The 113,861-nt window shown below is 73.7% G+C and carries 100 protein-coding genes, 1 pseudogene and 1 riboswitch (2 of these 102 only partly in view); of the genes and pseudogenes, 50 read left to right on the top strand and 51 right to left on the bottom strand.

Going from position 1 to position 113,861, the window contains the following annotated elements; genetic code table 11:
* The 7 genes and pseudogenes from CRP51_RS01825 to glnII form a co-directional block, all read right to left on the bottom strand.
* Positions 1-1,986, bottom strand: a pseudogene (locus CRP51_RS01825) (AbfB domain-containing protein); its annotated part reaches 324 nt to the left of the window's first position; the annotation flags it as partial.
* Positions 1,987-2,431: 445 nt separating this feature from the next.
* Positions 2,432-4,393 carry a hypothetical protein gene (locus CRP51_RS01820; protein WP_097229122.1) on the bottom strand — a complete coding sequence of 654 codons (1,962 nt, stop codon included), beginning with the start codon at positions 4,391-4,393 and terminating at the stop codon, positions 2,432-2,434.
* 169 nt (positions 4,394-4,562) lie between these two features.
* Entirely contained in the window at positions 4,563-5,210 is a 648-nt protein-coding gene (locus CRP51_RS01815; RefSeq protein WP_097229121.1) for a response regulator transcription factor, read from the bottom strand.
* A gap of 226 nt (positions 5,211-5,436) precedes the next feature.
* Complete coding sequence (locus CRP51_RS01810) at positions 5,437-6,495, bottom strand: phosphatidylinositol-specific phospholipase C domain-containing protein (protein WP_439333103.1); 1,059 nt, start codon at positions 6,493-6,495, stop codon at positions 5,437-5,439.
* Positions 6,496-6,525: 30 nt separating this feature from the next.
* Positions 6,526-8,853 (bottom strand): serine/threonine-protein kinase, encoded by a 2,328-nt coding sequence (locus tag CRP51_RS28675; RefSeq protein WP_170970398.1) that lies wholly within the window; start codon positions 8,851-8,853, stop codon positions 6,526-6,528.
* 194 nt (positions 8,854-9,047) lie between these two features.
* Positions 9,048-10,346, bottom strand: a complete 1,299-nt coding sequence (locus tag CRP51_RS01800) for a sensor histidine kinase (protein WP_097229120.1) — start codon at positions 10,344-10,346, stop codon at positions 9,048-9,050.
* Positions 10,347-10,537: 191 nt separating this feature from the next.
* Positions 10,538-11,560 carry a glutamine synthetase gene (gene glnII, locus CRP51_RS01795; RefSeq protein ID WP_097229416.1) on the bottom strand — a complete coding sequence of 341 codons (1,023 nt, stop codon included), beginning with the start codon at positions 11,558-11,560 and terminating at the stop codon, positions 10,538-10,540.
* Between the two features lie 273 nt (positions 11,561-11,833).
* Here glnII and CRP51_RS01790 point away from each other — a divergent pair, with 273 nt between their 5' ends.
* A complete protein-coding gene (locus CRP51_RS01790) occupies positions 11,834-12,724 on the top strand; it encodes a Gfo/Idh/MocA family protein (protein ID WP_097229119.1) in 891 nt (296 codons plus the stop codon).
* A gap of 52 nt (positions 12,725-12,776) precedes the next feature.
* On the opposite strand, the gene CRP51_RS01785 is transcribed toward CRP51_RS01790, so the two are convergent.
* The 5 genes from CRP51_RS01785 to CRP51_RS01765 all read right to left on the bottom strand — a co-directional run bounded on the left by CRP51_RS01785 (position 12,777) and on the right by CRP51_RS01765 (position 17,466).
* Positions 12,777-13,178, bottom strand: a complete 402-nt coding sequence (locus tag CRP51_RS01785; protein WP_097229118.1) for a DUF2795 domain-containing protein — start codon at positions 13,176-13,178, stop codon at positions 12,777-12,779.
* A gap of 418 nt (positions 13,179-13,596) precedes the next feature.
* Entirely contained in the window at positions 13,597-14,208 is a 612-nt protein-coding gene (locus tag CRP51_RS01780) for a TetR/AcrR family transcriptional regulator (protein ID WP_170970397.1), read from the bottom strand.
* A gap of 226 nt (positions 14,209-14,434) precedes the next feature.
* Positions 14,435-15,004, bottom strand: a complete 570-nt coding sequence (abmR, locus tag CRP51_RS01775) for an ATP-binding transcription factor AbmR (RefSeq protein ID WP_097229116.1) — start codon at positions 15,002-15,004, stop codon at positions 14,435-14,437.
* A gap of 155 nt (positions 15,005-15,159) precedes the next feature.
* Positions 15,160-16,392: a ribosome small subunit-dependent GTPase A gene (rsgA, locus tag CRP51_RS01770; RefSeq protein WP_097229115.1), complete on the bottom strand. Its 1,233-nt coding sequence runs from the start codon at positions 16,390-16,392 to the stop codon at positions 15,160-15,162.
* A gap of 246 nt (positions 16,393-16,638) precedes the next feature.
* Entirely contained in the window at positions 16,639-17,466 is an 828-nt protein-coding gene (locus CRP51_RS01765; RefSeq protein WP_097229114.1) for an alpha/beta fold hydrolase, read from the bottom strand.
* 261 nt (positions 17,467-17,727) lie between these two features.
* Here CRP51_RS01765 and CRP51_RS01760 point away from each other — a divergent pair, with 261 nt between their 5' ends.
* Positions 17,728-18,645 (top strand): transglutaminase domain-containing protein, encoded by a 918-nt coding sequence (locus CRP51_RS01760; RefSeq protein ID WP_097229113.1) that lies wholly within the window; start codon positions 17,728-17,730, stop codon positions 18,643-18,645.
* 79 nt (positions 18,646-18,724) lie between these two features.
* On the opposite strand, the gene glnA is transcribed toward CRP51_RS01760, so the two are convergent.
* A complete protein-coding gene (glnA, locus tag CRP51_RS01755) occupies positions 18,725-20,140 on the bottom strand; it encodes a type I glutamate--ammonia ligase (RefSeq protein WP_097229112.1) in 1,416 nt (471 codons plus the stop codon).
* Between the two features lie 197 nt (positions 20,141-20,337).
* Between glnA and CRP51_RS01750 the strand changes: the two genes are divergently transcribed.
* On the top strand, positions 20,338-20,859 hold the full coding sequence (locus CRP51_RS01750; protein ID WP_097229111.1) for an RDD family protein: 522 nt from the start codon (positions 20,338-20,340) through the stop codon (positions 20,857-20,859).
* Positions 20,860-21,179: 320 nt separating this feature from the next.
* Here CRP51_RS01750 and CRP51_RS01745 read toward each other — a convergent pair whose 3' ends face one another.
* The 4 genes from CRP51_RS01745 to lipB form a co-directional block, all read right to left on the bottom strand.
* On the bottom strand, positions 21,180-21,893 hold the full coding sequence (locus CRP51_RS01745) for a DUF4191 domain-containing protein (RefSeq protein ID WP_097229110.1): 714 nt from the start codon (positions 21,891-21,893) through the stop codon (positions 21,180-21,182).
* 42 nt (positions 21,894-21,935) lie between these two features.
* Positions 21,936-22,166, bottom strand: coding sequence for a hypothetical protein (locus CRP51_RS01740; RefSeq protein ID WP_141514525.1), 231 nt, complete (start codon positions 22,164-22,166; stop codon positions 21,936-21,938).
* 165 nt (positions 22,167-22,331) lie between these two features.
* Positions 22,332-23,273, bottom strand: coding sequence for a lipoyl synthase (gene lipA, locus CRP51_RS01735; protein WP_097229108.1), 942 nt, complete (start codon positions 23,271-23,273; stop codon positions 22,332-22,334).
* Positions 23,274-23,345: 72 nt separating this feature from the next.
* Positions 23,346-24,131: a lipoyl(octanoyl) transferase LipB gene (lipB, locus tag CRP51_RS01730; protein ID WP_097229107.1), complete on the bottom strand. Its 786-nt coding sequence runs from the start codon at positions 24,129-24,131 to the stop codon at positions 23,346-23,348.
* 221 nt (positions 24,132-24,352) lie between these two features.
* On the opposite strand from lipB, the gene CRP51_RS01725 reads away from it, so the two are divergent.
* A complete protein-coding gene (locus tag CRP51_RS01725) occupies positions 24,353-25,897 on the top strand; it encodes an NsdA family TPR-like regulatory protein (protein WP_097229106.1) in 1,545 nt (514 codons plus the stop codon).
* 26 nt (positions 25,898-25,923) lie between these two features.
* On the opposite strand, the gene CRP51_RS01720 is transcribed toward CRP51_RS01725, so the two are convergent.
* The 3 genes from CRP51_RS01720 to CRP51_RS01710 all read right to left on the bottom strand — a co-directional run bounded on the left by CRP51_RS01720 (position 25,924) and on the right by CRP51_RS01710 (position 29,626).
* Positions 25,924-27,198: an FAD-dependent oxidoreductase gene (locus CRP51_RS01720; RefSeq protein ID WP_097229105.1), complete on the bottom strand. Its 1,275-nt coding sequence runs from the start codon at positions 27,196-27,198 to the stop codon at positions 25,924-25,926.
* 806 nt (positions 27,199-28,004) lie between these two features.
* Positions 28,005-29,036: a TIGR01777 family oxidoreductase gene (locus tag CRP51_RS01715; RefSeq protein ID WP_097229104.1), complete on the bottom strand. Its 1,032-nt coding sequence runs from the start codon at positions 29,034-29,036 to the stop codon at positions 28,005-28,007.
* 17 nt (positions 29,037-29,053) lie between these two features.
* Positions 29,054-29,626 carry a DUF4240 domain-containing protein gene (locus tag CRP51_RS01710; protein ID WP_170970396.1) on the bottom strand — a complete coding sequence of 191 codons (573 nt, stop codon included), beginning with the start codon at positions 29,624-29,626 and terminating at the stop codon, positions 29,054-29,056.
* Between the two features lie 287 nt (positions 29,627-29,913).
* Here CRP51_RS01710 and CRP51_RS01705 point away from each other — a divergent pair, with 287 nt between their 5' ends.
* Positions 29,914-30,843, top strand: a complete 930-nt coding sequence (locus tag CRP51_RS01705) for an SDR family oxidoreductase (RefSeq protein WP_097229102.1) — start codon at positions 29,914-29,916, stop codon at positions 30,841-30,843.
* 109 nt (positions 30,844-30,952) lie between these two features.
* On the opposite strand, the gene CRP51_RS01700 is transcribed toward CRP51_RS01705, so the two are convergent.
* The 5 genes from CRP51_RS01700 to CRP51_RS01680 all read right to left on the bottom strand — a co-directional run bounded on the left by CRP51_RS01700 (position 30,953) and on the right by CRP51_RS01680 (position 38,029).
* Entirely contained in the window at positions 30,953-31,957 is a 1,005-nt protein-coding gene (locus CRP51_RS01700) for a helix-turn-helix transcriptional regulator (RefSeq protein WP_097229415.1), read from the bottom strand.
* A gap of 365 nt (positions 31,958-32,322) precedes the next feature.
* Positions 32,323-32,946, bottom strand: coding sequence for a GntR family transcriptional regulator (locus CRP51_RS01695; protein WP_097229101.1), 624 nt, complete (start codon positions 32,944-32,946; stop codon positions 32,323-32,325).
* Between the two features lie 130 nt (positions 32,947-33,076).
* A complete protein-coding gene (sucB, locus tag CRP51_RS01690) occupies positions 33,077-34,804 on the bottom strand; it encodes a 2-oxoglutarate dehydrogenase, E2 component, dihydrolipoamide succinyltransferase (RefSeq protein WP_097229100.1) in 1,728 nt (575 codons plus the stop codon).
* Between the two features lie 65 nt (positions 34,805-34,869).
* Entirely contained in the window at positions 34,870-36,258 is a 1,389-nt protein-coding gene (gene lpdA / locus CRP51_RS01685) for a dihydrolipoyl dehydrogenase (protein WP_097229099.1), read from the bottom strand.
* Between the two features lie 247 nt (positions 36,259-36,505).
* Positions 36,506-38,029: a leucyl aminopeptidase gene (locus CRP51_RS01680; RefSeq protein ID WP_097229098.1), complete on the bottom strand. Its 1,524-nt coding sequence runs from the start codon at positions 38,027-38,029 to the stop codon at positions 36,506-36,508.
* A gap of 275 nt (positions 38,030-38,304) precedes the next feature.
* On the opposite strand from CRP51_RS01680, the gene CRP51_RS01675 reads away from it, so the two are divergent.
* Positions 38,305-39,057, top strand: coding sequence for a hypothetical protein (locus tag CRP51_RS01675; protein WP_097229097.1), 753 nt, complete (start codon positions 38,305-38,307; stop codon positions 39,055-39,057).
* Positions 39,058-39,075: 18 nt separating this feature from the next.
* On the opposite strand, the gene CRP51_RS01670 is transcribed toward CRP51_RS01675, so the two are convergent.
* Complete coding sequence (locus CRP51_RS01670; RefSeq protein WP_097229096.1) at positions 39,076-40,161, bottom strand: nicotinate-nucleotide--dimethylbenzimidazole phosphoribosyltransferase; 1,086 nt, start codon at positions 40,159-40,161, stop codon at positions 39,076-39,078.
* 338 nt (positions 40,162-40,499) lie between these two features.
* Between CRP51_RS01670 and CRP51_RS01665 the strand changes: the two genes are divergently transcribed.
* Positions 40,500-40,712, top strand: a complete 213-nt coding sequence (locus CRP51_RS01665) for a hypothetical protein (protein ID WP_097229095.1) — start codon at positions 40,500-40,502, stop codon at positions 40,710-40,712.
* 12 nt (positions 40,713-40,724) lie between these two features.
* Here the strand turns inward: CRP51_RS01665 and CRP51_RS01660 are convergent, their stop codons facing one another.
* Together CRP51_RS01660 and CRP51_RS01655 are read right to left on the bottom strand one after the other, a co-directional pair.
* A complete protein-coding gene (locus tag CRP51_RS01660) occupies positions 40,725-41,774 on the bottom strand; it encodes a S1C family serine protease (RefSeq protein WP_170970395.1) in 1,050 nt (349 codons plus the stop codon).
* Positions 41,775-41,893: 119 nt separating this feature from the next.
* Positions 41,894-42,487, bottom strand: coding sequence for a DUF3043 domain-containing protein (locus tag CRP51_RS01655; protein ID WP_342748993.1), 594 nt, complete (start codon positions 42,485-42,487; stop codon positions 41,894-41,896).
* A gap of 363 nt (positions 42,488-42,850) precedes the next feature.
* Between CRP51_RS01655 and CRP51_RS01650 the strand changes: the two genes are divergently transcribed.
* A complete protein-coding gene (locus tag CRP51_RS01650) occupies positions 42,851-43,651 on the top strand; it encodes a PspA/IM30 family protein (protein ID WP_170970394.1) in 801 nt (266 codons plus the stop codon).
* A gap of 68 nt (positions 43,652-43,719) precedes the next feature.
* A complete protein-coding gene (gene pspAA, locus CRP51_RS01645; RefSeq protein WP_097229091.1) occupies positions 43,720-43,998 on the top strand; it encodes a PspA-associated protein PspAA in 279 nt (92 codons plus the stop codon).
* 165 nt (positions 43,999-44,163) lie between these two features.
* On the opposite strand, the gene nadA is transcribed toward pspAA, so the two are convergent.
* Positions 44,164-45,351: a quinolinate synthase NadA gene (gene nadA, locus CRP51_RS01640; RefSeq protein WP_097229090.1), complete on the bottom strand. Its 1,188-nt coding sequence runs from the start codon at positions 45,349-45,351 to the stop codon at positions 44,164-44,166.
* A gap of 292 nt (positions 45,352-45,643) precedes the next feature.
* Here nadA and CRP51_RS01635 point away from each other — a divergent pair, with 292 nt between their 5' ends.
* Positions 45,644-45,994: a HesB/IscA family protein gene (locus CRP51_RS01635; protein ID WP_097229089.1), complete on the top strand. Its 351-nt coding sequence runs from the start codon at positions 45,644-45,646 to the stop codon at positions 45,992-45,994.
* Between the two features lie 117 nt (positions 45,995-46,111).
* On the opposite strand, the gene CRP51_RS28670 is transcribed toward CRP51_RS01635, so the two are convergent.
* Positions 46,112-47,683 carry a hypothetical protein gene (locus CRP51_RS28670; RefSeq protein ID WP_097229088.1) on the bottom strand — a complete coding sequence of 524 codons (1,572 nt, stop codon included), beginning with the start codon at positions 47,681-47,683 and terminating at the stop codon, positions 46,112-46,114.
* A gap of 132 nt (positions 47,684-47,815) precedes the next feature.
* Between CRP51_RS28670 and CRP51_RS01625 the strand changes: the two genes are divergently transcribed.
* Entirely contained in the window at positions 47,816-48,790 is a 975-nt protein-coding gene (locus CRP51_RS01625; RefSeq protein ID WP_097229087.1) for a carbohydrate kinase family protein, read from the top strand.
* 30 nt (positions 48,791-48,820) lie between these two features.
* Here the strand turns inward: CRP51_RS01625 and CRP51_RS01620 are convergent, their stop codons facing one another.
* A complete protein-coding gene (locus tag CRP51_RS01620) occupies positions 48,821-50,203 on the bottom strand; it encodes a cysteine desulfurase/sulfurtransferase TusA family protein (protein ID WP_097229414.1) in 1,383 nt (460 codons plus the stop codon).
* Positions 50,204-50,399: 196 nt separating this feature from the next.
* On the opposite strand from CRP51_RS01620, the gene ctaC reads away from it, so the two are divergent.
* The 4 genes from ctaC to CRP51_RS01600 all read left to right on the top strand — a co-directional run bounded on the left by ctaC (position 50,400) and on the right by CRP51_RS01600 (position 54,841).
* Positions 50,400-51,365 carry an aa3-type cytochrome oxidase subunit II gene (ctaC, locus tag CRP51_RS01615; RefSeq protein WP_097229086.1) on the top strand — a complete coding sequence of 322 codons (966 nt, stop codon included), beginning with the start codon at positions 50,400-50,402 and terminating at the stop codon, positions 51,363-51,365.
* Complete coding sequence (gene ctaD, locus CRP51_RS01610) at positions 51,362-53,098, top strand: aa3-type cytochrome oxidase subunit I (RefSeq protein ID WP_097229085.1); 1,737 nt, start codon at positions 51,362-51,364, stop codon at positions 53,096-53,098. Before ctaC ends, ctaD begins: the two co-directional genes overlap by 4 nt.
* Positions 53,095-53,493 (top strand): cytochrome c oxidase subunit 4, encoded by a 399-nt coding sequence (locus CRP51_RS01605; RefSeq protein WP_097229084.1) that lies wholly within the window; start codon positions 53,095-53,097, stop codon positions 53,491-53,493. The genes ctaD and CRP51_RS01605 overlap by 4 nt, the downstream gene beginning before the upstream one ends.
* Before the next feature lie 106 nt (positions 53,494-53,599).
* The gene (locus CRP51_RS01600) at positions 53,600-54,841 is read left to right on the top strand and encodes a L,D-transpeptidase (protein WP_097229083.1); all 1,242 of its coding nucleotides are present in this window, start codon (positions 53,600-53,602) and stop codon (positions 54,839-54,841) included.
* A gap of 45 nt (positions 54,842-54,886) precedes the next feature.
* Here the strand turns inward: CRP51_RS01600 and CRP51_RS01595 are convergent, their stop codons facing one another.
* A complete protein-coding gene (locus tag CRP51_RS01595) occupies positions 54,887-55,288 on the bottom strand; it encodes a response regulator transcription factor (protein WP_097229082.1) in 402 nt (133 codons plus the stop codon).
* 133 nt (positions 55,289-55,421) lie between these two features.
* Here CRP51_RS01595 and ctaE point away from each other — a divergent pair, with 133 nt between their 5' ends.
* The 5 genes from ctaE (at position 55,422) to trpD (ending at position 60,961) form a co-directional block, all read left to right on the top strand.
* Complete coding sequence (gene ctaE / locus CRP51_RS01590) at positions 55,422-56,042, top strand: aa3-type cytochrome oxidase subunit III (RefSeq protein WP_097229081.1); 621 nt, start codon at positions 55,422-55,424, stop codon at positions 56,040-56,042.
* A 65-nt stretch (positions 56,043-56,107) separates the two neighbouring features.
* Positions 56,108-56,917 (top strand): cytochrome bc1 complex diheme cytochrome c subunit, encoded by an 810-nt coding sequence (qcrC, locus tag CRP51_RS01585; RefSeq protein ID WP_097229080.1) that lies wholly within the window; start codon positions 56,108-56,110, stop codon positions 56,915-56,917.
* Positions 56,914-58,002, top strand: a complete 1,089-nt coding sequence (gene qcrA, locus CRP51_RS01580; RefSeq protein WP_170970393.1) for a cytochrome bc1 complex Rieske iron-sulfur subunit — start codon at positions 56,914-56,916, stop codon at positions 58,000-58,002. Before qcrC ends, qcrA begins: the two co-directional genes overlap by 4 nt.
* Complete coding sequence (gene qcrB / locus CRP51_RS01575; RefSeq protein WP_097229079.1) at positions 57,999-59,645, top strand: cytochrome bc1 complex cytochrome b subunit; 1,647 nt, start codon at positions 57,999-58,001, stop codon at positions 59,643-59,645. The genes qcrA and qcrB overlap by 4 nt, the downstream gene beginning before the upstream one ends.
* A gap of 251 nt (positions 59,646-59,896) precedes the next feature.
* On the top strand, positions 59,897-60,961 hold the full coding sequence (trpD, locus tag CRP51_RS01570; protein ID WP_097229078.1) for an anthranilate phosphoribosyltransferase: 1,065 nt from the start codon (positions 59,897-59,899) through the stop codon (positions 60,959-60,961).
* A 93-nt stretch (positions 60,962-61,054) separates the two neighbouring features.
* Here the strand turns inward: trpD and CRP51_RS01565 are convergent, their stop codons facing one another.
* Positions 61,055-61,336 carry an Lrp/AsnC family transcriptional regulator gene (locus tag CRP51_RS01565; RefSeq protein WP_097229077.1) on the bottom strand — a complete coding sequence of 94 codons (282 nt, stop codon included), beginning with the start codon at positions 61,334-61,336 and terminating at the stop codon, positions 61,055-61,057.
* Positions 61,337-61,582: 246 nt separating this feature from the next.
* On the opposite strand from CRP51_RS01565, the gene CRP51_RS01560 reads away from it, so the two are divergent.
* From CRP51_RS01560 to CRP51_RS01540, 5 genes are all read left to right on the top strand, one after another.
* On the top strand, positions 61,583-62,959 hold the full coding sequence (locus CRP51_RS01560; RefSeq protein WP_097229076.1) for an NYN domain-containing protein: 1,377 nt from the start codon (positions 61,583-61,585) through the stop codon (positions 62,957-62,959).
* A 432-nt stretch (positions 62,960-63,391) separates the two neighbouring features.
* Positions 63,392-64,438 carry a C40 family peptidase gene (locus CRP51_RS01555; protein WP_097229075.1) on the top strand — a complete coding sequence of 349 codons (1,047 nt, stop codon included), beginning with the start codon at positions 63,392-63,394 and terminating at the stop codon, positions 64,436-64,438.
* A 233-nt stretch (positions 64,439-64,671) separates the two neighbouring features.
* Positions 64,672-65,736, top strand: coding sequence for a C40 family peptidase (locus CRP51_RS01550; RefSeq protein WP_097229074.1), 1,065 nt, complete (start codon positions 64,672-64,674; stop codon positions 65,734-65,736).
* 24 nt (positions 65,737-65,760) lie between these two features.
* On the top strand, positions 65,761-66,915 hold the full coding sequence (locus CRP51_RS01545; protein WP_097229073.1) for a glycosyltransferase family 4 protein: 1,155 nt from the start codon (positions 65,761-65,763) through the stop codon (positions 66,913-66,915).
* A gap of 103 nt (positions 66,916-67,018) precedes the next feature.
* The gene (locus CRP51_RS01540) at positions 67,019-67,639 is read left to right on the top strand and encodes a dihydrofolate reductase family protein (RefSeq protein ID WP_097229072.1); all 621 of its coding nucleotides are present in this window, start codon (positions 67,019-67,021) and stop codon (positions 67,637-67,639) included.
* A gap of 16 nt (positions 67,640-67,655) precedes the next feature.
* On the opposite strand, the gene CRP51_RS01535 is transcribed toward CRP51_RS01540, so the two are convergent.
* Positions 67,656-69,461, bottom strand: coding sequence for an AMP-dependent synthetase/ligase (locus CRP51_RS01535; protein WP_097229071.1), 1,806 nt, complete (start codon positions 69,459-69,461; stop codon positions 67,656-67,658).
* Positions 69,462-69,697: 236 nt separating this feature from the next.
* On the opposite strand from CRP51_RS01535, the gene CRP51_RS01530 reads away from it, so the two are divergent.
* The 5 genes from CRP51_RS01530 to CRP51_RS01510 all read left to right on the top strand — a co-directional run bounded on the left by CRP51_RS01530 (position 69,698) and on the right by CRP51_RS01510 (position 73,938).
* Positions 69,698-70,159, top strand: coding sequence for an SRPBCC family protein (locus CRP51_RS01530; protein WP_097229070.1), 462 nt, complete (start codon positions 69,698-69,700; stop codon positions 70,157-70,159).
* Entirely contained in the window at positions 70,156-71,526 is a 1,371-nt protein-coding gene (locus CRP51_RS01525; RefSeq protein ID WP_097229069.1) for an ArsA family ATPase, read from the top strand. Before CRP51_RS01530 ends, CRP51_RS01525 begins: the two co-directional genes overlap by 4 nt.
* Positions 71,527-71,664: 138 nt before the next feature.
* On the top strand, positions 71,665-72,210 hold the full coding sequence (locus CRP51_RS01520) for a DUF5304 family protein (RefSeq protein ID WP_170970392.1): 546 nt from the start codon (positions 71,665-71,667) through the stop codon (positions 72,208-72,210).
* 76 nt (positions 72,211-72,286) lie between these two features.
* The gene (locus CRP51_RS01515; RefSeq protein WP_097229068.1) at positions 72,287-73,228 is read left to right on the top strand and encodes an ROK family glucokinase; all 942 of its coding nucleotides are present in this window, start codon (positions 72,287-72,289) and stop codon (positions 73,226-73,228) included.
* Between the two features lie 17 nt (positions 73,229-73,245).
* Positions 73,246-73,938, top strand: a complete 693-nt coding sequence (locus CRP51_RS01510; RefSeq protein WP_245880298.1) for an endonuclease/exonuclease/phosphatase family protein — start codon at positions 73,246-73,248, stop codon at positions 73,936-73,938.
* A gap of 38 nt (positions 73,939-73,976) precedes the next feature.
* Here CRP51_RS01510 and CRP51_RS01505 read toward each other — a convergent pair whose 3' ends face one another.
* Together CRP51_RS01505 and CRP51_RS01500 are read right to left on the bottom strand one after the other, a co-directional pair.
* Entirely contained in the window at positions 73,977-74,453 is a 477-nt protein-coding gene (locus CRP51_RS01505; protein WP_097229067.1) for a hypothetical protein, read from the bottom strand.
* A complete protein-coding gene (locus CRP51_RS01500; protein ID WP_097229066.1) occupies positions 74,450-75,232 on the bottom strand; it encodes an alpha/beta hydrolase in 783 nt (260 codons plus the stop codon). The genes CRP51_RS01505 and CRP51_RS01500 overlap by 4 nt, the downstream gene beginning before the upstream one ends.
* Positions 75,233-75,371: 139 nt before the next feature.
* Here CRP51_RS01500 and CRP51_RS01495 point away from each other — a divergent pair, with 139 nt between their 5' ends.
* Positions 75,372-76,094 (top strand): lysophospholipid acyltransferase family protein, encoded by a 723-nt coding sequence (locus CRP51_RS01495; RefSeq protein ID WP_097229065.1) that lies wholly within the window; start codon positions 75,372-75,374, stop codon positions 76,092-76,094.
* Between the two features lie 16 nt (positions 76,095-76,110).
* On the opposite strand, the gene CRP51_RS01490 is transcribed toward CRP51_RS01495, so the two are convergent.
* Positions 76,111-78,075, bottom strand: a complete 1,965-nt coding sequence (locus CRP51_RS01490; protein ID WP_097229064.1) for an anthranilate synthase family protein — start codon at positions 78,073-78,075, stop codon at positions 76,111-76,113.
* 313 nt (positions 78,076-78,388) lie between these two features.
* Between CRP51_RS01490 and CRP51_RS01485 the strand changes: the two genes are divergently transcribed.
* Both CRP51_RS01485 and CRP51_RS01480 read left to right on the top strand, forming a co-directional pair.
* Entirely contained in the window at positions 78,389-79,735 is a 1,347-nt protein-coding gene (locus CRP51_RS01485; protein WP_097229063.1) for a class II 3-deoxy-7-phosphoheptulonate synthase, read from the top strand.
* 167 nt (positions 79,736-79,902) lie between these two features.
* Complete coding sequence (locus CRP51_RS01480) at positions 79,903-80,157, top strand: (2Fe-2S)-binding protein (RefSeq protein ID WP_097229062.1); 255 nt, start codon at positions 79,903-79,905, stop codon at positions 80,155-80,157.
* Positions 80,158-80,185: 28 nt separating this feature from the next.
* Here the strand turns inward: CRP51_RS01480 and bfr are convergent, their stop codons facing one another.
* A complete protein-coding gene (bfr, locus tag CRP51_RS01475; protein WP_097229061.1) occupies positions 80,186-80,668 on the bottom strand; it encodes a bacterioferritin in 483 nt (160 codons plus the stop codon).
* 195 nt (positions 80,669-80,863) lie between these two features.
* Here bfr and CRP51_RS01470 point away from each other — a divergent pair, with 195 nt between their 5' ends.
* Entirely contained in the window at positions 80,864-81,490 is a 627-nt protein-coding gene (locus tag CRP51_RS01470) for a sulfite oxidase-like oxidoreductase (protein ID WP_097229060.1), read from the top strand.
* A 3-nt stretch (positions 81,491-81,493) separates the two neighbouring features.
* On the opposite strand, the gene CRP51_RS01465 is transcribed toward CRP51_RS01470, so the two are convergent.
* The 7 genes from CRP51_RS01465 to thiO all read right to left on the bottom strand — a co-directional run bounded on the left by CRP51_RS01465 (position 81,494) and on the right by thiO (position 89,297).
* A complete protein-coding gene (locus tag CRP51_RS01465; RefSeq protein WP_097229411.1) occupies positions 81,494-82,408 on the bottom strand; it encodes a deoxyribonuclease IV in 915 nt (304 codons plus the stop codon).
* A gap of 63 nt (positions 82,409-82,471) precedes the next feature.
* Entirely contained in the window at positions 82,472-83,281 is an 810-nt protein-coding gene (locus CRP51_RS01460; RefSeq protein ID WP_097229059.1) for a transglycosylase SLT domain-containing protein, read from the bottom strand.
* Positions 83,282-83,612: 331 nt separating this feature from the next.
* Positions 83,613-85,547, bottom strand: coding sequence for a Stk1 family PASTA domain-containing Ser/Thr kinase (pknB, locus tag CRP51_RS01455; RefSeq protein ID WP_097229058.1), 1,935 nt, complete (start codon positions 85,545-85,547; stop codon positions 83,613-83,615).
* Positions 85,548-85,761: 214 nt separating this feature from the next.
* Positions 85,762-86,922: a septum formation family protein gene (locus CRP51_RS01450; RefSeq protein WP_141514524.1), complete on the bottom strand. Its 1,161-nt coding sequence runs from the start codon at positions 86,920-86,922 to the stop codon at positions 85,762-85,764.
* Positions 86,923-87,028: 106 nt separating this feature from the next.
* Positions 87,029-87,871, bottom strand: coding sequence for a thiazole synthase (locus CRP51_RS01445; RefSeq protein WP_097229056.1), 843 nt, complete (start codon positions 87,869-87,871; stop codon positions 87,029-87,031).
* 2 nt (positions 87,872-87,873) lie between these two features.
* On the bottom strand, positions 87,874-88,086 hold the full coding sequence (gene thiS / locus CRP51_RS01440) for a sulfur carrier protein ThiS (protein WP_097229055.1): 213 nt from the start codon (positions 88,084-88,086) through the stop codon (positions 87,874-87,876).
* Positions 88,083-89,297 (bottom strand): glycine oxidase ThiO, encoded by a 1,215-nt coding sequence (gene thiO / locus CRP51_RS01435; RefSeq protein WP_097229054.1) that lies wholly within the window; start codon positions 89,295-89,297, stop codon positions 88,083-88,085. Before thiO ends, thiS begins: the two co-directional genes overlap by 4 nt.
* 12 nt (positions 89,298-89,309) lie before the next feature.
* Positions 89,310-89,398: riboswitch (TPP riboswitch) on the bottom strand.
* Between the two features lie 60 nt (positions 89,399-89,458).
* Here thiO and CRP51_RS01430 point away from each other — a divergent pair.
* From CRP51_RS01430 to CRP51_RS01410, 5 genes are all read left to right on the top strand, one after another.
* Positions 89,459-90,661 carry an NAD(P)/FAD-dependent oxidoreductase gene (locus tag CRP51_RS01430; protein WP_245880297.1) on the top strand — a complete coding sequence of 401 codons (1,203 nt, stop codon included), beginning with the start codon at positions 89,459-89,461 and terminating at the stop codon, positions 90,659-90,661.
* A 32-nt stretch (positions 90,662-90,693) separates the two neighbouring features.
* Entirely contained in the window at positions 90,694-91,059 is a 366-nt protein-coding gene (locus CRP51_RS01425; RefSeq protein WP_097229053.1) for an Rv2175c family DNA-binding protein, read from the top strand.
* A gap of 66 nt (positions 91,060-91,125) precedes the next feature.
* A complete protein-coding gene (gene thiE / locus CRP51_RS01420) occupies positions 91,126-91,794 on the top strand; it encodes a thiamine phosphate synthase (RefSeq protein ID WP_097229052.1) in 669 nt (222 codons plus the stop codon).
* A 10-nt stretch (positions 91,795-91,804) separates the two neighbouring features.
* Complete coding sequence (gene metF / locus CRP51_RS01415) at positions 91,805-92,731, top strand: methylenetetrahydrofolate reductase [NAD(P)H] (protein ID WP_097229051.1); 927 nt, start codon at positions 91,805-91,807, stop codon at positions 92,729-92,731.
* A 21-nt stretch (positions 92,732-92,752) separates the two neighbouring features.
* Positions 92,753-93,841 carry a hypothetical protein gene (locus CRP51_RS01410; RefSeq protein WP_097229050.1) on the top strand — a complete coding sequence of 363 codons (1,089 nt, stop codon included), beginning with the start codon at positions 92,753-92,755 and terminating at the stop codon, positions 93,839-93,841.
* 90 nt (positions 93,842-93,931) lie between these two features.
* On the opposite strand, the gene CRP51_RS01405 is transcribed toward CRP51_RS01410, so the two are convergent.
* Positions 93,932-95,386 carry a phytoene desaturase family protein gene (locus CRP51_RS01405; protein WP_097229049.1) on the bottom strand — a complete coding sequence of 485 codons (1,455 nt, stop codon included), beginning with the start codon at positions 95,384-95,386 and terminating at the stop codon, positions 93,932-93,934.
* Positions 95,383-96,009 (bottom strand): TetR/AcrR family transcriptional regulator, encoded by a 627-nt coding sequence (locus CRP51_RS01400; protein ID WP_097229048.1) that lies wholly within the window; start codon positions 96,007-96,009, stop codon positions 95,383-95,385. Before CRP51_RS01400 ends, CRP51_RS01405 begins: the two co-directional genes overlap by 4 nt.
* Positions 96,010-96,150: 141 nt before the next feature.
* On the opposite strand from CRP51_RS01400, the gene CRP51_RS01395 reads away from it, so the two are divergent.
* The 3 genes from CRP51_RS01395 (at position 96,151) to CRP51_RS01385 (ending at position 98,061) form a co-directional block, all read left to right on the top strand.
* Entirely contained in the window at positions 96,151-96,621 is a 471-nt protein-coding gene (locus tag CRP51_RS01395) for an SAV_6107 family HEPN domain-containing protein (RefSeq protein WP_170970391.1), read from the top strand.
* A 41-nt stretch (positions 96,622-96,662) separates the two neighbouring features.
* On the top strand, positions 96,663-97,460 hold the full coding sequence (locus tag CRP51_RS01390) for a class I SAM-dependent methyltransferase (protein ID WP_097229046.1): 798 nt from the start codon (positions 96,663-96,665) through the stop codon (positions 97,458-97,460).
* Between the two features lie 202 nt (positions 97,461-97,662).
* Complete coding sequence (locus tag CRP51_RS01385; RefSeq protein WP_097229045.1) at positions 97,663-98,061, top strand: SCO2097 family morphological protein; 399 nt, start codon at positions 97,663-97,665, stop codon at positions 98,059-98,061.
* Positions 98,062-98,284: 223 nt separating this feature from the next.
* Here the strand turns inward: CRP51_RS01385 and CRP51_RS01380 are convergent, their stop codons facing one another.
* The 4 genes from CRP51_RS01380 to CRP51_RS01365 all read right to left on the bottom strand — a co-directional run bounded on the left by CRP51_RS01380 (position 98,285) and on the right by CRP51_RS01365 (position 103,563).
* Positions 98,285-100,603 carry a transglutaminase TgpA family protein gene (locus CRP51_RS01380; protein WP_097229409.1) on the bottom strand — a complete coding sequence of 773 codons (2,319 nt, stop codon included), beginning with the start codon at positions 100,601-100,603 and terminating at the stop codon, positions 98,285-98,287.
* 5 nt (positions 100,604-100,608) lie between these two features.
* Positions 100,609-101,922 (bottom strand): DUF58 domain-containing protein, encoded by a 1,314-nt coding sequence (locus CRP51_RS01375; protein ID WP_097229044.1) that lies wholly within the window; start codon positions 101,920-101,922, stop codon positions 100,609-100,611.
* Entirely contained in the window at positions 101,922-102,914 is a 993-nt protein-coding gene (locus CRP51_RS01370) for an AAA family ATPase (RefSeq protein WP_097229043.1), read from the bottom strand. The genes CRP51_RS01375 and CRP51_RS01370 overlap by 1 nt, the downstream gene beginning before the upstream one ends.
* 136 nt (positions 102,915-103,050) lie before the next feature.
* Positions 103,051-103,563, bottom strand: coding sequence for a beta-class carbonic anhydrase (locus tag CRP51_RS01365; RefSeq protein ID WP_097229042.1), 513 nt, complete (start codon positions 103,561-103,563; stop codon positions 103,051-103,053).
* Between the two features lie 315 nt (positions 103,564-103,878).
* Here CRP51_RS01365 and rsmH point away from each other — a divergent pair, with 315 nt between their 5' ends.
* The 8 genes from rsmH to ftsW all read left to right on the top strand — a co-directional run.
* Positions 103,879-104,853, top strand: a complete 975-nt coding sequence (rsmH, locus tag CRP51_RS01360; RefSeq protein ID WP_097229041.1) for a 16S rRNA (cytosine(1402)-N(4))-methyltransferase RsmH — start codon at positions 103,879-103,881, stop codon at positions 104,851-104,853.
* A complete protein-coding gene (ftsL, locus tag CRP51_RS29085; RefSeq protein ID WP_212615802.1) occupies positions 104,850-105,494 on the top strand; it encodes a cell division protein FtsL in 645 nt (214 codons plus the stop codon). The genes rsmH and ftsL overlap by 4 nt, the downstream gene beginning before the upstream one ends.
* Before the next feature lie 85 nt (positions 105,495-105,579).
* On the top strand, positions 105,580-107,460 hold the full coding sequence (locus CRP51_RS01350; protein ID WP_097229040.1) for a peptidoglycan D,D-transpeptidase FtsI family protein: 1,881 nt from the start codon (positions 105,580-105,582) through the stop codon (positions 107,458-107,460).
* Positions 107,461-107,681: 221 nt separating this feature from the next.
* Positions 107,682-109,295 (top strand): UDP-N-acetylmuramoyl-L-alanyl-D-glutamate--2,6-diaminopimelate ligase, encoded by a 1,614-nt coding sequence (locus CRP51_RS01345; protein WP_245880296.1) that lies wholly within the window; start codon positions 107,682-107,684, stop codon positions 109,293-109,295.
* Between the two features lies 1 nt (position 109,296).
* Positions 109,297-110,721 (top strand): UDP-N-acetylmuramoyl-tripeptide--D-alanyl-D-alanine ligase, encoded by a 1,425-nt coding sequence (locus CRP51_RS01340; protein WP_097229038.1) that lies wholly within the window; start codon positions 109,297-109,299, stop codon positions 110,719-110,721.
* Complete coding sequence (gene mraY / locus CRP51_RS01335) at positions 110,718-111,782, top strand: phospho-N-acetylmuramoyl-pentapeptide-transferase (RefSeq protein ID WP_097229037.1); 1,065 nt, start codon at positions 110,718-110,720, stop codon at positions 111,780-111,782. The genes CRP51_RS01340 and mraY overlap by 4 nt, the downstream gene beginning before the upstream one ends.
* The gene (murD, locus tag CRP51_RS01330) at positions 111,779-113,206 is read left to right on the top strand and encodes a UDP-N-acetylmuramoyl-L-alanine--D-glutamate ligase (protein WP_097229036.1); all 1,428 of its coding nucleotides are present in this window, start codon (positions 111,779-111,781) and stop codon (positions 113,204-113,206) included. The genes mraY and murD overlap by 4 nt, the downstream gene beginning before the upstream one ends.
* 126 nt (positions 113,207-113,332) lie before the next feature.
* Positions 113,333-113,861 carry the 5' end (the start) of a putative lipid II flippase FtsW gene (gene ftsW, locus CRP51_RS01325; protein ID WP_245880335.1) on the top strand. The gene runs 797 nt beyond the window's last position, so the window shows 529 of its 1,326 coding nt (coding positions 1-529); the start codon lies at positions 113,333-113,335; its stop codon lies off the right edge, out of view.

Genomic DNA, 113,861 nt, shown 5'->3' with positions numbered 1-113,861 from the left:
CGCGTCCCGCCGGTCCCCGTCCGGGGAGTCCTCGTCGATCGCGTCGGTGCGGGCCGCGCCGTCCGCGTGGCGCAGGAAGCGGTCGGTGTGGCCGTCCGTGGTGACCCGCAGCGAGACCGGCTCGCCGGTGCGCACCTCGGTGCCGGCGGCCTGCGCCAGCACGCCGGCGTTGACCTCGCGCACCCGCTCGGCGTCGACCTTCAGCACCTGCCGGTCATACGTCCACAGGCCGTTGACCTCGTTCTCCAGGTCGTAGGGCTCGGTGTAGACCGAACCGGAGAGGCCCCTGGTGTGGACGAACCGCGCGACCTCCTCGGTGATGGTGGCGTAGCGGGTGGTCAACGACGCCTCGTCCGGGTACAGCTCGCCGTAGGCGAAGCCGGCGCCCGGCTCCCACTCGTGGCCCTCGACGGCCCGGCCGAGGCCCCCGTACTCGCCGAGTACCGCGATCCGCTCGGCGTCCGGTGGCCTGGTGCCGCCGGACATCTGGTACGCGTGGTCGTCGATCACGTCGCCGTTGCCCGGATCGGGGTCGGACAGGCAGCAGTTGGAGCCCGAGTTGTGGTTGATCGGCCGGGTGTCGTCCAGCTCCCGCACGTGGTCCACGATCCGGCCCGCGTCGTACTCGCCCCAGCCCTCGTTGAACGGCACCCACTGGACGATCGAGGTGATGCCCCGGAGGTTCTCGATCATCCGCGTCAGCTCGGCCTCGTAGTGGGCCTTGCCCTCGGCGCTCGGTTCGTCGACGGTGTCCGGCGAGGGCATGTCCTGCCAGACCATCAGCCCCAGCCGGTCCGCGTGGTAGAACCAGCGCGCCGGCTCCACCTTGATGTGCTTGCGGACCATGTTGAAGCCCAGCTCCTTCTGCTGCTCCAGGTCCCAGGCCAGCGCCGCGTCGGTGGGTGCCGTGTACAGCCCGTCCGGCCAGTAGCCCTGGTCGAGGGTCCCCAGCTGGAAGACGAACTCCCCGTTCAGCAGCGGCCGCATCACCCCGCCGACCTCGGCCATGCCCAGCGAGCGCATCCCGAAGTAGCCGCCGACGCTGTCGCCGGTCGCCGTCCCGGCGGGCCCGGTGAGCGTGACCCGCAGGTCGTAGAGGAACGGGTCGTCCGGCGACCAGAGCCGCGCGTCGGGCACCGGCACCGACAGCGTGCCGCCCACCTCGCCGGTGGCGCTGCCGACGACGGTCCCTCCGTCGAGCACCTCGGCCCGCACCCCGTGTCCCTCGGCGCCCTCGGCCCGCACCACCAGGTCCAGCGCGCCGCCGGGCACGTCGGGCGTGGTGTCGAGGTGGGTGATGTGCGCGGCCCGCACCGGCTCCAGCCAGACCGTCTGCCAGATGCCGGAGTTGGCGGTGTAGAAGATGCCGTCCGGCTCCAGGCGCTGCTTGCCGATGGGGAAGTCGCCGGCGTCCACGGGGGAGTGGGCGCCCACCACGATCTCGTTCCCGCCCGGCACCAGCGCGTCGGTGACGTCGAACGAGAACGGGTCGAAGCCACCGGTGTGGCGGCCGACCTCGGTGCCGTTGACCCAGACCCTGGCCTCCCAGGTGACGGCCCCGAAGTTCAGCTTGACCCGGTCGCCCGCCCACTCCTCGGGGACGGTGAAGGCGCGCCGGTAGAACATGGTGTCCTCGTGGCGCTGGATGCCGGAGAGCGCCGACTCGATCGGGTAGGGGACCAGCACCGCCTCCTCCAGCGTCTCGCCGACGGGCGGGGAGTCGAGGTCCTCGGCCCCGGTGAACTCCCAGACGCCGTTGAGGTTCAGCCAGTCGGGACGGGTCAGCTGCGGGCGCGGGTACTCCGGCAGCGCGTTGTCCGGGCCGACCTGGTCGGTCCACGGGGTGGTGAGCGGGGGCTCCTTCGGCTCCCAGGCGGGCGCGCCGGACGCCGAGGGCGCCAGCGCGACCGCCGACGAGACGGGCAGCAGAAGCGCGAGCAGCGCTCCCGCCAGCCGCCTGGCGGCTCTGGTCACAGACAGGGGCATGGGTGAACTCCTGTGTGGGATGCGGACGGGGGGAGCGGCCGAGCCCGGGCGTCGGGGGTCTCCCGAGGGCCTGCCCGTGCTCGACTCCTGCGCACAGCGGCAACAGAGTCACACAGAATCGCTAGCGCTTCCCCGGGTCCCGTGCCGGAGGAGTGCGGGACGAGAGCCGGACAGGACCGGGGAAACGCCCCAGAAGGTAACGGAGGATCGCGTCCCTGCCTAGCCAACGCGTTTGAATCCGTTGGTAGTTGAGCGCATGGCCGACCGTGATGCCTCGTCAACCCCCCGTGTCCGCGGCGTTCCGAGGCAGCGGAAGGCCCCGGCCGGGCGGGCGCGTGAGGCCGTGACGGCCCTCCGCCCGGTCGGGGCTACGCGGGCAACGTAGCAGCCCGCAAGTGCTTGCGAAAGAGCTTGCGAAGCGGTCCGGCGCCCGGACCTCCCCGCCTCAGTCGCCCAGCATCGCCAGCTCGCCCCCGTCCTTCAACGTCCCCGTCAGCCGCGCCTGCGCCCCCTCCTCGGCCGGCAGCGCCAACGTCCGCCCCTCGCCCCTGCCGGTGACCCCGCCCCCGGCCGCGATCCCCTCGACCTCCTCGCTGCCGGCCGCCAGCAGATACCAGCCGCCCTCCGGCGAGCGCCACAACACCGCGCTCACCACGCCCGGAAGCCGCTCCCCGCAGGACGCCGTGTCCTGCGCCGACGCCGTCACCACCGCCGGCTCCTCCTCCCCGCGCGAGGGGTCGAGGAAGTGCGTCCACGCCCGCGCACCCGTCCCGCGCCAGGTCTCCGCCCGCCCGCACACCCACCGGGCCGTGCCGCCGTCCCCCGGCAGCGCCTGCGTGGCGAACTCCCACGCGTTCACCGCGCGCACCCCGCCGCCGCCGATCGACGGCAGATGGCACGCCAACGGCGCCCACGCCTCCCGCGTCGTGCTCAACGAACCCCCCTCGCCCGCGACCCCGGGGGCCCCGTGCGTCAGCCGCGCCGGCGTCAACTCGCCCAGGTCCGCCAGCAGCAGCGGCCCCTCGGCGCCCTCCGCCGTCAGCTGGAGCGCCGACACCTCCGTGCACGCGTCGTCCTCCGCCGCCGCGTGCACCGGGCCCGTCACCCCCTCCTCGTCCACCGGCAGCTCGGCGGCGGCCGTCCGCGGCTGGAGCAGATCCGCCGCCGCGGCCTCCGTCACCCAGGGCGCCGTCAGATACCGCGTGTTGCCGTCGCCGCGCGCCAGCACCACGGCCGAGGACTCCGCGAGCCCCGCGCCGTCGGTCCGCGCCAGGTCCAGCGCCACCTCGCCGTCCCTGGCCCCCGTCGGCTCCGCGTACCGCACCAGCCGCAGCCCGTCGTGCAGCAACACCACCGACACCTCGCCGACCTCGCCCGCGAAGAGCAACTGCGCCGGGCCGGGCGGCGGCCCGGACTGCGTGCCCGGCGTCGCCGACACCCGCACGTCGTCCCCCGGCCTGGCCCACACCGCCAACGCACGCCGCAGCAGGCCCGTGTCGTCCAGCGCGGAACCGCGCGCCGGCCACACCGAGAAGTCGGTGCGCGGGCCGTGCCGCCAGGCGTCGGCCGACGCCTGGCGCAGCCCCGCCGGGTCCAGCGCCGCGCGGGCCGCCGCGTTCTCGCTGTACGGCGGGGCCGCGGCGCCGTCCGCGCCCCAACCGGCGGGCAACACCGCGAGACCGCCCGCCACGACCGCCGAGGCGACCGCGACGAGCAGCGCCGTCCGGCCGCGCCGCCGCCGGCGCAACAGGTCGGTGGGGCGCGCCTGGAGCGCGCACGGGTCGATCAGCGGGGCCTCGCTCTCCACCGAGTCGGCCGCCGCCATCGCCGACTCGATCCGCTGCTCCCGCTCGCCGGCACCGGCCAGCAGCAGCCGGATCTCGGCCGGGCTCAGGCCGTCGATCCTGCGCAGCGCGTACGCCGCGCGCGCCGCCGGCGAGAGCACCCCCAGCCGCTGGTCCAGCGCCACCTCGTCCGGCTCGCCCGCCTTGGGGAAGAGCCGCAGCCCCCACACCCGCGGCAGCGCCGGGGGCAGCCTCGGCAGCCACTCCAGCTCGCGCCCCGCGCACCGCGCCGGCCGCTGCGCCGCCAACGCCGCGCGCACCACCCGCAGCCGCAGCAGCGCGTACCCCGCGTCGGTCACCGGGGGAGGGGCGGCCGGACCGCCGCGCTGTGCCGGCAGCACCGGCGGCGCCTCCTCCGCCGAGCGGCCGCGGGGCAACGCGCGTTGCGCGAGGGCGTGCGCGTCGAGCACCCGACGGTGGCGCCCCAGGGAGGCGGGCAGGATCAGGTACCCGAGCCTGACCAGCCGGGGGTAGTGCTCGACCAGCGCCGCCTCGGCCTGGTCGATGGCCAGCGCGGGAGCGGGCCGCCGGGTGTCGCTGGGGGAGATGTCACTGGTTGGCACAACCGCAGAACGAGCCGCCGACCCGGACGGTTACGGAGCGCCGCGCTTCCCCGGCGCACGCCCCTCGCGCCCCGCGCGGAACGGCGGGCGCACGCCGGCGCACACGCCCCTCCGACGGTCAGCGTCTCGCCGGGGCCGGGGCCGGGGACCGGGGCCGCCCGCCCGGCGGTCAGCGTTCCAGATAGGCGAGGACCGCCAGCACCCGGCGGTTGTCGTCGTCGGACGGCGGAAGCCCCAGCTTGGCGAAGATGTTGGAGGTGTGCTTGGCCACCGCCCGCTCGGTCACCACCAGCCGCTCCGCGATCGCCGCGTTGGAACGCCCCTGCGCCATCAGCTCGATCACCTCGACCTCGCGCGGGGTCAGCTTCTCCAGCGGCGAACCCTGGCTGCTGCGCTGCGCCAGCAGCTGCTGGATCACCTGCGGGTCCATCGCCGTGCCGCCGCTGGCCACCCGCCGCACGGCGTCGATGAACTGGTCCGCGTCGAACACCCGGTCCTTCAGCAGATAGCCGACGCCGCCGTTCCCGTCCGCCAGCAGCTCCCGCGCGTACAGCTGCTCCACGTGCTGGGAGAGCACCAGCACCGGCAGCCCCGGCTGCTCGGCGCGCGCCTGGAGCGCGCACTGCAACCCCTCGTCCGTGAACGACGGCGGCAGCCGCACGTCCACCACCGCCACGTCCGGCTTCAACTCCGCGAGCGCCCGCGTGAGTTCGGGGCCGTTGTCCACGGCGGCCGCCAGCTCGAAGCCATGGGCCTCCAGCAAACGGACCAGACCGTCCCTGAGCAGAAACAGGTCTTCGGCGACGACAACCCGCACGGAACTCTCCGTCTCCAGGCGTCTCGAAGACCTCCTGTGACGTCTTCGGACCGCCCCTGTGCTGAACGTTCCCCCGACCCGGTCGGCGGGGCCAGACCCGGGGCGTCACGCTCCGCCGCGCCCGGGGCGCCCCTAGCCTATGCCGTCCCGGCCCCGCCCGCGCCCCGCAAGGGCCGGGAGGCGACGGAGCCGGGCGGTGCCGGGACGGTGCCGGGAGGGGGCGGGCTCAGTGCGGAACGACGGTGGAGAGCACCGACGGCAACCCGGTCCAGTCCGAGCTGGCCACCGTCGCCCCGCCGGCCGCCAGCTCGTTCACCCGCGCCAGCGCCTCCTCCTCGGTCGGGTCGGTCGCCGATATCGGCGGGGCCACGTTGTGCGCGTCGGTCATCACCAGCAGATAGCCGCGCTCGTTGTACCAGCCGGTGTCCACCGACTCCAGATAGGTGGAGGCGCTCCCGTCGAAGACCACGAACCAGGGCCGCAGCGACTCCTCGTAACGCCCCACCCTCGGGTCCCCGGCCTCGGCGCCCAGCACCGCGGGGAACGCGACCGCCCGGTCCAGTTCGCCCGAGGCCGCCAGGTCCCGCAGATGCCGGCCGTACTCCTCGTCGGTCCACAGCTCGTCGAACGGGTTCCCCTGCTCCACGGTCCCGGGGATCAGATGTATCAGGAACTTCCCCGCCAGCTCGTCCCTGCCGGGCCAGCCGCCCGAGGCGACCGCCTCGTCCAACGAGGCGTGGTCGCCCGTCAGTTCGCCCGGCCGGTACACCGCGTCGCCCAGGACCTCGTCCACCAGCGCGTCGAACGCGGCCGGGCCGCGCCCCAGGTTGTCGGCGAAGCCGTCCTTCAGCTCGAACTTCAACTGGATCGGCCGGTGGCCCGGGTTCGCGTCGTGCCACGTCCGCAGGTCGGTCAGGCAGGCCGCCAGCGCCTGGTTCCGGTCCCCGGAGCGCAGCCCGTCCGGGCTGGTGGCGCCCACGCAGTTGTTCTGGTTGGTGAACGGGCTGTCGTGCCCCACCCGCCACCCCGAGCCGAAGAAGTTGGTCCAGACGTCCAGTTCGAGCATTCCGGCCCCGGAGTCCAGGGCGTCGGCGAGGTAGGGGAACGCGCTCTGGAGATAGGCGTTGTGCACGCCCACCGAGGTGCTGGCCGCGTACCCCGCCTCGTCCGGCTCGGCCGCGTGTACCCCGCTGCCGGCCATCACCCACACGCAGGCGCCACCGACGGCCACCACGCCGCCGAACCCGCGCCTGCCGTGCCTCTTCCGGTCCCTGGACCTGGTCATCCGCGCCACCTTCACTGTGGGGAGGGGAAGTTACGACGCGTCACACGCCGGGAGAGGCGTGCGACACGGCGTCAGCGTAGGGCAGTTGTCATGCACGCGCGATGATCGCGAGACGAACGCGGGGGACACGGCGGTTGTCGCGCGCGCGGCGAGGCCGACGGACGCGGGGGCCCGCACCGCCTCCCGCGCGCCCCGGTGACCGCCACGGGCCCGGCCGCTCCCGCCGCCAGGACCCGTCGCCAGGACCCGTCGCCAGGACCGTCGCCAGGACCCGTGGCACGTCCGGCAGAACGGGCACCCGCCGCCGTTCACCGACGGCTCGTCGAGCGCCACGGCCGGGATGCCCCAGTGGTCGAGAAGGCTGGCATAGGTGCCGTCCTCGACCAGCAGTTCCACCGCCGCGGCGACCGCGTCGCGCAGCACGTCCTGCCCCGCGGGGACCGCGATACCGCGGAACCCCTGGTGGCGCGGGTCGAGGCCGGTGCTCAGCCCGTACCCGGCGTTGCCGTGGGCGAAGGCGGCGGCCTGCGAGTACAGCAGCACCGCGGCGTCCGCCTCGCCGGCCTCGACCGCCTCCGCCATGTCGGCCAGTCGCGAGTGGGTGACCAGCGACGTCTCCTCCGCGCAGCCGGCGGTGAGGTCGCGCACCGTGTCGCGGTTGTTCTCGTCGCCCCAGGTGGTCAGCGTCAGCCCGCACCACTCCTCGGGCGCGCCCGACAGCAGCCGCGGCTCGTCGGTCAGCACGCCGGGGCCGTCGGCGAAGTGGTTGACGAAGTCGACGCCGAACCGCTCGCGGTTGCCCGGCCGGTCGACATAGGCGGACATCGCGAGATGGCCGGGCAGGTCGGCGCCCTCGCGCACCGCGGACCTGGCCGCCGCCTCGTCGTCCTCGGCCTGCCGGAAGACGACGGTCACCCCCAGCCGCGCGCCGATCTCCTCGGCCAGCTCCACCTCGAAGCCGGCCGGCCGCCCGTCGTCCGAGAAGAGCACCGGCCGGTGGCTCTCGGCCACCCACACCGTGATCTCCCCGGCCTCCCGCACCGGTTCCGGCAACAGGCCCGCCAGCGGCGCCTCACCGTCCGCGCCCCCGCCGCCCCCGTTCTGCCCGCCGCCCCCGTTCCCCTCGCCGTCCCCGTTCCCCCCGACGAACCCGTCACCCGCGTCGCCCCCGTCGCCCGCGCCGCCCGCCCCGCCCGCGTCGTCCCCCGACGTGGCCAGCAGCGTCACCGGAACGGCCACCGCCAGCACCGCCGCGGCGACCGCGCCGGCCAGCAGCGCCCGACGCCGCCCCCGGCGCGGGGTCGCGGCCGGGGCCCCCGTCGGGGCGTCGGGCACGGAGCCCCCCGGCGGTGGCGGCGTCGGCGGGTGGGCCGGGGGCGCCGGCGGCGACGCCGGGGCCTCGGCCACCGGCGCGTCGATCTCCAGCAGCGCCGCCGCCTCCTGCCCCAGCCGCGCCGTCAACGACGCCGGCAGCCAGAAGCCCTCGCCGGAACGCGCGCTCCCCACCGCCTCGATCTCGTCCAACGCCGGCCGCTCGGCCGCGTCCCGCCGCAGACAGCGCCCCACCAGCGCCCGCAACTCGCCCCGCAACGGCCCGTCCTCCGGCCCCAGCCGCGGCTCCTCGTGCATCACCCGGTAGAGCACCGTGTGCGTCGGCGCGCCGTCCCAACTGAACGCGTGCCAGCCCGTCGCCGCGTACGCCAGCACCGCGCCCAACGCGAACACGTCCGCCGCTCCGGTCAGCCGCTCGCTCCTGATCTGCTCGGGCGGCATGTAGCCGGGAGATCCCACCATCGCCCCGGTCCGCGTCACCACGCTGGCGTCACCGAGACCGGCGTCCACCGCGCGGGCGATACCGAAGTCGATGACCTTCGGCCCCTCCAGCGTCACCATCACGTTCGACGGCTTCAGGTCGCGGTGCACCAGCCCGCTGCCGTGGATGTCCCGCAACGCCAGCGCCAGGCCGAACGCCAGCGCCCACACCGACGTCTCGGGCAGCGGCCCGTGCAGCCGCTCCACCACCTTCCCCAGCGGCGGCCCCGCCACATAGCCGGTCGCCACCCACGGCACGGCCGACTCGGTGTCGCAGTCCCACACCGGCGCCGTCCACAGCCCGCCGACGCGCCGCGCGGCCTCCACCTCGGCCCGGAACCGCCGCCGGAACTCCGGCTCCGACGCCAGGTCCCCGCGCACCACCTTCAGCGCCACCATCCGGCCGCCGGCCGAACGCCCCAGGTAGACCCGGCCCATCCCGCCCGCGCCCAGCCGCCCCAGCAGCCGGTACGGGCCCACGGACGCCGGGTCCTCCGCGCCCAGGGGCTCGGGACCGAACACCCCGCCCGGCCGCTGCTCCACCACGCCGCCTCCTCGAAGCGTCCGCCGCACCCGCCCGTACGGCGGGCGCCACGATCGTAACGGCCCGCGCCGCGCGGACAGCGGCGTTCCACCGCGGCCCGTGCCCCGGCCGCATGACGCCAACGGGCCGGGCGCGCCGGGGAATTCGGCGGAAAACCGCCCTCCCCGTGCCCGCCCGGCCCGTCGGACCGCCGGCGCTACTCCGCCCCGACCTGCCCCAACCGCGTCAGGTTGCACGGAATCTCGATGGTGACCAGCGTCGGGCCACCCACCGGGCTGCTCACGGCCAGCACCCCGTCGAACGCGCCCAGCCGCCGCTCCAGCCCGCGCAGCCCGCTGCCGCCCTCAAGCGACGCGCCGCCCTTGCCGTCGTCGGTGATCGCGATGCGCAGGCTGCGGTCCTTGCGGTTGTAGTAGATGTCCAGCCAGATGCGTTCCGCCTCCGCGTGCTTGGCCGCGTTCGTCAACACCTCGCTGACCGCGAAGTACGCCGCCGCCTCCACCGGCTCCTCCAGCCGGCCCGGCAGCTCCACGTCCACCTCCACCGGCACCTGCATCCGCAGCGCCAACGCCCGCGCCGCGTCACCCAGCCCGCGCTCCGCCAGCACCGGCGGATGGATGCCGCGCACCAGGTCCCGCAGCTCCGTCAACGCCTCGGCCGAGTTCGCCCGCGCCTGCGCCAGCAGCTGCTTCGCCTGGTCCGGGTCCTTCTCGATCAGCGCCTCGACCGCGCCCAGCGACATGCCCATCGCGACCAGCCTGGCCTGCGCGCCGTCGTGCAGGTCCCGTTCGATGCGCCGCAGCTCGGCCGCCGAGTCGTCCACCGCGTCGTGCCGCGTCTCCTGGAGCCGGGCGACCCGCTGCGCCAGCAGCTGCTTCTCCGGCGCCCCGATCAGCACCCGCGTGAAGTGGAAGTGCACCTCGACCAGGCGCGGGTTGTACCGCAGCCCGCCCAGCAGGAACGCCAGCCCGCAGGCCCCCGCGACCAGCGACGACAGAAAGCCGCTCACCGGCACGAACACCCACCAGTAGGTGCCGATCGCGTGCACGATCGGGATCCAGACCCCGGACGCCAGCACGATGCCCCACAGCCCGTAGGACAGCAGCCCGAACGGCAGCACCGCCAGCAGGAAGCCCACCACCGCGTCGGGCAGCAGCCACAGCACGTCCCGCCAGGTCGCCGAGTCCTTCAGCAACTGGATCGCGCGGTCCACCTGGCCGGCGAGCCCCCCGCGCGGATCGTGCGGCAGCTGCCGGTAGGCCACCGGGATGTCGATCCCGCACCAGCGGCTGGCATACGCGCGCCGCAGGTTGGCGTGCGCCCGGATCGCCACCACCAGCCAGGGGATGGCCAGCAGCCCCAGGCCGAGGGGGATCAGCGCCAGGGACACCACGAAGAGGGTGAACAGCGTCAGCGACACGCCGATCGACAGCAACGCCAGCAGCAGCCCCTGGGCCGCAGCCAACAGGCCGCCCCGTGCCTGTTCCCGTCTCATGTCCTCGTCGACCCTTCCCTCTCGCTCGCTCGCCCCGTGTGGCCACAAGTCTCGCCTGCCGAAAGGGGGAGCGTAACGGGGGGAGACCCCGAACGCCCGGTGGTGCTGGGTACACCAGGCCGCCGCCGGCGGCCGCGGCGGCGAGGGCGTGCCGCGTCGGCCGCCGGCGGCGGCGGGTCCCGGAAACGGGATCAGGCGAGACCGGCGCGCTCCAACTCCGCGCAGCACGTCTCCACCAGCAGCCGGGTCACCACGTAGGGATCGCAGTTGGCGTTGGGGCGGCGGTCCTCGATGTAGCCCTTCTTGTCGCGCTCCACCTGCCAGGGGATGCGCACCGAGGCGCCGCGGTCGGAGACGCCGTAGCTGTACTCGTCCCACGGCGCCGTCTCGTGCGCCCCGGTCAACCGGTCCTCGACGCCGGTGCCGTAGTTACGCACGTGGTGCAGCGGCTTGCCCTCCGCGCCCAGCGCGTCGCAGGCCGTGATGATCGCGTCATAGCCCTCGCGCATCGCGCGGGTCGAGAAGTTGGTGTGCGCCCCCGCGCCGTTCCAGTCGCCCTTGGCCGGCTTGGGGTCGAGCGTCGCCGACACCCCGAAGTCCTCGGCGGTCCGGTACAGCAGCCAACGTGCGACCCACAGCTGGTCCGCCACCTCCAACGGGGACAGCGGCCCCACCTGGAACTCCCACTGCCCCGGCATCACCTCGGCGTTGATCCCGGAGATGCCCAGGCCCGCCCGCAGACAGTTCTCCAGGTGCGCCTCGACGATCTCGCGGCCGTAGATCTCGTCCGCGCCGACGCCGCAGTAGTAGCCGCCCTGCGGCGCGGGGAACCCGTTCTCCGGGAAGCCCAGCGGGCGCGAGCCCTTGAAGAAGGTGTACTCCTGCTCGATGCCGAAGAGCGGCTCCTGGCCGCCGAACCGCTCCGCGACCGGCCGCAGCAGGGCCCGGGTGTTGGAGGAGTGCGGGGTGTCGTCGTCGGTGTCGAAGACCTCGCACAGCACCAGCAGGTTCTCGCCGCCCCTGATCGGGTCCGGGAAGCTGGCGACCGGGCGGAGCACCCGGTCGGAGGCGTGGCCCTCCGCCTGGTTGGTGCTGGAACCGTCGAAGCCCCAGACCGGGGGCTCGGCGCCGTCCGCCAGGATCTTGGTCTTGGAACGCAGCTTGGCGGTCGGCTCCGTGCCGTCGATCCAGATGTACTCGGCCTTGTAGCTCACGGTCATGACTCCTCGGGGGCGTCGCTCGGGGCATCGCGGGTGCGCGCGGACTCGCGTTCACCGGCGCGCCACCGCGCGCACGCGCCGGCGCGCGGCGCGGTACGCCGTCGCGGAACGTTGGCCACACCCTCGCCAGCGGCGATTGCCCTTCCGTTGCCCGGCTGTTAAGCGGCTGTGAATCAGCGACCCGCCGCCGATACCGGCCCGGTACGGAGATCGCTAGGGTGGGGCCCGCGCACGGCGAGACGGTTGAGTGAGGAAGAGGCGTCGACGATGAGGATCGGCCTGCTCGGCACCGGCCCCTGGGCCGCCGACACCCACGGCCCCGGCCTGGCGGAGCACCCCGGGGTGCGACTGGCCGGCGTCTGGGGACGCAGAGCCGAGGCGGCAGCCGCACTCGCGCACACGCTCGGCACCCGCCCCTACGCGACCCCGGACGCCCTCTTCGCCGACTGCGACGCGGTGGCCTTCGCGCTGCCGCCCGACGTCCAGGCGCCGCTCGCGGTGCGCGCCGCCGAGGCCGGCTGCCACCTGCTGCTGGAGAAGCCGATCGCCACCACCGTCGATGGCGCCCGCGCCATCGCCGACGCCGTCGCCGCGCACCGCCGCGCCTCCGTCGTCTTCTGCACGCTCCGCTTCGCGCCGGAGACCGCGGCCTGGGTCGAGGCCCAGTGCGGCACCGACAACTGGCTGACCGGCAGCGCGGAATGGTTCTCCCCGGTCTTCGCCGGCTCCGAGTCGCCTTACCAGCACTCGACCTGGCGCCGCGAGCGCGGCGCGCTGTGGGACATCGGCCCGCACGCGCTGTCCGTGCTGCTGCCGCCGTTGGGCGACGTCGCCGACCTCGACGCGATCCGCGCCGTGCGGGGCCCGGGGGACACGGTCCACGCCGTGCTCCGCCACGCCTCGGGTGCCTCCAGCACCCTCACCGTCAGCATGTCCATGCCGGCACAGGCCGCCGGGGTCTCCGCCGAGCTGCGCGGCGCGGCCGGCGTCTCCAACCTGCCGGAACGCGGCGACGGCGGCCCCGTCCGGCCGTTCCGCCGTGCCGTCGACGCCCTGGTCGAGGCGGCCGACGGCGGCCGCCCCCACCCCTGCGACGTGCGGTTCGGCCTCCGCGTCACCGAGATCCTCGCCGCGGTGGAGGCCGCGCTCGACGCCTGACGCGGCACGCCCCCGCGCCCGCGCGGCGGCGGACCCGGGGGCGCCGGGGCGGTCAGGTGCGCGGATGGTGGCCGAGGGCGACCGCCACCTCCTGCACGTTCCGGTAGGCGTGCTCCTCGGGCAGCTCGGCGCGGACCGTCTCGATCAACGGCTCCGGCGCGTGGTTCTCGTCCAGCGCCGCGAGCACCCCGGGGCGTTCCGCGGGAAAGTCCGTCCGCCGCAGATAGCGCGCCAGCTCGAAACGGAACGCCTCGTCGTCCTGCTCACCGAGGTCGCCTCCCGTGCCCGGCCGCACCGGGCCGCCGGCCAGCGGCGGATCGTCGTCGGCCGCCGGCTCCGGGTCGTGCCACTCCTCGGCCCTCGACGGCCGCTCGCCGCGCAACATGCCCTGAAGCTCATGCTTCATCTCGTCGTCGCGACGCGGGCTGTGCTGGTCGCTCCCACGCTGCTGCATGGCTTCCTCCTCACCACGTCGGGGAGCGTCCCGGGTACCCGCCCGGCGCGCGCCCCACACGACGCGCCGGCGCCCGCGCGGGCGCCGGGCGGCCGGCCGTCGGAGCGGTGGTTTGCCGCCGCGAGGGCGGGGAACTCGTCGGATCCGGGTCGGTGAGCGGCCTGGGACCGGGAACCTCGCAAAGGCTTCGAACCGGGGAAATCAGGGGCCCCGCTCGAAGGCGTGCTCGCGCCCACCCACACCGCCACCGGTCCGCCCTTCCCCCGTTGTCCCGCACCCTCCCGGGCGTGCGGAACCGCGCGGCGCCAACGGCTCGGGTGTGCGGAACCGCGCGGCGCCAACGGCCCCCGCACACGCCGGCGCGAAACGGCCCTGCCTGGCCCTGGGCGCGTAGCCCCCGCGTGCGCGCCCGAGGGGCTCATCCGCCCCCGGGCCCGCCCGCCGCCGCGCCCAGCAGCGCGTGCCAGGCGGAGTCGATCGCGGTCTCCTCGTCGTCGGCCGCCTCCGGCAGCACCGCCGGTATGGCGCGGGCGAGTTGGGCGCGGCCCAACTGGTCGCAGTACGCGTGCAGCGCTCGGCTCCTGGCCTCCTCGCGCGGCAGCGCGAGCTCCGTCTCCAGCAGCGCGGCGAGCGCGTCCAGCCTGCGCGATATCACCCGCTCCAGCGCCGCCGCCACGCGCGGCTGCCCCGCCTCGGCGAGCAGGGCCAGCTCCGTCGGGTCCCGATGGGCGAGGCCGGTCATGGTGCGCAACAACTCCCGCCCGCGTACGACCGGCTCGTCCTCGCCGGCGGCCACGGCCTCGGTCAGCTCCTCGGTGGAACGTGCCTCCCAGCCGGCGAGCGCCGCGTCGACCAGGGCGTCACGGTTGGCGAAGTGCCAGTAGAAACTGCCCTTGGTCGCGCCGAGCCGCGCGGCCAAGGGCTCGATGGCGATGGCACTGAGGCTTCCCTCGTCCCGCAGCGCGTCGAGCGCCGCCTCCGCCCAGTCCGCTGCCGTCAAACGGCGTCGGGCTACCCGTCGTTGTGGCATGGGAGAAAGGTAACGTAAAGTTAAAACCATGCGGAGGCGTATGGTGATATGTCCCGTAAAGTGATGCGCTTCGCCTCAGTCGTCCCCCTGCCCTCATCCGTCAACACCCGTTGACATGCGTCACGGCGGTGCCGCCCCGCCCCCGCCGCCCGCTGTCGGCCCCCCTCGGGCCGGTTCCTCGCCGGTCGCGCGGCCGCACCCCTCCGGCCTTCCCCGTCCCCGGCAGCTACTTGTCGGACTTCTCCAGCGCGCTGCCCTCCAGCCCGTCCGCCGTGGAAGGCGCGGGCCCCTTGGTGCGCACCCGCTCCACCTCGTGCAACGACTCACGCAGATCGGCCAGCCACGCGTCGGAGTGCCGTTCCACCAGCCGCACGCACCAGGCCAGCGCGTCGCTCCTGCTGCGCGCCACACCCCCGGCGATCAGGGTGTCGAGCACCAGTCGCTCGGGCTGCTTGAGCCGGGTCATCACCGGCGCGGAGATGTGGGTGAACATCTCCTGGCTGTGGCCGCAGCGCGCCCCCCACGAGAGCTGCCGCCGAAAACGGATCTGCGCCTCCCGCGCCACCTCGACCCGCTGCGCCCTGGTGCGCTCACGGAACTCGGTGATGCGCCCCTCGCAGGCCGCCTCGTACTCCGTGAGCGACGCCTCCGGGGGGAGGTCCGGCTCCGGTATCCGCCCGATGACCGTGATCTCCTCCCGGTCGGCGGACACCTCCACCAGCTCGGTGAACCAGGACTCCGGCAGTCGGCCGACGAACCAGCCGTGCAACTCCTGCCGCCCCTTGTCTGTAATCATGTAATCAATATTACGCGTGCGCGTAACCCCCCGGTCCAGAGGCCCCGTGTCACGGAACGGTCGCAACGCGCCAGGCGGCGCCCGACAGTTGACGAAAACGGTCGAACGCCACCGGCGCGTCAGCGCACGGGCCGAGGAACGGGACCCGGAGCCCCTCAGCGCTGCTTGTCGCGGAAGCGGTAGGCCGCCCGCTGCGTGCGGCTGATCACCTTCCAGCGGTTGGTCTGCTCGGCCCGCAACCGCGCGTCGGTCCTGGCCGCCGCCCAGGCGTTCTCCCGCAACAGCTTGCGATAGCTGGCCAGTCGACGCTCCGGCAACGCGCCGGACTCGACGGCGGCCAGCACCGCACAGCCCGGCTCCACCCGGTGGGCGCAGTCCCCGAAGCGGCACTCCGCGGCCAACTCCTCGATGTCGGCGAAGACCTGCCCGAGCCCGTCGGCCGCGTCGTGCAGACCCACCCCGCGCAGCCCCGGCGTGTCGATCAACACCCCGCCGTGCGGCAGCGGCAGCAACTCCCGGCGCACCGTGGTGTGCCGACCCTTGTCGTCCACCTCCCGGATCTCGCCGGTGGCGAGCACCTCCTCGCCCAACAGGGCGTTGCCCAGCGTGGACTTGCCTGCGCCCGAGGTCCCCAGCAGCACCACGGTGCCGCCCAGCAGCGCCGTGAGTGTGTCGACACCCTCGCCGTGCAGTGCGCTGGTCGCCACCACGTCGACGCCCGGCGCCAGCGCGGCGGCCTCCTCCAGCAGCGCCCCCGGATCGGCGCACCGGTCGATCTTGGTGAGCGCGACCACGGGCCGGGCCCCGCTCTCCCAGGCCAGCGCCAGCAGCCGCTCCAGCCGGCCGGCGTCCCAGGAACCGCCCGCCGGCACGGCCAGCACCACCGTGTCGACATTGGCGGCGAGCACCTGGCCCTGGGAGTCGCGGGACGCGGAGGCCCGCACGATCGCGGTGCGGCGGGGGAGCAGCGCCTCCAGGCGCGGCTCGGCGCCGGCCGCTCCGGCCCGCAGCGCCGCCCAGTCGCCCGTGCAGGCGCCGGGCGGGCCGCTCTCGACGCGCACCGGGCCGGCCTCGGCGACCAGGTCGCAACGGCCCCGGTCGACGCGCACCACCCGCGCGGGCGACAGCCCGCGCCGCGCGTGCTCCTCGAAGGCGGCGGCCCAGTCGTCGTCCCAGCCGAGGGCGGCCCACACGCCCGCGCCGGGCGGGCCGTCGAGGCCCGGCGCCGGGAACGAGGGCCCCGAGGGGGAGGCGACGCCGGAAGGGGAATCGGCCGAGGGGGAGACGTTGGCGGAGTGAGAGGTGCCGGCGGGGTGAGAAGTGCCGGCGGGGTGAGAGACGCCGGAGCAGGAAGACTCGTCGGAGGAAGGAGAGAAACGCGAACTCATGACAGGTGAGCACCCTTGGGTAAGGGTCCCGCACGCGACGGCGGACGAGCGTCGGTCAGGCGGCGGCCGGGACCCGGGGGAGAAGAGGGAACATCGGTGCGCTGCTCGGGGCAGGCGTCGTCTGCGCAGCCATCAACCTCACCTCCCCTTCTCCCGGGGCCCTCAACGGGCCGGCGTCACAAGCGCGGCCACCGTACCACCGGACCCCGGCGGCCCGCCGGGAATTACCGGCCGCCGACCGCCACTTCAGTGCTTGAGAAAGACCAGCAGGTCCTCGTGGAACCTCTCCTTGAACCCCGGCACGCTCGCCAACCCGTGCGGCGCCCCCTCGTAGACGTGCAGCGTCGCGTCCGGGATGATCTCGGCCGACTTCCGCGCCGAGGCGTCGATCGGCACGATCTGGTCGTCGTCGCCGTGGACGACCAGCGTCGGCACGTCGACGCGCCGCAGGTCCTCCGTGAAGTCCGTCTCGGAGAACGCCGCCACACAGTCCAGCGCGCCCCGCACCCCGAGCTGCATGGCCATCAGCCAGAACGCGTACCTGTTGCCGTCCGTGACCTCGTTGTCCGGCCGGTTGGCGCCGAAGAACGTCTCGGTCAGGTCCAGGTAGAACTGCGAACGCTCCTTGCGGATGCCCTCCCGGATCTGGTCGAAGACGTCGATCGGCGTGCCCTCGGGGTTCGCCGGCGTCTTCAGCATCAACGGAGGCACCGCGCCCAGCAGCACCAGCCGGCTGACCCGGGCCGAGCCGTGCCGACCGAGGTAGCGGGTGACCTCGCCACCCCCGGTGGAGTGCCCGACCAGCGTGACGTCGCGGAGGTCCAGCTCCTCGATCACCTCGGCCAGGTCGTCGGCGTAGGTGTCCATGTTGTTGCCGTGCCAGGTCTGGGTGGAACGGCCGTGGCCCCGCCGGTCGTGGGCGATGCCGCGGTAGCCGTTCTCCGCCACCAGGTTCAGCTGGTCGTCCCAGACGTCCGCCTGGAGCGGCCAGCCGTGCGAGAAGACCACGGGCGGGCCGACACCCCAGTCCTTGTAGTAGATCTGCGCTCCGTCGCGGGTCCTCACAAAGCTCATCGATGCCTCCTCCGGCCGTCCGTCAGGACCGCCCCTTCGAACGTAGAGGCGTACGCCAAGTGGCGCAAAACGGGCCTAACCGGCAGGTAGCTCCAGTCGTCCTCCGGGATTCCGCTGGACAGGGGCGCGCCGAAGCGGGCACGCTGAGCCATTAATCGAACTGAGGGGCGATTAGTCGCGCCGGCGCGCCTGCCCGGTGACGCACACCCTCCGTCCGCACACCACCCGTGACCTCCACGCACGACCAGACCCGGAGCGCCCGTGCCCGAGCCAGCACCCCACGCCGCACCCCTCGCCCCAGAAACCGCCGCGTTCCACACCACGCAGAGCGCGTTCACCGACCCGGGCCGACACGCCGGCGCCTACGCGGGGCTGCCCGCCGACCCCGCGCAACTCGCCCGCGCCGCCAGGGGACTGGTGATCCACCGACTCGAAGGCACCCACCTGGGCTACGAGATCCCCGAACGACGCCTCCACCACGACGCCGAGACCCGCTACCTCGACGACATCCTGCACCTGATCCTCGACCGCGACAGCGCACCCCTGACCGAACAACGCGCACACGACGACCGGTTCATCGGCATCCGCCGCGACTTCGCACTGCTGCTCTGCTCGTTCCTGCGCCACGCCGGCATCCCCGCCCGGATGCGCTACGGCTTCGCCGACTACTTCGCCGACGACGGCTTCCACGCCGACCACGCCGTCACCGAGTACTGGGACCCCCACCGGGGCTGGCTGCTGGCCGACGCCAACGTCGCCACCGAACCACCCGCCGGCATCGACCCGTTGGACGTCCCCCGCGACCGGTTCCTCACCGCCGGGGCCGCCTGGCGCGCCGTCCGCGCCGGCGACGCCGACCCGAGCACCTTCGGGGTCCGCACCCCCGAGACCGCCCTCGTCGGCGAGTGGTTCGTCGGCGACGCCCTCCGCCTCGACCTGGCGATGCTCAACGGCGCCGAGACCCTGCTGTGGGACGTCTGGGGCGACGGCCCCACCGACGACGCCGGCCTCACCGACACCCTGCGGGCCCGTTACGACCGCGTCGCCCGGCTCACCGACCCGCACGTCGACCTCGACGCCGCCCGCGCGCTGTACCTCGCGGAGCCGGAGCTCCGCGTCCCGGAGACCGTGCTCTCCCTCGCCCCGTTCCTGGGCGCCCGGCGCGTGACCCTCCGCTGACCCCCGCGCCCCACGCGGCGAGGGCCGCCACCCCGCGATCGGGGTGACGGCCCTCGTCCGGCGTGCCGGCCCGGCGGGCTCACACGTCGAAGTACAGCTCGAACTCGTGCGGGTGCGGCCGCAGCTGCATCGGCGCGATCTCCTTCTCCCGCTTGAAGTCGATCCACGTCTCGATCAGGTCCGAGGTGAACACCCCGCCGGCCTGGAGGTACTCGTTGTCGCTCTCCAGCGCCTCCAGCACGGCCGGCAGCGAGGTCGGGACCTGCGGCACCCCGGCGTGCTCCTCCGGCGCCAGCTCGTAGAGGTCCTTGTCGATCGGCTCGGCCGGCTCGATCTTGTTCTTGATGCCGTCCAGCCCCGCGAGCAGCAGCGCGGAGAACGCCAGATACGGGTTCGACGAAGGGTCGGGCGCGCGGAACTCGACGCGCTTGGCCTTCGGGTTGGAACCGGTGATCGGGATGCGCATCGCGGCGGAACGGTTCCGCTGCGAGTAGACCAGGTTCACCGGCGCCTCGAAGCCGGGCACCAGACGGTGGTAGGAGTTGACCGTCGGGTTGGTGAACGCCAGCAGCGACGGCGCGTGCTTGAGCACACCGCCGATGTAGTAGCGGGCCGTGTCCGACAGACCCGCGTAGCCCTGCTCGTCGTAGAAGAGCGGCGCCCCGCCCTGCCACAGCGACTGGTGGACGTGCATCCCCGAGCCGTTGTCGCCGAAGATCGGCTTCGGCATGAACGTCGCGGTCTTCCCGTTGCGCCAGGCGACGTTCTTCACGATGTACTTGAAGAGCATCAGGTCGTCGGCGGCGGCCAACAGCGTGTTGAACTTGTAGTTGATCTCCGCCTGGCCGGCCGTGCCCACCTCGTGGTGCTGCCGCTCGACCTCCAGGCCCGCGGCGGCCAGCTCCAGGGAGATCTCCGCCCGCAGGTCGGCGAAGTGGTCCACCGGCGGCGCGGGGAAGTAGCCGCCCTTGTAGCGGACCTTGTAGCCCCGGTTGCCGCCCTCCTCGATGGCGCCGGTGTTCCAGGCGCCCGCCTCCGAGTCGATGTAGTAGTAACCGGCGTTGGAACGGGTCTCGAAACGCACGTCGTCGAAGACGTAGAACTCGGCCTCCGGACCGAAGAACGCGGTGTCCGCGATCCCGGACGACGCGAGGTAGGACTCGGCCTTCTTCGCCACGTTCCGCGGGTCGCGGCTGTAGGCCTCGCCCGTGATCGGGTCGTGGATGAAGAAGTTGATGTTGATGGTCTTGTCCCGCCGGAACGGGTCGACCCGCGCGGTCGTCAGGTCGGCGACCAGAGCCATGTCGGACTCGTGGATGGCCTGGAAGCCGCGGATCGACGACCCGTCGAACATCAGGTGCTCCGCCGGGTCGAACGCCTCGGCCGGAACGGTGACGTGCTGCATGGTGCCCGGCAGGTCGCAGAAACGGACATCGATGAACTTGACGTCGTTGTCGGCGATGTACTTCTTGATCTCGTCGGCGTTTCGGAACATCCGATGTCCTCCTAGCCCCGACCCGGCAGGGCGGGGGATGTGCGGCTCGGGAGTGGCCCGTCGCGCGGGCCTGCCAGGGCCGACCCTAGGGAGAGGCCATTTCTCGGGCATGACCCACTTGTTTCCCCAGTGTTAACCGGACTTCTCGCCGGATAGCCGGCGGCACGCCGACCGGCCGGCCGCGCTACCGTGGAGGCGTGGACAACCGGCAGGCAATTGGTTCGTGGCTCTCCGGCCCCCGCGCGGCGGCCGAGGGCATGGGAATCGACTTCGGATACCGGGGCGAACGCCTGGGTCTCCCCAGGGAGGGTCCGGGCTCGATCGCGCCGGTCGGGCGCAGGCTCGCGGCCATCTGCGTGGACTGGCTGCTCTGCGCGTTGATCGCATACGGTCTCCTCGCCCAGGGGAACCTCGCCACGGCCAACAACTGGACGCTGGCGGTCTTCACCCTGATGAGCCTCATGACCGTCGGCACCGTCGGAATGACCCCGGGGAAGCGCCTGTTGGGGCTGCGGGTGGTGCACCTCTCCGGCGAGCGCCTCTCCTTCCCGCGCTCGGCCCTCCGCTGCCTGCTGCTGGCGCTGGCGATCCCGGCCCTCATCTGGGACCGCGACGGCCGCGGCCTGCACGACCGCGCGGCCGCCGCCGTACAGGTGCGCCTCACGGGCCAGCCCGCGCCCGAGGAGCAGGAGCCACCGGCCACGGCGGGCACGGCGTAGAGCCCCTGCCCGGTCCTCCCCGCCCTCGGGCGCCTGCCGGGGGCCCACCGGTCCCGGGTCCCGGTCCCGACGTCCCCGCCGGTCGGCGCGGGCGGGCACGGCGAGCGGTGCGGCGTCGCGGAAACGGGAAGACGGCGAGACCGGAAGACGGCGAGGGCCGTTGGGCGGCTGGTGACGCTGATGCTCACCGCCCGCCCAACGGCCCTCGCCGTTCTCGTGACTCCACACGGGGCCGCTGTCCACGCGACGCTTCCACCCCGGACACCGCGCCCGCCGCGCGAGCCGGCCCCGGCCGCGCCGACGCCCCGCCCCCGAACCGCTCAGCGGCCCCGGCGGGGAGCCTGGTTGTTGCCCTTCATCCGCATCCCGCCCTTGGGCATCGGGCCCTTCGGAATCGGCATGTTGCTCATCAGATCGCCCATCGCGCGCAGCCGGTCGTTGACCTCGGTGACGCGCGGGCCGGCCAGCACCTTCGGATACTTCGTGATCCGACGGCGCAGCTCCTTGAGCTCCACCTGGTCCTCACCCTTGCCGACGATCATGTCGTGCACCGGCACGTCGGAGACCACCCGGTTCATCCGGCGCTTCTCGGCGGCCATCAGGGTCTTCAGCCGGTTGGGGTTGCCCTCGCCGACCAGGACCACGCCGCACTTGCCGACCGCCCGATGGACCACGTCCTGCTGGCGGTTGACCGCGATGGCCGGGGTGAAGACGATGCCCCGCCGCATGTTCTCCAGCACGGCGGCCGCGGCACCCGGCTGGCCCTCCATCTGGCTGAAGGCCGCCCGCTCGGCCCTGCGGCCGAAGACGATGGCGGTGGTCAGCAGCGCGACCAGGAAGCCCAGGATGCCCAGATAGACCGGGTGTCCCCAGAGAATGCCGATACCGAGAACGATCCCGAACGTACCCAGAAAGACCAGGGCCAGCCACAGACCGATCCAACGATCGACCCGCTTGGCCATCTTGTAGGTCAGACCGATCTGCTTCAATCGGCCTGGGTTCTCGGAATCCTGTTCCTTTTCCTTCCGCGCCATGCGGGCCAGTGTACGGCGCCCCCGGCCGGCGGCTCGCCCGGGTCAGGCCCCCGGGGTGGGCAACGCCGGTGACGGGTCGCCCGCGCCCACGGCGCGGAGGACGCGCACCGCCTCGCGGTGCGCGGCGGCCCGCTCCTCGTCCTCACGCACCGCGGACCTGGCGTTCTCCAACGCGGTACGCCGCCCACCGGCCAGCAACCGCTCGTCCAGGGCCCGCAGGGCGCGGCCGACACTCGGCCGCTCCCCGTGCACCAACTGAACCAACCCCATCACCGCGTCCCTCCCCGACCGCCCGGCCACCCGCGGCCTGGCACCGTCATCCGCGCCTGCCGGCGCCCTGCGAAACCCCCATGGCTCGGCCATGGACAACGCTCCCCCTCAGATCGTTCCCGCGCGGTGTTTCCACCCCGTGGCCCCCGCGTCAACAGTCCGCTGCGGTCACGCCACCTTCGGGGCGCCGCGCCGCTCGACGGCCTGCCGGTAGAGGCGGCCGGCGCGGTAGGAGGAGCGGACCAGCGGACCGGACATCACCCCGGCGTAACCGATCTCCTCGGCCTCCTGCTGCAGTTCGACGAACTCCGCCGGCTTCACCCACCGCTCCACCGGGTGGTGGCGGGGGGTCGGCCGCAGGTACTGCGTGATGGTGATCAGCTCGCAGCCGGCCTCGTGCAGGTCGCGCAGTGCCTGGCTGACCTCCTCGCGGGTCTCGCCGAGGCCGAGGATCAGGTTCGACTTGGTGACCAGCCCCGCCTCCCGGGAGAGCGTGAGCACCCGCAACGAACGCTCGTAGGTGAACGCCGGCCGGATCCGCTTGAAGATCCTCGGCACCGTCTCCACGTTGTGCGCCAGCACCTCGGGACGCGAGGAGAAGACCTCGTCCAACTGCTCGGGAACGGCGTTGAAGTCGGGGATCAGCAGCTCGACACCCGTGCCGGGCATCGCCTCGTGGATCTGCCGCACGGTCTCGGCGTACAGCCACGCGCCGCCGTCCGGCAGGTCGTCCCGGGCCACGCCGGTGATCGTCGCGTACTTCAGACCCATCTGGCGCACCGAGTCGGCCACCCGGCGCGGCTCGTCCCGGTCCAGCTCCGCGGGCTTGCCGGTGTCGATCTGGCAGAAGTCGCAGCGCCTGGTGCACTGTTCGCCGCCGATGAGGAACGTGGCCTCGCGGTCCTCCCAGCACTCGAAGATGTTGGGACAGCCGGCCTCCTGGCAGACCGTGTGCAGACCCTCGCGCTTCACCAGACCCTGCAGCGCCTGGTACTCCGGGCCCATCCGGGCACGGGTCTTGATCCACTCCGGCTTGCGTTCGATCGGGGTCTGGCTGTTCCGGACCTCAAGACGCAACATCTTGCGGCCGTCTGGTGCGACAGCGGACACGTCCGGCTCCCTACGGCTTTCGATTCTTTGGCGTTCCCCAGCGTACGCCTCTGGAAGTGGGGGTGATCCCGGTCACACGGCCCGAGGTAGCGGGGTGGCGGCGGACCACATCGCGGTGAGGTGCTTCTCGACCACGGGGAGTACGTCGGTGACCGTCACCGGGCGCCCCAGCTCGTGCGAGAGCGAGGTCACGCCGGCGTCCCTGATGCCACACGGCACGATCCGATCGAACGAGGTGTTGTCGGGATCACAGTTGAGCGAGAAGCCATGCATCGTGACGCCCTTGGCGACCCGAATGCCGATCTGCGCCAGTTTTCGGTCCTCGTGACGCTGGCCGGCGTTCGACGGCGCGTACTCGGGGCCGTTGAGCCGGGGATCGAACTCCTCGTCGTGCCGCCTGGGGTCGAAGTCCAACGACAGCCCGCCCAGGCCCGCCCGCGCCCCGGGAACCTCGTCGCCCAGGACCCACACCCCGCTGCGGCCCTCGACCCTGGTGGTCTCCAGGCCGAACTCGGCACACACCGCGATCAGCACGTCCTCCAGCCGGCGCACATGCGCGACCACGTCGACCGGACGCGGCAGCTTCATGATCGGGTAGCCCACCAGCTGCCCCGGACCATGCCAGGTGATCTTCCCGCCGCGGTCGACATCGATCACCGGAGTGCCGTCCAGGGGGCGCTCGTTCTCCTCCGTGCGCCGTCCGGCCGTGTAGACCGACTGGTGCTCCAGGAGCAGACAGGTGTCGGGGATCTCGTCGGCGAAGCGAGCGGTGTGGACCCGACGCTGCTCCTGCCAGGCGGCGTGGTACTCCACCGCCTCGGCACCGAACCCCAGATGGACAAAGCGCAGCTCGCCCACTGCAACTCTCGCTTTCCGTACACGTGCTTGGCACACACGTTCTGGTGACACGCACTGGCGTCTCACCTCAACTCTAAGCCCGGCGGAAAGCGACGAGGGGGGTGGCCTCCGGCTCACACATACGGATGAATCATCCGCTGTCGCGGCGTTGCGACCTGGCGGGACCGTTACATTCACGCCGTTCCAGCCGCACAGCCGTAAGGCAGGAGACCGCATCGCCGATGTCTACGGAACGACCCGGAGGCCCGGCCTCCCCGCAGTCCGCCACGCCGCGCAACCCCAACCGACAGCTGGCCGCCCTGATCGCCGAGGCGGGCTTCTCCCACGCGGGGCTCGCCCGCCGTGTCGACCAGCTCGGCCTCGAACATGGCCTCGACCTCCGGTATGACAAGACCTCGGTCACCCGCTGGCTCCGGGGTCAGCGACCACGCGGCACCACCCCGGCGCTGATCGCCGAGGTGTTCACCCGGCGACTCGGCCGCAGACTCTCCGCCCAGGACCTGGGGCTGGAGGCCTGCGCCCCCGTCTACGCGGGGCTTGAGTTCGCCGGCAGCCCCGCCGAGGCGGTCGACATCGTCGCCGGGCTCTGGCGCAAGGACACCGGCGGATACGCCGAACTCCGCAAGATCGCGTTCACCCCCGCCGGCCTCGTCGTGCCGAGCCGCGACTGGCTGATCGGACGCCCCGACGAACGCGTCGCCCGAGGGGAGGCACCCGAGGGCGGCGCCACACAGGACGCACCGGCCACGCCGGCCGTCCGAGTCCCGGAGCAACTGCGTGGGCACGGCCCACTGGGCGCGGCCCGCGCCCAGCTGCGGGCGCCGAGACCCAGCCGGATCGACCGGGTGGAACGGGGGCCGGGCCAGCGCGTGACGGCCGGCGACATCGCCGCGCTGCGCTCCGTGGCCGAGCTCTTCCGCGGGCTCGACCAGGCCTACGGCGGCGGCCATGCGCGCCAGGCGCTCGTCCGCTACCTGGAGCACGAGCTGGAGCCCATGCTCAGAGGCGGATACGGCGAGCAGACGGGGCGCAAGCTCTTCTCCGCCGCGGCGGAGCTGACGCGACTCGCCGGATGGACGGCCTACGACATCGTTGCCCATGGCCTGGCCCAGCGGTACTTCGTGCAGGCGCTGCGACTGGCGCAGGCGGCCGGCGACCGGGGGTACGGCAGCTTCGTGCTGGTGTCGATGAGTCGACAAGCCGTCTATCTCGGCCACGGTCGAGAGGCCGTCCAGCTGGCCCGCGTCGCCCAGCAGGGAATCGCCAGTTCCGTCGCGCCCGTCGTCCAGGCGCTGCTGCACGCCGTGGAGGCGCGGGGCCACGGGCTGCTCGGTGAGGTCCGGTCCTGCACGGCGGCCATGGCCAGGGCCGAGCGCGCGCTGGAGGCGGCCAGGTCGGCCGAGGACGCGCCGTCCTGGGCGCGCTTCTTCGACGAGGCCCAGTTGGCCGACGAGTTCGGTCACTGCAACCGGGATCTGAAGCAGTACCGGGCAGCCGCGCGGCACGCCGAACGCTCGCTCCAACTACGCCCTCCCGAGCACGCGCGCAGCCGGCTCTTCTGCCGGGTGGTGCTCGCCTCGGCCCGCCTTGGTCTGGGCGATGTGGACCAGGCGTGCGCCCTCGCGGCGGAGGCGGCCCAGCAGGCCAACGAGATGCGCTCGGCACGTGCCCACGAGTACGTGCAGGACTTCGAGCGGCGCCTGGAGCCGTTCCGCGACGCGGCGGCCGTGCGGGCCTACCGCGAGAAGACGGCGGTGCTCCGGTAGGCCGGGGGCGGTGTCGGGCCGCTTGCTCAGCCGGCGGCCGCGCTCGCGGACGGGGCCGCCGGGGCGCACCCCAGGTCCTCCATGACGGCGAGGCTCGCTCGTCGCGCGGAGACCAGGTCGCCGGTGATGCCCGGCAGGTCCCGGTGGTCGCCACAGACGTACAGACCGTCGAGCAGCCGTACCGGACGGCGCCTCCGGTACGGCGGTGGCAGCACCGGGACCGCCTGGCGGTCGTGGTGTGCCGCCAGCAGTCGCCACCCGTCCGCCGCCGCCCCGTGCAACTCCCCGAGCTGGGGACGGGCCGCCCGATCCAGCAGCTCGGGCCGCTCGGCGGCCTGTGGGCCGATGATCACCGATGTCAGCAGTGTCTGCCCGGCGGGCGCCCGGCTCGGGTCGGCGGCGGAGACGGCCACCGAGTGCGCCACCGGACCACGTGCGCCCGCCTCCACCAGCAGTGCCGGTCGGGGGACCGGCAGCTCCGGCGCGGCGTGGTGCAGCACGGTCATCTGGTGGAAGCGCGGCATCCGCAGCCCGGGCAGCAGTTGGCCGGCCGTCGCCGCGCCCGTCGCCACCACGACGGCCCGGCAGCGGAAGACACCGTGGTCCGCCGTCTCCACCCGCGTGGTTGCGACAGATGTGACAGTGACGCCCGTGCGCAAGGCCCCCGCGGGCAGTTCGGCGGCGAGGGCGTGCGGAAGCGTCGCGGCGCCGCCCTCCGGGAGCGCCAGGCCGTGGCGGGCGAACGCGCGGAGCACCGCGTCGCTCAGTCGGCTGGACGTCGCCAGCTCCGGATCGTGGAGCAGCGCGGCCAGCGTCGGGCGGAGCATCGCGTCGGCGATCCGCGCCGGAATGTTCCGCTGTGCCAGCGCCTCGGCCGCCGTCACCTCGGGGCGTCGGGAGAGCTGCTCCTCGGAGAGCCGTCCCAGGCGTGCGAGGTTGGCCCGCAGCCAGATCTGGTCGAACGACTCGGCCGGCGGTGCCGCCTCCTCGCCCTCGCCGCCCAGATGGCAGACCGGTCCCGCGCCGTGCAGCCGCACGCCCCCGCGCAGGGGGCTGAGAGCCACCGGACGGGGCAGCTCGGCCAGCGCCGGCGACTCCGGAAGGGTCAACTGGCTGGAGCGGTCGAGAAGAAAGCCTTCCCGCTCCTCGGTGGCCATCCGGCCGCCTATCCGGTCGCCGCTCTCCAACACGATGACCGTCAGCCCCGCGGCGCTCAGTCTGTGAGCCGCCGACAGTCCTGCCGGGCCGGCCCCGATGACGACGACGTCGCTGTCCGTGTGGTGCGTTCGGCTGCTGAGCACTGGGCCTCCCTGGTGAGGTGGTCGGTGCGTCGGAGCGGCGATCAGGTCCCGGCCGGTGGGCCTTGGGGGCTGATGCCCGGTGAAGCGCGAGCAATGCCTTCCGAACCGGAGCCGACCCTCTCACGCCGTCCCGAAGGCGGCAGAGCGCATGGATGGGGCATCGGCGCACAAGGAGGGCGCAGAGCTTGACGAAGGCGCGTTGTCGGCGCTCCACGTCCCCTTCGACCAGGTGACCCATGTGCCGGGCAGTGACGCTCCAGCCGCCTCCCCACGGCTTGGCGGCTCTCTCCGTGAGTCGGCGCAGAACGTGGCTGAGGGAGGGGAGGGCGGCAGGTGCGAATCGGGGGATGGGCAGCGGGCGGGGGGATCCGTTCGGCGGGGAGGGGGCGGGGTGCCCGCGAGGGGCGAGCCGGCCGCGCGGCAGGCGGAGGCGGGCGCGCGCGGACGCTTCCGGGGGCGTCGGCGGAGGCCCGTGCCCAAGCGGGCGTCTGGTCACGGGGCACGGGCCGGGGGGACGGGCGACCCCCGCCCCGTGCGCCCGACCCGGTCGCACGGAGTGAGGGGCCCGGCGCCCCGGCACGATGGGGATGCGGCGCCGAGGCCCCGGCGGCACGAAGCGGTCTCCGGCGAGCAGTCGGCGGAACACGTCGCCCGCCGAGGAGCGTCGACGAGGGGGAACGGGGCGCGCGGCCGCCGCCGCGAGCATGATGCCATTACGGAGAGTCATGTCGCCGACCGTACAGGTCGCTACTGACAGTGACAATGCCTCGTGTGGGTGAGGTGCCCCGCCAGGCGGTGACCGAGGGTCACTCCAGGGCGGCGCGGATCGCCGCCTCAGCGGTGGGGTGCCGGAAGGTGAAACCCGCCGCCTGGAGTCGGGCCGGCAGAACACGCTGGCTGCCCACGATGTCGTCGGCGAACTCGCCCACCACCACCCGCAGCGCGAACTTCGGTACCGGTAGGACCGCCGGCCGATGCAACACCCGGCCCATGATCTTGGCGATCTCGCGGTTGGTGACGGGGTGGGGTCCGGTGAAGTTGACCGGACCCTCCAGCTCGTTGCTCTCCGTCAGGAGAAAACGTGTCGCGGCCAGGTGGTCGGCGAGGGAGATCACGCTCCAGTACTGGCGTCCGTTGCCCAGCGGGCCGCCGATTCCGGCGCGGAAGAGGGGAAAGAGCCGCCCCCACGCACCCCCCTTGCGTGCGACCACGTGCCCGGTGCGCAGGTGGACCGTGCGCACACCGGCTCTGCGGGCTGCCTCGGCGGCCCCCTCCCAGTCGACGCAGACATCCGCCAGGAACCCGTCGCCCACGTCGGCGTCCTCGTCCACCGGCCGGTCGCCGGTGTCCCCGTAGTAGCCGATCGCGCTGCCACACAGGAAGACGCGGGGCGGCGTGCCCTGGGCGGCGATCGCCTCCGAGACGGCCGTGGTGCCGAGCACCCGGCTGTCCCTGATCACCTTCTTGTAGCGCGCGGTCCAACGATGGTCCCCCACCCCGGCGCCGGCCATGTGCACCACGGCATCGCAGCCCGCGAGCGCGGCGACGTTGGCCTCCCGGTCCTGGCCCGTGGGGTCCCAGCGCGCCTCGTCGTCCGCGCCGGGCGCGCGGCGGACCAGGCGCACCACCTCGCATCCCGCGGTGCGGAGGGAGTCGGCCAGCGCGCCCCCGATCAGCCCTGAGGTGCCGGTGATGGCGACGCGCCGGGGAAGCCCGTCCGAGGAGTCCTCCGACGTGCCGCCAGGGGCGGGGGACTCGGAGGCGGAACGCGCGGCCGAAGGGGAGCCGGGGCCGGACTCGGCGTTACCGCCGGCCGGGGAGGAGGAGTCAGGTGCCATGGCGCCATCCTCGGGGATCACACCGGCGCCGGGCCACCCGCGACCCCTCGACGGGCGCTCGGCAACCCGGGCGCGCCGAACCGTGCCCACAGTCTGGGATACGCGGTCGCCAGCGCGCTCTCGTCCGCGAGGTCGATCGCGGTGCCCTCCGGTTCGGCCCCCGGTTCGCTCAGTCCCAGATCGGGGAGTTCGTCGCCGGTGAGTTGCTCGTAGGCGTCGAAGGCGGCGTAGCCGATCTCCTCGGCCTCACCCTCGGCTCGTGCGTCGAAGTCGGAGGGCAGCAGCCCGGCCAGCGCGTCCGGGTCCAGGAGCGTGCCCTCGAAGACCGCCCTGCCCAGACTGATCAGCCAGCAGCGGAAGTTCTCGAAGGCCTCCTCGTCGGCGCCGTCCAGCAGTACCCAGGCCGCCCCCCACAGATCCCAGCGGTGGGCGCGGCTGAAGCGGGCCTCGAAGTGCCGCGCGAAGTCGTGGACCGCCTCGGGGTCCAGCAGAACCAGGCGCTCCACGAGCAGTTCGGCGTGCAGGTCGGGGTCGCTCCCCGCGGCGAGTCGCGTCTCGTCGATCAGCGACCAGAATCCGGTCTCGTCCATCACGGCATCAGGATCGACGCGTCAGGGCCGGCGCGCACGTCGAGGCTCACCCGTGCGGGCGAGCGCGCGCCGGCAACGGAACGGTCCCCGAGGGCCGCGCGGAAAGCCCGACAGAGGATGTCGGGATTCGCTGCCAGGGTCGGTGGGGCCGTCACCGGAACCGCTTCCGAGGACGGCCTGACGACGCGCCGATCCGTCAGGGTCGATGAGTCGACAAGCAGACATCTGCGCACCGGTGGGCCGGTGTGTGGACAGCCGAGTGACGGAAAGCAGCGGAGGACGTACGCGTGACAACAGAGAACGGGCCACTGGCCGGGCGGATCGCGCTGGTCGCGGGGGCGACCCGGGGCGCGGGCCGGGCGATGGCCGTGGAACTGGGGCGGGCGGGGGCGACGGTCTATGTCACCGGTCGCACCACCAGGTCATCGGTGAGCGAGGTGGGCCGCCCCTCCGAGACCATCGAGGAGACCGGGGAACTGGTCACCGCGGCGGGCGGCGAGGGGATCGCCGTGCCGACCGACCACCTTCAGCCGGAGCAGGTGCGGGCGCTGGTGGAACGGATCGACCGGGAACGGGGACGGCTGGACATCCTGGTCAACGATATCTGGGGTGGCGAGCACCTGATCGAAGTCACGGAGAAGAAGAGGATGTGGGAGTTCGGCCTGGAGCCCGGGTTGCGCATGTTGCGCCTGGGTGTCGAGACCCACATCGTCACCAGCCACTTCGCACTGCCGTTGCTGGTCCGCAACGAGGGCGGCCTGCTGATCGAGGTCACCGACGGCACGGCCGAGTCGAACGCCGCCTACCGGGAGTCCTTCTACTACGACCTCACGAAGTTCGCCCCGTTGCGGATGGTGCTGGGGCTGGGGCAGGAGCTGAAGGAGTTCGGCGGTACGGCGGTCTGTGTGACGCCGGGCTTCCTGCGTTCCGAGCAGATGCTGGAGTCGGCGTTCGGGGTCACCGAGGAGAACTGGCGTGATGCCATCGCCCAGGAGCCGCACTTCGCGATCTCCGAGACCCCGACCTACCTGGGTCGCGGGGTCGCCGCGCTGGCGGCGGACCCGGAGCGGGCGCGGTTCAACGGCCGGTCGTTGGACAGCGGCACGTTGGCGCGGGAGTACGGCCTGACCGACGTGGACGGCTCGCGGCCGGACTGCTGGGGGTATCTGTCGCGGGTCCTGGCCGGCGAGAAGGCGGACCCGGCCGACTACCGCTGACCGTCAGGCCGTCAGACGGTCTGCCCGTCTGCTCGTCTGCCCGTCGTGGCCGGTGCGGGAGGCACGGGGGCCCGCACCGGCCCGTGGCCGCTCCCCGGGGTGAACGCGCTCACCGACATCCACCCGCGCCGCCCGGGTCGTCCGCGTACAGGGCGGCCAGTGCGGCGGCGGCGCGGGCGAGGCGGGTGCGGAGCGCGGCCGGCCGGAGCACTTCGACCTCGGGGCCGAGCGCGAGCAGTTGCTCGTAGGCCACGTCGGTCGACTCCACCGCCAGCGTGACCGTGACCCATCCCCGCTCGTCCGGGCCCTCGGCACCCGCGAGGGCCTCCCGCGCCGCCACCCGGTCGGTGTGGTGGCGCAGCCTGTCGGCGCCGTTCTCGCTCAGCCGCAGCCGCACGGTGTCCCGCAGGATCGCGCGGGCGAAGGCCGCCGCCTGTTCGGCCCAGAACGCGGACAGGTCGAAGTCCGGGTCCCGCGCGAAGTGCTCCCCTTCGACCGTGACGTCCGAGAAGCGTGACACCCGGTAGATCCGGTGGCCGTCCCCGCCCACCGGGCGGGCGGCCAGGTACCAGGCGCCGGCCTTCAGGACCAGTCCGTGCGGTTCCCAGGAGCGGGTGACCGTGGAGCCGTCGCCGCGCCGGTAGGCGGCGCTCATGCGCCACTCGCCCCAGACCGCCTCGGCGACCGAGGGCAGCGCGTCGGGGGTCTCCGGCGCCTGCCACCAGTGCGGCGCGTCCAGATGGAACCGTTGCGCCGCACTCCGCTCCGCGTCGCGCAGTTCCGGCAACAGCGCGGCGGAGACCTTCAGCCGGGCCGCGGAGGCGGTGTCGCCCAGCCCCATGTCGCGCAGCGCGGACGGGACTCCGGACAGGAACAACGCCTCCGCCTCGTCACGCCCGAGGCCGGTGAGGCGGGTGCGGTAGCCGCCGACCAGGCGGTAGCCGCCGACGCGCCCCCGGTCCGCGTAGACCGGGACGCCGGCCTCGGAGAGTGCCGCGACGTCCCGGACGATCGTCCGTTCGGAGACCTCCAGTTCGGCGGCCAGCTCCCCGGCCGTCATGCTCCGCCGGGACTGCAACAGCAGGACGAGCCTGATCAACCGAGCCGCGCGCACCGGCACAGCCTCCCTGATCGGGGCGGCTCCGGGCAACGCGTGCGCGGCATGGGCAGGTCGGTGAGCCACGCCGCACGGTGCGGGTGGCCGCCTGCGGGAACCCATGCTTTTCGGCCAGACGGCAGGACTCGGAGAGGCCGCCTCTGGCACCATGGGAAGACCGTGAGGACCGGGTCCCTAAGGTTCGTTGGCGCGACATTGGGGACCCGGACCTCGGGTAGAACCGCGCCGCGGGGCAGGACAGGTGCTTGCCGTGGCGCGGTTCCGTCTTCTCTGGAACTGTAGGGCCCTGATCGATGATCGATCAAAGCTTTCGGCGAAATTGGCACCCTGTGCCAGTGCGAACCGGGGCGAATGCGGGAAGATCAGGCACGCGGTGCACAGTTCAGGACATGATCCTTGACCAGTTCCCCGATCCGGGGATCGCGCCGGAGGAACGCGTCGATCAGCTCCTGGTGCTCCTCCGCGTAGGACCGCTGCCGGGTGCCGAGCCAACGGATCGAAAGCGCCGTCCAGATCTCGATCCCCAGCGACTCCCACGTGTGCAGCAGGACGCTGTTCCCCGAGGCCATCACCAGCTTGTGGTGGAAGGCCACGGTGTGCCCCACCTGGGACTCGGCGTCGTTCTCCCGGTCGGCCTCGCGTAGCGCCGCCACCTCGGGAAGCAGCGCGGAGGCGTCCTGGGCCAGCCGTTCGGCGGCCAGCTCGGCGGCGATCTGCTCCAACCCCGCGCGAACGGGATAGATCTCCTCCAGGTCGCTCGCGGTCAACCTCCGCACACGAACACCCTTGTTGGGAACAGACTCGATCAGCCGCAGTGTCTCCAGCTCCCGCAGCGCCTCCCGCACCGGCGTCTGGCTGACCTCCAGCTCCGCCGCGATCCTGCGCTCCACGATCCGTTCACCCGGCTGCCAGCGCCCGCTGACGATGCCCTCCACGATGTGCTCGCGGATCTGCTGCCGCAGCGAGTGGACGATGGGCGGGCTCATCACGTGCTCCTGTCGGGCCGCGGGCTTTCGGGCCGCCGGCGACCGGGTGGCTTGACCTGTTGTTGACCCCCGGGCGAGAACGGGCCGCGCCCCGCCCGGGGGACCCGGACGGGGCGCGGCCGACATCGGCTCAGAGGCCCAGTTCGCCCTCGAACTCACCGGCTTCCAGCCGGGCCTTGACCTCCGTCAGGTAACGGGCCGCGTCCGCGCCGTCCACCAGCTGGTGGTCGTAGGACAGGGTCAGGTAGACCATGTCCCGGATCGCGATGGTCTCGCCCAGCTCCGGGTGGTTGATCACCACGGGGCGACGCACGGTGGCGCCGATGCCCAGCTCGGCGACCTGCGGGTAGTTCACGATGATCGTGTCGAACAGCGCACCGCGCGAACCGGTGTTGCTGATCGTGAACGTGCCGCCCGCCATGTCGTCGGGGGCGAGCCCGCCCTTGCGGACCTTCCCGGCCAGCTCGGCCGTCCGCTTGGCGATCCCCGCGATCGACAGGTCACCCGCGTTCTTGATGACCGGGACCATCAGCCCCTTCTCGGAGTCCACCGCGATGCCCACGTTCTCGACGTCGTGGTAGGTGATGGTGTCGTCGTCGTTGATCCGGGCGTTGATGACCGGGTGCACCTTCAGGGCCTCGGCCGCCGCCTTGACGAAGAACGGCATCGGGGAGAGCTTCACGCCCTCCCTGGCCAGGAAGGACTCCTTGGCGCGGGCCCGCAGCCGCATCACCTTGGTGACGTCGACCTCGACCACCGAGGAGAGCTGCGCCTGGTTCTGCAGGGCGCGCATCATGTTCTCGCCGATGACCTTGCGGATGCGCGGCATCTTGACCGTCTGACCACGCAGCGGCGACGGCGTGACCGGCGCCGGGGCCTTGGCGGCCGGTGCCGACGGCGCCGGTGCCGCGGCCTTCGCGGCCTCGGCGGCGGCCAGCACATCCTGCTTGCGGATGCGGCCGCCCACGCCCGAGCCCTTGACCTGGCTCAGATCCACCGCGTTCTCGCTGGCCAGCTTGCGCACCAGCGGGGTGACGTAGGCGCCGTCGGTGGCCGGGGCCGCCGTGGCGCGGGGCGCCGCGGCGGGGGCGGGCGCGGCCTTGGCCTGCGCCGGCTCCGGGGCGGCCTTGGGCTCCGGGGCCTTCGGCTGCGCGGGTGCGGGCGCGGGAGCCGGGGTGGGCTCCGGCGCGGGCGCCTCGGCCTGCGGGGCGGGCTCGGCGGCCTTCGGCTGCGCCGGCGCCGCGCCGGCGGCGCCGATCACGCCCAGCTTGGCGCCGACCTCGGCCGTCTCGTCCTCGCCGACCGTGATCTCCAGCAGGGTGCCGGCGGTCGGCGCGGGGATCTCGGTGTCGACCTTGTCGGTCGAGACCTCCAGCAGCGGCTCGTCGGCCTCGACCTCCTCGCCGACCTCCTTCAGCCAGCGGGTGACGGTGCCCTCGGTGACGCTCTCGCCGAGCGCCGGGAGGACCACGTCGGTGCCCTCGGCCGCGCCACCGGCGGACGGCGCCTCGGCCTGCGCGGGCGCGGGCTCGGGCGCGGAGGACTGCGCGGGCGCGGGCTCCGGCTCGGGCTCCGGCGCGGACTCGGCGGCGGGCGCCGGTGCCGCGGCGGGCGCGCCCGAGCCGTCGTCGATGACGGCCAGTTCGGCGCCGACCTCGACCGTCTCGTCCTCGGCCACCTTGATGGACGAGAGCACACCGGCGGCCGGCGCGGGGATCTCGGTGTCGACCTTGTCGGTCGAGACCTCCAGCAACGGCTCGTCGGCCTCGACGTGTTCGCCCTCCGCCTTCAGCCAGCGGGTGACGGTGCCCTCGGTCACGCTCTCGCCGAGCGCCGGAAGGGTTACGGAAACCGTCATGGTTTCTGTTGCTCCTTACGAAATGTGGCAGTGGGTTACGCGCGCTCTGGGATAACGCGGCCAGGTCAGTCGTGGGAATGCAGCGGTTTGCCGGCCAGGGCGAGATGGGCCTCGCCGAGTGCCTCGTTCTGGGTCGGGTGGGCGTGGATGAGCTGGGCCACCTCGGCCGGCAGCGCCTCCCAGTTGTAGATCAGCTGGGCCTCGCCGACCTGCTCGCCGAGCCGGTCGCCCACCATGTGCACGCCGACCACGGCACCGTCCCTCACCTGCACGAGCTTGATCTCGCCCGCCGTCTTGAGGATCTTGCTCTTGCCGTTGCCCCCGAGGTTGTACTTGAGGGTGACGACCTGGTCGGCGCCGTACAGCTCCTTGGCACGGGCCTCGGTGACGCCCACGGAGGCGACCTCCGGGTGGCAGTACGTGACGCGGGGAACCCCGTCGTAGTCGATCGGCACCGGGGAGAGCCCGGCCAGCCGCTCGGCGACCAGGATGCCCTCGGCGAAGCCGACGTGGGCCAGCTGGAGCGTCGGGATCAGGTCGCCGACCGCGGAGATCGTCGGCACGTTGGTCTGGCAGTACTCGTCGACCTGCACGAAGCCGCGCTCGGTGGCGACACCGGCCTCCTCGTACCCCAGGCCCTGCGAGACCGGGCCGCGGCCGATCGCGACCAGCAGCACCTCGGCCTCGAACGTCTTGCCGTTGTCCAGGGTGACGCGGACCCCGTCGTCGGTGTACTCGGCGCCCTGGAAGAAGGAGCCGAGGGAGAACGTGATGCCGCGCTTGCGGAAGGCGCGCTCCAGCAGCTTGGAGCTGTTCTCGTCCTCCACGGGCACGAGGTGCGGCAGACCCTCGACGATGGTGACCTCGGCGCCGAAGGACTTCCAGACGGAGGCGAACTCCACGCCGATCACGCCGCCGCCCAACACGATGGCGGACTTCGGCACCCGGTCCAGGACCAGCGCGTGGTCGGAGGAGATGATCCGGTCGCCGTCTATCGTCAGGCCCGGCAGGGAACGGGGCACGGAGCCGGTGGCCAGCAGGACGTGCCGGCCGTTGTAGCGCTGTCCGTTCACGTCGACGGAGGTCGGCGACGACAGCCGGCCCTCGCCCTCCACATAGGTGATCTTCCGCGAGGCGACGAGCCCCTGGAGCCCCTTGTAGAGGCCGGAGACCACGCCGTCCTTGTACTTGTGGACCCCCGCGATGTCGATGCCGTCGAAGGTGGACCGCACGCCGAACTCGGCGCCCTCGCGCGCGGCGTCGGCGATCTCCCCGGCGTGCAGCAGGGCCTTGGTGGGGATGCAGCCCTGGTGCAGACAGGTGCCGCCCAGCTTGTTCTTCTCGATCAGGGCCACGTCGAGACCCAGCTGCGAGGCGCGCAGGGCCGCGGCGTAGCCACCGCTGCCGCCTCCGAGGATCACTAGGTCGAAAACGGTGCTGGCGTCGTTCGCCACGTCACGTTCCTCCATGGATGGATGCACCGGGCCGGTCGGCGCTGACCGGTCGGCGTCGTCTGTCGGCCGCGGGTCGTGCGGCTTCTTGTGGCTCGCCTGGGTGGTTGAGCCTGGCCCTGTCCTGCCGGAAGACCATCTTCGCACCTGTCGGACCGTGGTGGGACGGCGGGCCGGTGACGACCGCCACACCGCGGGCCGCCGCCGCCGGCCCGGTGGCCGGCCGGCGGCGGGGTGGGCGCGGGAGGCGTCAGCCCAGGTCACCGTCCGCGGCGCGCTCGGCGAGCCGCACCAGGGTGCGCACGGCGAAGCCCGTCCCGCCCTTGGGGGTGTAGCCGTGCGGGGAGCCGTCGTTGTACGCGGGCCCGGCGATGTCCAGGTGCGCCCACCGCAGGTCGGCGGGGACGAACTCGCGCAGGAAGACGCCGGCGAACAGCCCGCCGCCCATCCGGCCCGCGACGTTGGACAGGTCGGCGACGGGCGACTTCAGCCCCTCGGACAGCTCGGCCGGCATCGGCAGCGGCCAGGAGCCCTCGCCGACCTCGGTCGCCGTCTCGTGCAGCAGGTCGCGGAAGGCGTCGGTGCCGAGGACCCCCATGGTCCGGTCGCCGAGGGCCACCACCATGGCGCCGGTCAGCGTGGCCACGTCGACGACCCCGTCCGGCTCCTCCTCGCAGGCCCGCACCAGCGCGTCGCCCAGCACGAGCCGGCCCTCGGCGTCGGTGTTGAGGACCTCGACGGTCTTCCCGCCGTAGAGGGAGAGAACGTCGCCGGGCTTGGTGGCGTCGCCGGACGGCATGTTCTCCGCCAGGGCGAGCCAGCCGGTGAGGTTGACGGGCAGGCCGAGCCTGGCGGCGGCCAGCACGGCCGTGTAGACGGCGGCCGCGCCGCTCATGTCGCACTTCATGGTCTCGTTGTGACCGGCCGGCTTGAGCGAGATGCCGCCCGAGTCGTAGGTGATGCCCTTGCCGACCAGGGCGAGGGTGCGGGTGGCCGCCGGGTTGCGGTAGGCCAGGCGCACCAGCCGGGGCGGGTTGGCCGAGCCGCGGCCGACGCCGATGAGCCCGCCGAAGCCGCCCTCCTCCAGCGCGGCCTCGTCCCAGACCTGGACGTCCACGCCGTAGCCGGCCGCGGTCTCCTCGGCGAGCGTGGCGAAGCCGCCGGGGGTGAGGCCGGCGGGGGGCGTGTTGATCAGGTCGCGCGCCCGGTGCACTTCCTCGGCCACCACCAGCGCGCGCTCCGCCGCCTGGGCGTGGGCGTCGTCGGCGGCGGCCTCGTCGAGCACGGTGAACCGGCTGGGCGGGGCGCCCTCGGAAGCGTCGAAGTCCCGGCCGCGGAAGGCGGTGAAGCGGTAGGCGCCCAGCAGCGCGCCCTCCGCGACGGCGGACAGCGCGGCCTCGTCGGCGACGGGCAGCGCGAACGCGACGTGCTCGCGCCCGCTCAGCGCGCGGGACGCGGCGCCCGCGGCCCGGCGCAGCAGCTCGGGGTCGAACGCGCCGCCCTCGTCGGGGACCGCGCCGAGGCCGACCGCGACCAGCAGCGGTGCCGTGACGCCCTCGGACGTCGGCACCTTGGTGATCTCCAGCTCGGAGCCCTTGGCGCCGAGGGTGGTCAGCGTCGCGGCCAGCGTTCCGCCCGTCGCGTCGTCCACGGTGGCCGCCGGGGTCGAGCCGGTGGCCAACACCGGCCCCGAGTCGCTCTGGGCGACGCCGATCACGACGGCGTCCGCCGGCACGGTCGCCGCGGAGAGGTTGCTGAGGGTCAGTGCAGTCACGGTGTGGGATTCCGTCCTTGTGAGCGTCGCGTGCTGGTGCGTCGTCTGGCCGGAAACCAACGGGCCCCCGGCCGTCCGGCACAGAAGACTACGCCGCGCCCGTCCCGGGCACCGGGATCAGGTCTCGCCCGCCCTCCGCGGGACCGGCCGACGGCGCCGGGCGCGGGGGCGCGCTCGGCCGTTCCGGTGACGGGCACGGGGCCGGCTGGCCGGCCGGCGGGCACCGGCGGCGTGGCGTCCACGGGCGCGCGCGGCGGGGCGAGGACGCTGCCGGCATGGCCGAATGGTGGTATCGGAACATCGTCGAACCGGGCAAGCAGCCGCTGCTCCTCGCGCTGCTCGCCTTCGTGTTGACGTTCGCCGTCACCCGCTGTGTGACCCGGCTGATCCGCGCCGGGCGGGGCCCGTTCCACGACGTCTCGGCGGGCGGCCAGCACGTGCACCACGTGGTCCCCGGGGTGCTGCTGATGCTCGTGGGCGGCTTCGGCGGGGTGGCGACGGGGGGACGCGGCTGGGCGGCCGGGGTGCTCGCGGTGGTCTTCGGGGTGGGCGCGGGGCTGGTGCTGGACGAGTTCGCGCTGATCCTGTACATGCAGGACGTGTACTGGTCGGAGCGGGGCCGGCAGAGCGTCGAGGTCGTGATGGTCACGACCGCGCTGGGCGGGATGCTGCTGGTCGGGTTCCTGCCGTTGGGCGTCGACGGGTTGACGCCGGACGACCGGGGCGACCGGGGCGGGCTGGTCGCCACGCTGCTGCTGCACTTCGTGTGCGCGCTGGTCTGCCTGGTCAAGGGCAAGCCGAAGCTGGCGGTCTTCGGGGTCCTCGTCCCGCTGATCGCCATCTTCGGCGCGCTGCGCCTGGCCCGCCCCGACTCGCCCTGGGCCCACCGGCTCTACCGGAACCGTCCCCGGCTCACCGCCAGGGCGGAACGCCGCGCGCGCCGACACGACCGCCGCTGGAACGGCCCGCGGCGCAGGGTCCAGGACTGGCTCGGCGGGACGCCGACGGGCGAACGGGAGGGCAGCTGACCGCCGGCCGGCCGGCCGTCAGCCCGCCGCGGAGTCGGCCCCGGTCGGCTCAGGCCGCCGTTCCGGCAGCTCGGCGGCGAGCGCCGCGGCCGCCCGCACCAGCGGGAAGGCGAGCAGCGCGCCGGTGCCCTCGCCGACGGTCACCCCGTGGTCGAGGAGCGGCCGCAGCGTCATCCGCTCCAACGCCTTCGCCTGCGCGGGCTCGCCGCTGTTCTGCCCGGCCAACCACCAGTCGGGGGCGCGGAACGCGATCCGCTGACCGACCAGCGCGCACGCCACGGAGACCACGCCGTCCAGGATCACCGGCGTGCGGCGTACGGCGCACTGGAGCAGGAAGCCGGTCGTGGCGGTCAGGTCGGCGCCGCCCAGCGTGCCCAGCAGCCGGAGCTGGTCGCCCAGCACGGGCCTGGCGCGCCGCAGACCGTCCCTGATCGCCGCGCACTTGCGCATCCAGGCCAGGTCGTCGATGCGCACCGCGCCGCGGCCGGTGACCATCGAGGCGTCCGTGCCGCACATCGCGGCCACGAGCGCGCCGGCCGCGGTGGTGCCGCCCACCGACAGGTCGCCGAGCACGACCAGGTCGGTGCCGGCGTCCGCCTCCTCGTCGGCGAGCGCCATCCCGGCGCGGAAGGCGGCCTCCGTCTCGGCCTCCGTGAGGGTGTCCTCGACGTCCAGCCGGCCCGAGCCGCGCCGCACCCGGTGGCGGGTGACCTCGGCCGGCAGCTCCTCGGCCGGGCAGTCGACGGACAGGTCCACGACGCGCAGCGGTACGTTCATCTGACGGGCCAGCACGGCCGTCGGCCCGTCGCCGTCCAGCGTCGCGCGGACCAACTCCACGGTGGAACCGGCGGCGCGCCCCGAGACGCCCAGCTCGGCGATCCCGTGGTCGCCGGCGAAGAGCAGCGCCTTCGGGTTCTCGATCGGGCGCACGGGTACCCGGCCCTGGGCGGCGGACAGCCAGGCGGCGATCTCGTCCAGCCGGCCGAACGCCTTGGGCGGCACCGTCAATGTCGCCCGTCGCGTCTCCGCCTGTCGTCGCAGGCGGGCGCTGGGCCGCTCGATCAGTTCGCCGAAGTCGTCGAGTCGCAGACCGCCCTCACTCATGCGGACGAGGGTACCGCCGTCCCGGTGGCGCCTCGCGGCCGGAGCCGGACTGTCAGTGGTCGCCCGTAGGGTTCCACCGTGCCGGCGTCGCGGGGGGTAGCGGCCGCCTCCCGGGTCGACCGGCGTCACACGGCGTCAGTTCGGGTTCGACGCGGGCTCCCGCGGAGTTCGTGGTGCGGGCCGGTCGGGAGGGGAAGAGGTTCTGTGTGGTGGACGAGAGCAGGCGCTGGTGGAGCCGGGTGCGTCCGGCTGACGCCGGCGTGCGCGGTGGTGTCTCCCGGCGCGCGGTGTGCTCTAGTCTGCGAGCAGTCAGTCACGGCGGTGAGCGGAGGCTTGGCATGGCGTGGGAGTGGCGCTTCGAGAAGGCGGACGGCTCGGCGACCGAACCGCCGCAGGACCCGGGGGACTTCGGCACCCAGGGCGACGCGGAGTCCTGGATCGGTGAGATCTGGCCGGAGCTGCTGGACGGCGGCATCGACCAGGTGACGCTGCTGGAGGACGGTTCCGAGGTCTACGGGCCGATGAGCCTGCACAGCGCCGTCGAGGACTGAGACGCGCGGGAATCAGGCCTCGCCCAGTTCGACGTCGGTGGTGCGGCGTTCGTCGTTGCGCAGATAGGTGACGGCCACCTTCCGGTCGGGCTGGTGGGTGGCCAGTGCCTCGGAGAGCGAGACGACGTCGGTGACCTCCTCGTCGCCCAGCTCCACCAGCACGTCCCCGGCCCGCAGTCCGGCCCGGTCGGCCGGCCCGCCGTCGGTGGCCTCGACGATGGCGGCGCCCGCCGGTTCGAAGCCGTCGCCGAGCACCGTGCGGACGGAGACCCCGAGCGCGGCCCGCCCGGAGTCCACGATCCGGCCGTGTGCGATGAGCTGGTCGGCGAGGAAGGTCACGGTGGAGGCCGGGATGGCGAAGCCGATGCCGGGCGCGGCTCCGCCCATGCCCGGGTCCCGGGCGGCGAGCGTGGGGATGCCGACGACCTGGCCGGAGAGGTTGACGAGCGCGCCGCCGCTGTTGCCGGGGTTGATGGCGGCCGAGGTCTGCACCATGTTGCCGAGCGTCGCCTCGCCCTCGCCCTCGCTGACCGCCCGGCCGACCGCCGAGACGATGCCCTGGGTGACGCTGGAGGAGAGCCCGAGCGGGTTGCCCATGGCGAGGACGATCTGGCCCACCCGCACCTTGGAGGAGTCGCCGAAGGTCGCGGGCCGCAGCCGCTCGGGCGGGTCGGTGAGCGCGAGGACGGCCAGGTCCTGCTCCGGGTAGGCGCTGACCAGCGTGGCCTCCAGGGGGCCCTGGTCGGTGGCCAGCGTCACCTCGAAGGTGTCCTCCTCGGTGACCACGTGCGCGTTGGTGACGATGTGGCCCTCGTCGTCGTACACGATCCCGGAGCCCTGCTGGTCTTCGGCGGTGATCTGCACGACCGACGGAAGGACGTCGTTGACGACGTCCTGGTAGGCCCGTTCGAGGTCGCCGACGACGGTCGGCTCGGGCGCCCCGTGCTGCGGGTGGCTCGGGCCCGAGGCGTCGGACTCGGCGGTGCAGCCGGCGGCGCCGGCCAGCAGCGCCGTCGCGCAGAGCGCGAGAGCGGCGGGGCGGAGCGGCGGCGAGGTGGGCATAACGGGCATTGTGGCCGTTGTCCGTGCCCCGGCGGGGGAGGGGCGCTACGCCGTTGCGGGCCACTGTCCCCCGCCGCCGGGCGGCGGCGACGGGGTGGCGGACAGCGGGGGGCGCGGGGTCAGCGGGGCTGCTCGCCGCGCTTGATCTGCGGCTTGGGCAGTCGCATCCGGCGCATCTGGAGCGTGCGCATCAGCGCGTAGGCGCTGGAACCGCGCAGGCTCTCGTCCGGGAAGCGCTCCTTGAGCCGCTTCTTCAGCCGGCGGGTCATCAGGATCGAGTCGAGGACGATGCCGAGGATCACGAACATCCACAGCAGCAGCGCGATGCTGGTGGTCGCCGGGATCATGCTCATCACCAGGATCAGCACGGCGATCGGCAGGAAGAACTCGGCCACGTGCCAGCCGCTGTCCACGAAGTCCCGCGCGTAGCGCCGCACGGGGCCGCGGTCCCTGGCCGGCAGGTGCCGCTCGTCCCCCGTCAGGAGGGCCTGGCGCTGCTTGTCCAGCGCCTCGCGGCGGGCCTTCTTGGCCCGCTGCGCCGCCTCCTTGCGGCTGGTGGCAGGCTTCGCCACCGCCTTGCGCAGGGCCTCGGCCTCGCTGCGCTTGGGCGTGGGGCGACCCTTGGGCGCCTGGGGGTCGCGGAGGGGGCGGGACTCTGCCTGCTCGCTCGCCGCGTCGGTCTTGGCGTCTTCTTTGGCACGACTTCGGAACACGTTCCCCAGGGTAAGGCCCCCAGATCCTCGGCCGACCGGGTGTGCGGGGCACGATCCCGCAACGGCGCGGGCCGCGCCTTCCGCGCTGGGCAGGGAGCGCGCGCGGAACACGGCCGCGGAGCGCGCCCGAAGGCAACCTTTCCGGCCGTTTCCGGGTCCTCCCCGTCGTCCGTTCCGCGTTCGCCGGGGTCGTCCTCGCGCGGGACGCGGTGGGGGACGTGATCGTCCTTGGGGAGGAGCCATTCGCCGCCGGGCGGTGCGCTAATGGAGAGGGGCCCCGTAGGGTAGTAGGGGATCAGCAGTTCAAGCGGCTAGAGACGGCCATCGGTTCGAGCCCGGCATGAAGGGGGCGCGCGAAAGCCCATGAGCGGTGTCATGAAGCGGATGGGGATGCTCTTCCGCGCGAAGGCTAACAAGGCCCTGGATCGGGCCGAGGACCCGCGCGAGACGCTCGACTACTCGTACCAGAAGCAGCTGGAGCTGTTGCAGAAGGTGCGCCGCGGGGTCGCCGACGTGGCCACCTCGCGCAAGCGGCTCGAACTCCAGCTCAACCAGCTCAACACCCAGTCGGGGAAGCTGGAGGAGCAGGGGAAGAAGGCCCTGGCGCTGGGCCGCGAGGACCTCGCCCGCGAGGCGCTGACCCGCAGGGCCGCGCTCTCGCAGCAGATCAGCGACCTGGAGCAGCAGCACGAGACCCTCCAGACGGAGGAGAACAAGCTCACTCTGGCGGCGCAGCGGCTCCAGGCGAAGGTGGACGCGTTCCGTACCCGCAAGGAGACGATCAAGGCCACCTACACGGCCGCCCAGGCGCAGACCAGGATCGGCGAGGCGTTCTCCGGCATCTCCGAGGAGATGGGCGACGTCGGCATGGCGATCCAGCGTGCGGAGGACAAGACCGCGCAGCTCCAGGCGCGTTCCGGCGCGATCGACGAGCTGCTGGCCTCCGGTGCCCTGGACGACCCGACGGGCACGTCGAAGGACGACCTGACCGCCGAGTTGGACCGCATCTCGGGCAACGCGGACGTCGAGTTCGAGCTGGAGCGGATGAAGGCCGAGCTGGCGGGTGGCAGCTCCGCGCAGCGGCAGGCGATCGAGGGCGGGGACGCGGCGGCCCCGCAGACGCAGGACCAGGAGCAGTCGTCGCCGAAGTTCGACAAGCAGTGATCGGTGAGATTGTTGGGTGACCACTTTCGACCGACGAGGTATGTGAGCGCGAGAGCCGGGAGAACGACATGATCGTGCGGATCATGGGGGAGGGCCAGGTGAAGCTGGACGACAGCCACTTCCCCACCCTCAACGAGCTGGACGACGAGCTGCTCGCCGAGGTCGAGTCCGGGGACGAGGACGGCTTCCGGCGGACGCTCACCGCCCTGCTGGAGGCCGTCCGCACGCTGGGCGCGCCGCTCTCCGAGGACTCGCTGGAGCCGTCGGAGCTGATCCTGCCCGCGCCGGACGCGACCATCGACGAGGTGCGGGCGATGCTGACCGAGGACGGCCTGATCCCGGACTGAGCCGCCTGGCCGCGCGTCCCACCGTCTGGCGCGCTCGCCGCCTGAACAGCGTCTCGGGCCCGGACCTCCCCCGTGGGGTCCGGGCCCGAGTGTCCTTCCGGGCGGTGGTCCCGCCGGGAGCGGTGCCGGAGGGCCCGGCCCGCCACGGCGGGAACGTTGCGACGCTCAGGGCAGCGCCAGCATCCTCTCCAGCGCCAGCTTGGCGTCGTGCTCGGTCTCCCGGTCGACCTCGATGCGGTTGATGACCTTGCCGGCGGCCAGCGACTCCAGCGACCAGACGAGGTGCGGCAGGTCGATCCGGTTCATCGTGGAGCAGAAGCAGACCGTGCGGTCGAGGAAGACGATCTCCTTGCCCTGGTCGGCGTAGCGGTTGGCCAGCCGGCGCACCAGGTTCAGCTCGGTGCCCACGGCCCAGCGGGAGCCCTCGGGGGCCGCGTCCAGGGTGGCGATGATGTGCTCGGTGGAGCCCACGTGGTCCGCCGCGGCGACGACCTCGTGCCGGCACTCCGGGTGGACGAGGACGTTCACGCCGGGGACGCGTTCCCTGACCTCGCGCACGGACTCCAGGGAGAAGCGGCCGTGCACCGAGCAGTGGCCGCGCCACAGGATCATCTTCGCCGCGCGCAGCTGCTCGACGGTGAGGCCGCCGTTCGGCCGGTGCGGGTTGTAGACGACGCAGTCGTCGAGGGTGAGGCCCAGCTCGCGGACGGCGGTGTTGCGGCCCAGGTGCTGGTCGGGGAGGAAGAGCACCTTGCCGTTGTCGCCGGCCCGCTCGAAGGCCCAGGTCAGTGCGCGCTTGGCGTTGGACGAGGTGCAGATGGTGCCGCCGTGGCGGCCGGTGAACGCCTTGATGTCGGCGGAGGAGTTCATGTAGCTGACGGGAACGGTGTCCCCGGCGACGCCGGCGTCGGTCAGCACGTCCCAGGCCTCGGCGACCTGCTCGGCGGTGGCCATGTCGGCCATGGAGCAGCCGGCCGCCAGGTCGGGGAGGATCACCCGCTGGTCGTCGCCGGTCAGGATGTCTGCGGACTCGGCCATGAAGTGCACACCGCAGAACACGATGAACTCCGCCTCCGGGCGGGCCGCCGCGTCCCTGGCGAGCTTGAAGGAGTCGCCGGTGACGTCGGCGAACTGGATGACCTCGTCGCGCTGGTAGTGGTGTCCGAGCACGAAGACCCGGTCGCCGAGGGCCTCCTTCGCGGCCCTGGCCCTCTCCACCAGGTCGGGGTCGGAGGGTGCCGGCAGGTCGCCGGGGCAGTCGACGCCGCGCTCGCTGGCCGGGTCGGACTCCCGGCCGAGCAGCAGCAGCGCCAACGGGGTCGGCTCGACATCGAGGGGCTGGGCGCTGGTCACGGCGGCACCCTTTCTGGTGGCGGGTTCCTCCGGCCGGTCAGGGCGGAGGTTCGACCGACCGTCTTTTCGTCTTACTGACGTTATGGAGCATAACTCCTTCGCGTCAGTTTGACGATGCGCGGGCCCTGCCGATCGCGTCACTCTCCCGCGCGACCGTGTGCGGGCGATCCCCGGTGTGCGAGCATGAGAGAGAGGGCCGCGGAAGAAGGCGCGGCGGACGGGGAATACCTCGGCGGGCCGTTCCGTTACCGCCCTCGGCAGAGCATTCCGAACTACCCCGGGAGATTCGCAGATGTCCGTAACGGAAGAGGCCGCGGTCGACGGCATCATCGTTTCCGACGCGGCCGTGGCCAAGGTCAGGGGCCTGCTGGAGCAGGAGGGGCGTGACGACCTGGCGCTGCGGGTGGCCGTCCAGCCCGGTGGGTGTTCCGGTCTGCGCTACCAGCTCTTCTTCGACGAGCGTTCGCTCGACGGCGACGTGGTCAAGGACTTCGAGGGCGTCAAGGTCGTCACCGACCGGATGAGCGCCCCCTACCTCGGTGGCGCCTCCATCGACTTCGTCGACACCATCGAGAAGCAGGGCTTCACCATCGACAACCCCAACGCTACGGGCTCCTGCGCCTGCGGCGACTCCTTCAGCTGACGCGTGACGCGGGACTCCGCCCTCGGGTGAGGACCGCGCGCCGACGCGTGACGAGGGGCGACGCCCGGGATGGTCTCCCGGGCGCCGCCCCTCGTGTGCTGTGCGCCGGCGCGCGGCTCAGCGGGTCGTCAGTTCCCGGCCCTCCTCGTCGACCAGCCGGCGGTCGCCGACCGGCTCGTCCAGGGCGACCTCGTCCGTCTGCTGCTCCGCGAGCATGATGCAGACCTCGTCGGACTCGGGGCCGACGCGCTCCACGGAGAGCGTGACCTCCTCGTCCGTCTCGTGCGCCCGCACCTGGTAGGTGTCGCACACCCCGGCCCAGAAGCTCACGGTCAGGGTGCGTGCCTCGGGCGCGTGGTCGACCACCGAGAGGCCGGCGGCCGGCAGCTCCGCCGGCTCGGCCGGCTCGGCCGGGACGGACTCGGCTCCGTCCCCCTCCTCGGCCTCGCCGTCCCCGCCCTCCCCGACGCGCGCGTCGTCGTCACCGGAGGCGGGGGAGGGGACGTGCTCCACCGCAGGTTCGGCCACGGTGTGCCGCCGTCCTTCCGCGTCCTCGGCGCGGAAGAGCCACGCCGGGACCAGCAGCGGCTCGCCCTCGGAGCGCTCCAGCGACAGCCCCAGCTCCACGGTGGCCGGCGTCGCCTCAGCCGGCTCGTCCCCGGGGGCGTCGCAGGGCAGGTCGGGAAGCGCGGGTTCGATGCTCTCGTCCGCCCGGGCGCCGTCGGCCCGGGCCTCGTCCGCCGGGGCCTCGTCGGCACCCCGCTGGAGGCAGGGCCGGCCGGTGTCGCGGGCGGCCGCGGTGCCGGCGCCCTCGTTGACCCGCTCCAGCGCGGCGGACGCGTCCGACACCGGGCGCTCCTCGCCCTCGGTCGGCACCCCGAGCACCCCGGAGACGGAAAGCAGCTCGCCGCCGTGGCCCACCGTCGCCACCACGTCCATCCCGGCCACCGGCAGCCCCCCGACGGTCGGCTCCGCGACCACCTGCCGGTGCGCGCCGCTGACCGTGGAGGCGTCCACGGCCGCGTCCTCCAGGCCCCACGCGTCCAGCAGCGGGCCGGCGGCGCGCAGCGCCTCCTCCTCGGTGGGCGCCGGACGGCCGTCGGCCGGCGGCATCCCCTCGGACGAGAGCGTCCCGTCCGAGGAGACCGAGGCGTCGGGATCGTCGGAGGTGCTCCCCGGCCCGGCGGGCTCGGCGACGGCCCCCGTGGCGTCGGCCACCGTCCCGTCCAGGGAGTAGAACCAGTGCCCCGGGGCCTCGTCGGCCACCAGCAGCGCGCCCTCCCGTTCGCCGTCCGAGGTGCCGACGACGGTCCAACTCCCGCCCGAGGCCACCGGTTCGCCGGCCAGCCCGAGGTCGGCCGCCAGCGCGGCGACCCGAGCGGCGTCGACGCCGTCCTCGTCGAAGTGGTGCACGGCCGCCGCCTCCGGCGCCGGCGGCGGGTCCCCCTCCAGGACCAGCGGCCCGAGCGCCGGCCGCGCCGGCGCCGAGGCGCCGTCCATCGCCAGCTCGCCGACGCCCTCGCGGGCGTCCAACGCCAGCGGCTCGTCCCTGTCCCCGCTCCCGTCTTCGCCGTCCTCGGCCATGCCGACGCCGTAGAAGGTCCCGGCCAGCAGGACCACGCTGGCCGCCACCGCGGTCACCGCGGGCCAGCGTCGACGGGTCGTCTCGTGGCTCTCCTCGTCCCGCACGTCAGCTCCTCATGTCGCCCACCGGATGCGCATCGCTCACCGGAATCACCAATGTGACGACGACCGATCACCGTAGGTTCCACGCGGGGTAGCCTGACGCTGACTTTCGCTGCCTGCCCCTGGAGAGCCCTCGTGCGCATCGCTGTCTCAGGTTCGATCGCCAACGACCATCTGATGACCTTTCCGGGTCGCTTCGCCGACCAGCTCGTGGGCGACCAACTGCACACGGTCTCTCTCTCCTTCCTGGTGGACGGCCTGGAGGTGCGACGCGGCGGCGTCGGCGCCAACATCTGCTACGGCATGGGCCAGTTGGGTGCCCGACCGATCCTCGTCGGCGCGGTCGGCCAGGACTTCGACGAGTACCGCGCCTGGCTGGAGCGGCACGGCGTGGACTGCGACTCGGTGCGGGTCTCCGAGATGCTGCACACCGCGCGTTTCGTCTGCACGACCGATGCCGATCACAATCAGATCGGTTCCTTTTACACCGGGGCCATGAGCGAGGCCCGGCTGATCGAGTTGCAGCTGGTCGCCGAGCGCGTCGGCGGGCTCGATTTGGTGCACATCGGCGCCGACGACCCCGAGGCGATGCTGCGGCACACCGAGGAGTGCCGCACCCGGGGTATCCCGTTCGCCGCCGACTTCTCCCAGCAGCTGGCCCGGATGGAGGGCGAGGAGATCCGGCTGCTGACCGAGGGCGCCGCCTATCTCTTCACCAACGAGTACGAGAAGGCCCTCGTCGAGAGCAAGACCGGCTGGAGCGACGAGGAGGTGCTGGAGAAGGTCGGCACCCGCGTCACCACCCTGGGCGCGCGCGGGGTGCGCGTGGACCGGGCCGGCGAGCCGTCGATCCAGGTCGGCTGCCCCGAGGAGACCGCCAAGGTCGAGCCGACCGGCGTGGGCGACGCGTTCCGCGCGGGCTTCCTCTCCGGACTCAGCTGGGGCACCTCCCTGGAGCGCGCGGCCCAGTTGGGCTGCATGGTGGCCACCCTGGTCATCGAGACCGTCGGCACCCAGGAGTACACGCTCAACCGGGGCTCGTTCATCGAGCGCTTCACCAAGGCGTACGGCGACGACGCCGCCGAGGAGGTCCGCCCCTTCATCCAGTGAGCGGGCGCGGGACGCGGCGACCGGCGCGGTTCAGGCCAGCCGCCGCACCCGGTGGGCCTGCCCGGCCTCGCCCAGGTACTCCTGCCCGCGCATCTCGCACCAGGCGGGGATGTCGAGCCTGGCCGCCACGTCGTCCGCCAGCACCGCCACCGTCCCGCCCACCGGCACCCGGCCGATGGCCCTGGCCAGCTCGATCACCGGCGCCGGGCAGCGCCGCCCCAGGGCGTCGACCACCAGCTCCTCGCCGGCGTCCACGACGGGCGCCGGCCCGTCGGCCGGCCCCAGCAGCTGCTCCCGCACCCCGGCGACCGCCGCGGGCAACACATCGAGGAAACGTTCCACCTCCTCCGGCGCGGTGCCCGGCGGCAGCGAGACCCGCACGTTGCCCTCCGACAACACCCCCATGGCCCGCAGCACATGGCTGGGGGTCAACGTGCTGGAGGTGCACGAGGAGCCGGAGGAGACGGAGAACTCCGCCCGGTCCAACGCGTGCAGCAGCGCCTCCCCGTCGACATGGAGACAGGAGAACGTCACCAGGTGGGGCAGCCGCCGCACCGGGTCGCCCACCACCTCCACGTCCTCGACCAGCTCGGGCACCCGCGTCCGGATCCGCTCCACCAGCGCCGCCAGCCGCGCGGCCTCCGCCTCCGCCTCCGCCCGCACCGCGCGCAGCGAGGCCGCCGCCGCCACGATCGCCGGGAGGTGCGGGAAGCCGGGCGCCCGGCCCGACTCCCGCTCGTCGGCGGGTCCCGGCGGTGCGAAGCGGGTGCCCTTGCGCACCGCCAGCAGCCCGACGCCGCCCGGACCGCCCCACTTGTGCGCGCTGCCCGTCAGCAGCGACCAGCCCTCCTCGACCCGCCCCCACGGGAGCGACTGCGCCGCGTCCACCAGCAGCGGCACCCCGGCCGCCCGGCAGACCCCGGCGATCTCCGCCACCGGCTGCGCCGTGCCCACCTCGTGGTTGGCCGACTGCACACAGGCCAACGCGGTCGGGCCGGGTGCCGCCGCCAGCGCCTCGGCCACCGCGTCCGGGCCCACCCGGCCGAGCCGGTCGGCCGGCACCTCGGCCGAGGTGCCGCCCGCGGCGCGGTGCGCCTCGGCCGCGTGCAGCACCGCCGAGTGCTCCACGGCCGAGACCACCAGATGGCGTCCGACCCTGACCCGGCCGGCCAACGCGCCCGCGACGCCCCGGTGCAGCGCGGAGGTACCGGAAGAGGTGAAGACCAACTCGTCCGGCCGACACCCGACCGCCTCGGCCGCCGTCTCCCTGGCCGCGTCGAGCAGCATCCGCGCCCGGCGCCCCTCCCGGTGCGGCCTGGCCGGATCGGCCCAGCCGTCCGCCTCCGCGGCGATCAGTGCCTGCCGCGCGACCGGGTGAAGGGGCAGCGCCGAGGCCGCGTCGAAGTAAGCCACGTCCGCCACGCTAACAACCCCGGTACAACCCCTTCGTGGGCCCGCACGGCGCGTTGGGCACCCTCCCCGCGTGACCCCCGGGAGCGTCCAGTAGGGTTTGGTCCGCATAAACATCCAAACCCTGCCCGTGCCAGGGCCGGCCCCGCTCCGTGCGATGGCAGCCCGGACATGGGCGAGACTCTCGGGAAGGCGCTACGTGAGTCCCAACGGCTCCGACCGCTCGTCGCGGCGCCCGATGCGGCGGGTTCTGCCGCAGGCGCTGATCGCGGGCCTGGTCCTGGCAACCGCGACAGGTTGCACATCCGAGGACTTTCCCCGGCTCGGTATGCCCACCCCGGTCACGGAGGAGGCGCCCCGCATCCTGGCCCTGTGGCAGGGTTCCTGGGCCGCCGCACTGGCAACGGGGGTGCTGGTCTGGGGCCTGATCCTGTGGAGTGTCTTCTTCCACCGGCGGTCTCGGACCAAGGTGGAGGTTCCCCCGCAGAACCGGTACAACGTGCCCATCGAGGCGCTCTACACGCTCGTGCCGCTGATCATCGTGTCGGTGCTCTTCTACTTCACCGCGCGGGACCAGACCGAGCTGCTCGAGACCTCGGACGAGCCGGACCACGTGATCAACGTGGTGGGCTTCCAGTGGAGTTGGGCCTTCAACTACCTGGAGCCCGTGGGCGTCTCCGACGAGTACGCCCAGGACGCCGAGGAGTTGGCCTCCATCCCCGACCGGATGATGGACCGGGTCCCGGACGACGCCGACGGCGTCTACGAGATCGGCACCCCGGCCGACCGCGACCCGGACACCGGCAACCCGGGCCCGACGCTGGTCCTCCCCGAGGGCGAGACCGTGCAGTTCATCATCACGTCCAGGGACGTGGTGCACTCCTTCTGGGTGGTTCCGTTCCTGATGAAGCAGGACGCGATCCCCGGACACGTCAACAGCTTCGAGGTGACCCCGGACCGGCAGGGCACCTTCCTCGGCAAGTGCGCCGAGATGTGCGGCGTGGACCACTCCCGGATGCTCTTCAACGTCAAGGTGGTCTCGCCGGACGAGTACGACGCCTACCTCCAGGAACTGGCGGAGAAGGGCCAGACCGGGTTCGCGCCGGCCGGCATCGAGCAGACCGAGGCCGCTGTGAACGCAGAGACCAACGAGGGCCGATCGTGACTTCCGTCGAGGAATCCCCCAGCGCGCTCAACGAAGCGTCGCACCAGGCTGCGACACCCCCGCAGCGTCGCCGGCAGCGCGGTGCCGTGGTCGTCAAGTGGCTCACCACCACCGACCACAAGACCATCGGCACCCTCTACCTGCTGACGTCCTTCATCTTCTTCGTCGCCGCCGGCGCGATGGCCCTCATCATGCGGGCCGAGCTGGCGCGGCCCGGCACCCAGGTCGTCTCGAACGAGCAGTTCAACCAGCTGTTCACCATGCACGGCACGGTGATGCTGCTGCTGTTCGCGACACCGCTCTTCGCCGGCTTCGCCAACTGGATCATGCCGCTCCAGATCGGCGCGCCGGACGTGGCGTTCCCCCGGCTGAACATGCTGGCCTACTGGCTGTACCTGTTCGGCGGTCTGATCGCGGTCGGCGGTTTCTTCACGCCGAACGGCGCCGCCAGCTTCGGCTGGTTCGCCTACTCGCCGCTCTCCGACGCCATCCGGTCCCCCGGAGTCGGCGCCGACATGTGGGTGATGGGCCTGGCGCTCAGCGGCTTCGGCACCATCCTGGGCGCGGTCAACTTCATCACCACGATCATCTGTATGCGCGCCCCGGGCATGACCATGTTCCGGATGCCGATCTTCACCTGGAACGTGCTGCTCACCGGTGTGCTGGTGCTGCTCGCCTTCCCCGTGCTGGCGGCGGCGCTCTTCGGCCTCGCGGCCGACCGGCTCTTCGACGCGCACATCTTCGACGCGGCCAACGGCGGCGCGATCCTGTGGCAACACCTCTTCTGGTTCTTCGGCCATCCCGAGGTGTACATCATCGCCCTGCCGTTCTTCGGCATCGTCTCGGAGATCATCCCGGTCTTCAGCCGCAAGCCGATCTTCGGCTACATCGGCCTGGTCGCCGCGACGATCACCATCGCCGGCCTCTCGGTGACGGTCTGGGCACACCATATGTACGTGACGGGCGCGGTGCTGCTGCCGTTCTTCTCGTTCATGACCTTCCTGATCGCGGTGCCCACCGGCGTGAAGTTCTTCAACTGGATCGGCACCATGTGGAAGGGGTCGCTCAGTTTCGAGACCCCGATGCTCTGGTCCGTCGGCTTCCTGATCACCTTCCTCTTCGGTGGTCTGACGGGCGTCATCCTGGCCTCGCCGCCGCTGGACTTCCACGTCTCGGACACCTACTTCGTGGTGGCCCACTTCCACTACGTGGTCTTCGGCACCGTCGTCTTCGCGATGTTCGCCGGCTTCCACTTCTGGTGGCCGAAGTGGACCGGCAAGATGCTGGACGAGAAGCTCGGCAAGATCACCTTCTGGACGCTCTTCGTCGGCTTCCACGGCACCTTCCTGGTGCAGCACTGGCTGGGCGCCGAGGGGATGCCGCGCCGGTACGCCGACTACCTGGCGGCCGACGGGTTCACCACGCTGAACACCATCTCCACCATCAGCTCGTTCCTGCTGGGCATGTCGCTGCTGCCGTTCTTCTACAACGTCTGGAAGACGTGGAAGTACGGCGAGTTCGTCAACACCGACGACCCGTGGGGCTACGGGCGTTCGCTGGAGTGGGCGACGTCCTCGCCGCCGCCCCGGCACAACTTCGTCACCCTGCCCAAGATCCGCTCCGAGTCGCCGGCCTTCGACCTGCACCACCCCGAGGTCGCGGCACTCGACCAGCTGGAGAACGAGGCCCGCCACGAGGCCGAGGCCCTCACCGGAAAGGAGGCCGGCGCATGAGGATCCAGGGACACCTCTTCGCCTGGCTCGCGGTCTTCATGCTGGCCGTGGCCGTCGTCTACGGCCTCTGGTCCCAGGAGCCGGTGGGCACCACGGCGCTCTTCCTGTCCTTCGCGCTCTCCGCGATGATCGGGTTCTACCTGATCTTCACCGCCCGCAGGGTGGACGTGGGCGCCCAGGACAACAAGGACGCGGACGTCGCCGACGACGCGGGTGAGCTGGGCTTCTTCAGCCCGCACAGCTGGGCCCCGCTGCTGCTGGGCGCGGGCGCCGCGCTGGCGTTCCTGGGCCCGGTCTTCGGCTGGTGGTTCCTCATCTTCACCGTGCCGGTCATGTTCGTCGGCCTGTGGCTGTGGGTCTTCGAGTACTACCGCGGTGAGAACCAGACGCAGTGACAGGTCGCTGAGCTGGTCGGGCCCCCGGAACGCGCGCGTTCCGGGGGCCCACCCGTTTGACGGCGGGCGGCGGGCCCTTTCGGGGCAATCTTCGTATTTTGTGGCTATGAGCCTCTCAACACGGATCGCGATCCGGTGCACGCTGATAGTCGCCCCGCTCTTGGCCGGCCTCACCGCGTGCGGTGGTGATGCCAGATCGCTGAGCGAACAGCCCTACGACGCCCTCCAGCACCTCTCCTTCGGCTCCGCCTCCGGCGAGGCCGAGGTCGACCCCGACTCCCCGCTGAAGGTGTCCGCCAGCGCCCAGGGAGCCCGGATCACCGACGTCGTGGCCACCGACGCCGGAGGCCGCAGACTCTCCGGCGAGCTGGCCGCCGACGGCCGCTCCTGGCGCAGCAGCGACCTGCTCACCGCCGGCGCCGACTACACCGTTCAGGTGAGTACGGAGAACGGCGACGGGGAGCCCGGCCGGGGCGAGCACAGCTTCCGCACCGGTTCCTCCAAGGCCGACCGGGTCGACGTCGCCTTCGGACCCGACGCGGGCACCTACGGCGTCGGCCAGCCGATCACCGCCGAGCTGAGCGAGGAGATCGCGGGGGACCGGGAACGCGCCCTGGTCGAGTCCTCGTTGCGGGTGACCACCGAGCCCGAGGTGGAGGGGGCCTGGCACTGGGTGGACGACAAGGAGCTCCACTACCGCCCGCGCGAGTACTGGCCGGCCCACACGACCATCTCCGTCACCTCCCAGCTGGAGGGCGTCGCCATAGCCGAGGGCCTGCGCGGCGGCGAGGCCGAGTCCGTCGAGCTGCGCACCGGGGAGCGGGTCGAGGCGGTGGCCGACATCTCGGCGCACACCATGACGGTCTACCAGGACGGCGAGGAGGTGCGCTCCGTCCCCATCACCACGGGCAAGGAGGGCTTCCGCACCAGGAACGGCAAGAAGGTGGTGCTCGGCCGCGAGCCCAACGTCCGGATGACCGGCACCAGCATCGGCATCCCCGCCGGCAGCGCCGAGTCCTACGACATGGACGTGCAGTGGGCCACCCGGCTCACCTGGAGCGGCGAGTACGTGCACGGCGCGCCCTGGTCGGCCGCCTCACACGGCTCCGCCAACGTCAGCCACGGCTGCACGGGCATGAGCGACGAGAACGCCCAGTGGTTCTTCGACCTCATCAAACCGGGTGACGTGGTCGAGCACGTCAACGGAGAGGGCGAGGACATGGCCGCGTTCGGCAACGGCTTCGGGGAGTGGAACCTGAGCTGGGAGGAGTGGCTGGAGGGCAGCGCGCTCCAGCAGGGCGACGACCACGCCCAGCCGGCGGCCGGGCGGCTGCGTCCGAGCGTCTGACGCGCTCACGCGCCGCCCGCGCCCCCGGGGGCGGGAGGCGAACTCTCAGGCGGCCGAGGGCAGCTGCTCGCGCAGCAGCCCCGTGAGGGCGCCCGTCAGCTCGGCCGGGTCGATCGGGTGCGCCACCGCGGCCTCGGCGCGGCTCCAGGTGGCGAGCCACGCGTCCTGCGCGCGCCCGATCAGCAGGAGCACCGGCGGGCACTCGAAGATCTCGTCCTTGATCTGCCGGCAGACGCCCATCCCGCCGGCGGGGACCGCCTCGCCGTCCAGCACACAGACGTCGACGCCGCCGTTCTCCAGGGCGGAGAGCACGGCCGGCAGGGTCGCGCACTCCAGATACTCGATGGCCGGCAGGTCCGTGGACGGGCGCGTCCCCGCGGCCAGCCGCACCTGCTCCCGGGTGTTGACGTCGTCGCTGTAGACCAGCACCGTGGCGCTGCGCTGCATCGTTCCTCCGCCCGCTGGGGGTTGTCCGTTGCGCCGTGATGCTACTCCGTCCGGCGGGGTCACAGGCAGGGGGACGGGTACTGACACACCGAACCCCACCCCCGAGACAAGCGCCGGAAAAGCGACCGACATAATGACGGGCGTGGCGACAGCAACAGCAGTAGACACCGGGCACGCGATCCCGTCGGTCAACAGGCCGAACGTCACCTCAGTGGGGACGGTCATCTGGCTCAGTTCCGAGCTGATGTTCTTCGCGGCCCTCTTCGCGATGTACTTCACCCTCCGTTCGGTGATGGGCCCCGAGTACTGGCAGGAGAACGCGGACTCGCTCAACCTGCCCTTCTCGTTGACCAACACGACGATCCTGGTGCTCTCCTCGGTGACGTGCCAGCTCGGGGTGTTCGCGGCCGAGCGGGGTGACGTCAAGCGCCTCCGGCTCTGGTTCGTGATCACCTTCGCGATGGGTGCGATCTTCATCGGCGGTCAGGTCACCGAGTACGTCGAGTTGGTGGTGCACGAGGGCGTCTCGTTGGCCTCCGGCCCCTACGGCTCGGCCTTCTACCTGACCACCGGGTTCCACGGCCTCCACGTGCTGGGCGGGCTGTTCGCCTTCCTGTTCGTCCTCGCCAGGACCTACGCCGCCCGCCGGTTCACGCACGAGCAGGCCACCACGGCCATCGTCGTCTCGTACTACTGGCACTTCGTGGACGTCGTGTGGATCGGCCTCTTCGCCACCATCTACCTGATCAAGTAGCCCATCGCCGCACCGGACGTTTGTTCCCAGCACCGACGCAGAAGATCCTGACACCGGGGTAATCCGTGAAAAAGCTCTCCGCACGACGGCGCCATCCACTGGCGGTGTTTGTCGTCCTCCTCATCGCGCTGGCGGCCACCGGGGGGCTGTACGCCGCCTTCGCGCCCGCCGAGGAGGCGCAGGCCGACAACAGGGCCCAGTCTCTCGCCATCGACGAGGGCGAGGCGCTCTACCGGGTCGGCTGCTCCAGCTGCCACGGCAGGTCAGGTGAGGGCGGCAGCGACGGCCCGAGCCTGGTGGGCGTGGGCCCGGCCGCGGTCCACTTCCAGGTCGGCACCGGCCGGATGCCCTTGCAGAACCCGGGCGCCCAGGCGCCCGCCAAGCCCCGGGCGTACACCCAGGCCGAGATCGACCAACTGGCCGCCTACATCGGCTCGCTGGGTCCGGGCCCCGCGGTCCCGGAGGCCTCCGCCTACGACCCGGCGGACGGCGACGCGGCCAGGGGCGGCGAACTCTTCCGCACCAACTGCGCGCAGTGCCACAACTTCACGGGTCAGGGCGGCGCGCTGACCCACGGGAAGTACGCTCCCGGCCTGGACGACGTGGAGCCCATCTTCATCTACGAGGCCATGCTGACGGGCCCGCAGAACATGCCCTCCTTCCCCGACACCGTGCTGCCGGAGCAGGAGAAGCGGGACATCATCGCCTGGCTGAACGCGGTCAACACCTCGGAGTCGCCCAGCCCGGGCGGCTTCTCGCTCGGTGGCTTCGGCCCGGTGAGCGAGGGCCTGTTCGCCTGGACCTTCGGTATCGGGGCGCTCGTCGCCCTGACGGTCTGGATCGGGGCCCGGAGCGCTAAGGCCAGGAAGTCATGAGCGACGACCGCGACCCCACCACCTCATCCCAAGAAACGGAAACGCGAAAAGACGTGTCCGACGATCACCTCCCCGGTGAGCGGCGCTCGGGTGAACTGGCCGTGTTGGACGACCCGTTCGCCGACCCGGGGCTGCCCCCGCACGAACATCGGCGGCAGGACATCGACGAGCGAGCCGCCAAGCGCTCCGAGCGCACCGTGGCCCTCCTGTTCACCGTCTCCATGCTGGCGACCATCGGCTTCATCGTCGCCTACGTGGCCATCCCGATCGACCGGATCGTCTACATCTGGCCGATCGGGCACATCAGCGGGCTGAACTTCGCGCTCGGCACCACCCTGGGGACCGCGCTCTTCTGCATCGGTGCCGGCGCCATCCACTGGGCCCGCACCCTGATGTCCGACGAGGAGCGCTCCGAGGAGCGGCACGCGGTGGCCGCGACCCCCGAGGTCAAGGCCCACGTGCTGGAGGAGTTCCGCAAGGGCGCCGAGGAGTCCGGCATCGGCCGGCGCAAGCTGGTGCGGAACACGATGCTCGGCGCGGTCGCCCTGGTGCCGCTCTCCGGCGTGGTCCTGCTGCGCGACCTCGGTCCGCTGCCCGAGGACAAGCTGCGCAAGACCGCCTGGCGCGAGGGCTCGGTGATCGTCAACGAGAACACGGGCGAGCCGCTGCGCCCCGAGGACATCGTGGTCGGCTCGCTCACGCAGGCGATGCCGGACGACCTCGACCACCACGACCACGACTTCCACGCGCAGATCGCCAAGGCCGCGGTGATGCTGGTCCGCCTGGAGCCGGAGGACATCAAGGATCCGCGCTCGGCCGAGTGGGGGCACGAGGGCATCCTCTGCTTCTCCAAGATCTGCACCCACATCGGCTGCCCGGCCACGCTCTACGAGCAGCAGACCCACCACGCCCTCTGCCCCTGCCACCAGTCGACCTTCGACCTGTCGGACGGCGCGCGGGTGCTCTTCGGCCCGGCGGGTCACCCCCTGCCGCAGCTGCGGATCACGGTGAACGACGACGGTTATCTCGCGGCCCTCGGCGACTTCGAGGAGCCGCCGGGACCGAGCTTCTGGGAGCGCGGATGAGTACGGCAACGGAACCCCGGAAGAGCACCGCGCGGGGCAAGGCCCCGGCGGGCGAGAAGGTCGCCGACTGGGCCGACGGCCGGCTGGGCATCTACAGCCTGGCCAAGGCCAACATGCGCAAGATCTTCCCCGACCACTGGTCGTTCCTGCTGGGCGAGATCTGCCTGTTCAGCTTCATCATCGTGATGCTGACCGGCGTGTACCTGACGCTGTTCTTCGTGCCGAGCATGGGGCACGTGGAGTACACCGGCTCCTTCGAGCCGATGCAGGGCGTGATGATGTCCGAGGCGTACGCCTCGACGCTGGACATCAGCTTCGACGTGCGGGGTGGCCTGCTGGTCCGCCAGATCCACCACTGGGCGGCGCTGCTGTTCGTGGTCGGCATCTTCATGCACATGATGCGGGTGTTCTTCACCGGCGCCTTCCGCAAGCCGCGTGAGATCAACTGGCTCTTCGGCTTCCTGCTGCTGGTGCTGGCGCTGTTCACCGGTCTGACCGGCTACTCGCTCCCGGACGACCTGCTCTCCGGCGTCGGTATCCGCTTCATGGAGGGCGCGATCCTGGCGGTGCCGGTGGTCGGCACCTACATCCAGATGTTCCTCTTCGGCGGCGAGTTCCCCGGGTACGACATCATCCCCCGGTTCTTCGTGGTGCACGTGCTGCTGTTGCCGGGCATCATGCTGGGCCTGGTGGTCGCGCACCTGATCCTGATCGTGTACCACAAGCACACCCACTACGCGGGTCCCGGCCGGACCAACGACAACGTGGTCGGGATGCCGCTGCTGCCGGTGTACATGGCGAAGGCGGGCGGCTTCTTCTTCCTGGTCTTCGGCGTGATCACCCTGATCGCGGCGACCGTGACGATCAACCCGGTCTGGGTCCTCGGCCCCTATCGGCCGGACCAGATCTCCACCAACGCGCAACCCGACTGGTATCTGGGCTTCTCCGAGGGCCTGGTCCGGATGATGCCCGGCTGGGAGTGGGTGATCCCGGGCGGCTACACGCTGAACTTCGGTCTGCTGGTGCCGCTGATCGTCTTCCCGGGTCTGCTGACGGCCATCGCCCTGTACCCGTTCTTCGAGTCCTGGGTGACCAAGGACCCGCGCGAGCACCACATCGCCGAGCGTCCGCGGAACAACCCGACCAGGACCGGTTTCGGCATGGCCTGGCTGACCGCCTTCGGCGTGTGCATGTTGGCCGGTGGCAACGACCTGTGGGCGATCCACTTCCATCTGTCGATCAACGCCATCACGTGGTTCTGCCGCATCGGGTTCTTCGTCCTGCCGGTCGTGGCGTTCTTCGTCACCCGCCGGATCTGCCTGGGCCTCCAGCGCAGGGACGCGGAGAAGGTGCTGCACGGCCGGGAGTCCGGGATCATCAAGCGGCTGCCGCACGGTGAGTTCGTCGAGGTGCACGAGCCGCTCTCGCAGGAGCAGCTGTACACCCTCACGGCGCACGAGCAGCAGAAGCCGCTGGAGCTGGGGCCCGACACCGACAAGAACGGCGTGCGGCGCCCGGTCAACCCGCTGGAGCGGGTGCGGGCCAGGTTCAGCAAGGCGTACTTCGGGGAGCAGGCGCAGATCACCAAGCCGACCCGCGAGGAGTACAAGGAGATCACCGAGGGCCACGGCGACCACCACTGAGGTCGCGGCCGCAGGGCCGGTTTCCGGGGCCGTGGCCCCACCCGTCACCGCACGGGTGGGGCCACGGCCCTTTCCCCGTCGGCCGGGGTTCGGCGGAACGACCGTCCGGAGACCGAACACGGTGCCCCACGCGTCACCGGCCGCCGCTAGGCTTCGGTGCCACGGCCGCCGAACGGGCGCCCCGTCGGGGTGTCCGTCACCGGTCGGCCGGTTTCCGCTCGTCCAGTCGATAACCGCCAGGAGTGATTCCCATGAGCGTTGTGACCCCCGCCGGAGGCGACACCGGGGCGGCGCGCGACTGGCCGGACGTGCTGAGCGCGTTGCTGGCCGGCCGGGACCTGACCGGTGAGGACACCGCCTGGGCGATGGAGCGCGTCATGAGCGGGGAGGCCGGCGACGTGCGGATCGCCGGCTTCGCCGTGGCGCTGCGCGCCAAGGGCGAGACGGTGGAGGAGGTCTCGGGGCTGGTCGAGACGATGTACCGGCACGCCAACGTGATCGAGGTGCCGGGTCCCGCCGTCGACATCGTGGGCACCGGCGGCGACCGGGCGCGGACGGTGAACATCTCGACCATGTCGGCGATCGTGGTCGCCGGCACGGGGATGCGGGTCGTCAAGCACGGCAACCGCGCGGCGTCCAGCGCCAGCGGGGCGACGGACGTGCTGGAGCAGCTCGGCGTCAACCTGGACCTGACACCGCAGCGGGTGGCCGAGGTGGCGGTCGAGGCCGGCATCACCTACTGCCCGGCGGTCCTCTTCCACCCCGCGCTGCGGCACGCCGGTTCGGCGCGCAAGCAGTTGGGGGTGGCGACGTTCTTCAACTTCCTGGGTCCGCTGACCAACCCGGCGCGGGTGACGGCGCAGGCGACCGGCGTCGCGGACGCCAGGATGGCGCCGATCCTCGCCGGGGTGCTCGCCGAGCGCGGCAGCTCGGCCCTGGTCTTCCGGGGCGACGACGGGCTGGACGAGCTGACCGTCACCGGCACCTCCACGGTGTGGGCGGTGCGGGACGGGAAGGTGACCGAGGAGTCGTTCGACCCGAGGTCGGTGGGGGTGGAGCTGTCCCCGGTGGAGGCGCTGCGCGGCGGCGACGCGGCGTACAACGCGTCGGTGGCGCGGCGGTTGCTGGAGGGGGAGCACGGCCCGGTGCGGGACGCGGTGCTGCTCAACGCGGCGGCCGGGCTGGCCGCCGCGGAGCCGGACGACGCGCCGCTGCCGCAGCGGATCGCGGCGGGCATGGCGCGGGCGGCGGAGTCGATCGACTCGGGCGCGGCGGGGGCGGCGCTGGAGCGGTGGATCGCCACGACCCACCGCTGAGACGGCCGTTGGCCCTTCGGGCCGTGGGCGCCCGCCCCCGTACGGGTGCGGGCGCCCGGCTTCGGTCCCGGGCGGCCGCGGCCCCGCGCGCGTTCAGGAGTCGAGGCCGATGGCGAACGCGGCCTCCAGGTCGTGCTGCGAGTAGGTGCGGAAGGCGATGTGGGTCTCGGTGGACTCCACGCCGGGGATCTTGCTGAGCCGCGCGGGGATGACGTCGGCCAACTGGTCGTGTTCCCGCACCCGTACGAGGGCGATCAGGTCGTGGGGCCCGGTGACCGAGTAGACCTCGCTGACCCCTTCCAGGGCCGCGATCCGCTCCGCGACCTCGGGGACGCGGTCCACGCTGGTCTTGATGAGCACGATCGAAGTGATCACGGCTGCGCCTCGTTTCCGTCCGTCGTCGTCGTTCGCCCGGGGCCTGCCCGGGGCTGGCCACACGATAGCTCCCGGGGATGGCGCGGACGTGGCGCGGGACGGTTCGGGGGGCCGGCCGGCCGGGCGGGGCCCGCAGACGCGGCGGGTACCAGGCCGTAGGGTGAACCACGGTGTGACGGAGATACGTAGGGGAGGGGGAGCGCCGGCCGACCGGTCGCCGCTGGGACCGACGAATGGTGTGCAGCTGTGGAACCGACGGACGGTGAGGAGGCGAGGGATCGGGCCGCACCCGAGGCGGGTGAGTCGGCCGAGGCCCTGGACCGTCCGCTGCCCGAGCGGGTCAGGGGGCGGGTGATCCAGCTCGCCGGGGAGGCGTTCGACGGCCTGACCCTGAACGAGCTGCCGGGACCGTTGCGGCAGTACGCGCGGTTCACGCCACCCCGTCGGGTGAAGTTCGGCGGTTCCGCCATGGCGGCGGCGCTGGAGTCCGACACGTTCTTCCGGCACCGGGTGGGTGCGGTGCTGCGCACGGGCGCGCCCGAGTTGGCCGAGGCGGTGGAGCGCGGCGCGCCGCCGCCGGCGGCCGATCCGGTCGAGGTGGCGGCGGCGGCCTTTCTGCTGCGTCCGGCGGGCTGGTCGAAGCTGGTGGCCGCGGCCGGCGAGGAGGCGCAACGCGCGCAGGAGGAGCGCGCCGGACAGGAGCGGGAGCGCGAGCTGGCGGAGCTGCGCGAGGAGTTGGCGCGGGCGCGCGAGGGGGCGCGCGACGAGCAGGAGCGGTTGCGGGCGGAGCTGGAGGCGACGCGCAAGGAGAGCGACGCGCTGCACCGGAAGTTGCGCAGCGCGCACGCGGACGTGCGGCGTGGCGAGGCGGCGGTGCGGAAGCTGCGCGCGGAGCTGGACGAGGTGCGGGCGTCGGCGGAGTCGGCGCGGGTGACGTCGGAGAGCGAGGCCAGGCGGCTGCGCGGCCGGTTGGCGCGGGCGGAGGCGTCGTTGGAGGCGAGCCGGCGGTCGGTCCGGGAGGAGCGGGGGATCGAGGACACGCGGCTGCGACTGCTGTTGGATACGGTGTTGGACGCGGCGCAGGGGTTGCGTCGGGAGCTGGCGTTGCCGCCGGCGCGGGAGGGGCGGCTGCCGGCGGAGACGGTGGCGTCGGTCAGTCCGGGTGAGCCGGGGCCGGGGGACATCGCGCGGCGGGCGTTGGACGGGGAGGACCCGGCGGTTCTCGATCAGTTGTTGGCGCTGCCGCAGGCGCATCTGGTCGTGGATGGCTACAACGTGACCAAGACCGGTTATCCGACGATGCCGTTGGAGCGCCAGCGGGCGCGGTTGATGCGGGGGCTGGCGGTGTTGGCCGCGCAGAGCGGGGCGGAGATGACCTGCGTCTTCGACGGCGCCGAGCTGGCGGCGCCGGTGCTGCTGACGCCGCCGCGCGGCGTGCGGGTGCTCTTCAGCCCGGCGGGGGAGACGGCGGACGAGCTGATCCGGCAGCTGGTGCGGGCCGAACCGGTGGGCCGGCCGGTGGTGGTGGTCTCCAGCGACCGCGAGGTGGCCGAGGGGATCGCCAGGTCCGGCGCCTGGCCGGTGGCCTCCCGGCTGCTGCTCAACAGGCTCGCCCGCACCTGACCCGGACGGCCGGCCGGACGCCCGAAGTCCCCCGCCCGCGGCGCCGGGTGACCGCCTGGGCCGAACGGGTGGTTCCGGCGGTCGGCGCGCGGGTACCCCCAGGAGACGGGAGGCGACGGGGAGTTGGGCGTTTCGGGGTGTTGGGGGGCCGGAGGCCCGTTGGGGTGCTTTGCCCGCTTGGCTCGGGTTGCCGGGTGTTTGTCGTCCACACAGGGTGCGGAAACGACCTCGGTCAGTGTGAGGTAAGTAAAATATGCCCGCCAGGATTTGAACCGGATAAAGACACCTCGCTAGGGTCACCTCGAACCTTCGCGCGGTCGATCACCCAGCCCGGGTGGCCGCGAGGGACCGCCTAGTCCGCGGCAGTTTGCGCGGAGCCGGGACCCAGTCCCCCGACCCGGCAGGCGGCTGAGGAAGAAGGAGCTCGCCCCAGTGGCGTCCCACCGTCGTCCCAAGCAGCCAAGCCGCGCTCGAATGACCCTCCTCGGCGCCGCTGCCTCCGCCGCCGCGACCGTCGGCGTCACCGCGACCTCCGCCTCGGCCGACCCCGGTCAGAGCGTCGACGACGTCCGCGAGGAGGTCGACGACCTCCACCACGAGGCGGAGGAGATCACCGAGGAGTTCAACGGGGCCCAGGAGCGCGAGGAGCAGCTCCAGGAGGAGATCTCCGAGCTCCAGGACTCCACCGCGCGCGGCCAGGAGAGACTCAACGAACTGCGCAACGGCATGGGTTCGATGGCCACCGCGCAGTACCGCAACGGCGGGCTCGACCCGTCCATGCAGCTTTTCCTCTCTTCTGACCCCGACGAGTTCCTGGACCAGGCGTCCGCGCTGGACCAGATGTCCGCGAAGCAGGCCGAGGCGCTCCGGCTGATCCAGGACCAGCAGCGCACCCTGGACCAGCAGCGCGAGGAGGCCGGCGAGCGGCTCGCCGAACTGGAGGAGGTCCGCACCACTCTCGGCGAGAAGAAGGACTCCATCCAGGGCAAGTTGAGCGAGGCCCAGGCCCTGCTCAACCAGCTCACCGAGGAGGAGCGCCAGGAGATCGCCGCCGCCGAGGCGGCCGAGGCGGAGGAGTCCGAGCGGGCCAGCCGCAGCGAGAGCCGCGACTTCTCCGACGGCACCGCCTCCGGCAGAGCCTCCGCGGCCCTCAACGCCGCCATCTCCAAGCTCGGATCGCCCTACGTCTGGGGTGCCACCGGCCCCAGCTCCTTCGACTGCTCCGGGCTCACCGGCTGGGCCTACAATCAGGCCGGCGTCTCGCTGCCGCGTGTCTCCCAGGACCAGGCCAACGCCGGCACCCGGGTCTCGCAGAGCGAACTGGCCCCCGGCGACCTGGTGTTCTTCTACCCCGGGCTGACCCACGTCGGCATCTACGTCGGCAACGGGCAGATGGTGCACGCGCCCAGCACCGGCGGCGTCGTCGAGTACGCCAGCCTGAGCATCATGCCCTTCCAGTTCGGCACCAGGGTCGCCTGACGCCGTCCTCCGCCACCGCGAACTCCGCGCCGGCGCCCGCCCGCTGAACGGGCGCCGGGCCAACTCCACCAACCAGGTGATTCGCTGGGCCGGCGGCCGACCGCCGCGCCCCGCGTGACCTGCGCACCGAGCATCCACGGCCGGGCCGCGCGGTGTTGCCTTGCCGTGCCCGCGCTCCGGGCACGGCTACATTCTGCTGCGCTCGGGTCCCCACCGAAGGAGCGCGGCTCGCAGTGACCGTTGACAGACTCTTCCCCTCCCGGCGTACCCGCCTCGCGTTGCGGCTGACCACCTGGTCCGCGGCGGCCACCGCCGTGGCGGTCATCGCCGCCGTCCCCGTCTCCGCCGCACCCTCGGACCGCGACGACACCGCCGACGCCACCCGGCAGGTGGACCGCCTCTTCGCGGAGGTCGACCGGGCCGTGGACGCCTACAACGGCTCCGTCGAACGCGTCGCCGAGTTGGAGGCCGAGGTCGAGCGCCGGCGCGCGCAGGTCGAGCGCGGCGAGCGCGCCGTCGACGAGAAGCTCCGCGCCGTCGGCTCCGCCGCCGCCGCGCACTACCGCGCCGGGGGCATCTCCCCGACCCTCGCCCTGCTGCTCTCCGAGAGCCCCGACGCCTACCTCGCCAGGTCCGCGACGTACGAGCGAATGAGCGACCGCCGCGGCGCCGAGCTCAGGGAACTCCTCGCCGCCCAGCGCGAGCTGACCCAGCGCCGCGACGAGGCCGACGCGCGCCTGGACGAACTGGTCGAGGAACGGGCCGAGTTGTCACGCCGCAAGGAGGCCGCCGAGCGGCGCCTCGACGAGGCCGAGGACCGCCTGGAGGAACTCACCGAGCGCGAACGCCAGCGGGAGGCCAGGGCCGGCCGGGACGCCGCACGCGCGCGGACGGTCACCGACCCGGCCCCCGCGCCCGTCGCCGTGGAGCGCCCCCCGGCCGTCGCCTCCTCGGGCCGGGGCGGCGTCGCCCTGGACGCGGCCCTGAGCGTGCTGGGCGCCCCGTACGGGTGGGGGCGGACCGGGCCGGACGCGTTCGACTGCTCCGGTCTCGTGCAGTGGGCCTACGCCAAGGCCGGGGTGTCGTTGCCGCGCACCTCGCAGGCGCAGGCGGGAGCCGGCCGCCGGGTGCCGCTCGACCAGGCCCAGCCGGGCGACATCGTGGTCTACCGCTCCGACGCCAGCCACGTCGGCCTCTACGCCGGAGGCGGGCAAGTGGTGCACGCGCCCTATAGCGGAGCTTTCGTGCGCTACGAGTCAGTCGGGATGATGCCGGTCTCCTCGGTGGTACGACCCTGACCAGAGGTCGGTAGTGTTCGGGTGATGCGAAAGACGTTGATCGTGACCAACGACTTCCCGCCCCGCCCGGGCGGTATCCAGGCGTTCCTGCACAGCATGGCGCTGCGGATGGACCCGGGCCAGGTGGTGGTTTACGCCTCCAGCTGGCGCCGGGACACCGAAGCCGTCGAGGCCACCACCGAGTTCGACGCCGAGCAGCCCTACCCGGTCTACCGGGACAGGACGGCGTCCCTGCTGCCCACCAGAGCCACCACCCGCAAGGCCGCCGAGCTGCTGCGGGAGCACGAGTGCACGGCCGTGTGGTTCGGCGCCGCCGCGCCGCTGGGGCTGATGGCCCCGACGCTGCGCGCCGCCGGCGCCGAGCGGCTGGTGGCCACCAGCCACGGGCACGAGGCGGGATGGGCGGGAATGCCGGTCACGCGTCAGGTGGTGCGTCGCATCGGTGAGAACACCGATGTGATCACCTACCTCGGCGAGTACACCAGGAGCCGGATCGCGGACGCCCTCACCCCCGAGGCCGCCGCCCGGATGACGCAGCTGACGCCCGGCGTCGACCACAAGCTCTTCCACCCCGACTCCGGCGGCCGGCGGCTGCGCGCCAGCCTGGGCCTGGCCGACCGCCCCGTGGTGGTCTGCGTCTCCCGCCTGGTGGCGCGCAAGGGGCAGGACACGTTGATCCGGGCGATGCCCAGGATCCTCGCCGCCGAGCCCGACACGGTGCTGGCGATCGTCGGCGGCGGCTCCTACCGCGCGGACCTCGAACGCCTGGTGCAGCGCGTCGGCGTGCAGGACTCGGTGCGCTTTCTCGGCGAGGTGTCATGGGCACAACTCCCGGCGCACTTCGGCATCGGCGACGTCTTCGCGATGCCCTGCCGCACCCGCCACCGGGGCCTGGACGTGGAGGGCCTCGGGATGGTCTACCTGGAGGCGTCCGCCACCGGCCTGCCGGTGATCGCCGGCGACTCGGGCGGCGCCCCGGACGCCGTCCTCGACGGCGAGACCGGCTGGGTGGTGCGCGGCGGCGGGGCGGCGGCCCCGCAGGAGACCGCCGACCGCGTCGTGGAGCTGCTGCGCGACCCCGAACTGCGCCGCCGGATGGGCGCCAGGGGGCGCGAGTGGGTCGAGGAGAAGTGGGGCTGGGACATGCTCTCGCAGCGGCTGCGGGAGCTGCTGAGCTGAGGCGGGGCGCCCGCGCGGCGGCCGGCGATGAGTTCCGGCCCCGCGCGTGGTCTTCCCTTTTCCCGGGGCGGTCGGCGCCCCGGGAAGAGGGAAGGAGCGCACCGTGAAGGTGGTGCTGCAGGAGTTCCTGTCGTTGGACGGCGTCGCCCAGGGGCCGGGCGCCCCGGACGAGGACACCAGCGGCGGGTTCACGAGGGGCGGCTGGCTGGTTCCGCACCTGGACGACGCGTTCGTCCGGATCGTCACGGGCTGGCTCGACGAGGTGGACGCGTTCCTGTTCGGGCGCCGCACCTACCAGAACTTCGCCCGGGACTGGCCGGCGATGGACGATCCCGCCGACCCCGTCGCGACCAAGCTCAACGGCCTGCCGAAGTACGTCGCCTCGCGCACCCTGACCGTCGCCGAGTGGGCGCCGACCAGCATCCTGTCGGGGGACGTCGTCGGGCAGGTCGCCGAGCTGCGGCGGCGTCCCGGGCGCGAGGTACAGATCCACGGCAGTCCCACACTCGGCGCCTCGCTGCTGGCCGCCGGGCTGGTCGACGAGCTGCGGCTGATGATCGCACCGGTGGTCGTCGGCGCGGGCCGGCGGCTCTTCCCCGCGGAGGGGACGCCGGCCGGGTTCCGGCTGGAGCGCTCCGAGACCACGCCGAGCGGGGTCACCGCCCAGGTCTACGCCGCCACCGGCGCACCCGCGTACGGGGCGTACGGGCCCGAGCGGCCCTGACGGGCGCCGCGCCGGGTCAGGAGCCGTAGAGCGCGTCGATCTCCCGCGCGAAGTCCTTCGCCACCACGTGCCGCCGCAGCTTCAGGGACGGGGTCAGATGCCCCGACTCCTCCGTGAAGTGGCCGGGCAGCACCCGGAAGGCGCGGACCGACTCCGCGCGGGAGACCACCTCGTTGGCGTGCCGCACCGCCTCGTCCAGGGCCGTGGCCAGGGCGGGGTGGTCGAGGAGCGCCGCGCGCGGCAGCCCGCCGAGCCCGGCCTCCTCGGCCCAGCGGGGCAGGAAGTCGTCGTCCACGGTCAGCAGCGCCCCGACGAACGGGCGCCCCTCGCCGACCACCATGCACTCGGCGACCAGCGGATGCGCCCTGATCCGGTCCTCCAGCACGGCCGGCGCCACGTTCTTGCCGCCCGCGGTCACCAGGATCTCCTTGGCGCGGCCGGTCACCGTCAGATAGCCGTCCGCGTCCAGCCTCCCCAGGTCGCCGGTGTGGAACCAGCCGTCCCGCAGCACCTCGTCCGTGGCCTCGGGGTCGTTCCAGTAACCGGAGAAGAGGTGCTCGCCGCGCAGCAGGATCTCGCCGTCCTCGGCGATCCGGATCGCCGTGCCGGGCAGCGGGCGACCCACGCTGCCGATCCGGGGCGCGTCCCAGGGGTTGAACGAGGTCGGCGCGCACGACTCCGTCAGCCCGTACCCCTCCAGCACCGTGAAGCCGATGCCCCGGTAGAAGTGGCCGAGCCGTTCGCCCAGCGGGGCGCCGCCCGAGATCGCGTGGGTGGCCCGGCCGCCGAGGACCGCCCGCAGCCTGCGGTAGACCAGCCGGTCGAAGACGCGGTGCCGCAGCCGCAGGCCGATGCCCGGCCCGCCGGGGGTGTCCCGGGCGCGGCTGTGCGCGACGGCCGTCTCCGCGGCCCGGTCGAAGAGCGCGCCCCTGCCGCCCTGGACGGCCTTGGCGCGGGCCGAGTTGTAGACCTTCTCGAAGACGCGGGGCACGCCCAGCACGATGGTGGGGCGGAACGACGCCAGGTCGTCGGTGAGTTGGGCGACGCCGGGCGCCAGCCCCAGCCTGATCGGCCCGAGCAGCGCCGCGACCTGCACCATCCTGGCGAAGACATGGGCCAGCGGCAGGAAGAGCAGCACCGAGGACTCCCCGGTGCGGAACAGCGGCCCGAGCGCCGCGACCACGTTGCCGCAGGTGGTGAGGAACGCGCGGTGACTGAGGACGCAGCCCCGGGGGCGGCCCGTGGTGCCCGAGGTGTAGACGAGGGTGGCGGGGGAGTCGGGGGTGACGGTCGCGGTGGCGGCGGCGAGCCGCTCGTCGCTGACGGAGGCGCCGGTCGCCGTCAGCAGCTCCACCGCGCCGGGGCCCGACACCGGCTCCAGGCACCAGCGCCGGGTCAGCTCCGGCAGCCGGTCGCGCAGGGACTCCACGGCGGCCAACTGCTCGGGCGTCTCGACGATCACGGCGACGGCCCCCGAGTCGCCCAGGTTCCAGGCGATCTGCTCGGGCGAACTGCTCTCGTAGACCGGCACGGTCACCGCGCCGACGGTCCAGACGGCGAAGTCCACCAGGGTCCACTCGTAGCGCGTGGCGGCGAGCAGCCCCACCCGGTCGCCGGGGCGCACGCCGGAGCGCAGCAGGCCCTTGGCCACGGCGCGCACCTCGGCGAGGAACTCCGTCGCTGTCAGGTCCCGCCAACCGTCCGGCTCCCGGCGGGAGATCACCGCCGTGCGGGGATGGCGGGCCGCGTTGGCCACCAGCAGATCCGGCAGACCGCCGTCGGTGGGCACGGTGTACCGCGCCGGCAGGCTGAACTCGCGCACCGTCACTCCTCTTCGCCCTCTTCGGCGCCCCGGGCGCCGGCCCGCCCCGTCCGTTCCCGCGCCGAAGCGCCACCTTGGTGTCCTTCTGTGGCTGTTCGCCCCGCCCCCGTCGCAGCCTACTCCCCGGTAGTACGGGGGAGGGGAACGGGGGATCGTCCGCCGGGCCGTGGGCTGTCGGTGGGGCGCGGTAGCCTTCCCCGGACGGCACCGGGAGATAAGTGCGAGGAGCCAGGCCGATGGCCGAACACACCAGGTCCAGCATCACCATCGAGGCCGCCCCTGCGGACGTGATGGCGGTGATCACGGACTTCGACCGCTACCCGGAGTGGACGGGGGAGGTCAAGGAGGCCGAGGTGCTGGCCAGGGACGGGAGCGGCAGGGCCGAGCAGGTGCGGCTGCTGCTGGACGCGGGCGCGATCAAGGACGAGCACACCCTGGCGTACCAGTGGCCCGACGCCAACGAGGTCAGCTGGTCGCTGGTGAGGTCCCGGATGCTGCGCGCGCTGGACGGCTCCTACCGGCTGGCGCCGGTCGCCGGCGGGGAGCGCACCGAGGTCACCTACCAGCTGACCGTGGACGTCAAGATCCCGATGCTCGGCAGCATCAAGCGCAAGGCGGAGAAGGTCATCATCGACCGCGCCCTGGCCGGCCTGAAGAGCCGGGTGGAGAGCGGCGCCGACCAGCCCTCCGACGGGTGAGCGGCGCCCCGCGCACGCTGCTGGTCACCGGCCCCGGTGGAGACGGGGTCAGCACGGTGGCCGCGGCGACGGCGCTGGCCTCCGCCCGCTCCGGGCGGCTGACGTTACTCCTGAGCCGCGAGCCGGCCGACCGGCTGGGCGCGCTGCTGGGCGTCCCGGCCGACGCCCTCGCCGGCGCGCGGCCCGTGGAGGTCGCCCCCGGGCTGTGGGCGGGGCGGATCGTGTCGGGTCCGCCGTTCCGCGCCGCCGTGCTGGCCGCGCAGCGGCAGGCGCGCACGGCGCTGGCCGCCCTGGGCTCGGCCACGTTGGAGGAGGACGAGCTGACCGAGCTGCCCGGCGCCGAGCAGTGGGCGACGCTCGCCGCGCTGCGCGCCGCGCAAGCCGACGAGCGGTGGGCGCGGGTCGTGGTCGACCTGCCGCCGGCCGTCGACGCCGTCCGACTGCTGGCGCTCCCCGGCCAGTTGCGGCGCTATCTGCGCCGGCTGCTGCCGCAGGAGCGCAGGGCGGCCCGCGCGCTGCGGCCGCTGCTGGCCCAGTTGGCGAACGTCCCGCTGCCGGCCGAGGCGCTGCTGGGCGCCGCCGTCGACTGGGACGCCTCGCTCTCCGAGGCCGAGGGGCTGCTGGCCGATCCCGGGCTGGCGGTCCGGCTGGTCTTCGAGCCGACCGCGCGTTCCGTCGCGCTGCTGGGCACCGCGCACGCCGGCCTCGCGCTGCACGGGATCGGGGTGGAGGAGGTGCTGGCCAACCGGCTGGTGCAGGGCCGTTCCCCCGACCGCCTGGTGCGGGCGCTCGCGGCGCGGCAGGACGCGCTGATATCCGGGTTCGCCCAGAGCGTCGGCCGTTCCGAGGCGCCCCGCCGGGTGCCGCACATGGGGCCCGATCCGGACGCCGCCACCCTGGCCGGGCTGCTGCCGGCGCCGGCGGATCGCGCGATACCCCGGCCGGAGCCGGTGCTGGAGGACCGCCTGGCCGAGGACGGCCGGCTGGTCTGGCGGCTGCCGCTGCCGGGAGCCGTCAAGCACGACCTGGACCTGGTGCGGCGCGGGGACGAACTGGTCGTCACCACCGGGCCGTTCCGCCGCGTGCTGCCCCTGCCGTCCGCGCCGCGCCGCTGCGTGGTGGACGGCGCCGCCTTCGCGCACGGCGAGTTGGCGGTGCGCTTCACGCCCGACCCCGAGCGCTGGCCCCGGGACGCCGAGGGCGGCTCCGAGGGCCGCACCGCGGCCGCCTCCGCGGGGCCGACGGCACCGACGACGCCGGCCGGAAGCGAGGGGGCCGAACGCGGCGAGGCGCAACGGGCCGGGGGCGGACGCGGCGAGGCCGAACGCGACGGGGTGTTCGAACGCGGCGGGGAGAGCGCCGGCTGAGAGGGACCGCCGGCTGAGGAGAGCGCCGGCTGAGGGGGACGGCCGGTCGACGGTGGTGGCCGGGGCGCGGCCTTCGGGTAACGTCGAAAGGGACGCTCACCCCGCGCCCGTCCGGGCGCCCAGCACCAGGAGGTCGCGATGGGCGACGCAGCCGAGCCCCCCGTCGAGCGGCCGGCCGACCGGGACGAGTCGGCCGAGGGGGCCGACCCCTGGGCCGCCGCCTGCGCCGAGGACCTGGCCGCCGAGCGGGAGCGCCGCCGCGCCCTCCACGGTCCGGAGCCGACCGACCCCGCCGACGAGCTGCGCCGGCTGGCCGACGCCCTGACCGGCACGCTGGGCGAGCTGGGCTCTCGACTGCCGCAACTGGGGCCGCTCGCCAAGCCGTTGGCGCACCAGGCCAGGGCGGCGATCGACCCGGTGATCGAGCGCAACGCCGACGCGATAGGTCATCTCGCGTCCGCCGGGCAGGAGTTGCTCGCCGCCTACAAGTCCGCCGTCCTCGGGCAGGAGGCCCGTTGGACCCGGGAGGACCGTCCCGCGGACGCCGAGCGGCCGGAGCGCGCCGAGCCCGGGGGCGGCGGCGCGGCGACGGGCGCCGACGACTCCCCGGAGCGGCCGGGCAATCGGGGCGAGGGGGACGATTCGTCCGGCTCCGGCGGCCGTCACCGTATCGACCTCGACTGACATCAGGGAGCCCAGCCAGGGCGGCCTCCGGTAACGTGGGTCGGAGGCGGTTTCACTGACATCACTTGAGGGACAAATGGGACTGACGATCGGCGTCGACATCGGCGGTACGAAGATCGCGGCCGGTGTGGTCGACGAGGGCGGCGCGATCCTCGACACGTGTCAGGTGCCGACCCCGCCCACCCCCGAGGGCGTGATCGAGGCCATCGCGGACGCTGTCCGTTCCGTCGGCGAGGGCTCCTCGGCGGACGCCGTGGGCATCGGCGCCGCGGGCTATGTCGACGACAAGCGCGCCACCGTGCTCTTCGCCCCCAACATCCGCTGGCGCCACGAGACCCTCAAGGACAAGATCGAGCAGCGCGTCGGCCTCTCCGTGGTCGTGGAGAACGACGCCAACGCCGCGGCCTGGGGCGAGTACCGCTTCGGCGCCGGCGCCGGCCACGACGACGTCGTCTGCATCACGCTCGGCACCGGCCTCGGCGGCGGCATCATCATCGGCGGCCGGCTGCACCGGGGGCGCTTCGGCGTCGCCGGCGAGTTCGGCCATCTGCGGGTGGTGCCGGACGGCCTGCTCTGCGGCTGCGGCAGCCAGGGGTGCTGGGAGCAGTACGCCTCCGGCCGCGCCCTGGTCCGCTACGCCCGCCAGCGGGCCTCCGCCACCCCGGAGAACGCGGGGCTGCTGCTCGGCCTCGGCGACGGCACCCCCGAGGGCATCGACGGCCGGCACGTCAGCGACGCGGCCAGGGCCGGCGACCCGGTGGCCGTCGACTCCTTCCGGGAGCTGGCCCGTTGGGCCGGCGCCGGCCTCGCCGACCTGGCCTCGCTCTTCGACCCCTCGGCGTTCATCGTCGGCGGCGGCGTCTCCGACGAGGGCGACCTGGTCCTCGAACCGATCCGCAAGTCCTTCCGCCGCTGGCTGGTGGGCGGTCGCCACCGCCCGCACGCCCAGGTGCTCGCCGCCCAACTCGGCGGCCGCGCCGGGCTGGTGGGCGCCGCCGACCTGGCGCGGCAGGGCTGAGCGGTCCGGGGCGCGCGGTGTCGGTCAAGGTCAGGCTTCTCAGCTACAACGTCAGGTCCCTGCGGGACGATCCGCACGCGCTGGTCCGGGTGATCCGGGCCTGCGCGCCGGACGTGGTCTGCCTCCAGGAGGCCCCGCGCTTCTTCCGCTGGCGCAAGCGCGCCGCCGAACTCGCCCGGCGCACCGGCCTGGTGACGGTCACCGGCGGCGCGCCCAGCTGCGGCACGATGATCCTCTCCGGGCTGCGGGCCACGGTGGAGCACACCGAGGAGACGACGTTCCCCCTGGTGCACGGCGAGCACCGGCGCGGCCTCGCGGTGGCCGGGCTGCGCTTCGGGCGCGAGGCCCGGCTCTCGGTGGTCAGCTGTCATCTCTCCCTGCGGGACGCCGAGCGGCGCGCGCAGGGGGAGGCGCTGCTGGAGCGCGTCGCGGCGTTCGACACCCCGGCCGTGGTGGCGGGCGACCTCAACGAACGCCCGACCGGCGCGACGTTCCGGCGGCTGGCGGGCGCCCTCACCGACGCGCGGGAACGGGCGCCGGTGGGCGGGGAGTTCACCTTCCCGGCCACCGCGCCCCGGCGGCGGATCGACGGGGTGTTCTGCTCGGACGGCGTCACCGCGCTCTCCTGCGGGGTGCCGACGGCGCCCGACCCGGACGACCTGGCGGCGGCCTCCGACCATCTGCCCGTGCTGGCGGTCCTCAGCCTCTGACCGGCGCCCGGCCCGTGCCGCCCGCCCGGGGCACGGGCTCAGACCACCGCGCCGTTGCCCGGGTCCTGCCAATCGTCGTCGTCGTCCCGCATCCGGCTCACCAGGGTGGCGAAGCCCCCCAGGAAGCCGCCGACGCCCAGCGTCACCACCCACCAGGTCATCCGCTGCTGGAGCAGCACGGTGAAGACCAGCAGCAGCGGGCCGCCCAGCACCGCGAGCCAGGCCAGCTTGGTGGTCAGGTCGGTCTCCGGCAGCGGCGGCGGCTCGGGCGGCTCGAAGTGGCCCTCGTCCTCCTCCTCGGCGACCCAGTCGCGCGGACCGTCGTCGCCCAGCCGCTCCCGGGTCGGCCCGTCGGCCGCCGCGACGCGGTTGACCGGCTCGACGTCCTCCACGCTCGGCCAGTGGCCTGGCGGGTCCGCCGGCTCCTCACCGTAGCCGGCGACGATCTCCGCCCAGGCGGCTTCCTCGTCGATCGGGTCGCGGCCGTCGCCGCGCTCCTGGTCACGTTCCGTCACGGGATGTCTTCCTTGTCACGAGGCGAGGTCACGAGGCGAGTGATGAAGGCGTCCGTCTCCTGCAAGATACGCTCCGCGTCGTGGTCCAGGGTGGCCACGTGGAAGCTCTCCGTCAGCACCACCTCCCGCACGTCCAGGGAGGAGACCCTGGCCAGCAGCAGGGCCGAGTCCGAGGGCGGCACCACGTGGTCCACCGCGCTGTGCATCACCAGCAGCGGCTGGGTCACCTGCGGCAGGTCCTGGCGCACCAGGGAGAACAGCTCCCGCAGCGAGTGCGCCGCCCGCGAGGGCACCCGGTCGTATCCCACCTCGCGCACCCCCGGCTTCGCGATGTCGCCCACCAACCCCGGCGTGCTGGGCACCACATGGCGCACCACCCGCAGCGCCGCCCCCTTGGCGGCGGGAAAGGTGAGCGCCGGGTTAACCAACGCCAGCGCGCTGACATTCCCCGGCTGCCGCGCCGCGAGCCGCAGCGCGAGCGCCCCGCCCATCGACAGCCCGCAGACCACCACGCGCGCGCAGCGCTCGGCGAGCAGCAGCAGCTCGCGGTGGACGGCGGCGTACCAGTCCTGCCAGCCCGTGACGGCCATGTCCTGCCAGCGGGTGCCGTGCCCGGGCAGCAGCGGCAGCGACACGGTGTGCCCCCGGGCGGCCAGCGCCTCGGCCAGGGGCCGCAGCGACTGCGGACTTCCCGTGAAGCCGTGGCAGAGCAGCACCCCGACGGGGCCCTCGTCCTGCGACGTGTGATGGAACGGCTCGGCACCGGGCAGAAGGCGCATCGGCGACGGCTCCCTTCGCTGCGGGTGTGGGTACCCGTGGGGGTGCGACGGCGCCTGCAAGCCTACGTGGGGCGCCCGATGACGCGCCACGCACCGGAAAGCCCGGTAGGGTCCGCATCGGTGAACACGGGAGGTCGTCTTGTTGTACGGAGCGATGAAGGTGAGCGTCGGGGCGGGGTTGAAGGCGACCTTCCGCCCCTGGGTCGAGGGGAAGGAACACGTCCCCGCCGAGGGCCCCGCGATCCTCGCCAGCAACCACCTGTCGTTCTCCGACTCCTTCTTCCTGCCCGCCATGCTGGACCGCAGGGTCACCTTCATCGCCAAGGCCGAGTACTTCAACTCTCCCGGGGTCAAGGGCCGGTTGACGGCGGCGTTCTTCCGGGGCGTCGGCCAGCTGCCGGTGGACCGCACCGGCGGGCGCGGCGCGGGTGAGGCGGCGATCGCCAGCGCGATAGCCGTGCTGGAACGCGGGGAGCTGTTCGGGATCTACCCCGAGGGGACCCGTTCCCCCGACGGCCGGCTCTACCGGGGCAAGTCCGGCGGGCTCGCCAGGGTCGCGCTGGCCACGGGGGCGCCGGTGCTTCCGGTGGCGATGATCGACACCGAGAAGATCCAGCCGCCGGGGAAGGTCGTGCCGAAGCTGATGCGCCCGGGGATCCGGATCGGCGCGCCCCTGGACTTCAGCCGCTACCAGGGGATGGAGGGCGACCGCTTCATCCTGCGCTCGCTCACCGACGAGGTGATGTACGCGATCATGCGGCTCTCCGGGCAGGAGTACGTCGACGTCTACGCGACCGTCGCCAAGCGGCGGTTGGCCGAGGCCGCCAAGGGCGGGGACGCGGCCGACCCCGAGAGGGAGTGACCGCGCCCCGCCCCGCTCACCCGACGGGCGCCCCCGTCGGCCGCAGCAGCTCGGCGGCGATCTCCGGGCCGTCCAGCGTCAGCACGGACTCGGGATGGAACTGCACCCCGACGAAGCCGGGGCCGCGCAGCGCGTGCACCGCGCCGGAACGCTCCCGGCTCACCCGCGTCCCCCGCGCGGCCAGCGCCTCGGCCGCCGCGTCCGTGCAGTGGGCGCGGTAGGAGCTGTAGAAGCCGACGACCCGTGGCCGGCCGAAGAGATCGATCCGCCGCTGGTCGCCCTGGCGGGGCCGGTCGGCGCGGACCAGCGGCAGCCCCAGCTCGGCGGCGATCAGCTCGTGGCCGAGGCAGACCCCGACCACCCCGTGCCGGTGACCGGCCAGCAGCGCGGCGGCCAACGGACGCAAGCGCCGCATCCGGGGGTCGGCGCCGTCCTCCGGGTCGCCGGGCCCGGGGCCGAGCACCACCGGGCCGCGGTGCGTCAGCGCGCGCTCCCGCGCGCCGGGCGCGTTCCACCGCACCACCTCGACCCCGGCGCCCACCGACCGCAGCAGATGGGCCAGCATCGCGGTGAAGCTGTCCTCCGCGTCCACCACCAACACCCGTGGCGACGCGGCCCGTTCGCCCTCCGCGCCGGCGGCGGGGAGCGGGGCCGCCTCGCGCAGCCGCAGCCAGAACGGCGAGAGGAGGGAACGGCGCGCCGCCAGCCTGGCCCGCACCTCCGGGTGGTCCCCGAGCGGGGCGCGTTCCGCCTCGCCGCGCTCCGGCGTGGGCGCCTCTGGGCGTGCGCCCAGCGCGGCGAGCACCCCGGCCGCCTTGGCGTGGGTCTCCGCCACCTCACCCGCCGGGTCGGAGCCGCGCACCAGGGTGGCGCCGACCGCCACCCGCAGCGCGCCGTCACGGGCGCGCACGTCGGCGGTGCGGATCAGGATCGGCGAGTCCAGCGTCTGCCGCCCGGCGTCGTCCGTGCCCAGCAGCGCCAACGCCCCCGCGTAGTAGCCGCGTCCGCCCGGCTCGTGGCGGGCGATCACCCGGCAGGCGTTCTCCAGCGGACTGCCGGTGACCGTCGCGGCGAACATCGTCTCCCGCAGCACCTCCCGCACGTCCCGGGTGGTACGCCCGCGCAACTCGTACTCGGTGTGCGCGAGATGCGCCATCTCGCGCAGCCGGGGACCGACGACGACGCCCCCCTGGTCGCCCACCGCGCACATCATCTTCAGCTCCTCGTCCACCACCATCGACAGCTCCTCGCTCTCCTTCGGGTCGTCGAGGAACGTCAACAGACCGGCCAGGGAGGGCCCTTCGGCGGGATAGCGGTAGGTGCCGCTGATCGGGTTCATCACCACGGTGCCGCCGGCGACCCGCACATGCGCCTCGGGGCTCGCGCCCACCAGCACGCGCTCCCCGGTGTGCACGACGAACGTCCAGTAGGCGCCGCGCTCGGCCAGGCAGAGCCGCCGGAAGAGGGCCAGCGCGTCCCGGCGGGAGAAGCCGTCGACGGTGCCGGTGAAGGTCCGCCTGATCACGAAGTTCGCGCCGGCGCCGGTGGCGATCTCCTCCTCCAGCACCCGCGCCACCGTCTCGGCGTACCGGGCGTCCGAGACGTCGAAGGCGCCGTCCCGCACGGCGACCCGGTGGGCGGGGAGGGCGGCGAGCGTCTCCCGCAGCGGCAGCTCGCGCGCCTCGTGGACGCGCAGCACCGCCAGCGGGGTCCCGTCGTCCCGCACCTCGAAGCCGCGCTCGGCCAGCTGCCGGAACGGCAGCAGCGCCAGCGCGGCGGGGCCCCGCCCCGTCTCGGGCAGCGGGATGTCGGCGATCCGCTCCACCGTCTGGACCGGCCCGCTGATGACCTCCACCACATCCGGGTCGTGCCCCGGGGCGCGCCGGCGCAGCAGGGCGAACGGCCGCTCGTCGGCCAGCAGCGCCGCCAGGGTCGCGGCGGCGTCCGCCGGCTCGGGGGTCGGGTTCGTCGTCGGATCCACGGTTCTCCACTCTCTCCACGGTCACGGGGCGGGTCGGGACACGGGGTCCGCCCGGCCGGGGAGCCGCGGGCCCGCGACGCGGGTCGCGGAAACGCCGAAGGCCGCCCCGGAGGGCGGCCTTCGCGTCGTCAGTGGGAACGCGCGCTCAGTGGGCCGCCTCGGGAGCGGTCCACCACCAGGAGGTGAGCTGTCGCACGTTCACGGGCGGCACTCTAGAGCACTCACGCCGGCGCGCGCCAGCGCCCGCTCCGGTTCCTGTCTCACGGAACGAGCAGGACGAAAGAGCCCCGACCGCACCCCGTAACCTGGGGGCGTGACCGTGAACGCTGACAGCAGCAACTCCTTCGACTCCTGGCGAGACCTGCCCGCGGCGCAGCAGCCGGAGTATCCGGACGCCGCCGAGCTGCGCGCCGTCACCGAGGAGCTGGCGGGCTATCCGCCGCTGGTCTTCGCCGGGGAGTGCGACCAGCTCGGGGACCGGATCGCCGATGTCGCGCAGGGCCGCGCCTTCCTGCTCCAGGGCGGGGACTGCGCCGAGGCGTTCGACCAGGTCGGGGCCGACCAGATCCGGGCGAAGCTCAAGACCCTGCTCCAGATGAGCGCGGTGTTGACCTACGCGGCCGCGGTGCCGGTGGTCAAGGTCGGGCGCATCGCGGGGCAGTACTCCAAGCCGCGCTCGAAGCCGACGGAGACCCGGGACGGGGTCACGCTCCCCAGCTACCGGGGCGACTCGGTCAACGGCCCGGAGTTCACCGAGGAGGCGCGGGTCCCGGACCCGAGGCGCCTGCTGCGGATGTACCACAGCTCCGTGGCCACGTTGAACCTGGTGCGCGGCTTCACCACCGGCGGCTACGCCGACCTCCACCAGGTCCACTCGTGGAACCAGGACTTCGTGCGCAGCTCGGCGGCCGGGCAGCGGTACGAGGCGCTGGCCAGGGAGATCGACAACGCGCTGAACTTCATGCGGGCGTGCGGCGCGCAGCCCGCGGAGTTCGAGTCGGTGGAGTTCTACGCCTCCCACGAGGCGCTGCTGCTGGACTACGAGGCGGCGCTGACCAGGACCGACTCGCGCAGCGGCCGGCTGTACGACGTCTCGGGCCACATGGTGTGGATCGGGGAGCGGACCCGGCAGCTGGACGGGGCGCACATCGAGTTCGCCTCCCGCATCAGGAACCCGATCGGGGTGAAGCTGGGCCCGACGACCACGCCCGAGGAGGCGTTGGCCCTGATCGACCGGCTGGACCCGGAGCGGATCCCCGGCCGGCTGACGTTCATCACGCGCATGGGAGCCGACCGGATCAGGGACCGGCTGCCCACGCTGGTGGAGAAGGTCACGGCCTCGGGGGCGACGGTGGCGTGGGTGTGTGACCCGATGCACGGGAACACGTTCGAGGCCGCCTCGGGGCACAAGACCCGCCGGTTCGACGACGTGCTGGACGAGGTCAAGGGCTTCTTCGAGGTCCACAAGGAGCTGGGGACCCACCCGGGCGGCATCCATGTCGAGCTGACCGGTGACGACGTCACCGAGTGCGTGGGCGGCGGGGACGAGATCTTCGTCGACGACCTGCACCAGCGGTACGAGACGGCCTGCGACCCCAGGCTCAACCGCAGCCAGTCCCTCGACCTGGCCTTCCTCGTGGCGGAGATGTACCGCTCCTGAGGGCCTCCCGCGCCGGCCGTGGCCGGCGGGGAGCCGGGACACCGAAGCGCCCCGGGGCGTGGCGCCTGCCACACCCCGGGGCGCTTTCGCGCGCGGGAACCGTGAGAGTAAGGTAAGGCTTACCTGGCCATTGGGGCTCCGCCGTCGTCGTCTCCCGGGAGTAACGCGTGTACGTCTGCTCGTGCTTCGGCGTCACCGAGGAACAGGTGCGCGGCCACGCGGCCGCCGGCGCCCGCACCCCCCGGCGGCTGGCCGCCGAGTGCCGGGCCGGCACCGACTGCGGCTCCTGCGTGCGGCGCATCCAGGGCCTGCTGAGCCGGATCGAGCCGACCCCGGCGCCCGCCGTTCCGGCGCCGCCGCCCGTCGCCGTCGAGCCGGCGGCGCCCGCGCCGTCCCGCCACGCGTCGCCTCTCCCGGTCTGACCGGCGCCCGCGGTGCCCTCGCGGGGGCTCACGCCTCCTTGGGCTGCTCGATCTGCTGCGCGAGGTAGAGCGCCTCGCCGAGCTTCTCGATCAGCTCCAGCTGGGTGTCGAGATAGTCGATGTGGTGCTCCTCGTCCCTGAGGATCGACTCGAAGATCCTGGCCGAGGTGATGTCGCCCTTGGCCCGCATCACCTCCACGCCCCGCCGCAGCCGGTCGATGGCCTCGACCTCGATCTGCCGGTCGGCCTGGAACATCTCGGTGACGGTCTGCCCCACCCGGACATGGAACAGCCGCTGGTAGTTGGGCAGTCCCTCCAGGAAGAGCACGCGGTCGGTGAGCACCTCGGCGTGGCGCATCTCGTCGAAGGACTCGGCCCGCGTGTAGGCGGCGAGCTTGCTCCAGCCGAAGTGCTCCTGCATCTTGGCGTGGAGGAAGTACTGGTTGATCGCGGTGAGTTCGGCGGTGAGCTGTTCGTTCAGCAGCTCGATGACCTCGGGATCGCCCTGCATGGTGGGGAGATCTCCTTTCTGGTGTTCCGCGGTCGCGTGCGCGGCGACGCGTTCCTCGACTGGTCGCGCTGTCCGCGCATCGTGGCACCGGCGCGGCGGTTCGTCCAGTAAGCGAAGGCTTACCGAATTGACCCGATTGGCAGCGCCGGGGGGTGGCGGTGCGGCCCGGGAGGGCGGGTCTGTCACCATGGACCCATGGGTCAGCCGGAGCACCGTGGTCAGGGCCGTGGTGACGGGCTTCCGCCCGGGCAGCGGCTGCAACGCGGCTGGCCGGTGACGCACTACGGTCCCGTCCCCCGATTCCGCGAGGAGCGCTGGGAGTTCCGGGTCTTCGGCGCCACGGCGGACGGGGACAAGCGCTGCTGGACGCACGAGGAGTTCTCGGCGCTGCCCTACCGCACCCTCGTCGCCGACCTGCACTGCGTGACCAAGTTCTCGATGCTGGACGTCGAGTGGGGCGGGGTGCCGGCCGCGACCGTCCTGGAGCTGGCGCCGCCTGCGCCGGAGGCGACCCACGTGATGGTCTGGGCCGAGTACGGCTACAGCGCCAACATCAGGCTCGCCGACTTCGCCGCCGAGACCACGCTGCTGGCGACCCACCGGGACGGCGAACTGCTCACCGCCGAGCACGGTTTCCCGCTGCGCCTGGTGGTGCCGCGGCTCTACGCGTGGAAGGGGCCCAAGTGGGTGCGCGGCGTCGAGTACATGACCGCCGACCGCCGGGGCTTCTGGGAGGAACGCGGCTACCACAACCTCGGCGACCCCTGGCGCGAGCAGCGCTACTCCTACCAGGAGGAGCCGGGCGACGGCCCCGAGGCGTAGCGCTCAGCCGGGGGGTCGGCCGCGCAGTGCCTTCAGACGGGCGATGTCGGCGGCGTGACCCTCGACCCCGCCGGGGGTCTCGATGACGAACGGCACCCCGTCGGTCGCCGGGTGGCGCAGCAGCGCGCCGAACGCGTCCGCGCCGACCGCTCCGGCGCCCACGTTCTCGTGGCGGTCCAGCCGGCTGCCGACGCCCGCCTTCGAGTCGTTGGCGTGGACCAGGGCCAACCTGCCGGGGCCGGCGACCCGTTCCAGCTCGTCCAGCGCGGCGGTGGCGCCGCCGGGGGCGGCGAGGTCGTGGCCGGCGGCGAAGACATGGCAGGTGTCCAGGCACACCCCGACGCGCGGATGGTGCTCGACGGCGGCCAGATAGGGCCCGAGATCCGCGATCAGCGAGCAGAGCGAGAAGCCCTGACCGGCCGTCGGCTCCAGCAGCAGCCGGGGAACGGGGCCGGTGCCGCCGCGCCCGTCCAGCGCGTCCAACTCGTCGAGCAGCGGCCGCAGCAGTCGCCCCGCCTGCGCCAACGCCACCTCGCGCGGGCGGCCCCCGGTGGCGGAGCCGGTGTGCACCACCACGCCCAGCGCGCCGATGGCGTGCGCCCGGCGCAGCGAGTGGCGCAGGGAGACGACCGAGCGCGCGGCGGTGTCGGCGTTGTGCGAGCCGAGGTTGATCAGATAGGGCGCGTGCACATAGGCCGGGAGTCCCTCGTCGGCGCAGGCGGCGGCGAACGCCTCGTCCTGCGCGGGGACGCCGGGCGGGGTCGCCCAGCCGCGCGGGTTGGCGACGAAGACCTGGAGCGCCTCGGCCCCGATGGAGCGCGCGTACCGCACGCCGACGGCGGCCAGGCCCCCGGCTACGGGGACATGGCCGCCGATCGGACGGCGAGGGGCCCGGCTTTCACTCCGTCGAGGCTGCACGGGCTCAGCCTGCCAGGCGCGGCCGGCCGCCGGCACCCCGGGCCCCGGGCGCGCGGGAAACGGTCAGTAGGGGCCGTTCACGTTGTCGATGGAACCATAGCGGTCCCAGGCGTAGTTGGCGGCGGCAACGATGTTGGCGACCGGGTCGTAAAGGTCGTACGGCGTGCCGGGAACGTGATACGCGTCAAACGTCGGCTGGATCACCTGGAGCAGCCCGATGGAGGGAGTTCCGTTGATCGCGTTGATATCCCAGAGATTGATCGCGTTCGGGTCGCCGCTGGACTCGCGGATGATGTTCCGGTGAAGTCCCTCGTACGTTCCGGGAATTCCGTGCTGGGCCATGATGTCCAGCGCCTCGTTGATCCAGCCGTCGAGGTTGTCCGGGTACTCGGGGGCGGCGGGCTCCGGCTCGGGGGCGGGCTCCGGCTCCGGCTCCGGGGCCGGTTCCGCCGCGGGTTCCGGCGCGGCGGCGGGCTTGGCGTCCGCCTCGGCGGCGGTCTCGGTCTCGGCCTCGGCCTCCAGCGCCGCGCGTTCCGCGCTGCGGTCGGCGGCCCTCTCGGCCGCCCTGGACTCGGCCGCCTGGCGCTCTATCTCCGCCTGGAGGGCGCTCGGATCGGCCCCCGACAGGGCGTTCTCGCGCTGCTGTTGGGCGGCGTCGGCCAGCACGGTCGCCGTCTCCTGCCCGACCTCGCCGGGGGCGGCCTGCGCGGCGCGGCCCTGTCCCGGGAGTTCGGCGGCCTTCACCTGCCAGGCCGCGGTGCCGGTCGCCGTCTGCTCGGGGGAGTCGGCCGAGGCCGGAGTGACGGCGAGGGCGGCGGCTGCCAGGCCCGTCGTGGCGAGTGCGGCGGTGGCGGTCCGCCGCCAACGGATCATGTGGGTCCCTACCGGACCACGGTGAGCGGGCATTTCAGGGGTCCTCTTGTTCTCGCGTGGTGCTCGCGGATCGCGATGGCCCTTGTTAACAGCCCTTAAAAAGGAAATGCAATAACCCTACGTACTAAATGGCGTAGTGTGGCGCGTTCGGCAAAAACCCGTTTGGCCGCGTTAAGCACGGAGCGCGGAACCCGAAGAGAGCACTAACCGCTTTCGTATGTGACCAAAGTCCTATGACGCGGGTCACAGGAATGGATGCTTAACGAGGGCAAAGCATCCAGGCGTGTGAATGTGGGTAAAGGCGCGCCCATTGACGGCGTTCGGCGTACGGTCAGCGGACCCAGAGGGTGATCGTCGAGCCGCGCGGGGCCTCTTCGTCCCTGACCGACTGGTTGAAGACCTGACCGGTGATGAAGACCCGGTTGACGTTCACCTCGAAGCCGAGGTCCTCCAGGACGCGGGTCGCCTCGTCCTCGTCCTCGCCGCGCACGTCGGGAACCATGATCATCTCGGGCCCCTTGGAGACGGACAGCTCGACGGTCTCGCCCTCCGCCCAGCTCTCGCCGGCGGCGGGGGTCTGCTCGGCGATCGTGCCGGCCTCCTCCTCGGAGTGCACGCGCTCGGGGACCACCTCGACCTCGAAGCCCGCCTCCGCCAGCCGTTGGATCGCCGTGCCCTCGGCCTCGCCCACCACGTTCGGCACGGACAGCTCACGGCCCCGGCTGACCACCAGGTCGACCGGGCTGTCCGGGCGCAGCTCGGCGCCCGGCTCGGGGTCGCTGCTGATCACCGCGCCCCGGGGCACCTCGTCCGAGAAGCGCCTGGCCTCGTCGCCGACGACCAGCCCCGCGTCGGCCAGTTGCTCCCTGGCCTCCTCCAACGGCACGCCCCGCAGGTCGGGCACGCCGGAGACCTCCGGTCCCCGGGAGACGAAGAGCGTCACGGTCGCGTTGTTGCGCACCCGCTCCCCGCGCTCGGGGTCGGTGGTGATCACGTGGTCGGGCTCGACGTTCTCCGAGAACCGCTCGACGACCCGCACCCCCAGACCCGCGTCGCGGACCCGCTGCTCGGCCTCGGCGCGCGGCAGGTCGTAGACGCCGGGGGTCTGCTGGAACTGGCCGGAGGCGACGTACCAGACGCCGATGCCGCCGGCCAGCAGCAGCACCGCGGCCACCACGAGCGAGAGCACCCCGCGCCGGGAGAGCCGGCGGCGCGGCACCGCCGGCGGGTCGGACGGCGGGGGACCCGCCGGCAGATCGATGCGGGCCGTGTGGTGCACCTCGGCCGGCTCCCGGCGCACCACGCCGGGCGACCGCGACACACGCCGCGTCCTGTCCTCCGACCCGACGGGACCGTCCCCGCCGTCCCCGCCGTCCGCCTCGTCCCTGGCGGCCGGCGGCCTGGCGTCGAGCTGGGCGTCGCTCAGCGCCGCCCGCGCGCCCCTGGCCTGCGCCAGCATCGCCGCCGCGTCGCCCAGCCGGCGCGCCGGGGTCCTGGCGGTGGCCGCGGCCACCAGCTGGTCCAGTTGCGGCGCGAGCTCCGGAACCGCCTCCGAGGGGGCGGGCACGTCGTGGTGGACATGCGCGAAGAGCACCTGCGCCGGCGAGTCCCCGGAGTGCGGCTTGCCGCCGGTCAGCATCTCGTACAGCAGCACGCCGCACGCGTACACGTCGGTGCGCGCGTCGACCGCGCCGCTCTCGATCTGCTCGGGCGCCAGGTAGGAGACGGTGCCGAGCAGCGAACCCGTGTCCGCCGAGGTCTGGCTGTCCACGCCGCGCACCAGCCCGAAGTCCGCGACCTTGACCCGGCCGTCCGAGCCGATCAGCACGTTCTCCGGCTTGATGTCGCGGTGCACCAGGCCCGCCCGGTGCGCGGCGGCGAGACCGGCCAGCATCGGCTCCAGGATCTCCAGCGCCGGCCGCACGGCCAGCGCGCCGCGCTCACGCAGCACGTCGCGCAGCGTGCAGCCGTCGACGTACTCCATCGCCAGATAGACGTAGGCGCCGTCCGCCCCCTGGTCCAGCACGCCCACGATGTTGGGGTGGTCCAGCCGCGCGACGGCCTTGGCCTCCCGGATGAACCGCGCCACGAACCCGGCGTCCGAGACCAGCGCCGGGTGCATCACCTTCAACGCCAGCACCCGGTCGAGCCGGGTGTCCACCGCCCGGTAGACCGTGGCCATGCCACCCACGGCGATTCGCTCGACGACCCGATACCGGCCGTCGAGCACGTGTCCGATCAGCGGGTCGTGCAGGGTGGCGTCCACAGCGCTCGATTTTACGGCCGTCCGGGACACCCTCGCGCCCGGCGGCCGGACCGCGACGGAACGGTGACGAAAGTGCCGGGTGGCGGAGGGCCGACAGCGGTGCCGGGCTGCTCGGGCGGGACCTCGTCCCCGTCCCGGTGGCGGGGCGCTCGCGCCGTTCCCCGCGCCCCCGTCCGGGCTGCCGCGGGCGGCCGCGAGCCGCCGCCGGGCACGGCTACTCCGTGGCCAGGCCCAGCAGTTCGCGGATCTCGAACTCCACGTCGATGCCCATCGTCGCGTATCCCTCGTCCACCGCGGCCCAGAAGGAATCCTCGTCCCGCGCGGAGGCCGCCTCGCGCCAGACGCCGAGGCTGACCTCCCTGGCCTCGACGAGCCGGGCCACGGGCTCGGCGATCAGCGACCAGTCATGGGCCGGCAGGGCCTCGGTCTCGTCCTCGATCGCCGCCACCATCTCCCGCGCCCAGAGCCGGCCGCCCGCCACGTTCACCGTGCCGCGCACCGGCTCGGCCCAGACGGCGATCTCCAGCGGGCCGGTCAGCTCCAGGTACGCCAGCGACTCGGCGTCCAGCGCGGCGGCGTCCCCGCGCAGCGAGCCGGTCAGCGGTTCGCCGTCGAGCTGGCCGAAGAAGCAGAGGATCTCCCGGTCGCCCCACTCCCACCCCTCGGGCTCCGGGCGGTAGTACGCCGTCGTCACGTCCAGCGGCACCGCCCAGGTGTCCAGCACATACGGGGGCACGAGCCGGGAACACTCCCGCTCGGCGTGCTCCAGCAGTACGTCGGCGCCGGGGAACGCGTCGTCCGGGAGGTACTCGGTCAGCTGGACCGCCCCGAACACCTCGCCGTCGTGGGGCCCCTCGCAGGGCACCACGGTGACGCTGTCGGCCGTGGCCTCCATGCCGTACACGGTGTCGAAGCAGTCGCCCGCCTCGACGTCGCCGAAGACCAACTCCTCGCGCTCCCCGCGTCCTTCGTCGGGGGCCTCGCCGCCGGGTTCTTCGTCGTCCGGACGTTCCCGCTCACGGGCCTCCGCGACGCGGTTCCCGGACACGTCGTCCTCCATGACCGTCCAGGAGACGCCGACCGCCAGCGCCACCACCTGCGCGCCGGCCAGCGCCAGCGCCGCCGTCGCGAGCCCCCGGCCGCGCCCGCGCCCGCCGGCGAGGCGGCCGAGCGCCACCACGCCCAGTGCCAGGGCCACCGGGAAGAGCGCCACCAGCGAGGCCACGAACGCCCAGACGGCCAACGGTTCCCGAGGCGGCGGGGGCGGCGGCGGAGGCGGGGCCTGGGGTGGCGGAGGCGGCGCCTGCGGCGGTGCGGGCGCGTCGGGTCTGTCCTGGTCGCCGGCCGGCTGCCCAGGCGGGTGCGGAGTGCTCAACTGGGCTCCAGGAGCGAGGGAGACGGGGTCGCGGTGCCCGCGCGGGCCGGGCGCCGGCCTCGGTGCGGCGGGCGTCCCCCCGCCCGGGACGTGGCGGAAGCGTATATCAGGGGAGACCGGCCCCGAAGGCCGGCCGTTCGGGGTCGAGGTCCGCCAGCCCCTCCGCCGGCGAGGACGCCTCGGCGAAGTGCCGCCTGGGGATGCGGCCCGCCAGCGCGGCAAGCCGCCCCGCCGACACCGCCTCGCGCATCGCCCGCGCCATCACGACCGGGCGCCGCGCCCTGGTCACCGCCGAGGCCAGCATCACGCCCGCGCACCCCAGCTCCATCGCCAGCGCCGCGTCCGACGCCGTGCCGGCTCCCGCGTCCAAAATCACCGGCACGCGCGCCCGTTCGGTGATCAGCCGGAAGTTGTGCGGGTTGCGGATGCCGAGACCCGAGCCGATCGGGGAACCCAGCGGCATCACCGCCGCGCACCCCACCTCCTCCAACCGCCGCGCCACCACCGGGTCGTCACCGACGTAGGGCAGCACCGTGAAGCCGTCGTCGACCAGCGTCTCGGCGGCCTCCAGCGTGGCCACCGGGTCGGGCAGCAGGGTGTGCTCGTCGGCGACCACCTCCAGCTTCACCAGCTCCGTGCCCAGGGCCTCGCGCGCCAGCCTGGCGGTCAGCACCGCCTCGCCCGCCGTCTGGCAGCCGGCGGTGTTCGGCAGCACCGCGATGCCCAGCTCGTCGAGGACCGAGAGCACGGAACCGCTGGTCGCCGGGTCGACGCGGCGCATCGCCACGGTGGTCAGCCCGGTCCCGGAGGCGCGGAGCGCGTCGCGGAGCACCGCCAGACTGGGGGCGCCCCCGGTTCCCATGATCAGCCGCGACTCCAGTCGCAGATCGCCGATGACCAGCGGCTCGTCGTCGAGGCGCGCCGCCGGCGCGCCTTCCGTCCCGTCCATCCTCACCCTCCCTGTACCGCGGTGAGCACCTCGACCCGGTCGCCGGCGGTCAGCCGCAGCTCCGCCCAGCGCCCGCGCGGCACCACCGTCTCGTTCACCGCCGCCGCGATCCCCGAGGACGCGGCGGTCAACTCGCCGACCAGCGCGGCCAGCGTCGTCCCCGCCGCCACCTCGCGCCGCGCGCCGTTCACCGAGACCGGGACCGTCCCGCTCACGCCGGCACCCCCGAACGGAGCGCGGCGCCGGCGTCGGTGAACCGGCCGGCGTGGAACGGGCGCGCCGGCTCGGGGAGGGCGCCCCCGGTGAGGGAGGCGGCCATGGCCTCGCCGGTGAGCGGGGCGAGGAGCACCCCGTTGCGGTGGTGGCCGGTGGCGAGCTGGAGCCCGGGGAGCGCGGTCGGGCCGAGCAGCGGGCCGTTGTCCGGCGTGGTGGGGCGCAGCCCGGCGCGGTTCTCGACGAGCGGCAGCTCGGTGATGCCCGGCACCAGGGCGTGGGCGTCGCGCAGCAGCCGGTAGACGCCGCCGGCGGTGACCTCGGTGTCCCAGCCGCGTTCCTCGGAGGTGGCGCCGAGCACCAGCTCGCCGTTCTCCCGCGGCACCAGGTACACCGCCTCGCCGCGCACCACGGCCCGCACGGTGCGGGTCAGCAGCGGCGGCCGGTCCGGCAGGTCGCGCAGCCGGAGGATCTGGCCCTTCACGGGCCGCACCGGCACCGCCACCTCCGGGGGCAACCCGGCCAGCCGGCCGCTGCGGCTGCCGGCGGCCACCACGGTCTGTCCGGCCGTCAGCCGCGCCCCGTCCTCAAGCCGCACGCCGACCGCGCGGCCGGCGGCCACCAGCAGCTCGCGCGCCGCGCGCCGCACCAGCCGCACCCCGGCGTGGCGGCAGGCGGCGAGCAGCGCGGCCGTCAGCAGCCTGGGGTCGACCTGGTGGTCGCCGTCGACGCGCAGTCCGCCGCGCACGCCGGGCGCCAGCATCGGCTCCAGCCGCCGGCACTCGCGGCCGGTCAGCCACTCGGCCCGCAGGCCGCACTGGCGCTGCGTCAGATGGGTCTCCCGCAGCAGCGCCCGGTCGTCGGCGTCCAGGGCCACGGCCAGCGTTCCGCAGGGCCGGTAGCCGACGCCGGCCGGCGCGTGCGCGGCCAGCTCGGCGACGAAGTCCGGGTAGCGGCGGGCCGAGGCGAGGTTGAGCGCGAGCAGCGCCTCCTCGCCGTGGTGCAGTTCGGTCACCGGCGCCAGCATCCCCGCCGCGACCGAGGCCGCGCCGCCGCCCGGCTCCGGGTCGACCACGGCGGTCGAGAGCCCCGCCCCGGCGGCCCGCCACGCGGTGACCAGCCCGATCAACCCGCCGCCCACCACGGCCACGTCGACCGGGCGCGGCCGCTCCCGCGCTCCCTCGTGCGCTCGCGCGCCTGTCCTCGCCTCCACGGCGTCTCGCCTCCTCCCTGCGCCGGCATGACCCGGATCAGGTACGTACGGTCGGAGGCCGCGAGCCTCCCTCTCAGCCCGGTGCGGCCGGGCTCCCGTGGGTTCGTTCCGCCGGCCAGCGTAGTACCCGGGGCGGCGGCGCCGGCTCGTAGGCTGGCGCCGTGACTTCGGGACGCATCGTGATCGTCGGCGCCGGCCTGGCCGGCGCCACCACCGCACAGGCGCTGCGCGAGGGCGGCTGGACCGGCCCGCTGACGCTGCTCGGCGCCGAACCGCACCGGCCCTACGACCGGCCGCCGCTCTCCAAGGAGCTGCTGCGGGGACAGCCGGCGGAGCTGGAGCTGGCCGTCGACTTCGCCGCACTCGACATCGCGTTGGCGCTGGGCCGCACAGCCACGCAACTGAACGTCGAGGCACGTCGTTTGGAGACTGACGGCGGCCCGCTGGACTACGATGCCGTTGTTCTGGCCTGTGGCGCCCTGGCACTGGACCTACCGGGCACGGCGGGCCTGCCGAACGTCGTGACTCTGCGCACGAGGGACGATGCCGAACGGCTGCGCCCGGTGCTGGCAGGCGGCGGCGGTCTGGTGATCGTCGGCGCCGGCTGGATCGGCGCCGAGGTCGCCACCGCGGCCCGCGCCGCGGGGTGCGCCGTCACGGTCGTCGAGGCCGGGCCGCACCCGCTGGCCGGCGCGCTGCCCGCCGAGGTCGCCGGCCCGATGGCCGACTGGTACGCCGAGGCCGGGGCCGAGCTGCGCACCGGTGTGCCGGTGACCGCCGTCCGGGACGGCGAGGTGGAGCTGGCCGACGGCACGGTGCTGGGCGCCGACGCGGTGCTGGTCGGCATCGGCTCCCGCCCGGACACCGACTGGCTGGCCGGCTCGGGCGTCCCGCTCGGCGAGGACGGGGCCGTGCTGGCCGACGCCGCGCTGGCGACCGCCGCCCGGGGCGTGTACGCCGTCGGCGACTGCGCCTCCTACCCCTCCGCGCGCTCCGGGCGCCGCCTGCTGACGCACCACTGGGACAACGCGCTGGTCGGCCCGCGCACCGTCGCGGCCACTCTGCTGGGCGAGCGGGCCACCCACGATCCCGTGCCGTACTTCTGGTCGAGCCAGTTCGGCCGGTACCTCCAGTACGTCGGCGAGCACCGCGCGGGGGACGAGCTGGTCCGGCGCGGCGAGCCGGGCGCGGCGGGGCGGGGGTGGAGCGCCTGCTGGCTGCGCGACGGCGCGTTGGCGGCGGTGCTGGCCGTGGACCGGCCGCGCGACCTGCTCCAGGGACGGCGGCTCGTCGACCGGCGCGCCGCGGTCGACCGGGCGCTGCTCGCCGACCCCGACGTCCCCCTCAAGTCGGCGGCCCGCTGACGGTTGTCGGTGGGAGATGGCAGGCTGGAGGGGTGACCGAGATTGATGCGAAGACCGACGCTCTCGTCCCCGCCTGGCTGACCCTCCCCGAGATCGCGGAAGTCCTGGGCCTGGAAGTCACCCGGGTCCGCCAGCTGGTCAAGGAGGGCCAGCTGATCGCGGTGCGCCGCGGCGAGAACCGCGCGCTCCACGTGCCGGCCGCCTTCATCGGCGAGGACCGGATCGTCCGCGGCCTGACGGGCACCCTCACGCTGCTGCGGGACGACGGCTTCAGCGACGAGGAGATGCTGGAGTGGCTCTTCACGCCGGATGACAGCCTGCCCGGCACGCCGGCGCAGGCCCTGCGGGAGAATCGCGGGACGGAGGTGAAGCGCCGCGCCCAGGCGCTCGCCGTGTAGCCCACCAGCCGGTGGCGGTCCCGGAGCCCGGGGCCGCCACCGGCACCATCCCCAGGGGGACCCGCGATGCTCACCGACGCCCGGCTCTACCTGTGCACGGACGCCCGCCGACGCCAGGGCGACCTGCCCGAGTTCCTGGACGCGGCGCTGGCCGGCGGTGTGGACATCGTCCAGTTGCGCGACAAGGAGCTCGAGGCCGCCGAGGAGCTGGCGTACCTGCGGGTCTTCGCCGACGCCTGCCGCCGGCACGGGCGGCTGCTGGCGGTGAACGACCGGGCGGACGTCGCCCACGCCGCGCGGCCCGACGTGCTCCACCTCGGCCAGGGCGACCTGCCGGTGGCCGCGGCGCGCGCCGTGCTCGGTCCGGGCACGGTGATCGGCCGCTCCACGCACGCGCCGGAGGAGGTGGACGCCGCGCTCGCCGACCCCGAGGTCGGGTACTTCTGCGTCGGCCCCTGCTGGCCCACCCCCACCAAGCCCGGACGTCCGGCGCCGGGTCTCCCACTGGTCCGTTATGCCGCCTCCCGCGCTGCTGGGCTGCCCTGGTTTGCCATCGGTGGCATCGACGCTGAGAATCTGGACGAGGTGCTGGACGCCGGAGCACGCCGTGTGGTGGTGGTGCGGGCGATCACCGAGGCCGACGACCCCGAGGCGGCGGCGGCCGGTCTGGCGCGCCGGCTCCGGGAGCGTCCGGCCCTCGGACGCGTCTCCCCGGCCCCGGGGGAAGATCGGTAGCCTTCCTGCCATGGCCCTTGGGATTCCGAGCACCATGTCGGGTCGCGCAGCGACCGTTCGCGATCTACTCGCCGCCGGCGAGCGATCGTTTTCCTTCGAGTTTTCGCCACCGAAGACCGAACAGGGCGAGAAGACCCTGTGGAACGCCATCCGCCGCGTCGAGGCGGTGGCACCCACGTTCGTCTCCGTGACCTACGGCGCCGGCGGCAGCTCCCGGGAGCGCACCGTGAGGGCCACCGAGCGGATCGCCACGGAGACCACCCTGACCCCCGTCGCCCATCTCACCGCCGTCCAGCACTCGGTCGCCGAGCTGCGCAACATCGTCGGGCAGTACGCCGACGCCGGCATCCGCAACATGCTGGCGCTGCGCGGCGACCCGCCGGGCGACCCGATGGCGGAGTGGGTCCGCCACCCCGAGGGCGTCAGCTACGCCGCCGAACTGGTACGGCTGATCAAGGAGTCGGGCGACTTCTGCGTGGGCGTCGCCGCGTTCCCCGAGATGCACCCGAGGTCGCTGGACTGGGAGACCGACATCCGCTACTTCGTGGAGAAGTGCCGCGCCGGCGCCGACTTCGCGATCACCCAGATGTTCTTCCGCGCCGAGGACTACCTCAGGCTGCGCGACCGGGTGGCCGCCGCCGGCTGTGCGACGCCGATCATCCCCGAGATCATGCCGATCACCAACGCCCGTCAGATCGACCGCTTCCAGGAGCTCAGCAACACGAGCGTCCCCCCTGACCTGAAAAGACGCATCCTCGCGGTCAAGGACGATCCGATGGCTGTACGCTCGGTCGGGATCGAGTTCGCCACCGAGTTGTGTGCGCGGTTGATGGACGAGGACATTCCCGGCCTGCACTTCATCACGCTGAACACGTCAAGTCACTCCACGGCAACGCTGGACGTCTACAAGAACCTGGGACTGCACCAGCGGTCCTAGCTCATTGCGGAGAGGGGCCTCATGGGCTGGACGGTCCTCTACATCGCGTTCGGATTCGTGGCCCTGTGGCTGCTCGGTGAGGTCCTGCTCCAGTACAAGGCCAGACTGCGCTGGCGGTTGGTCGCCTTCTGCGGCTTCCTCGGCGTGGTGGTGGGGGTGCTGCTGCCCTCGGTGCCCGTGATCGCGTTGGGCGCCGTGGCGTTCGCCACCGGGCAGACCTTCGTGACGCTCTCCTTCCGGCGCGGCTTCTCCACCGGCTGGGCGCTCGGCGGCAAGCCGGGCACCAGCCGGCGGCGCCGCGACCCGCGCCCCGAGGACGCCGAGGGGGAGGCCGGCGCGGCGCCGCCCCCGCCGCCGACGGCCCCGGGCGGCGAGCCGGAGGGCGACTTCGCCACGGCGGAGTTCCCCCGGCAGGACTTCGGGGGCGAGCAGGGCTTCGACGCCGACCCGCGTCCCGGGAACGACCACGGTTTCGCGGGCGAGCGGGGCTTCGAGGGCGAGAGGTTCGGCGCCGAGCAGGACCCCGGAGCGGAACGGGGCCCCGCCGGCGAGGAGTTCGCCCGCGACACCCCGGGCGGCGGCGAGTACGGCGACTTCCCGGGGCAGGACGCCGGCCCCCGCGACGAGTACATCGCCCCGGCGCACGCCGCCGCGTACGGCAACGGCTATGGCGACGTCTATCGGGACCCCGCGGCCGAGACCGCGTACACCGAGCCGTACCCCGGCGCCTACCAGGACAACTACGCCGGCGCCACCGGCTACAGCGAGCAGGGCCAGTACCTCGCCGGCGGGACCGACGGCTACGGGTACCAGACCGGCTGGGCCGACCAGGCGGGCTCCCCGCAGGGAGCCGGGGCCGACGGCTACGGCGGCGACCCGGCGGCGGCCGGCGGCTGGCCGGCCGGCGGGTCGGCGGACGCCTCCTACTACCAGGAGACCCCGCCCGGCGGCGTCTGGGTCCCGCAGCAGCGCGGGGGCGTCGCCGACGACCCGCTGGGCTACGGCTACCCGCAGCAGCCGGCCGCCGACCCGTACGGGCAGCAGCCCGGTTACGACCCCTCGCGGCAGGGCGGCTACTATCCCAACGAGGGGCACTACGACGGTCGTTGAGCCGGGCGCGAGTGCCGCTGCGCCGGTCGGGCGGTGGCCCCGCCGGGCCCTCGACCGGCGCGCGGCCGGGCGGTCGCGCGCCGCGCGGGGTCAGTAGGAGCCGCGCCAGTCGGGCCCCTCCACGATCAGCCCGGCGGCCAGGGCGCCGGACATCCCCACGTGCGGCAGCCCGCCACCGGGGTGCGCGGCCGCGCCGACCCGGTAAAGGCCGGCCAGCCGGCCGCTGTTGGGGGCGGCGAGGAACGCGCCGTCCGCGCCCGCCAGCGCCGGGGGCGCGATGATCCCACCGGGCGCCCCCGTCTCGCGCTGCACATCCAGCGGGGTGCGGCACTCCGACCACCGCACCCGTTCCCGCAGGCCGAGGCCCGCCCGCTCGGTCGCGGTGAGCAGCCGTTCCCGCCACCGCGCGACCAGCGCGGCGTCCGACCAGTCCAGGCCGTCGGCGCCGTGCGCCGGCGCGGGGGCGGAGACCACGGCGGTCTCCACGTCGGGACCGGGCCGCAGCGTCGCGTCGTCGGGGCGCAGCACCCGGACCGCGGGTGTACCGCGCCGGGGGGCGTGCAGCAGCGTGCGGTGGGCGGTTCCCGGAGGACGCGCTCCGTCCAGCGCGAGAAAGAGCGTGAACCGGCTCTGCCCCACGGCGCGCACGCCGGCGCGCGGCGCTCCCCACACCACCGCGTCGGCGGCCACGGTCTCGCCCCCGGCCAGCCGGACGCCGGCGACCCGCTCGCCCGCGGCCAGCACCCCCGCCACCTCGGCGCCGAACCGGAAGGCCACCCCGCGCGCCTCGCACCGTTCCCGCAGCGCGTCGGCCAGTGCCCGCATCCCGCCCACCGGGTACCAGGTGCCGAACGTCTGCTCCACGTACGCCAGCACGGCGGCGTCGGCCGGCGCGCGCGCCGGGTCGAGGCCGTACTCCTCGGCCGTCGCCGTCAACAGGGAGGCCAGCGCCGGGTCGCCCAACTCGGCCCGCGCCATCTCGGCCAGGCTCGGCGCACGCCGGCGCACCACCCCGCGCCGGCGTGCGGGGTAGCGCTCGGCGTGCAGCGCGTCCCGCCGCGCCGTCGAGGTCAGCGGTTCCTCGAAGAGCGGCCGTCGGCTCTCCTCCCAGGCGCCCCGCGCGCGGCCGAGCAGCGCGCCCCACCGTTCGCCGGCACCCGCTCCCCACACCCCGTCCAGCGCCCGCCGCACCCCGCCGGGCGACAGCCCGGGCAGCCGCGCCACCCGCCCGTCGTCGAACCGGTGCTCCACCGCGGGATCCGTCACCTCCCGCAGGTCGACGCGGTCGGCCAGTTCGCCGGGCGGCCTGCCCCTGCCCCTCGGCGCCGTCTTGAGGAAGAGGTCACGCCAGACCGCGGGCAGCTGGAGCAGCCCGGGTCCGGTGTCGAAGGCGAAGCCGTCGCGCGTCAGCCGCCCCAACGCGCCCCCGTGCGTCTCCGCGCGCTCCAGCACCACGACCGCGCGCCCCGCCGTCGCCAGCCTGGCCGCCGCCGCCATCGCGCCCATCCCCGCGCCGACCACCACCACCGGCCCGTCCGCCGTCATCGTCCGCCGCCCATGTCTCGTTCCTCCACCGCGTCCAACCGGCCGCGCAGCACCGTCGCCAGCGCCCGCCGCACCTCGTCCGGACGGCGCTCGGGGTGGAACATCTGCCAGTCGAGCGCCCCCAGCACCACCAGGCCCACCAACGCGCCCGAGGTCAGCTGCACATCCAGGTCGGCCCGCAACTCCCCGGCCTTCACCCCCTCCTCCAGCACCTCCTCGACCACGCCCGCCACCCGGCGCCGCGCCGCCGCCAGCATCGGATGCCCCGCCCTGCTGCCGCGCCACTGCTCGGTCACCAGCAGCCGCGCTAAGTCCGGCTGCGCGGCGACGAAGGCGATCCCGGCCCCCGCCATGCCCTCCAGCGCGGCCATGGCCCCGCCCGGCGCCATCGCGGCCGAACGGCGCAGCGCGAAGGTCAACGGCTCGACGCCGTCCCGCAGCAGCGCCTCGAACAGCTCCGTCTTGCCGGCGAAGTTGTAGTACACCGTGCCCTTGGCGACGCCGGCCCGCTCGGCGATCTGCTCCACCGTCGTGGCGGTGAGGCCCTGTTCGGCGAAGAGGGGTATGGCGGCGCGGTAGATCCGCTGCCGGGTGGCGCTGCGCCGAGGGCTCGTATCTGTCATGGGGGGATTGTCTCGTCCCTGGCCAGAGGCCGTGCGACGGGGATTGTCAGTGCCATGGGCCACCATGTCCGACAACTGCGCGTACGGCGCAGAACGCTCGAGACGTTGGACCGCTGAATGGCGACTGACTGGAGGCTCGTCATGACCGGACTCCCGACCGATGTGCACCCCGTGCCGCGCCGGGCGCCCGCGCCGCCCGCCGCGCTGGACCTGCTGGCCCAGGCCGAGCGCGGCCTGGAGGAGGCGTCCGTCCTGCCGGACGAGGGCGAGGCCTTCGTCGCGGCCCATCTCGCCGCGCTGCGCGCGGCCGCGGCGGTGCTCGCCGTGCGCGCGCGTCCCGACCTGTCCCCCCGGGGCCGGCGCCGCATCCGCAGCGTCTGGGAGGTGCTGCCCGAGGTGGCGCCCGAGTTCGCCGAGTGGAGCGCGCTCTTCGCCGGCAGCGCCGACCGCAGGGCGCGGATAGACGCCGGGATACGCGGCGTGGTCACCCGCCCGGACGCGGACGAACTCCGCCGCGCCGCCGGCTTCTTCCTGCGGCTGGTGGAGGAGGCGCTGCTGCGGCAGCCGGTGCTGAGGGCCGACCACGACGCCGGGGGGCGGGGCGCGAAGTAGGCTGGTGGCGCCCTGCCACGTCAAGCGAGGAGCACCGCGCCATGCCGTCACCGTCGCGCGCCCGTCCCACGGGCGACCCGTCGTCCGGGCCGCCCGCCGCCGCGCGCGGGGGAGTGGTGTGGGACGTCCTGCGGCGCGCGCTGCGGGAGCGCTCGCGGCGAGCCGGCCGGGACGGCCTCGACGTGCTGGACCTGGGCGGCGGCAGCGGCAGCTTCGCGGTGCCGGTGGCCGGCCTCGGCCACCGGGTCACGGTCGTCGACCCGAGCCCCGACGCGCTCTTCGCCCTGGAGCGCAGGGCGGCGGAGGAGGACGTGGCCGACGCGGTGCGCGGCGTCCAGGGCGACACCCAGGACGTCGCGGAGGTCACCGGGCGCGGCGCGTTCGACCTGGTGCTCTGCCACGGCGTGCTGGAGCACGTCGAGGACCCGGGCGCGGGCTTGCGCGCGGTCGCGTCGACGCTGCGGCCGGCGGGCGGCACCCTGAGCGTGCTGGCGGCCGGGGCCGGCGGCGCGGTGCTGGCCCGTGCGCTGGCCGGCCGGTTCACCGAGGCGCGCACGGCGCTGGCCGACCCGTCCGGGCGGTGGGGCGCCGGCGATCCGGTGCCGCACCGGTTCACGGTGGAGCGGCTGACGGCCCTGCTGTCCGCCGCGGGCCTCGTCCCCGGCCAGGTGCACGGGGTGCGGGTCTTCGAGGACCTGCTGCCGGGCACGCCGTGGGACGCCGAGCCCGACGCGGCGGCCGCGCTGGCCCGGCTGGAGTCGGAGGCCGCCGGGCACCCCGCCTTCCAGGCGGTGGCGGGGCAGCTGCACGTGTTGGCCGAGCTTCCGGGCGAACCATAGTCCGACTCCTCGTATCATCGGGATCAGCCCTCCGGCATGACCCGTGGCTACCAGGGGAAGAAGACGACCACCCCCGGTGTCCGGTGAGCCGGCGGGGTGGGCGAAATTGGCGTACAGGGGTGGGTTTCACAGGAACACTTACCTGCCTATCCTTGAAGGGTCGGAAACGGTCGCCACCGCGACCGACGAGTAGGAGGACTCCGTGCCGCTCTCGGACCACGAGCAGCGCATGCTCGAACAAATGGAGCAGGCGCTGTACGCCGAAGATCCCAAGTTCGCGACGACGCTTGAGGGCTCGGAGCTGCGCACCGTCACGCGCAAGCGGGTCTACCAGGCGATTGCCGGTTTTGTGCTGGGCATCGGCCTCCTCATGGGGGGCATGGTCGCCCAGCTCATCTGGCTGAGCGTGGTCGGCTTCCTGATCATGCTCGGCTGTGCGGTGATCGCGGTGACCGGCTGGCGCAGGGCGCCGGTGCAGCAGGGAGACCCGCAGGCCCGAGCGGCCATGGGGGGTCGGCGGCAGCGCGCCCCGAAGCGTCGGTCGATGATGACCCGCATCGAGGACCGCTGGCAGCGCCGCAGGGACGCACGAGACGAGTGACCCCCGGGTCACCCAGGCTTTTCCCTCAGCGCCTGATCGGCGCGTGTTCCAAGGGGCCGCCCCCATCGGGCGGCCCTTTCGGCTTTCCCCCGCCCGTCCGGCACCCGGGTGCCGGACGGGCGGGGGCCCCGAGCCCCCGACGCGCCGTCCCGGCGCACCCTCCCGCGGGTGGTGCGCCGGGGCGCGCGTTCACCCTTTCGGGGCGACCGGGCGCCGCCCGCGCTCACGCACGGCGCGGTATCACCCGACTGGCCGAACGGGGGAGCAGCAGCGCGCGCAGCCGTGAGTGCCGGGGCAGCCCGGTCCCCAGGCCCGCCCTGACCAGGGCGAGCGGCCGCTCCCACCCGGACCGCGAGGCGGGCTCCCCCGAGGCGTCGGAGGGCGGCGCGAACAGCTCCGCCTCCACCGCCGTCGCCAGCTCCCGCACCGCCGCGGCGGCCTCCGCGTCGAGCCGGGCGACGCGCACGATCCGCTCGGCCGCCTGCCGGGGGGTCTCACTCGGGTGCGGCTCGATCCCGTAGTCCCACGCGCTGTCCGTCAGCTCGCGCCAGGCGTCCAACGGGCCGGCGCCCGGCGCCAGCCGCCGCGCCCTGACCCTGGTCCGCCACAGCAGCGGGCCCGTGACCAGCAGCGCCAGCAGCAGCACGCCGCCCCCGATCCCGAGCGTCGGCCACAGGGGGAAGCCGGCCTCGTCCCCGTCGTCCTCCGGCGTGCGCGGCTCCTCCCCGCACGCCCCGTCGAGCGCCGGGTCGCAACGGTCCGGGTCGGCGGAAGAGGGGTCGGGCGTCGGCTCCGTCGGCTCCGGCCGCTCGGTCGGGTCCGGCTCTCCCGTCTCCTCCTCCTGCTCCGGTGGCAGCGGCCGGCTGTACTCCGGGGTGTTCCCCTGCCCGGGAGTGGGCTCGAACCTGACCCAGCCCACGCCCTCGAAGTACAGCTCCGGCCAGGCGTGGGCGTTGTGCGCGCCCACCTCGTAGGCGCCGGCGGCGTTCCGCGTTCCCGGGGTGAAACCGACCGCGACCTGCGCCGGGATGTCCAGCGAACGGGCCATCGCCGCCATGGTGAAGGCGAAGTGGACGCAGAACCCCTCCCTGCGTTCGAGGAAGTTGACGATCGCCTCCGTCCCCGTGCCGGAGTCCACCCGGGTGTCGTACCGGAAGCCGCCGCTCTGGGTGAACCACTCCTGGAGGGCGACGGCCCGCTCGTGGTCGTTCGCCGCGTCGCCGGTGATCTCGGCCGCCGTCGCGGCCACCTCGTCCGGCAGGTTGTCGGGGACCCGCGTGTAGTACTCGCGGAAGTCCTCCGGGGGCTCGGGCGCCCCGGCCAACTGCCCGGCGGTCGGCTCGACCGTCAGATGGTCGACCCGGTAGCCCAGGCCCCTGCTGCTGAGCGCGGCCTCGTCCGAGACCAGCGTCTGGGAGCCGCGGTCGAAGGACCAGTCGCCCTCCGCGGCGATCGAGGTGGCGGGGTAGGGCACGGGCAGCGACGGCTGGGCGTAGACGTCCGAGGCGCGGACCTCGGTCACCGCCCGGGTGGAGGCGATGTCGCGGCCGAGCCCGGTCACGGTCCACGGCGCCGGGGGCACCTCGTCCTCGTGCCAGTCGGACGAGGCCCACTCCGAGCCGTTGAACTGGTCGAGCGCCATCAGCCGCAGATACATCTCCTGCGGGTCGCCGTCCGTGGTGTAGGTCAGCAGCCGGACGTTCTCCGGCTGGTTGAGCTGGTCCTTCAGCGCCACCACCGGATCGACGGAGATCGTCCCGTCCTCGCCGAGCCCGGAGCGCCCGTCGTTGTCCACGTCGAGCAGCCCGCCGCCGAGCCCCGGCAGCAGCAGCGGGGTGAGCAGGGCCGCGCCCAGGGCCAGCGCCCCGATGCGCCGCCCGGCGCGCGCCCGGGGCCCGGCGGACATCGCCATGTCGCGCGGCGACATCCACCGCCCGCCGCCGGCCCCGCCGTAGAACAGGCCCCAGTGGCTGAGACGTTCCCTGCCCTCGCTGAGCAGCAGCACCAGATAGCCGAGACCGGCCGCGGCGAAGTACCCCCAGCCGGCGGCGTCCTGGCCGACGCCGGCGGCCACCGAGTAGAGCGCCAGCAGCGGCAGCCCGGCCGCCGCCGCGTTCCGCAGCGGCACCGCGAGCAGGTCGACCAGCAGCCCCACCAGCAGCACCCCGGCCCAGATCAGCAGCCGGATGCCCTCGGTCGCCGGCGCCGGCGTGGTGTAGCGGCCTATGTCCTCGCCGCCGGCCGTCAGCAACTGCCCGAACCGTTCGAGCACCGCGGGCGTCGGCACCAGCCCGGCCAGCGCGTACTCCCTGGCCGAGACCAGCGTCAGCAGCACCACGCCCGTCGCCAGCTGGGCGAGCGCGACCAGCGCCGACGAGAGCCTGGAGTGCCGCAGCAGCACCCCCACGCCGGTCTGCGTCAGCAGCAGCAACGCGCCCTGCACCAGCCAGTCGGCGCCGTCGACCAGCGGCAGCAGCGAGACGGAGGCCAGCACGGTGGCCAGCCAGGCCGCCAGCGACGTCCGGATGTCGCCCAGTCGCATCGCGTTCACCCCCGACCACCGCCGGGCGCCGCCACCTCGACGGCGGCCCGCTGCCACAGCGTGCCCAGCGGAACGCCGGGGTGGTGGGGGAGCGCGGTCCAGCCGTTGCCCCGCAGCCCGTTCAGCCTCTGCTCCTCGACGTACGGGTCCAGCTGGCCGGCGACGACGAACGCCGCCGCGCCGCCGGCCCCGGCGGCCATCCGGCCCAGCACCCCGGCCTGCACCGGGTCGACGGAGCCGAGAAAGGCCAGCAGCAGCTCGTCGCCGCCGACCGGCCGCGCGGCCAGCGCCGGTTCGAAGCCGGCGGAGTCCGCGTAGTCGACCACCGCCAGGAAGTCCAGCAGCCGGCCGGTCAGCTCGTACGGGTCGGCGGCCTCCCCGCCCGTCTCCGGCAGCTGGGTGCCGTCGTCCGTCAACAGCCTCACCTCGTAGCCCTGTCGCGTCAGGTGCGCGAGCGCGGAGGCGGCACCGGCGACGGCCCGTTCGAAGGGCGCGGCCGCCCCGCCCAGCACATAGCCGGCGCGCCGGGTGTCCAGCAGCACGGTGCAGCGCGCCCGGCGCGGCGCCTCCTCGCGGCGCACCATCAGCGCGCCCCGGTGCGCCGTGGAGCGCCAGTGCACCCGCCGCAGGTCGTCGCCGTGCCGGTACTCGCGCGGGATCAGGTCGTCCTCGCCGGCCGAGGCCAGCGAGCGCCGCGTCCCCACCCCGTCCCCGCGCGCCAGCCCGCCGAACCGCACCGGCGGCAGCGGCTCGACCGGCGGCAGCACGGTCAACGTGCTCCGCGTCCGGTAGGAACGGGTCAGCTCGACCATCCCGAACGGGTCGGCGAGCCGCAGCTGGAGCGGCCCCAGCGGATAGCGCCCGCGCAGGTCGGAGCGGATGCGGTAGGTCACCTCACGCCGCCCGCCCGGCTCGATCCGCTCCAGCGTGAACCGGGGCTTGGGGCCCAGCACGTACGGCACGTGGTCCTGGAGCATCAGCATCCCGCTGGGCAGCCGCGCGTCGTTGGACAGCTGGAGGCGGACCCGGCCCTCCTCGCCGGCCGGCATCCGCACCGGGTCGACGCGGCGTGCCGCCGTCACCCGGTTCCTCGTGCGGTGCAGCACCAGCACGGCCACCACGGGCAGCACCACCAGCAGCGCGCCGACCCGCAACAGGTCCTCCTGCCCCAGCAGATACGCGCATCCCAGCGCCGCCGCGCCCGCCGCGAGAAACGAACGCCCCCGCGTGGTCAGCCCGCTGAACGCCGCCCGCAGCGGCCCCGGCTCGTCGCCGCTCGGCTCGCCCCCGGCGCCGTCGCCGGGCCCGGGAGTCGCCATCAGTAGCCCCGGGTCCGCTGCGTGCCGTACGGGTCGGGCACGGGTGTGCGCCGCAGGATCTCGGTCACGAACTGCTCGGTGGTCTGCTGCGTGAACCGCGCCTGCGCGCTCGGCAGCAGCCGGTGCGCCAGCACCGGGACGGCCAGCCGCTGCACGTCGTCGGGGAGCACGAAGCCCCGGCCGGCCAGCGCGGCGGCGGCCTTGGCGGCCTGGAGCAGATGGAGGGTGGCCCGGGGCGAGGCGCCGAGCCGCAGCTCGGGGTGGGTGCGGGTGGCGACGGCCAGATCCACCGCGTACCGCCGCACCGGGTCCGAGACATGCACCTGGCGCACGGTCTCGATCAGCTTCACGACCTCGTCCGCGTGCGCCGCCGGCCGCAGGGTGTCCAGCGGGGAGGCGCCCGTGTGGTGCTCCAGCATCCGCAGCTCCGCCTCGGGGCTGGGGTAGCCGACGGAGACCCGCGCCATGAAGCGGTCCCGCTGCGCCTCGGGCAGCGGGTAGGTGCCCTCCATCTCCACCGGGTTCTGGGTGGCGATCACCATGAACGGCTCCGGCAGCGGGTGGCTGCGCCCGTCGGCGGTGACCTGCCGCTCCTCCATGGACTCCAGCAGCGCGGACTGGGTCTTGGGCGAGGCGCGGTTGATCTCGTCGCCGATCACGATCTGCGCGAAGATCGCGCCGGGCTTGAACTCGAACTCGCCCCCGCGCTGGTCGAAGACGCTGATCCCGGTGATGTCCGAGGGCAGCAGGTCCGGGGTGAACTGGATGCGCTGCACCGAGCAGTCGACCGACCTCGCCAGCGCCTTGGCCAGCATCGTCTTGCCCACGCCCGGCACGTCCTCCAGCAGCAGGTGACCGCCGGCCAGCAGGACCGTCAGGGACAGCTGTACGACCTCCGGCTTGCCCTCGATCACGCTCTCCACCGAACGCCGCACCCGCTCGGCCGTGGCGCTCAGATCGGAGACCTTCGCGTGCTCCTCATAGGTCGTCAACCGGCCATCCTCCGCCCTTGTCCATGCTTCGGCCCGGCCCGACGCCTCTCGATCGGACCTCGAAGAGCCCCCGTCCGGGACGGGGCGCGGTACACGGCGCGCGCCCGACGCCATGCGCGGGGCGCGCGCCGCGACCTCAGCCCTGGCCCTCGGACGCGGCGATCTCCCTGAGCAGACCGCTTGTCACATCGAACACGAAGCCGCGTACGTCATCAGTGTGGAGGAGAAACGGCGATGTGCGCACACGGGCCATGGACTGGCGCACGTCCCGGTCCACGTCCGTGAACGACTCGACGGCCCAGCTGGGCTTCTGCCCGACCTCGTTCTCCAGCTCGTCCCTGAACCCCTCGGTGAGCTGCTCCAGGCCGCAGTTGGTGTGGTGGATCAGCACCACGGAACGGGTGCCGAGCGCGCGCTGACTGATCGTCAGGGAGCGGATGATGTCGTCGGTGACCACTCCGCCCGCGTTGCGGATCGTGTGGCAGTCGCCCAGTTCGAGGCCGAGCGCCGCGTGCAGGTCGAGCCGCGCGTCCATGCAGGCCACGATGGCCACGCCGCGTACGGGGCGGGCGTTCATACCCGGGTCGGTGAAGTCCTCGGCGTACCGGTGGTTGGCGCTGACCAGCTCGTCTGTGACCGAATTAGGCATAGCCGTGACGGTAGTACGCGCCGGGCCGCCGGATGGCGGGGATGCGGGTGACGCGGCTCACAACGCGGGCCACGGCGCGCCCGACGGCGCGCGCCCGCCCCGCCGTTCGCCCGGGCGGCGCCCCCGCGCTCCCCGGTTGCGCCGAAACGCCGGGCCCGAGCAACCTCAGTGATTGACCGCGCACGCAGGTGGGCTAGTGTGACGCGCACGGAGAGGCGCGCCCCAGGGGCGCCGACCCCGCCCCCGGGCGGCACGTCCTCCTTCGACCCTCTCCGAATCCCCGCCGAAGGCCCTCGAAGGTTCCCCGGAAGGCGCATGACGACCAGCAACGACCGTTCGCCGGAAGTCCGGCACCGCCCCGTGATGCTCCAGCGCTGCGTGGAGCTGCTGGGTCCGGCGCTGGAGGCACCGGGTGCCGTGGTCGTGGACTGCACGCTCGGGCTCGGCGGACACAGCGAGGCGCTGCTGACCGCGTTCCCCGAGGTACGGCTGGTCGGCCTGGACCGGGACCGCGCGGCGCTGCGGCTGGCGGGCGAACGGCTGGCCCGCTTCGGCGAGCGCGCCACCCTGGTGCCCGCCGTCTACGACGAACTCCCCGACGTGCTGGCCGGGCTGGGCACCCCGAGGGTGGCCGGCGTCCTGTTCGACCTGGGCGTCTCCTCGATGCAGCTGGACGAGGAGGAGCGCGGCTTCGCCTACGCCAGGGACGCCCCGCTCGACATGCGGATGGACCAGGACTCCGGGCCCAGCGCCGCCGACGTGCTCAACACCTACCCGCCGGGTGAGCTGGTGCGCGTGCTGCGGGCCTACGGCGAGGAGCGCTTCGCCCGCCGCATCGTCGAGGCCGTCGTGCGCCGCCGCGCCACCGCGCCGCTGACCGGCAGCGCAGAGCTGGTCACCCTCATCAGGGACGCCCTTCCGCAGGCCGCCAAGCGCACCGGCGGCAACCCCGCCAAGCGCACCTTCCAGGCCCTGCGCATCGAGGTCAACGGCGAACTCGCCGTTCTGGAACGGGCGCTGCCGGCCGCCGTCGACGCCCTGGCCCTGGGCGGGCGGATCGCCGTCCTCTCCTACCACTCGCTGGAGGACCGCCTGGTCAAGCGGGTGCTCGCCCGGGGCGCCGCCCACACCGCGCCGGCCGAACTCCCGGTCGTTCCCGAGCGGTACCAGCCCCGGCTCCGGTTGCTCACCCGGGGCGCCGAGCAGCCGTCCGAGCGGGAGGTCGCCGACAACCGCAGGGCCGCCCCCGCCCGACTGCGCGCCGCCGAGCGCGTACGGGAGGGCGCGTGAGCCACCGCGACCGCTTCACCACCCTCACCGGGCTCACCCGGCTGAACCGGCTGGGCGGCCTGGTGCCCGCGCGCGGCACGACGGCCGCCCGCACCCCGTTCGTGCTGCTGGTGGTCGTGCTGCTCGGCACCGGCATGGTGACGCTGCTGATCCTCAACGCGTCGCTCAACCAGGGCTCCTTCGAACTGAGCGAGCTGCGCCGGGAGACCCAGGAGCTGACCGACGAGCAGCAGCGCCTCCAGGCCGAGGTCGACGCCTACTCGGCGCCCGGCGCGCTCGCCGAGCGCGCCGAGGAGCTGGGCCTGGTGCCGGCCGGGCCGCCCGCCTTCCTCGGCGAGGACGGCGCGCTGCTCGGCGACGCGTCGCCGACCCCCGCCCCGGAACCGCCGGCGCCGCCCGAGCCAGGGGACGACGACGCCCCGGGGGACGGCGAGGACGGCGGGTCCGGGGAGAGCGAGCCGCAGGAGCTGCCGACCGAGGTCGTTCCCCAGGGCGGCGTAGCCGACCCGCGCGCCGAGCCCTCCGAGACGCCCCCGCCCGACCCCGGAGTCGGGGCGGGGACTCCCGAGGCCCCCGCCGGGACGCGGGACCCCGAGGTCGAGCCCGTGCTCCCCCCGGCCGAGGGAGCGCAGACCCCGTGACCGACCACCGACCGGCCGGCACCGCCCCCACCCCGGCGCCGGGCAGCGCGCCCGGCGGGGCGGCGCCCGGCGGAGCGGAGACGCCATGAGTTCCCCCCGGCCCCCCCGCCCCCGCGGCGGCCGCGCGGAGCGCGACCAGGCCGGCGCGCTGCGGCTGGCCAGCCACCGCCCGCGACTGCGCCTGATCGGCGTCGGCCTGACGCTGGTGATGCTGGCCTTCACGGTCCGCCTCGTCCAGGTGCAGGCCGTCGGCGCCGCCTCCTACACGGAGAAGGCCGCGGTCAACCGCTATGTGACGGTGCCGTTGACCGCGGAGCGCGGCGACATCACCGACCGTTCCGGCACCGCGCTGGCCACCACGGTCGACGCCTACGACATCACCGCGGACCCGCTGCTGTTCAGCGAGGAGGAGTCCGGCGTCCCCGACGCGCCCCAGCAGGCCGCCGCGCTGCTGGCGCCGATCCTCGGCCGCGAGGAGGCGGAGCTGGCCGCGTTGCTCGACGACCCGGAGAACCGCTACGTGGTGCTCGCCAGGGCCCAGACCCCGCAGACCTGGCGCCAGATCCGCGACCTGCGCGGCACCCTCGCCGAGCAGGCCAGCAAGGGCACCGGCGACCAGGTGCTCTCCGGCGTCTTCGCCACCGAGACCGCCAAGCGCGTCTACCCCAACCGGGACCTGGCGGCCGCCGTGCTCGGCTTCGTCAACAGCGAGGGCGAGGGCGCCGGCGGCCTGGAGGCCCAGCTCGACGAGGAGCTGTCCGGCGAGGACGGCACCATCACCTACGCGCAGTCCGGCGGCCGACGGGTCCCCACCGCGGGCGAACGCGAGCAACCTCCCGTCCCCGGCTCCGACATGGAGCTGACCCTCGACCGGGACATCCAGTGGGCGGCCCAGGACGCGATCAGCGAGCAGGTCGAGAAGTCCGACGCCGACGGCGGCTACGTGGTCGTCCAGGACACCACCACCGGGGAGATCCTCGCGCTGGCCAACGCCCCCGGCTACGACCCCAACGACGTCGCCTCCGCCGACCCCGACGCGCTGGGCAACCCGGCGCTCCAGGACGCCTTCGAGCCGGGCTCGACCAGCAAGCTCATCACCATGGCCGCCGTGCTGGAGGAGGAGGCCGCCGACACCGACACGCACGTCACGGTCCCCAACCGCCTCCCCAGGGCCGACCGGAACTTCGCCGACCACGAGGAGCACGAGACCCTCTACCTCACCCTGGCCGGCGTGCTCGCCCACTCCAGCAACATCGGCACCATCCTCGCCGCGGAACAGCTGGGCGAGAGCCAGCCCGAGGCCAACGAGGCGCTCCACTCCTACCTGGACGCCTTCGGCTTCGGCCGCCCCACCGGGCTCGGCTTCCCCGGCGAGACCGCCGGCATCCTGGCGCCCTCCGGTGACTGGAACGCCTCGCAGCAGTACACGATCCCGTTCGGACAGGGCCTGTCGATCAACGCCGTCCAGGCCGCCTCCGTGTACTCCACCGTCGCCAACGGCGGCGAGCGGATCGACCCCACCCTGGTGCGCGGCTGGCGCGGCCCGGACGGCCAGTTCGAGGCGGCGACCGAGCCCGAGCGGACCCGCGTGGTCAGCGAGGAGACCGCCGCCGAGCTCGGCGAGATGCTGGAGACCGTGGTCGCCAGCGAGGACGGCACCGGGGCCGCGGCCCGCATCCCCGGATACCGGGTCGCGGGCAAGACCGGTACCTCCAACCGGGTGGACCCGGAGACCGGCGCCTACTCCGGCTACACCTCCTCGTTCGCCGGCTTCGCCCCCGCCGACGAGCCGCGGGTCACGGTCTACTGCGCCGTCCAGAACCCGACCGAGGGCGCCTACACCGGCAGCGAGGTCTGCGGGCCCGTCTTCAACGAGGTGATGGCGTTCGCCCTGGGGGCGCTCCAGGTGCCCCCCACCGGAACCGAGTTCGGGGGACTGCCCGTCTCCTTCGACCCGGACGAGTAGCGGGGCCCGCCCCCCGACGAGCCGCGTGGCGGCCGACCGACCGCGACGACCACCGCCGTCGCGCGGCGCGGGCGGTCGCACCATCCCACCCCCGAGAGCGCGCCCCGAGGACACGCTCGGCGAGAGAACCGAAGAAAGCGGAGCACAGGCACGTGAGAACCACCACCGACCGGTCCACCTCGTTTCGCTCCACCCCCGGCCCGCCCGGTACGCTCACCGCCGTGGCACAAGCTGATCACTCACCGGCGGCCCCCCGTCCCCGGCAGCTGCGGCCGGTGCCGCTGGCCGCCCTGGCCGGGCCGCTGGGCACCGAGATCCCCGAAGGCCCCTCGGTCACCGGAATCACCCACGACTCGCGTGCGGTGCTTCCCGGCGACATCTACGCCGCGCTGCCAGGGGCGCGCTTCCACGGCGCCGACTTCGCCGCCCAGGCCGCGAGCCTGGGCGCCGTCGCCGTGCTCACCGACCCCGGCGGCGCCGGGCGCGCCGAGGCCACCGGGCTGCCGGTGATCACCGTCGCCGACCCGCGCGCCGCGATCGGCGCGCTGGCCGCCGCGATCTACCACGAGCCGGGCGCCGACCTGCTCCAGATCGGCGTCACCGGAACGGCGGGCAAGACCACCACCGCCTACCTGATCGAGGGCGGGCTGCGCGAGGCGGCCAAGGACGGCGAGCCGACGGGGCTCATCGGCACCGTCGAGACCCGCATCGGCGACGAACGGGTGAAGTCCACCCACACCACCCCGGAGGCCACCGACCTCCAGGCGCTGTTCGCCGTGATGCGGGAGCGCGGCGTCGCCTCGGTGGCCATGGAGGTCTCCAGCCACGCGCTGACCATGGGCCGCGTCGACGGCTGCGTCTTCGACATCGCGGTCTTCACCAACCTCAGCCCCGAGCACCTGGACTTCCACCTCGACATGGAGGACTACTTCAGGGCCAAGGCGCAGCTGTTCACCAAGGCCAGGTCCCGGGCCGCCGTCGTCAACATCGACGACGAGTGGGGCCGCCGGCTGGCCGCCGAGGCCGGCGTGCCGGTCACCACCTACTCGGCCGAGGGCCACCCGGACGCCGACTGGCGCGCCGACGACGTCGAACTCGGCCCGCTGGGCTCCACGTTCACCGTGCTGGGCCCCGGCGGGCTCACGCTGCGCGCCAGCGCGCCGCTGCCGGGTCCGTTCAACGTCTCCAACGCGCTGGCCGCCGTCGTCGCCCTGGAAGCCGCCGGCGTCGATCCCGAGACCGCCGCGCGCGGCGTGGGCGCCGTCCCCGGCGTCCCGGGCCGGCTGGAGCGCGTCCGCGCCGACCAGCCCTATCTCGCCGTCGTCGACTACGCCCACAAGCCCGCCGCCGTGGAGTCCGTGCTCCAGGCGCTGCGCAAGGTCACCGACGGCCGGCTGCACGCCGTGCTCGGCTGCGGCGGCGACCGGGACCCGCACAAGCGCGCCGCGATGGGCGCCGCCCTCGCGCGGCTGGCCGACACCGCCGTCCTGACCTCGGACAACCCGCGCTCCGAGGACCCGTTGGCCATCCTGGCCGCGATGCTGGCCGGCGCCGCCGAGGTGCCGGTCCACGAGCGCGGCACCGTCCTCGTCGAGGAGGACCGCGCCGCGGCCATCGCCGTCGCCGTGGCCCGCGCCGAGGCCGGCGACACCGTGGTGGTCGCCGGCAAGGGCCACGAGCAGGGCCAGGACATCGCCGGCGTGATCCGCCCGTTCGACGACCGTGTCGAGCTGCGCTCCGCCATCGAACGCGCCCAGGCGCCGGGCGCCCGGCCGCACCCCGACGACCGATCCCGTCCCCCGACCGACCACCCGACGCCAGGCGAGGCCCGCTGAAGTGATCCCCCTATCCGTTGATCAGCTCACGACGGTCGTGCGGGGAGTACCGCACGACATACCTCCCGATCCGCCGCGCGTCACCGGGCCCGTGGTCATCGACTCCCGGAAGGTCGAGTCGGGATCGCTCTTCGCCGCGCTGCCAGGCGAGCGGGTGGACGGGCACGACTACGCCGCCGGAGCCGTCGCCGACGGCGCCGCGCTGGTGCTCGCCGGCCGGCCGGTCGGCGTGCCGGCCGTGGTGGTGGACGACGTGGTCGCCGCGCTCAGCGCGCTGGCCGCGCACCTGGTGCGCGAGGCGCGCCCCACGGTGGTCGCCCTCACCGGCTCCGCCGGCAAGACCAGCACCAAGGACCTGATCGCCCAACTGCTGCGCACGACGGGGCCCACGGTCTGGACGCCCGGCTCGTACAACAACGAGATCGGCCTGCCGCTGACCGTGCTGGCCGCCGACGAGTCGACCCGTCACCTGGTGCTGGAGATGGGCGCCAGGGGCGTCGGCCACATCCGGGCCCTCACCGAGCTGACCCCGCCCCGGATCGGCGCCGTGCTCAACGTCGGCACCGCGCACATCGGCGAGTTCGGCAGCCGCGAGACCATCGCCCGCGCCAAGGGCGAGCTGGTCGAGTCGCTGCCGCCGGCCGACGAGGGCGGCGTGGCCGTGCTCAACGCCGACGACCCGCTGGTCCGCGCGATGAGCGCGCGCACCCGGGCGCGGGTGCTGCTCTTCGGCGAGGCCGAGGACGCCGGGGTGCGCGCCGAGAACGCGCGCCTGACGCCCGACGGCCGTCCGGCGTTCACGCTCGTAACCCCCACCGGGTGCGCCGATGTGACGATGCGGTTGTACGGTGAGCACCATGTGTCGAACGCGCTTGCCGCGGCGGCCGTAGCGCATGAGGTAGGCATGTCCGCCTCGGCCATCGCGCAAACCCTGGCCGAGGCGGGCCCGCTCTCGAAGTGGCGGATGGAGGTCACCGAGCGAGCGGACGGCGTGGTGATCGTCAACGACGCCTACAACGCCAACCCCGACTCCATGCGCGCCGCGCTGCGCACGCTGGTCCACATGGGTGCGGCCCGCCCCGGGGGCGGGCGCACGTGGGCGGTGCTCGGCGAGATGGCCGAGCTCGGCGACGACGCGTTCGCCGAGCACGACGCCGTCGGACGGCTGGCCGTCCGACTCAACGTCAACAGGCTTGTGTCCGTGGGCGGTCAGGAGGCCGCCTGGTTGGACATGGGCGCCAAGAACGAGGGTTCGTGGGGTGAGGAGTCGGTGCGTGTGTCCGACGCACAGGCAGCCGTCGAGCTGCTGCGCGGTCAGTTGCGACCGGGGGACGTGGTCCTGGTGAAGGCGTCCAGGGCGGTGGGCCTGGAACAGGTGGCCCTGCGGCTCGCGGCCGACGCCGATGGTGAGGTCGCCGCCCGATGAGGCAGATCCTCTTCTCCGGAGCCATCGGGCTCTTCCTGACCCTGGTCGGCACCCCGCTGCTGATCAAGCTGCTCGCCCGTCGCGGCTACGGCCAGTACATCAGGGACGACGGGCCTCGGGACCACCACTCCAAGCGTGGCACCCCGACCATGGGCGGCATCGCGTTCATCCTCGCCACCCTGATCGCCTACGGGGTGACCAAGGTCATCACGGGCGAGCCGCCGAGCTACTCCGGCGTGCTGGTCCTCTTCCTGATGGCCGGCATGGGCCTGGTCGGCTTCCTGGACGACTACATCAAGATCGTCCGCAGGCGCAGCCTGGGCCTGCGGGCGGGCGCCAAGATGCTGGGCCAGTTCATCGTGGGCGTGACGTTCGCCATCCTCTCGCTCAACTTCGAGGACGCCCGCGAACTGACCCCGGCCTCCACACACCTCTCGTTCACCCAGGACTTCGGCTGGTCGATCGGCCCGGTGCTCTTCGTCCTCTGGGCGCTGTTCATGATCCTGGCCATGTCCAACGGCGTGAACCTCACCGACGGCCTGGACGGCCTGGCCACCGGCGCCGCCGTGATGGTCTTCGGCGCCTACGTCTTCATCGGCGTCTGGCAGTACGGTCAGACCTGCTCGGAGATGGCCACCGCGAGCGCCACCTGCTACGAGGTGCGCGACCCGCTCGACGGCGCGGTGGTCGCCGCCGCCCTGATGGGCGCCCTCTTCGGCTTCCTGTGGTGGAACACCTCACCGGCGAAGATCTTCATGGGCGACACCGGCTCGCTGGCGCTGGGCGGCGCCCTGGCCGGCCTGGCCATCGTCTCCCGCACCGAGCTGCTGCTCGCCGTCCTCGGCGGCCTCTTCGTCCTGATCACCATGTCGGTGGTCATCCAGGTCGGCTCCTTCAAGCTCACCGGCAGACGCGTCTTCAAGATGGCGCCCCTCCAGCACCACTTCGAGCTCAAGGGCTGGAGCGAGGTGCTGGTGGTCGTCAGGTTCTGGATCATCCAGGGCATGTGCGTGATCGTCGGCATCGGGATCTTCTACGGAACGTGGGTGGCTGACTGGTGACCGGAAGCGAGTTCGCCGGCCGACGGGTCACCGTCGCGGGACTGGGCGTCAGCGGCACCAGCGCGGCCCGCGCGCTGCTGCGGCTCGGCGCCGAGGTCACCCTCGTCGACGGCGGCAGCGGCGAGCGGCAGCGCGGCGAGGCCGAGCGGCTGACGGCGGCCGGCGTGCGCGTCCTGCTGGGCGAGGCCGACACCCTGCCCGAGGGCACCGAACTGGTCGTCACCTCGCCCGGCTGGCCGCCGGAGCACCCGCTCTTCGCGGCGGCCGCCGAGGCCGGCGTCGAGGTCTGGGGCGACGTCGAGCTGGCCTGGCGGCTGCGCGGCCGGAACGCGGCCCCCTGGCTCGCGGTCACCGGCACCAACGGCAAGACGACCACCACCGGGATGCTGGCGTCGATCCTCACGGCGGCCGGACTGCGCACCGCCGCCGTGGGTAACATCGGCACCCCGCTGCTGGAGGTCGTCCTCGCCGAGGAGCCGCACGACGTCCTCGCCGTCGAGCTCTCCAGCTACCAGCTGCACTGGGCCCCCTCGCTGCGGGCCCACTCCGCGGCGGTGCTCAACCTCGCCCCCGACCACCTCGACTGGCACGGCTCGATGGCCGCCTACACCGCGGACAAGGGCCGGATCTACGAGGGCAACGAGGTCGCCTGCGTCTACAACGTGGGCGACCCCGCCACCGAGGAGCTGGTGCGGGCGGCCGACGTGGTCGAGGGGTGCCGGGCCGTCGGTTTCACGACCGGCGCGCCCGCCCCCGGCCAACTCGGCGTGGTGGAGGGCCTGCTGGTGGACCGGGCGTTCGCCGGCCGCCGCGACGTGGCGGAGGAGCTGGCGGAGGTGGCCGACGTCGACCCGCCGGCCCCGCACAACGTGGCCAACGCGCTCGCCGCCGCCGCCCTGGCCCGCGCCTACGGCGTGCGTCCGGACGCCGTCCGCGCCGGGCTGCGCGCCTTCACGCCGGACGCGCACCGCATCAGCACCGTGCGGAATGTCGCCGGGGTGGAGTACGTCGACGACTCCAAGGCCACCAACACCCACGCGGCCGCCGCCTCGCTGGGGGCCTACCCCTCGGTGGTGTGGCTCGCCGGCGGGCTGGCCAAGGGCGCCACGTTCGACGAGCTGGTCCTGGGCGCGGCCGGGCGGCTGCGCGGCGTGGTCCTGATCGGCCGTGACCGGGCCCTGATCGCCGAGGCGTTGGCGCGACACGCACCGGATGTGCCGGTCGTGGACCTCGCACGGACCGACACTGGGGCGATGGCGGCGGCGGTCCGTGCCGCCGCCGGCCTGGCCGGCCCGGGGGACACCGTCCTGCTGGCGCCGGCCTGCGCGTCGATGGACATGTTCACCAACTACTCCGTCCGCGGCGACGCCTTCGCCGAGGCGGTGCGTCGGCTGTCCACGGAGCGCGACGAGAACGAGCAGTAGCCCCCCGGCGGCCCGCGACCGCCGTCGCGGGCTGGAGGAGGGGTCCAGGTGAGTAGGGCGCGAAGGGCGCACGGCCCGGGGAGCTTCGTCCCCGGCGCCGTCGCGCACGCCGGCGCGGGCGCCGGCCTGGCGGCGCGCGGCGCCCAGCGCGAGCGCGCCCCGCGCGTTCCCCCGCGTCGGCCGGCGCGGGGCGCACCCGCCGCGCGCCGTCCGCGTCCCCCGCGCCGTCCGCGCTTCGTCGAACGGATGCGCACCGCCTGGGACCGCCCGCTCACCGCCTACTACGTGCTGCTGGGCACCACCGCGCTGATCACCCTGCTCGGCCTGGTGATGGTCTTCTCCGCCTCCCAGATCCAGGCGCTGCGCTTCCAGCACCCCGCCACGTTCTACTTCCGCAAGCAGCTGCTGGCCGCCCTGCTCGGCACGGTGGCGCTGCTGATCGCCTCCCGGATCCCCGTGCGGCTGCTGCGCGCGCTCACCTATCCCTTCCTGGCCTTCGCCGTGGTGCTGCTGGTGCTGGTCCAGGTGCCCGGCATCGGGGTCGAGGTCAACGGCTCGACCAGCTGGATCGCCGTGGGCGGATCGTTCCAGCTGCAGCCGAGCGAGTTCGGCAAGCTCGGCCTGCTGCTGTGGGGCGCCGACCTGCTGGCCCGCA

It is taken from the genome of Streptomyces zhaozhouensis, from assembly GCF_900230195.1.
Lineage (GTDB): Bacteria > Actinomycetota > Actinomycetes > Streptomycetales > Streptomycetaceae > Streptomyces > Streptomyces zhaozhouensis.
This window is presented reverse-complemented; position numbering and strand designations above follow the sequence as displayed.

What these genes read in the sequence shown, in the direction of transcription:
- CRP51_RS01810 (WP_439333103.1), bottom strand. Translation starts at nt 6,495, where the DNA reads ATGACCAGGTCCAGGGACCGGAAGAGGCACGGCAGGCGCGGGTTCGGC.
- CRP51_RS01800 (WP_097229120.1), bottom strand. Translation starts at nt 10,346, where the DNA reads ATGAGACGGGAACAGGCACGGGGCGGCCTGTTGGCTGCGGCCCAGGGG.
- CRP51_RS01790 (WP_097229119.1), top strand. Translation starts at nt 11,834, where the DNA reads ATGAGGATCGGCCTGCTCGGCACCGGCCCCTGGGCCGCCGACACCCAC.
- CRP51_RS01785 (WP_097229118.1), bottom strand. Translation starts at nt 13,178, where the DNA reads ATGCAGCAGCGTGGGAGCGACCAGCACAGCCCGCGTCGCGACGACGAG.
- CRP51_RS01780 (WP_170970397.1), bottom strand. Translation starts at nt 14,208, where the DNA reads ATGCCACAACGACGGGTAGCCCGACGCCGTTTGACGGCAGCGGACTGG.
- abmR (WP_097229116.1), bottom strand. Translation starts at nt 15,004, where the DNA reads ATGATTACAGACAAGGGGCGGCAGGAGTTGCACGGCTGGTTCGTCGGC.
- rsgA (WP_097229115.1), bottom strand. Translation starts at nt 16,392, where the DNA reads ATGAGTTCGCGTTTCTCTCCTTCCTCCGACGAGTCTTCCTGCTCCGGC.
- CRP51_RS01765 (WP_097229114.1), bottom strand. Translation starts at nt 17,466, where the DNA reads ATGAGCTTTGTGAGGACCCGCGACGGAGCGCAGATCTACTACAAGGAC.
- glnA (WP_097229112.1), bottom strand. Translation starts at nt 20,140, where the DNA reads ATGTTCCGAAACGCCGACGAGATCAAGAAGTACATCGCCGACAACGAC.
- CRP51_RS01745 (WP_097229110.1), bottom strand. Translation starts at nt 21,893, where the DNA reads ATGGCGCGGAAGGAAAAGGAACAGGATTCCGAGAACCCAGGCCGATTG.
- CRP51_RS01725 (WP_097229106.1), top strand. Translation starts at nt 24,353, where the DNA reads ATGTCTACGGAACGACCCGGAGGCCCGGCCTCCCCGCAGTCCGCCACG.
- CRP51_RS01715 (WP_097229104.1), bottom strand. Translation starts at nt 29,036, where the DNA reads ATGGCACCTGACTCCTCCTCCCCGGCCGGCGGTAACGCCGAGTCCGGC.
- CRP51_RS01710 (WP_170970396.1), bottom strand. Translation starts at nt 29,626, where the DNA reads ATGGACGAGACCGGATTCTGGTCGCTGATCGACGAGACGCGACTCGCC.
- CRP51_RS01695 (WP_097229101.1), bottom strand. Translation starts at nt 32,946, where the DNA reads ATGAGCCCGCCCATCGTCCACTCGCTGCGGCAGCAGATCCGCGAGCAC.
- sucB (WP_097229100.1), bottom strand. Translation starts at nt 34,804, where the DNA reads ATGACGGTTTCCGTAACCCTTCCGGCGCTCGGCGAGAGCGTGACCGAG.
- CRP51_RS01675 (WP_097229097.1), top strand. Translation starts at nt 38,305, where the DNA reads ATGGCCGAATGGTGGTATCGGAACATCGTCGAACCGGGCAAGCAGCCG.
- CRP51_RS01670 (WP_097229096.1), bottom strand. Translation starts at nt 40,161, where the DNA reads ATGAGTGAGGGCGGTCTGCGACTCGACGACTTCGGCGAACTGATCGAG.
- CRP51_RS01665 (WP_097229095.1), top strand. Translation starts at nt 40,500, where the DNA reads ATGGCGTGGGAGTGGCGCTTCGAGAAGGCGGACGGCTCGGCGACCGAA.
- CRP51_RS01660 (WP_170970395.1), bottom strand. Translation starts at nt 41,774, where the DNA reads ATGCCCACCTCGCCGCCGCTCCGCCCCGCCGCTCTCGCGCTCTGCGCG.
- CRP51_RS01650 (WP_170970394.1), top strand. Translation starts at nt 42,851, where the DNA reads ATGAGCGGTGTCATGAAGCGGATGGGGATGCTCTTCCGCGCGAAGGCT.
- pspAA (WP_097229091.1), top strand. Translation starts at nt 43,720, where the DNA reads ATGATCGTGCGGATCATGGGGGAGGGCCAGGTGAAGCTGGACGACAGC.
- CRP51_RS01635 (WP_097229089.1), top strand. Translation starts at nt 45,644, where the DNA reads ATGTCCGTAACGGAAGAGGCCGCGGTCGACGGCATCATCGTTTCCGAC.
- CRP51_RS01605 (WP_097229084.1), top strand. Translation starts at nt 53,095, where the DNA reads ATGAGGATCCAGGGACACCTCTTCGCCTGGCTCGCGGTCTTCATGCTG.
- CRP51_RS01600 (WP_097229083.1), top strand. Translation starts at nt 53,600, where the DNA reads ATGAGCCTCTCAACACGGATCGCGATCCGGTGCACGCTGATAGTCGCC.
- CRP51_RS01595 (WP_097229082.1), bottom strand. Translation starts at nt 55,288, where the DNA reads ATGCAGCGCAGCGCCACGGTGCTGGTCTACAGCGACGACGTCAACACC.
- ctaE (WP_097229081.1), top strand. Translation starts at nt 55,422, where the DNA reads ATGACGGGCGTGGCGACAGCAACAGCAGTAGACACCGGGCACGCGATC.
- qcrA (WP_170970393.1), top strand. Translation starts at nt 56,914, where the DNA reads ATGAGCGACGACCGCGACCCCACCACCTCATCCCAAGAAACGGAAACG.
- qcrB (WP_097229079.1), top strand. Translation starts at nt 57,999, where the DNA reads ATGAGTACGGCAACGGAACCCCGGAAGAGCACCGCGCGGGGCAAGGCC.
- trpD (WP_097229078.1), top strand. Translation starts at nt 59,897, where the DNA reads ATGAGCGTTGTGACCCCCGCCGGAGGCGACACCGGGGCGGCGCGCGAC.
- CRP51_RS01545 (WP_097229073.1), top strand. Translation starts at nt 65,761, where the DNA reads ATGCGAAAGACGTTGATCGTGACCAACGACTTCCCGCCCCGCCCGGGC.
- CRP51_RS01530 (WP_097229070.1), top strand. Translation starts at nt 69,698, where the DNA reads ATGGCCGAACACACCAGGTCCAGCATCACCATCGAGGCCGCCCCTGCG.
- CRP51_RS01520 (WP_170970392.1), top strand. Translation starts at nt 71,665, where the DNA reads ATGGGCGACGCAGCCGAGCCCCCCGTCGAGCGGCCGGCCGACCGGGAC.
- CRP51_RS01515 (WP_097229068.1), top strand. Translation starts at nt 72,287, where the DNA reads ATGGGACTGACGATCGGCGTCGACATCGGCGGTACGAAGATCGCGGCC.
- CRP51_RS01500 (WP_097229066.1), bottom strand. Translation starts at nt 75,232, where the DNA reads ATGCGCCTTCTGCCCGGTGCCGAGCCGTTCCATCACACGTCGCAGGAC.
- bfr (WP_097229061.1), bottom strand. Translation starts at nt 80,668, where the DNA reads ATGCAGGGCGATCCCGAGGTCATCGAGCTGCTGAACGAACAGCTCACC.
- CRP51_RS01470 (WP_097229060.1), top strand. Translation starts at nt 80,864, where the DNA reads ATGGGTCAGCCGGAGCACCGTGGTCAGGGCCGTGGTGACGGGCTTCCG.
- CRP51_RS01460 (WP_097229059.1), bottom strand. Translation starts at nt 83,281, where the DNA reads ATGATCCGTTGGCGGCGGACCGCCACCGCCGCACTCGCCACGACGGGC.
- CRP51_RS01445 (WP_097229056.1), bottom strand. Translation starts at nt 87,871, where the DNA reads ATGGACGGGACGGAAGGCGCGCCGGCGGCGCGCCTCGACGACGAGCCG.
- thiE (WP_097229052.1), top strand. Translation starts at nt 91,126, where the DNA reads ATGCTCACCGACGCCCGGCTCTACCTGTGCACGGACGCCCGCCGACGC.
- metF (WP_097229051.1), top strand. Translation starts at nt 91,805, where the DNA reads ATGGCCCTTGGGATTCCGAGCACCATGTCGGGTCGCGCAGCGACCGTT.
- CRP51_RS01410 (WP_097229050.1), top strand. Translation starts at nt 92,753, where the DNA reads ATGGGCTGGACGGTCCTCTACATCGCGTTCGGATTCGTGGCCCTGTGG.
- CRP51_RS01405 (WP_097229049.1), bottom strand. Translation starts at nt 95,386, where the DNA reads ATGACGGCGGACGGGCCGGTGGTGGTGGTCGGCGCGGGGATGGGCGCG.
- CRP51_RS01400 (WP_097229048.1), bottom strand. Translation starts at nt 96,009, where the DNA reads ATGACAGATACGAGCCCTCGGCGCAGCGCCACCCGGCAGCGGATCTAC.
- CRP51_RS01395 (WP_170970391.1), top strand. Translation starts at nt 96,151, where the DNA reads ATGACCGGACTCCCGACCGATGTGCACCCCGTGCCGCGCCGGGCGCCC.
- CRP51_RS01390 (WP_097229046.1), top strand. Translation starts at nt 96,663, where the DNA reads ATGCCGTCACCGTCGCGCGCCCGTCCCACGGGCGACCCGTCGTCCGGG.
- CRP51_RS01380 (WP_097229409.1), bottom strand. Translation starts at nt 100,603, where the DNA reads ATGCGACTGGGCGACATCCGGACGTCGCTGGCGGCCTGGCTGGCCACC.
- CRP51_RS01375 (WP_097229044.1), bottom strand. Translation starts at nt 101,922, where the DNA reads ATGGCGACTCCCGGGCCCGGCGACGGCGCCGGGGGCGAGCCGAGCGGC.
- CRP51_RS01365 (WP_097229042.1), bottom strand. Translation starts at nt 103,563, where the DNA reads ATGCCTAATTCGGTCACAGACGAGCTGGTCAGCGCCAACCACCGGTAC.
- rsmH (WP_097229041.1), top strand. Translation starts at nt 103,879, where the DNA reads ATGACGACCAGCAACGACCGTTCGCCGGAAGTCCGGCACCGCCCCGTG.
- CRP51_RS01350 (WP_097229040.1), top strand. Translation starts at nt 105,580, where the DNA reads ATGAGTTCCCCCCGGCCCCCCCGCCCCCGCGGCGGCCGCGCGGAGCGC.
- mraY (WP_097229037.1), top strand. Translation starts at nt 110,718, where the DNA reads ATGAGGCAGATCCTCTTCTCCGGAGCCATCGGGCTCTTCCTGACCCTG.